Annotated in this window: 108 protein-coding genes (1 of these 108 running past the window's edge); 27 read left to right on the top strand and 81 right to left on the bottom strand. The window is 71.4% G+C overall.

Translation table 11 applies throughout. The annotated features are described in order from the left end of the window. Positions 1 to 87: 87 nt before the first annotated feature. Positions 88 to 642, top strand: coding sequence for an ABC transporter substrate-binding protein (locus tag FBY41_RS13465; RefSeq protein ID WP_185749047.1), 555 nt, complete (start codon positions 88 to 90; stop codon positions 640 to 642). 119 nt (positions 643 to 761) lie between these two features. Here FBY41_RS13465 and infB read toward each other — a convergent pair whose 3' ends face one another. From infB to FBY41_RS13445, 4 genes are all read right to left on the bottom strand, one after another. Further along, positions 762 to 3,800, bottom strand: coding sequence for a translation initiation factor IF-2 (gene infB, locus FBY41_RS13460; protein WP_141844727.1), 3,039 nt, complete (start codon positions 3,798 to 3,800; stop codon positions 762 to 764). 102 nt (positions 3,801 to 3,902) lie between these two features. After that, the gene (locus FBY41_RS13455; RefSeq protein ID WP_375869871.1) at positions 3,903 to 4,193 is read right to left on the bottom strand and encodes a YlxR family protein; all 291 of its coding nucleotides are present in this window, start codon (positions 4,191 to 4,193) and stop codon (positions 3,903 to 3,905) included. Between the two features lie 247 nt (positions 4,194 to 4,440). Continuing rightward, positions 4,441 to 5,457, bottom strand: coding sequence for a transcription termination factor NusA (nusA, locus tag FBY41_RS13450; protein ID WP_141844725.1), 1,017 nt, complete (start codon positions 5,455 to 5,457; stop codon positions 4,441 to 4,443). Next, positions 5,457 to 6,032, bottom strand: a complete 576-nt coding sequence (locus tag FBY41_RS13445; RefSeq protein WP_141844724.1) for a ribosome maturation factor RimP — start codon at positions 6,030 to 6,032, stop codon at positions 5,457 to 5,459. Before FBY41_RS13445 ends, nusA begins: the two co-directional genes overlap by 1 nt. Before the next feature lie 187 nt (positions 6,033 to 6,219). Here FBY41_RS13445 and FBY41_RS13440 point away from each other — a divergent pair, with 187 nt between their 5' ends. From FBY41_RS13440 to FBY41_RS13430, 3 genes are all read left to right on the top strand, one after another. Next, positions 6,220 to 7,260, top strand: coding sequence for a DUF4439 domain-containing protein (locus FBY41_RS13440; protein WP_185749046.1), 1,041 nt, complete (start codon positions 6,220 to 6,222; stop codon positions 7,258 to 7,260). Next, a complete protein-coding gene (locus FBY41_RS13435) occupies positions 7,257 to 8,273 on the top strand; it encodes an aminoglycoside phosphotransferase family protein (protein ID WP_141844722.1) in 1,017 nt (338 codons plus the stop codon). Before FBY41_RS13440 ends, FBY41_RS13435 begins: the two co-directional genes overlap by 4 nt. 115 nt (positions 8,274 to 8,388) lie before the next feature. After that, positions 8,389 to 9,771, top strand: coding sequence for an MATE family efflux transporter (locus tag FBY41_RS13430; RefSeq protein WP_141845132.1), 1,383 nt, complete (start codon positions 8,389 to 8,391; stop codon positions 9,769 to 9,771). Positions 9,772 to 9,777: 6 nt separating this feature from the next. Here FBY41_RS13430 and FBY41_RS13425 read toward each other — a convergent pair whose 3' ends face one another. Then, on the bottom strand, positions 9,778 to 10,416 hold the full coding sequence (locus FBY41_RS13425; protein WP_221629275.1) for a hypothetical protein: 639 nt from the start codon (positions 10,414 to 10,416) through the stop codon (positions 9,778 to 9,780). Between the two features lie 216 nt (positions 10,417 to 10,632). Here FBY41_RS13425 and FBY41_RS13420 point away from each other — a divergent pair, with 216 nt between their 5' ends. From FBY41_RS13420 to FBY41_RS13410, 3 genes are all read left to right on the top strand, one after another. After that, positions 10,633 to 10,956 carry a YciI family protein gene (locus FBY41_RS13420; protein ID WP_141844721.1) on the top strand — a complete coding sequence of 108 codons (324 nt, stop codon included), beginning with the start codon at positions 10,633 to 10,635 and terminating at the stop codon, positions 10,954 to 10,956. Between the two features lie 180 nt (positions 10,957 to 11,136). Beyond that, positions 11,137 to 11,463 carry an ArsR/SmtB family transcription factor gene (locus FBY41_RS13415; protein WP_141844720.1) on the top strand — a complete coding sequence of 109 codons (327 nt, stop codon included), beginning with the start codon at positions 11,137 to 11,139 and terminating at the stop codon, positions 11,461 to 11,463. Positions 11,464 to 11,506: 43 nt separating this feature from the next. Continuing rightward, entirely contained in the window at positions 11,507 to 13,486 is a 1,980-nt protein-coding gene (locus FBY41_RS13410) for a thioredoxin domain-containing protein (protein WP_141844719.1), read from the top strand. A 27-nt stretch (positions 13,487 to 13,513) separates the two neighbouring features. On the opposite strand, the gene FBY41_RS13405 is transcribed toward FBY41_RS13410, so the two are convergent. From FBY41_RS13405 to FBY41_RS13360, 10 genes are all read right to left on the bottom strand, one after another. Continuing rightward, positions 13,514 to 14,197 (bottom strand): SRPBCC domain-containing protein, encoded by a 684-nt coding sequence (locus FBY41_RS13405; RefSeq protein WP_141844718.1) that lies wholly within the window; start codon positions 14,195 to 14,197, stop codon positions 13,514 to 13,516. After that, complete coding sequence (locus tag FBY41_RS13400; protein WP_141844717.1) at positions 14,194 to 14,580, bottom strand: ArsR/SmtB family transcription factor; 387 nt, start codon at positions 14,578 to 14,580, stop codon at positions 14,194 to 14,196. The genes FBY41_RS13405 and FBY41_RS13400 overlap by 4 nt, the downstream gene beginning before the upstream one ends. A 57-nt stretch (positions 14,581 to 14,637) precedes the next feature. Then, positions 14,638 to 15,405 carry an FAD:protein FMN transferase gene (locus FBY41_RS13395; protein ID WP_260439756.1) on the bottom strand — a complete coding sequence of 256 codons (768 nt, stop codon included), beginning with the start codon at positions 15,403 to 15,405 and terminating at the stop codon, positions 14,638 to 14,640. Between the two features lie 117 nt (positions 15,406 to 15,522). Beyond that, positions 15,523 to 16,062, bottom strand: a complete 540-nt coding sequence (locus FBY41_RS13390) for an FMN-binding protein (protein ID WP_141844715.1) — start codon at positions 16,060 to 16,062, stop codon at positions 15,523 to 15,525. Between the two features lie 64 nt (positions 16,063 to 16,126). Next, the gene (locus FBY41_RS13385; RefSeq protein ID WP_141844714.1) at positions 16,127 to 17,560 is read right to left on the bottom strand and encodes a ferredoxin reductase family protein; all 1,434 of its coding nucleotides are present in this window, start codon (positions 17,558 to 17,560) and stop codon (positions 16,127 to 16,129) included. A 63-nt stretch (positions 17,561 to 17,623) separates the two neighbouring features. Beyond that, the gene (locus FBY41_RS13380; protein ID WP_141844713.1) at positions 17,624 to 18,556 is read right to left on the bottom strand and encodes an NAD-dependent epimerase/dehydratase family protein; all 933 of its coding nucleotides are present in this window, start codon (positions 18,554 to 18,556) and stop codon (positions 17,624 to 17,626) included. A 29-nt stretch (positions 18,557 to 18,585) separates the two neighbouring features. Beyond that, positions 18,586 to 20,205, bottom strand: a complete 1,620-nt coding sequence (locus tag FBY41_RS13375) for a class I adenylate-forming enzyme family protein (protein WP_141844712.1) — start codon at positions 20,203 to 20,205, stop codon at positions 18,586 to 18,588. Then, positions 20,202 to 21,407, bottom strand: a complete 1,206-nt coding sequence (locus FBY41_RS13370) for a cytochrome P450 (RefSeq protein WP_141844711.1) — start codon at positions 21,405 to 21,407, stop codon at positions 20,202 to 20,204. The genes FBY41_RS13375 and FBY41_RS13370 overlap by 4 nt, the downstream gene beginning before the upstream one ends. Then, positions 21,404 to 22,228 carry a glycosyltransferase gene (locus FBY41_RS13365; protein ID WP_221629274.1) on the bottom strand — a complete coding sequence of 275 codons (825 nt, stop codon included), beginning with the start codon at positions 22,226 to 22,228 and terminating at the stop codon, positions 21,404 to 21,406. Before FBY41_RS13365 ends, FBY41_RS13370 begins: the two co-directional genes overlap by 4 nt. After that, positions 22,225 to 23,250 (bottom strand): 3-oxoacyl-ACP synthase III family protein, encoded by a 1,026-nt coding sequence (locus tag FBY41_RS13360; protein WP_260439755.1) that lies wholly within the window; start codon positions 23,248 to 23,250, stop codon positions 22,225 to 22,227. The genes FBY41_RS13365 and FBY41_RS13360 overlap by 4 nt, the downstream gene beginning before the upstream one ends. A 69-nt stretch (positions 23,251 to 23,319) precedes the next feature. Between FBY41_RS13360 and FBY41_RS13355 the strand changes: the two genes are divergently transcribed. After that, complete coding sequence (locus FBY41_RS13355) at positions 23,320 to 24,576, top strand: cytochrome P450 (RefSeq protein ID WP_141844710.1); 1,257 nt, start codon at positions 23,320 to 23,322, stop codon at positions 24,574 to 24,576. Position 24,577: 1 nt separating this feature from the next. On the opposite strand, the gene FBY41_RS13350 is transcribed toward FBY41_RS13355, so the two are convergent. From FBY41_RS13350 to FBY41_RS13340, 3 genes are read right to left on the bottom strand one after another with little or no spacing between them, the layout of a single operon-like run. Then, positions 24,578 to 25,360, bottom strand: coding sequence for a TSUP family transporter (locus FBY41_RS13350; protein WP_141844709.1), 783 nt, complete (start codon positions 25,358 to 25,360; stop codon positions 24,578 to 24,580). After that, positions 25,357 to 26,130: an HAD family hydrolase gene (locus FBY41_RS13345; RefSeq protein WP_141844708.1), complete on the bottom strand. Its 774-nt coding sequence runs from the start codon at positions 26,128 to 26,130 to the stop codon at positions 25,357 to 25,359. Before FBY41_RS13345 ends, FBY41_RS13350 begins: the two co-directional genes overlap by 4 nt. Then, on the bottom strand, positions 26,127 to 27,905 hold the full coding sequence (locus FBY41_RS13340) for a proline--tRNA ligase (protein WP_141844707.1): 1,779 nt from the start codon (positions 27,903 to 27,905) through the stop codon (positions 26,127 to 26,129). Before FBY41_RS13340 ends, FBY41_RS13345 begins: the two co-directional genes overlap by 4 nt. A 167-nt stretch (positions 27,906 to 28,072) precedes the next feature. Here FBY41_RS13340 and FBY41_RS13335 point away from each other — a divergent pair, with 167 nt between their 5' ends. Then, entirely contained in the window at positions 28,073 to 28,876 is an 804-nt protein-coding gene (locus FBY41_RS13335) for a methyltransferase domain-containing protein (protein WP_141844706.1), read from the top strand. 51 nt (positions 28,877 to 28,927) lie between these two features. On the opposite strand, the gene FBY41_RS13330 is transcribed toward FBY41_RS13335, so the two are convergent. Then, positions 28,928 to 29,371, bottom strand: coding sequence for a DUF4184 family protein (locus tag FBY41_RS13330; protein WP_185749045.1), 444 nt, complete (start codon positions 29,369 to 29,371; stop codon positions 28,928 to 28,930). A gap of 334 nt (positions 29,372 to 29,705) precedes the next feature. Here FBY41_RS13330 and FBY41_RS13325 point away from each other — a divergent pair, with 334 nt between their 5' ends. Continuing rightward, positions 29,706 to 30,350, top strand: coding sequence for a GNAT family N-acetyltransferase (locus FBY41_RS13325; protein WP_260439754.1), 645 nt, complete (start codon positions 29,706 to 29,708; stop codon positions 30,348 to 30,350). Here the strand turns inward: FBY41_RS13325 and FBY41_RS13320 are convergent. Then, complete coding sequence (locus FBY41_RS13320) at positions 30,340 to 30,750, bottom strand: DoxX family protein (RefSeq protein WP_141844704.1); 411 nt, start codon at positions 30,748 to 30,750, stop codon at positions 30,340 to 30,342. The genes FBY41_RS13325 and FBY41_RS13320 overlap by 11 nt on opposite strands. 28 nt (positions 30,751 to 30,778) lie before the next feature. Then, on the bottom strand, positions 30,779 to 31,624 hold the full coding sequence (locus FBY41_RS13315) for a GNAT family N-acetyltransferase (protein WP_260439753.1): 846 nt from the start codon (positions 31,622 to 31,624) through the stop codon (positions 30,779 to 30,781). A 72-nt stretch (positions 31,625 to 31,696) separates the two neighbouring features. On the opposite strand from FBY41_RS13315, the gene FBY41_RS13310 reads away from it, so the two are divergent. Then, positions 31,697 to 32,419 (top strand): 4'-phosphopantetheinyl transferase family protein, encoded by a 723-nt coding sequence (locus FBY41_RS13310; RefSeq protein WP_185749043.1) that lies wholly within the window; start codon positions 31,697 to 31,699, stop codon positions 32,417 to 32,419. Positions 32,420 to 32,444: 25 nt separating this feature from the next. On the opposite strand, the gene FBY41_RS13305 is transcribed toward FBY41_RS13310, so the two are convergent. The 6 genes from FBY41_RS13305 to FBY41_RS13280 form a co-directional block, all read right to left on the bottom strand. Beyond that, the gene (locus FBY41_RS13305) at positions 32,445 to 33,761 is read right to left on the bottom strand and encodes a M1 family metallopeptidase (RefSeq protein WP_141844701.1); all 1,317 of its coding nucleotides are present in this window, start codon (positions 33,759 to 33,761) and stop codon (positions 32,445 to 32,447) included. A gap of 55 nt (positions 33,762 to 33,816) precedes the next feature. Continuing rightward, positions 33,817 to 37,734, bottom strand: coding sequence for a Pls/PosA family non-ribosomal peptide synthetase (locus FBY41_RS13300; protein WP_141844700.1), 3,918 nt, complete (start codon positions 37,732 to 37,734; stop codon positions 33,817 to 33,819). A 168-nt stretch (positions 37,735 to 37,902) separates the two neighbouring features. After that, the gene (gene ispG / locus FBY41_RS13295) at positions 37,903 to 39,063 is read right to left on the bottom strand and encodes a flavodoxin-dependent (E)-4-hydroxy-3-methylbut-2-enyl-diphosphate synthase (RefSeq protein WP_141844699.1); all 1,161 of its coding nucleotides are present in this window, start codon (positions 39,061 to 39,063) and stop codon (positions 37,903 to 37,905) included. Positions 39,064 to 39,224: 161 nt separating this feature from the next. After that, the gene (locus FBY41_RS13290; protein ID WP_141844698.1) at positions 39,225 to 40,571 is read right to left on the bottom strand and encodes a M50 family metallopeptidase; all 1,347 of its coding nucleotides are present in this window, start codon (positions 40,569 to 40,571) and stop codon (positions 39,225 to 39,227) included. A 176-nt stretch (positions 40,572 to 40,747) separates the two neighbouring features. Further along, positions 40,748 to 41,953: a 1-deoxy-D-xylulose-5-phosphate reductoisomerase gene (gene dxr, locus FBY41_RS13285; protein WP_141844697.1), complete on the bottom strand. Its 1,206-nt coding sequence runs from the start codon at positions 41,951 to 41,953 to the stop codon at positions 40,748 to 40,750. A 33-nt stretch (positions 41,954 to 41,986) separates the two neighbouring features. Then, on the bottom strand, positions 41,987 to 42,508 hold the full coding sequence (locus FBY41_RS13280; protein ID WP_141844696.1) for a pyridoxamine 5'-phosphate oxidase family protein: 522 nt from the start codon (positions 42,506 to 42,508) through the stop codon (positions 41,987 to 41,989). Between the two features lie 79 nt (positions 42,509 to 42,587). Between FBY41_RS13280 and FBY41_RS13275 the strand changes: the two genes are divergently transcribed. Continuing rightward, positions 42,588 to 43,070 (top strand): ribonuclease domain-containing protein, encoded by a 483-nt coding sequence (locus FBY41_RS13275; protein WP_141844695.1) that lies wholly within the window; start codon positions 42,588 to 42,590, stop codon positions 43,068 to 43,070. Further along, positions 43,067 to 43,423 carry a barstar family protein gene (locus FBY41_RS13270; RefSeq protein WP_141844694.1) on the top strand — a complete coding sequence of 119 codons (357 nt, stop codon included), beginning with the start codon at positions 43,067 to 43,069 and terminating at the stop codon, positions 43,421 to 43,423. The genes FBY41_RS13275 and FBY41_RS13270 overlap by 4 nt, the downstream gene beginning before the upstream one ends. Before the next feature lie 18 nt (positions 43,424 to 43,441). On the opposite strand, the gene FBY41_RS13265 is transcribed toward FBY41_RS13270, so the two are convergent. The 8 genes from FBY41_RS13265 to FBY41_RS13230 all read right to left on the bottom strand — a co-directional run bounded on the left by FBY41_RS13265 (position 43,442) and on the right by FBY41_RS13230 (position 53,018). Then, positions 43,442 to 44,458: a DnaB-like helicase C-terminal domain-containing protein gene (locus FBY41_RS13265; protein WP_141844693.1), complete on the bottom strand. Its 1,017-nt coding sequence runs from the start codon at positions 44,456 to 44,458 to the stop codon at positions 43,442 to 43,444. A 61-nt stretch (positions 44,459 to 44,519) separates the two neighbouring features. Further along, positions 44,520 to 45,983, bottom strand: coding sequence for an NAD-dependent succinate-semialdehyde dehydrogenase (locus FBY41_RS13260; RefSeq protein WP_141844692.1), 1,464 nt, complete (start codon positions 45,981 to 45,983; stop codon positions 44,520 to 44,522). A 119-nt stretch (positions 45,984 to 46,102) separates the two neighbouring features. Continuing rightward, positions 46,103 to 47,362, bottom strand: a complete 1,260-nt coding sequence (locus FBY41_RS13255; RefSeq protein ID WP_141844691.1) for a saccharopine dehydrogenase family protein — start codon at positions 47,360 to 47,362, stop codon at positions 46,103 to 46,105. 6 nt (positions 47,363 to 47,368) lie between these two features. Further along, a complete protein-coding gene (locus tag FBY41_RS13250) occupies positions 47,369 to 48,163 on the bottom strand; it encodes an ABC transporter permease (RefSeq protein WP_141844690.1) in 795 nt (264 codons plus the stop codon). Beyond that, positions 48,163 to 49,077, bottom strand: a complete 915-nt coding sequence (locus FBY41_RS13245; protein ID WP_141844689.1) for an ABC transporter permease — start codon at positions 49,075 to 49,077, stop codon at positions 48,163 to 48,165. The genes FBY41_RS13250 and FBY41_RS13245 overlap by 1 nt, the downstream gene beginning before the upstream one ends. Then, on the bottom strand, positions 49,070 to 50,188 hold the full coding sequence (locus FBY41_RS13240; protein WP_141844688.1) for an ABC transporter ATP-binding protein: 1,119 nt from the start codon (positions 50,186 to 50,188) through the stop codon (positions 49,070 to 49,072). Before FBY41_RS13240 ends, FBY41_RS13245 begins: the two co-directional genes overlap by 8 nt. Further along, complete coding sequence (locus tag FBY41_RS13235) at positions 50,185 to 51,429, bottom strand: ABC transporter substrate-binding protein (RefSeq protein ID WP_141844687.1); 1,245 nt, start codon at positions 51,427 to 51,429, stop codon at positions 50,185 to 50,187. The genes FBY41_RS13240 and FBY41_RS13235 overlap by 4 nt, the downstream gene beginning before the upstream one ends. Before the next feature lie 140 nt (positions 51,430 to 51,569). After that, a complete protein-coding gene (locus tag FBY41_RS13230) occupies positions 51,570 to 53,018 on the bottom strand; it encodes a gamma-aminobutyraldehyde dehydrogenase (RefSeq protein WP_141844686.1) in 1,449 nt (482 codons plus the stop codon). Between the two features lie 113 nt (positions 53,019 to 53,131). On the opposite strand from FBY41_RS13230, the gene FBY41_RS13225 reads away from it, so the two are divergent. The 3 genes from FBY41_RS13225 (at position 53,132) to FBY41_RS13215 (ending at position 55,952) form a co-directional block, all read left to right on the top strand. After that, positions 53,132 to 53,635, top strand: coding sequence for an Lrp/AsnC family transcriptional regulator (locus FBY41_RS13225; RefSeq protein ID WP_185747028.1), 504 nt, complete (start codon positions 53,132 to 53,134; stop codon positions 53,633 to 53,635). Continuing rightward, positions 53,632 to 55,071 carry an aspartate aminotransferase family protein gene (locus tag FBY41_RS13220; protein WP_141844685.1) on the top strand — a complete coding sequence of 480 codons (1,440 nt, stop codon included), beginning with the start codon at positions 53,632 to 53,634 and terminating at the stop codon, positions 55,069 to 55,071. Before FBY41_RS13225 ends, FBY41_RS13220 begins: the two co-directional genes overlap by 4 nt. Positions 55,072 to 55,235: 164 nt before the next feature. Then, complete coding sequence (locus FBY41_RS13215; RefSeq protein WP_141844684.1) at positions 55,236 to 55,952, top strand: hypothetical protein; 717 nt, start codon at positions 55,236 to 55,238, stop codon at positions 55,950 to 55,952. A gap of 132 nt (positions 55,953 to 56,084) precedes the next feature. On the opposite strand, the gene FBY41_RS13210 is transcribed toward FBY41_RS13215, so the two are convergent. Next, positions 56,085 to 57,023: an AEC family transporter gene (locus tag FBY41_RS13210; RefSeq protein WP_141844683.1), complete on the bottom strand. Its 939-nt coding sequence runs from the start codon at positions 57,021 to 57,023 to the stop codon at positions 56,085 to 56,087. A 67-nt stretch (positions 57,024 to 57,090) separates the two neighbouring features. Continuing rightward, a complete protein-coding gene (locus FBY41_RS13205; protein WP_141844682.1) occupies positions 57,091 to 58,758 on the bottom strand; it encodes a fatty acid--CoA ligase in 1,668 nt (555 codons plus the stop codon). Between the two features lie 135 nt (positions 58,759 to 58,893). Here FBY41_RS13205 and FBY41_RS13200 point away from each other — a divergent pair, with 135 nt between their 5' ends. Continuing rightward, positions 58,894 to 60,030: a Rossmann fold nucleotide-binding protein gene (locus FBY41_RS13200; RefSeq protein WP_141844681.1), complete on the top strand. Its 1,137-nt coding sequence runs from the start codon at positions 58,894 to 58,896 to the stop codon at positions 60,028 to 60,030. 43 nt (positions 60,031 to 60,073) lie between these two features. On the opposite strand, the gene FBY41_RS13195 is transcribed toward FBY41_RS13200, so the two are convergent. Together FBY41_RS13195 and FBY41_RS13190 are read right to left on the bottom strand one after the other, a co-directional pair. Beyond that, positions 60,074 to 61,981: a propionyl-CoA synthetase gene (locus tag FBY41_RS13195; RefSeq protein WP_141844680.1), complete on the bottom strand. Its 1,908-nt coding sequence runs from the start codon at positions 61,979 to 61,981 to the stop codon at positions 60,074 to 60,076. Between the two features lie 4 nt (positions 61,982 to 61,985). Further along, positions 61,986 to 63,374 (bottom strand): MFS transporter, encoded by a 1,389-nt coding sequence (locus tag FBY41_RS13190; protein WP_375869870.1) that lies wholly within the window; start codon positions 63,372 to 63,374, stop codon positions 61,986 to 61,988. Between the two features lie 70 nt (positions 63,375 to 63,444). Here FBY41_RS13190 and FBY41_RS13185 point away from each other — a divergent pair, with 70 nt between their 5' ends. Then, a complete protein-coding gene (locus FBY41_RS13185) occupies positions 63,445 to 64,485 on the top strand; it encodes a GlxA family transcriptional regulator (RefSeq protein ID WP_141844679.1) in 1,041 nt (346 codons plus the stop codon). Positions 64,486 to 64,501: 16 nt separating this feature from the next. Here the strand turns inward: FBY41_RS13185 and FBY41_RS13180 are convergent, their stop codons facing one another. The 12 genes from FBY41_RS13180 to sqr form a co-directional block, all read right to left on the bottom strand. After that, a complete protein-coding gene (locus FBY41_RS13180; RefSeq protein ID WP_141844678.1) occupies positions 64,502 to 65,650 on the bottom strand; it encodes a N(5)-(carboxyethyl)ornithine synthase in 1,149 nt (382 codons plus the stop codon). A gap of 157 nt (positions 65,651 to 65,807) precedes the next feature. Next, entirely contained in the window at positions 65,808 to 67,055 is a 1,248-nt protein-coding gene (gene rlmN, locus FBY41_RS13175) for a 23S rRNA (adenine(2503)-C(2))-methyltransferase RlmN (protein WP_260439752.1), read from the bottom strand. Positions 67,056 to 67,070: 15 nt separating this feature from the next. Next, positions 67,071 to 67,886, bottom strand: coding sequence for an SDR family NAD(P)-dependent oxidoreductase (locus FBY41_RS13170; RefSeq protein ID WP_141844677.1), 816 nt, complete (start codon positions 67,884 to 67,886; stop codon positions 67,071 to 67,073). Positions 67,887 to 67,890: 4 nt separating this feature from the next. Continuing rightward, a complete protein-coding gene (locus FBY41_RS13165) occupies positions 67,891 to 68,823 on the bottom strand; it encodes a phosphatidate cytidylyltransferase (RefSeq protein WP_260439751.1) in 933 nt (310 codons plus the stop codon). Between the two features lie 49 nt (positions 68,824 to 68,872). Then, on the bottom strand, positions 68,873 to 69,430 hold the full coding sequence (gene frr, locus FBY41_RS13160; protein ID WP_141844675.1) for a ribosome recycling factor: 558 nt from the start codon (positions 69,428 to 69,430) through the stop codon (positions 68,873 to 68,875). Positions 69,431 to 69,545: 115 nt separating this feature from the next. Next, a complete protein-coding gene (pyrH, locus tag FBY41_RS13155) occupies positions 69,546 to 70,274 on the bottom strand; it encodes a UMP kinase (RefSeq protein WP_141819259.1) in 729 nt (242 codons plus the stop codon). Between the two features lie 122 nt (positions 70,275 to 70,396). Beyond that, positions 70,397 to 71,539, bottom strand: coding sequence for an aminotransferase class V-fold PLP-dependent enzyme (locus FBY41_RS13150; protein WP_141844674.1), 1,143 nt, complete (start codon positions 71,537 to 71,539; stop codon positions 70,397 to 70,399). A 14-nt stretch (positions 71,540 to 71,553) separates the two neighbouring features. Continuing rightward, positions 71,554 to 74,196 carry a DUF4153 domain-containing protein gene (locus FBY41_RS13145; RefSeq protein WP_141844673.1) on the bottom strand — a complete coding sequence of 881 codons (2,643 nt, stop codon included), beginning with the start codon at positions 74,194 to 74,196 and terminating at the stop codon, positions 71,554 to 71,556. Next, positions 74,193 to 74,930, bottom strand: a complete 738-nt coding sequence (locus FBY41_RS13140) for a response regulator transcription factor (RefSeq protein ID WP_260439750.1) — start codon at positions 74,928 to 74,930, stop codon at positions 74,193 to 74,195. Before FBY41_RS13140 ends, FBY41_RS13145 begins: the two co-directional genes overlap by 4 nt. Positions 74,931 to 75,049: 119 nt before the next feature. Next, entirely contained in the window at positions 75,050 to 75,577 is a 528-nt protein-coding gene (locus FBY41_RS13135) for a DsrE/DsrF/DrsH-like family protein (RefSeq protein ID WP_141819251.1), read from the bottom strand. 60 nt (positions 75,578 to 75,637) lie between these two features. Next, on the bottom strand, positions 75,638 to 75,952 hold the full coding sequence (locus tag FBY41_RS13130; RefSeq protein ID WP_141844672.1) for a TusE/DsrC/DsvC family sulfur relay protein: 315 nt from the start codon (positions 75,950 to 75,952) through the stop codon (positions 75,638 to 75,640). 15 nt (positions 75,953 to 75,967) lie between these two features. Then, on the bottom strand, positions 75,968 to 77,224 hold the full coding sequence (gene sqr / locus FBY41_RS13125; protein WP_141844671.1) for a type III sulfide quinone reductase, selenoprotein subtype: 1,257 nt from the start codon (positions 77,222 to 77,224) through the stop codon (positions 75,968 to 75,970). Positions 77,225 to 77,351: 127 nt separating this feature from the next. Here sqr and FBY41_RS13120 point away from each other — a divergent pair, with 127 nt between their 5' ends. Further along, complete coding sequence (locus FBY41_RS13120) at positions 77,352 to 78,890, top strand: amidase family protein (protein ID WP_185749042.1); 1,539 nt, start codon at positions 77,352 to 77,354, stop codon at positions 78,888 to 78,890. Here FBY41_RS13120 and FBY41_RS13115 read toward each other — a convergent pair. The 3 genes from FBY41_RS13115 to rpsB form a co-directional block, all read right to left on the bottom strand. Beyond that, on the bottom strand, positions 78,874 to 79,473 hold the full coding sequence (locus FBY41_RS13115; protein ID WP_141844669.1) for an antibiotic biosynthesis monooxygenase: 600 nt from the start codon (positions 79,471 to 79,473) through the stop codon (positions 78,874 to 78,876). The two genes, FBY41_RS13120 and FBY41_RS13115, sit on opposite strands and share 17 nt — an antisense overlap. 120 nt (positions 79,474 to 79,593) lie before the next feature. Beyond that, on the bottom strand, positions 79,594 to 80,421 hold the full coding sequence (gene tsf, locus FBY41_RS13110; RefSeq protein ID WP_141844668.1) for a translation elongation factor Ts: 828 nt from the start codon (positions 80,419 to 80,421) through the stop codon (positions 79,594 to 79,596). A 61-nt stretch (positions 80,422 to 80,482) separates the two neighbouring features. Then, the gene (rpsB, locus tag FBY41_RS13105) at positions 80,483 to 81,439 is read right to left on the bottom strand and encodes a 30S ribosomal protein S2 (protein ID WP_141844667.1); all 957 of its coding nucleotides are present in this window, start codon (positions 81,437 to 81,439) and stop codon (positions 80,483 to 80,485) included. A gap of 278 nt (positions 81,440 to 81,717) precedes the next feature. Between rpsB and FBY41_RS13100 the strand changes: the two genes are divergently transcribed. After that, entirely contained in the window at positions 81,718 to 83,634 is a 1,917-nt protein-coding gene (locus FBY41_RS13100) for a DUF6541 family protein (protein WP_141844666.1), read from the top strand. A 58-nt stretch (positions 83,635 to 83,692) separates the two neighbouring features. Here the strand turns inward: FBY41_RS13100 and FBY41_RS13095 are convergent, their stop codons facing one another. The 3 genes from FBY41_RS13095 to FBY41_RS13085 all read right to left on the bottom strand — a co-directional run bounded on the left by FBY41_RS13095 (position 83,693) and on the right by FBY41_RS13085 (position 88,985). After that, positions 83,693 to 84,283, bottom strand: a complete 591-nt coding sequence (locus tag FBY41_RS13095) for a hypothetical protein (RefSeq protein ID WP_141844665.1) — start codon at positions 84,281 to 84,283, stop codon at positions 83,693 to 83,695. Positions 84,284 to 84,310: 27 nt separating this feature from the next. Further along, positions 84,311 to 88,075 carry a 5'-nucleotidase C-terminal domain-containing protein gene (locus tag FBY41_RS13090; protein ID WP_141844664.1) on the bottom strand — a complete coding sequence of 1,255 codons (3,765 nt, stop codon included), beginning with the start codon at positions 88,073 to 88,075 and terminating at the stop codon, positions 84,311 to 84,313. A 103-nt stretch (positions 88,076 to 88,178) separates the two neighbouring features. After that, positions 88,179 to 88,985, bottom strand: coding sequence for a hypothetical protein (locus FBY41_RS13085; protein ID WP_141844663.1), 807 nt, complete (start codon positions 88,983 to 88,985; stop codon positions 88,179 to 88,181). Between the two features lie 237 nt (positions 88,986 to 89,222). On the opposite strand from FBY41_RS13085, the gene FBY41_RS13080 reads away from it, so the two are divergent. Further along, positions 89,223 to 90,383, top strand: a complete 1,161-nt coding sequence (locus tag FBY41_RS13080; protein ID WP_141844662.1) for a pyridoxal phosphate-dependent aminotransferase — start codon at positions 89,223 to 89,225, stop codon at positions 90,381 to 90,383. 96 nt (positions 90,384 to 90,479) lie between these two features. Continuing rightward, positions 90,480 to 91,013, top strand: a complete 534-nt coding sequence (locus FBY41_RS13075) for a M23 family metallopeptidase (RefSeq protein WP_141844661.1) — start codon at positions 90,480 to 90,482, stop codon at positions 91,011 to 91,013. A 179-nt stretch (positions 91,014 to 91,192) separates the two neighbouring features. On the opposite strand, the gene FBY41_RS13070 is transcribed toward FBY41_RS13075, so the two are convergent. Both FBY41_RS13070 and dprA read right to left on the bottom strand, forming a co-directional pair. Further along, positions 91,193 to 92,131 carry a tyrosine recombinase XerC gene (locus FBY41_RS13070; protein ID WP_260439748.1) on the bottom strand — a complete coding sequence of 313 codons (939 nt, stop codon included), beginning with the start codon at positions 92,129 to 92,131 and terminating at the stop codon, positions 91,193 to 91,195. A gap of 335 nt (positions 92,132 to 92,466) precedes the next feature. Then, the gene (gene dprA, locus FBY41_RS13065; RefSeq protein WP_260439747.1) at positions 92,467 to 93,573 is read right to left on the bottom strand and encodes a DNA-processing protein DprA; all 1,107 of its coding nucleotides are present in this window, start codon (positions 93,571 to 93,573) and stop codon (positions 92,467 to 92,469) included. A 292-nt stretch (positions 93,574 to 93,865) separates the two neighbouring features. On the opposite strand from dprA, the gene FBY41_RS13060 reads away from it, so the two are divergent. From FBY41_RS13060 to FBY41_RS13050, 3 genes are all read left to right on the top strand, one after another. Further along, a complete protein-coding gene (locus FBY41_RS13060) occupies positions 93,866 to 94,147 on the top strand; it encodes a hypothetical protein (RefSeq protein WP_141844659.1) in 282 nt (93 codons plus the stop codon). 219 nt (positions 94,148 to 94,366) lie between these two features. Further along, a complete protein-coding gene (locus FBY41_RS13055; RefSeq protein WP_185749041.1) occupies positions 94,367 to 94,792 on the top strand; it encodes a hypothetical protein in 426 nt (141 codons plus the stop codon). Beyond that, positions 94,789 to 95,070 carry a hypothetical protein gene (locus FBY41_RS13050; RefSeq protein WP_141844657.1) on the top strand — a complete coding sequence of 94 codons (282 nt, stop codon included), beginning with the start codon at positions 94,789 to 94,791 and terminating at the stop codon, positions 95,068 to 95,070. Before FBY41_RS13055 ends, FBY41_RS13050 begins: the two co-directional genes overlap by 4 nt. 241 nt (positions 95,071 to 95,311) lie before the next feature. On the opposite strand, the gene FBY41_RS23430 is transcribed toward FBY41_RS13050, so the two are convergent. From FBY41_RS23430 to FBY41_RS13010, 8 genes are all read right to left on the bottom strand, one after another. Beyond that, positions 95,312 to 95,473 carry a zinc ribbon domain-containing protein gene (locus FBY41_RS23430; protein WP_185749040.1) on the bottom strand — a complete coding sequence of 54 codons (162 nt, stop codon included), beginning with the start codon at positions 95,471 to 95,473 and terminating at the stop codon, positions 95,312 to 95,314. Positions 95,474 to 95,722: 249 nt separating this feature from the next. After that, positions 95,723 to 96,028 carry a hypothetical protein gene (locus FBY41_RS13045; RefSeq protein ID WP_185749039.1) on the bottom strand — a complete coding sequence of 102 codons (306 nt, stop codon included), beginning with the start codon at positions 96,026 to 96,028 and terminating at the stop codon, positions 95,723 to 95,725. Beyond that, entirely contained in the window at positions 96,028 to 96,432 is a 405-nt protein-coding gene (locus FBY41_RS13040) for a P27 family phage terminase small subunit (RefSeq protein ID WP_141844655.1), read from the bottom strand. Before FBY41_RS13040 ends, FBY41_RS13045 begins: the two co-directional genes overlap by 1 nt. A 207-nt stretch (positions 96,433 to 96,639) precedes the next feature. Further along, entirely contained in the window at positions 96,640 to 97,350 is a 711-nt protein-coding gene (locus tag FBY41_RS13035) for a hypothetical protein (protein WP_141844654.1), read from the bottom strand. Between the two features lie 4 nt (positions 97,351 to 97,354). Next, positions 97,355 to 97,540, bottom strand: coding sequence for a hypothetical protein (locus FBY41_RS13030; protein WP_141844653.1), 186 nt, complete (start codon positions 97,538 to 97,540; stop codon positions 97,355 to 97,357). Next, positions 97,533 to 98,168, bottom strand: coding sequence for a hypothetical protein (locus FBY41_RS13025; protein ID WP_141844652.1), 636 nt, complete (start codon positions 98,166 to 98,168; stop codon positions 97,533 to 97,535). Before FBY41_RS13025 ends, FBY41_RS13030 begins: the two co-directional genes overlap by 8 nt. After that, positions 98,165 to 98,452, bottom strand: a complete 288-nt coding sequence (locus tag FBY41_RS13020; protein WP_141844651.1) for a hypothetical protein — start codon at positions 98,450 to 98,452, stop codon at positions 98,165 to 98,167. Before FBY41_RS13020 ends, FBY41_RS13025 begins: the two co-directional genes overlap by 4 nt. Before the next feature lie 758 nt (positions 98,453 to 99,210). Continuing rightward, a complete protein-coding gene (locus tag FBY41_RS13010) occupies positions 99,211 to 100,293 on the bottom strand; it encodes a hypothetical protein (protein ID WP_141844650.1) in 1,083 nt (360 codons plus the stop codon). Between the two features lie 39 nt (positions 100,294 to 100,332). On the opposite strand from FBY41_RS13010, the gene FBY41_RS13005 reads away from it, so the two are divergent. Next, positions 100,333 to 100,713, top strand: a complete 381-nt coding sequence (locus FBY41_RS13005) for a hypothetical protein (RefSeq protein WP_141844649.1) — start codon at positions 100,333 to 100,335, stop codon at positions 100,711 to 100,713. Between the two features lie 175 nt (positions 100,714 to 100,888). On the opposite strand, the gene FBY41_RS13000 is transcribed toward FBY41_RS13005, so the two are convergent. From FBY41_RS13000 to rplS, 10 genes are all read right to left on the bottom strand, one after another. Then, positions 100,889 to 101,122 carry a hypothetical protein gene (locus tag FBY41_RS13000; RefSeq protein ID WP_141844648.1) on the bottom strand — a complete coding sequence of 78 codons (234 nt, stop codon included), beginning with the start codon at positions 101,120 to 101,122 and terminating at the stop codon, positions 100,889 to 100,891. 670 nt (positions 101,123 to 101,792) lie between these two features. Continuing rightward, complete coding sequence (locus FBY41_RS12990; RefSeq protein WP_141844647.1) at positions 101,793 to 102,188, bottom strand: hypothetical protein; 396 nt, start codon at positions 102,186 to 102,188, stop codon at positions 101,793 to 101,795. Further along, positions 102,185 to 103,588, bottom strand: coding sequence for a recombinase family protein (locus FBY41_RS12985; protein WP_185749038.1), 1,404 nt, complete (start codon positions 103,586 to 103,588; stop codon positions 102,185 to 102,187). Before FBY41_RS12985 ends, FBY41_RS12990 begins: the two co-directional genes overlap by 4 nt. Positions 103,589 to 103,593: 5 nt before the next feature. Then, complete coding sequence (locus FBY41_RS12980) at positions 103,594 to 105,072, bottom strand: YifB family Mg chelatase-like AAA ATPase (protein WP_141844645.1); 1,479 nt, start codon at positions 105,070 to 105,072, stop codon at positions 103,594 to 103,596. Then, positions 105,072 to 105,545, bottom strand: a complete 474-nt coding sequence (locus FBY41_RS12975; RefSeq protein ID WP_141844644.1) for a YraN family protein — start codon at positions 105,543 to 105,545, stop codon at positions 105,072 to 105,074. The genes FBY41_RS12980 and FBY41_RS12975 overlap by 1 nt, the downstream gene beginning before the upstream one ends. Before the next feature lie 114 nt (positions 105,546 to 105,659). Continuing rightward, the gene (locus FBY41_RS12970; protein WP_026863782.1) at positions 105,660 to 105,980 is read right to left on the bottom strand and encodes a DUF2469 domain-containing protein; all 321 of its coding nucleotides are present in this window, start codon (positions 105,978 to 105,980) and stop codon (positions 105,660 to 105,662) included. Positions 105,981 to 105,987: 7 nt separating this feature from the next. After that, entirely contained in the window at positions 105,988 to 106,761 is a 774-nt protein-coding gene (locus FBY41_RS12965; RefSeq protein WP_141844643.1) for a ribonuclease HII, read from the bottom strand. 8 nt (positions 106,762 to 106,769) lie between these two features. Further along, the gene (gene lepB / locus FBY41_RS12960) at positions 106,770 to 107,669 is read right to left on the bottom strand and encodes a signal peptidase I (RefSeq protein WP_141844642.1); all 900 of its coding nucleotides are present in this window, start codon (positions 107,667 to 107,669) and stop codon (positions 106,770 to 106,772) included. Further along, positions 107,669 to 108,388, bottom strand: a complete 720-nt coding sequence (gene lepB / locus FBY41_RS12955) for a signal peptidase I (RefSeq protein ID WP_141844641.1) — start codon at positions 108,386 to 108,388, stop codon at positions 107,669 to 107,671. Before lepB (FBY41_RS12955) ends, lepB (FBY41_RS12960) begins: the two co-directional genes overlap by 1 nt. A 70-nt stretch (positions 108,389 to 108,458) precedes the next feature. Beyond that, positions 108,459 to 108,851, bottom strand: coding sequence for a 50S ribosomal protein L19 (gene rplS, locus FBY41_RS12950; RefSeq protein ID WP_141844640.1), 393 nt, complete (start codon positions 108,849 to 108,851; stop codon positions 108,459 to 108,461). Between the two features lie 251 nt (positions 108,852 to 109,102). On the opposite strand from rplS, the gene FBY41_RS12945 reads away from it, so the two are divergent. After that, positions 109,103 to 109,861, top strand: a complete 759-nt coding sequence (locus tag FBY41_RS12945) for an ABC transporter permease (RefSeq protein ID WP_141844639.1) — start codon at positions 109,103 to 109,105, stop codon at positions 109,859 to 109,861. A gap of 9 nt (positions 109,862 to 109,870) precedes the next feature. Here FBY41_RS12945 and trmD read toward each other — a convergent pair whose 3' ends face one another. From trmD to rpsP, 4 genes are all read right to left on the bottom strand, one after another. Next, on the bottom strand, positions 109,871 to 111,055 hold the full coding sequence (gene trmD, locus FBY41_RS12940; protein WP_141845122.1) for a tRNA (guanosine(37)-N1)-methyltransferase TrmD: 1,185 nt from the start codon (positions 111,053 to 111,055) through the stop codon (positions 109,871 to 109,873). A 20-nt stretch (positions 111,056 to 111,075) separates the two neighbouring features. Continuing rightward, the gene (gene rimM / locus FBY41_RS12935) at positions 111,076 to 111,606 is read right to left on the bottom strand and encodes a ribosome maturation factor RimM (RefSeq protein WP_141844638.1); all 531 of its coding nucleotides are present in this window, start codon (positions 111,604 to 111,606) and stop codon (positions 111,076 to 111,078) included. 148 nt (positions 111,607 to 111,754) lie between these two features. Then, positions 111,755 to 111,997, bottom strand: coding sequence for an RNA-binding protein (locus FBY41_RS12930; protein WP_141819208.1), 243 nt, complete (start codon positions 111,995 to 111,997; stop codon positions 111,755 to 111,757). Positions 111,998 to 111,999: 2 nt separating this feature from the next. Then, on the bottom strand, positions 112,000 to 112,144 hold the 3' portion of the coding sequence (gene rpsP / locus FBY41_RS12925) for a 30S ribosomal protein S16 (RefSeq protein ID WP_141844637.1). 293 nt of this gene lie beyond the right edge of the window; the window shows 145 of its 438 coding nt (coding positions 294-438); its start codon lies beyond the right edge, outside the window; the stop codon is at positions 112,000 to 112,002.

The raw sequence follows: 112,144 nt of genomic DNA, 5'->3' as shown, positions 1-112,144 counted from the left end.
GCGTCATGAGCCTGCGCCACCGTCCTCTTCAGGGGTGATCGGTCGCCCACGAGGGAACCGATGCACCCGATGAAGAGGAGCTCAACCATGAACCTGTCCACCAAGGTGTGCACCGCCGCCGTGAGCGTGCTGGCCGTCGGAGCGCTCGGGCTCGCCCCCGCCGCCAGTGCCTCAGCCGCGCCGTCCGCAGCTCCCACCGCCGCGCCGGCAGCAGCCACGCCACGCGCAGCCATCGACCCCGCGACGATCAACCAGACCATCGCTGGCGTCGGAACCTTTGCCGGCACCTTCACGCCCACCGGCTTCAGCAACCAGGGGGGCCAGCTGGCGGTCACCGGTGTCGTCACCGGCACCCTGACGACGCTCGCCGGTGCCGTCATCCCTGTCACCCAGACCGTCACGACGACGGTCGCCGGCGCCACCAGCACGAACGGCTGCAAGATCCTCGACCTCGTGCTGGGACCGCTGCACCTCGACGTGCTCGGCCTCGTGGTCGACCTCAACCAGGTCAACCTCGACATCACGGCAGTTCCGGGCGCGGGCAACCTGCTCGGCAACCTCCTGTGCGCCGTCGCCGGTCTTCTCGACGGCAGCGGGATCAACGGCCTGGCGAACCTGCTCAACCGCCTGCTCGGCCTCTGACCAGTTCCTGACCGGTCTCTGACCGACTCTGGGCAACCAGTCACACAGGCGACGCCACGGCGCCGGCCCCCGAGGGGACCGGCGCCGTGGCGTCTGTGACGTGCGTGGTGCCGAAGGCGTCAGGCCCGCGGCTTCTCGCGCATCTCGTAGGTGGCGATGAGGTCACCGAGCTGCAGGTCGTTGAACGACCCGAGGTTGATGCCGCACTCGAAGCCCTCGCGAACCTCCGTGACATCGTCCTTGAACCGGCGCAGACCGGCGATCTCGACGTTCTCCGACACGACGACACCGTTGCGGGTGATCCTCGACCGGGAGCCACGCTTGATCTCGCCGCTGCGCACGATCGAGCCCGCGATGTTGCCGAACTTGCTCGAGCGGAAGATCTCGCGGATCTCCGCCGTGCCGAGCTCGACCTCTTCGTACTCCGGCTTGAGCATGCCCTTGAGGGCCGCCTCGATCTCGTCGATGGCCTGGTAGATCACCGAGTAGTAGCGGATCTCGACGCCCTCGCGCTCGGCGTAGTCGGCGTTCTGGCCCTCGGCGCGAACGTTGTAGCCGATGATGATCGCGTTGCTGGCCATCGCGAGGTTGATGTTGTTCATCGTGATGGCACCGACACCGCGGTCGATGATGCGCAGGTCGACCTCGTCGCCGACGTCGATCTTGAGCAGGGCGTCCTCGAGCGCCTCGACCGAGCCCGACACGTCACCCTTGAGGATGAGGTTGAGGGTCTCGACCTTGCCCGCAGCGAGAGCCTCGTTGAGGTCCTCGAGCGAGATGCGCTTGCGGGCCTTGGCGAGCACGGCCTGGCGGTCGGCAGACTCGCGCCGCTCGGCGATCTGGCGGGCCGTGCGGTCGTCCGGCGCCACGACGAACGTGTCACCGGCGCGCGGCACCGAGCTGAGACCGAGCACCTGGACCGGACGCGAGGGACCGGCCTCGGCGACGTTGTTGCCGTGCTCGTCGAGCATGGCGCGGACGCGGCCGTGTGCCGAGCCGGCGACGATCGAGTCGCCGACGTGGAGCGTGCCGGTCTGCACGAGCACCGTCGCGGTCGCACCGCGGCCACGGTCGAGGTTGGCCTCGATCGCGACACCGCGAGCCTCCTTCTCCGGGTTGGCCCGGAGGTCGAGAGCCGCATCCGCCGTGAGCAGGACCGCCTCGAGGAGGCTGTCGATGTTCTGACCCTGGCGGGCCGAGACGTCGACGAACATCGTGTCGCCGCCGTACTCCTCCGCGACGAGGTTGTACTCGGTCAGCTGCTGGCGCACCTTGGACGGGTTGGCACCCTCGACGTCGATCTTGTTGACGGCCACCACGATCGGCACGTCGGCCGCCTGCATGTGGTTGAGCGCCTCGATCGTCTGGGGCATGACACCGTCGTCGGCGGCCACGACGAGGATCGCGATGTCGGTCACCTTGGCACCACGGGCACGCATGGCCGTGAAGGCCTCGTGACCCGGGGTGTCGATGAAGGTGATCGCGCGCTCGACGCCCTCGTGCTCACGGTGGACCTGGTAGGCACCGATGTGCTGGGTGATGCCACCGGCCTCGCCGGCCACGACGTCCTCGTTGCGGATCGCGTCGAGCAGGCGGGTCTTTCCGTGGTCGACGTGACCCACGACCGTGACGACGGGGGGACGGGCCTCGAGGTCCTCGTCGTCCTCGCCCTCGATGCCGGTCTCCAGGTCGATGTTGAAGGAGTCGAAGAGCTCCTTCTCCTCCTCCTCCGGGGAGACGACCTGGATGTCGTAGCCGAGCTCGGCACCGAGCACCTTGAAGGTGTCCTCGTCGAGCGACTGCGTCGCCGTCGCCATCTCACCGAGGTGGAAGAGGACGGTGACGAGCGATGCCGGGTTGGCGTTGATCTTGTCGGCGAAGTCGGTCAGCGACGAGCCACGGCGCACGCGCACGACGGTCGAGCCGTCACCGCGCGGGACGGTGACGCCACCGATCGACGGCGCCTGCATCTGCTCGAACTCCTGGCGCTTCGCGCGCTTGGACTTGCGTCCGCGGACCGGACGACCGCCACCGCGGCCGAAGGCACCGGCGGTCGAGCCACGACCGCCGCCACCGCGGGGACCGCCGCCGAAGCCACCGGGGCGACCACCACCGGGGGCACCGCCACCGGGACCGCCGCCGAAGCCGCCACGCCCACCGGCGCCGCCACCCGGGCCACCACGGCCCGGACCGGCCGGGCGCTGACCCGGACGACCGACGGTGCTGCGCTCGGGCATCATGCCCGGGCTCGGACGCACGCCACCGGGACGCGGGGCACCACCGGCGGGGGCGCCACCGGGACGCGGAGCGCCACCCGGACGGGGAGCGCCACCAGGACGCGGAGCGCCACCGGGAGCGCCGCCACCGGGACGCTGCTGCGGCCGGGGCATGCCCTGGCTCGAGCTGAAGGGGTTGTTGCCCGGACGAGGCGCACCGCCGTCGCCACCGGTGCGGGGCGCACGGGACTGACCCATGCCCTGGCTCGGCGCGAACGGGTTGTTGCCCGGACGGGGCTGGCCGGGACGAGGTGCCGGCCGCGGGGATGCCGGCACGCCGGAGCCCTGCTGCCCGCCGTCACGGCTGGACTGGACGCGCGAGGGCGCCGAGGGAGTGGCCGAGGCCGCAGGAGCGGCCGGGGCCTTGGGGGCCGGGGCGGACGGCGTCGCCGCTGCCGGGGCCGAGGGGACCGACGGCGTCGACGGAGCGGCCGGAGCCGGAGCCGACGCGCCGGGGGTGCCCGGACGTGCAGCCGGGGCTGCGGGCGCCGAGGCGGCCGGAGCCGATGCGGCGGGTGCAGCCGGAGCCGACGGAGCGGCCGGGGCCGCGGGGGAAGCCGGTCGGGCCGGACCCGCGGGGGCCGGGGCCGACGGCGAGGCGGCGCGCGCAGCGGGTGCTGCAGGCGACGCGGCCGGCGAGGGTGCCGGCGCAGACGAGCGAGGCGCCGAGGGCGCCGGAACGGCCTTGGGGGCCGCAGATGATGCCGTGCCGCCGGAGCGCAGTTCCGCGGGGAACGTCTCCTTGATCTTGCGCACGACGGGGGGCTCGATGGTCGACGATGCCGACCGGACGAACTCTCCCTGGCTCTTCAAGTGTGCGAGCAGGGTCTTGCTCTCGACTCCGAGCTCCTTGGCGAGCTCGTAGACCCGGACCTTAGCCACATTTCTCCTGTTCCTGGTCCGGCCTGAACAGGAAGTGGCCGAACCGTGGGTTATTGCTGGGGCTTGCTCATCGCTGAGTACTCATCGGGTGCTCATAGCGTTTCAACCCGCCTTGTTGGTTCGTTGACTGATCTCTGACTGATGGCGACCGGCCGTGGGGCCGACACCGTTCTCCTGCGCGTGCTGGATGTCGAGGTACTGGGCGACCGCGCTGACATCGACCGCAGCCTGCAGTCGCAGGGCACGCCCGAACGCCTTGCGGCGCACTGCCATCTCGAAGCAACCCGGCACCGGGTGCAACCACGCACCACGTCCCGGCATCCGGTGTCGCGGGTCCGGGCGGAGCACCACCGGGGAGGAATCCCCGGCATCTCTGTCCGTCGCCGCGACCACTCGCAACAGTGCCGACCAGCTATCCGTTCCGCGACATCCCACACAGGTGCGAGATGGCTCGGCACGGAGTCCAGTCCGGTCGGCCACACATCAGTCTACCGCGTGTGGCGTGCCACGCGCTCCACGGGCCCTGCCGATCCCCCGCTGGTCTCCCGCAGGTCTCCTGCGGACGACCCTCAGGACGCCATCGCAGACGTATGCCGTCCGGCACAGGACGCGGACGGCATACCCCTCGGGAGGCGACGCCTCAGCTCCGGGGCGCGGCGGCCTCGGTGTCGGGACGGATGTCGATGCGCCAGCCCGTGAGCTTGGCCGCGAGGCGGGCGTTCTGGCCCTCCTTGCCGATGGCGAGGCTCAGCTGGTAGTCGGGGACGATGACGCGGGCTGCGCGGGCACCGGCGTCGACGATCTCGACGGACTGCACGCGGGCCGGCGAGAGCGCGGCGGCGACGAAGACGGCAGGGTCGTCGGAGTAGTCGACGATGTCGATCTTCTCGCCGCGCAGCTCCGTCATGACGGCCCGCACCCGGGCTCCCATCGGGCCGATGCAGGCGCCCTTGGCGTTGACCCCCGGCACCTTGCTGTGGACCGCGATCTTCGTGCGGTGGCCGGCCTCACGGGCGAGGGCCGCGATCTCGACCGTGCCGTCGGCGATCTCGGGCACCTCGAACTTGAAGAGGGTGCGCACGAGGTTGGGGTGGGTGCGCGAGAGGCTGACCTGCGGACCCTTGGGACCGCGCTTCACGCTGACGACGAAGCAGCGCAGGCGTTCGCCGTGGACGTAACGCTCCCCCGGCACCTGCTCCGAGATCGGCAGGATGCCCTCGACGGTGCCGAAGTCGACGAGAACGTTCCGGGGATCCTGGCTCTGCTGGATGATGCCCGAGATGACCTCACCCTCCCGGCCCCGGAAGTCGCCGAGGATGGCCTCGTCCTCGAGGTCGCGCAGGCGCTGGACGATGACCTGACGAGCCGTCGAGGCGGCGATGCGGCCGAAGCCCTCGGGCGTGTCGTCGAACTCCGGGCCGGGCTCGCCCCGCTCGGGGCGCTCACCCTCCACGGCCGGGAGCAGCTCGCCCTCCTCACGGGCCCACACGATGACGTGCCCCGTCTTGCGGTCGAGCTCGACGCGAGCGTCGCGGTAGCTGCCCTCGGTGCGGTGGTAGGCCACGAGCAGCGCCTGCTCGATGGCCGGGATGAGAATGTCGAGACTGATGTCCCGCTCCCGCTCGAGCGCGCGCAGGGCGGCAAGGTCGATGTCCATCAGATGTCCCCTTCCGTCGCGGGCTCGTCGGAGCCCGCCTCGTCAACGTCTGGTGCGCCGTCATCGGCACCCGTCCTGCGGAACTCGACCTGCACGACCGCGTGCTCGACCGCGTCGAGCTCGAGCGTCACCGTGCGGGCCGGCTCCTTCTTCGTGGCAGGCACGTCGAGCGTGAGCGCGTCGGCGCCCACCTCGACGAGGCGGCCGGTGTCTCTGCTGCCCGCATGGGCGACCTCCACGAGGCGGCCCACCTGGCGGCGCAGCTGGTCACGCGAGGTCAGCCGGCGGCCGACACCGGGCGACGACACCTCGAGCACGTAGGGCGCATCGCCCATGACGTCGCTCTCGTCGAGCGCGTCGCTCACCGCCCGGGTCGCCTCGGCGACGTCGTCGAGCGAGAGGGAGGACACGGCGCTCGCCGTGTCGGTGTCGTCGAGCCCGCTGATGTCGGTGTCGACGAGGACACGGACGAGGCGGCGCTTGCCGGCAGGGGTGACGGAGAGATCCTCGACGACGAGCCCCAGCGCCACCAGCACCGGCTCGAGCGTCGCCCTGAGGTCCTGGGCCGTGCTCATGCGTCGACGCCTCCTGCTCTTCTCGAATGTCCGGGCTCTGCTCCACCGCCCGTCGGGCAGGGCGCGAGAGACCGCGTGGGCCAACTCTATCGGTCGCACGGGGCCCTGGCCGCCCACGACCGCGCCACCCCAGGGTGGTCGGGGTGGACAGGGTGGACGGGGTGCCGCGCGTGACAGGATGCACCGCATGAGCGGCGACACCCCGAGGCCCGGGTCCCGGGAGGGAGTGCAGCCCGGTCTCCCGGGGCGCCGGCTGCTCGTGCTCGGCGGAACCGCCGCGATGCTCACCTCCGTCGCCGGCTGCGGGCTGCGCCTCGACCTGCCCCAACCACCGCCACCGGTGCCCACGCGCAAGCCGGCACCCGACGAGCGCTTCATCCTCGCCGTGATCAAGGACCTCCGGTCTCTCGTGCGGGCCGCGGGCACGCTCGAGCCACGCGGCGCGGCCCGCGGCGTCGTGCGCGAGACCCTCGCCGCGCAGCGCCGCCAGATCACCGTGCTCACGGGCCGGCTCACCAACGCCGGCGTGCCGACGGCCGAGATCACCGCCGCCACCGCCCCGACCCCGGTCACCCCGCCGACGTCGTCGGGCGCCGCCGGGTCCACGGGCACCCCGAGCGCGACGGCGGGTTCGCCCAGCGCTCAGACAGGTTCGCCCACCGACGTGGCCGCGGTCCGCTCCGTCGCCGACCTCGCGTCGGTCCTCGCCACCATCACTCCCGACCGGTGGGCGGCTCTCGCGGCCACGACTCCAGGCACCCGCGACCTCGTGCTCGCCGCTTGGTCGTCGCGGCTGGCCTCCGCCGTGCTCCTCGGAGCCACGGTCGACCCCACGACGATCCCCAGCGGCGCCCGCCCCCGGATCATCGACCAGACCTCGCCCCTCGTCTACGGCTTCGAGGTGGTCGCCGCCCAGTCGACCGGCGCGCGGCGAACCCGCGCCCTCGCGACGCTCGACGCCCTGCGGCGCCTCGACCTCGCCGTGGCCGGTTCGACGACCTCGACCCCGGGCGGCTGGGCGCTGCCCTTCCCCGTCACGACGCCGGCGGAGGCGCAGCGGCTCGCGACCCACCTGCTGAGCACGGCCGTCGACGCGACCGTCGACGTCGCCGGAGCCACCCCCGACGGCCCGGCGCTGGACGACACCGCCCGGTGGAGCGGGCGCGTCCAGGCGCTCGCCACCGACTGGGGTATGCCGGTCGCTGCCTTTCCGGGGACGTCCCCGTGAGCTCGTGGCCCGGTCAGGCGGCAGGCGGGGCGGCTGGCCATGGCGGAGGCCGCGGTGCGGCGCGCTACGACCTCGTGCCGGCGCTCTTCGCCCACCACGTCGCGGGCTACGCGCCCGAGGGCTGGATTTCGGGCCAGGACTGGCTCGACGACCTACCGGGACTGCTCGGCAGCCTCCTTGACGAGTGGGAGCTCGAGCCGATCGGGCAGCCGCTGCACGGCGTGTGCGCGGTCGTCGTCCCGGTTCGCCTCCTCGGCGCCGGGCGGGAGACCGTCGGGGTCAGCGGCGAGGGCGTGCTCAAGGTGAGCTGGCCACACCGTGAGGCGGCCGCCGAGCCGCTCGCCCTCCAGACGTGGAACGGCCACGGCGCCGTACGGCTCGTGCGCGCCGACCCGGCGCGCTTCGCGATGCTGCTCGAGCGCCTGCACACCCGTGACCTCGCCCGCGTCGACATCGACGAGGCGTGCGGCGTCATCGGTGACCTGCTGACGACGCTCCGGCGGCCCGCGCATCCCCGCATCCCCCGCCTCACGGCATACGCCGAACGTCAGGCCGTGGAGCTGCGGGCGGCTCCCCCGGTGCTGCCGCGGCGCTACCTCGACCAGGCGGCTGCGCTCGCCGGCGAGCTCGTGACGCGGGCACCGTCGGAGGACCGGCTGCTGCACACCGACCTGCACTACACCAACGTCCTCGGGGCCTACCGCTCCCCGTGGCTCGCCATCGACCCGAAGCCGATGGGTGGTGACGTCGCCTTCGAGGTCGCTCCGGCCCTGTGGAACCGCGCCGACGAGCTCGGCACCGGCTCTGAGGTGCGGTGGTCGCTGCGGCGCCGGCTCGAGATCATCTGCGAGCGGGCAGGCATCGACGAGGGACGCGCCCGCGCGTGGACGATCGTGCGCGAGGCGGACAACGCGGTCGACGCCGCGAGCGGTGCTGGCACGGGCGGAGCAAGCCGGGCGGCCCACGACCGGGTCAGCCTCGCGGTCACCATCATCAAGGCGATGAACGACTGAGAAGGCTCCACGCAGCCTCCTATCAAATCGTTTCGACTCAGGGGCCCGGAAGACGTAACCTAGGGCAGCCCCAACCTTCGATATCGAAAGTCACTCGCTCATGCCTCGCCTCGCCGTGCCCTCCCTCCGCACCTTGCGATCGGCCCCGCCGACCCCGGGCCGAGAGATCGCGCGCATCGCCGTCCCGGTGAGCATGGAGTTCGTGCTCATGCTCGTGCTCAACTTCGTCAACCAGATCGTCGTCGGCGGTCTGGGCGCGACGGCCATTGCGGCCGTGGGCTTCTCGAACAGCCTGACCTTCATCCTCGCGGTGACCCTGGGCTGCCTCGGCACCTCCGTCAGCATCCTCGTCGCGCGCGCCCACGGCGCGGGCCGGCGCGGCGACCTCGACCACACCGTGACGGCAGCCGTCCTCACGGCGCTCGTGCTCGGTGTCGTCGTGTCGTTCGTGCCGTGGTTCTTCGCCGACCGGGTCATGGGTCTCGTCGGCGCCTCCGACGCGGTGGCGGCGGCCGGCACCGACTACTTCCGCCTCACGGTCCTCGCCACGCTGCCGGTCATGCTGAGCGCGATCATGTCGGGGGTGCTGCGCTCGGTGGGGCAGCCGGCCCGGCCGATGGTCGCGACGATGATCACCGTCGTGGCCAACTCGATCCTGGCCCTCTCGCTCGTCACCGGCCTCGGCCCCTTCCCTGCACTCGGTGTGGCGGGAGCCGGCTGGGCGACGCTCATCACGGCAGTGGCGAAGACCCTGATCCTGCTGTGGATGGCGTACGGCCGCAAGGTGATCGGCTGGAGCCTGCCCGACAGCCTGCGCCAGTGGCACGCCGTCGTCGTGCCGCTCTTCGTCCTCGCACTGCCGCTCGGTGTGACGGAGCTCTTCTGGACGGTCGGCACGTTCCTCTACAACGTCGTCTTCCAGCAGCTCGGCGACGAGGCGCTCGCGGCGGCGCAGATCGTCACGACCCTCGAGGGCATCTTCATCGTCGGCAGCATCGGCCTCATGGCCGCGACGACGACCCTCGTCGGACGCTCGGTCGGCAGCGGCGACGTCGACGCGGCGATGGCGTGGGTGCGGCGCGTGACGCGGGCCGGCGTCGGCACGGCGGCCGTCTTCGGCGTGCTCTTCGCGACGTCGGTGCTCTTCCTCGACACGCTGTTCGCAGAGGCCGGCCGCGACGTACGCGTCATGGCCGGCGTGGGCATCCTCATCAACGCCGCCTTCCAGGTGATCAAGGTGCGCAACATGATCATCGGCGCGGGCGTGCTGCCGAGCGGCAACGACGTGCGCGGCGTCATCTTGGGCGACGCCGTCGGCGCCTTCCTCGTGGGGCTCCCGCTCGCCATCGTGCTCGGTCTGCACACGCCGCTCGGCTATGCGGGCATCTTCATCGCACGCATCGTCGACGAGGCGGCCAAGCTCGCCATCTTCACGTGGCGCGCCCGGCGGATCCGCTGGCACGCGCTCGTCGACAGCACGGCGCCGCTGCCGGCCTGACCCGGTTCAGCCGGTGACGACGAGCTCCTGGCGCATGCCGCCCGCGTAGTGGTTCGTCAGGTTGCAGACGAGCTCGTAGTGCCCGGGCGCGAGGGTGAGGGTCACCCAGCCGACGGCTCCCGAGTCGATGCCCTCTCCCGCGCCCGCGGCGCACGAGCTCGACGCCTCGCCGAGGCTCCCCGACTCGTCGACCTTGCCGTCCGGGCCGGGCACCCGCTCCCCGGCGCCGGCGCCCGCGGCGAGCGGGAGCACGACGAGCTCATGGGTGCGCCACCCGCGGTTGTCGACGACGAAGCTCACCTGGCCTGACGACACGGTCGCCGGCTCGGCCGTGAGTGACATCCGGGCTCCCATGGGCGCAGTGCCGCCCATCGTGTGCGACATCCCCATGTCGGCGAGGGTGACGGTGACGCGTTGGCCGGGCAGGTCGGTGGGGGCGGCGCACGTCAGGGGCGCGAACATCGCTCTCCCCGCGCCGTTGCCGTTGCCGGTGCCGCCCATCATCCCTCCCACTGCGGTGGAGCCGCCGTTCATCGGACCCGGCCCCATGACGGTGGTCGTGGTGCACCCGGTGAGGAGCGCGCCCGTCGCTGCGACGGCGCCCGCGAGGCGCGCCACCCGGGCGGCGGTTCCGTGCTGTTCCACGTCCTCGACGTTACACCCCATGGGGTATGCCGCCCGCCCACTGTGAGGCACGGGTCACCGCCTGCGGCTGGGACGGCATACGCCATGGGTCGAGGCCCGGAGGCGGGAGTCGTGGACAAATCGTGAGCGACGGTGTCGGATCAGGGGCGAGGCGCTCGTCGAGTGAGTGAGGGGCAGCCCACGAGGGGACGCCCGGGACGCAGGAGATGAGTCGCGATGCAGTATCTGGTTTCCGTGATCGACGACGGCACTGGCCGAGCCACCCCCACCGAGGAGGCCGACATCGACGCCTTCAACGACCGGCTCCGCGCCGAGGGGTACTGGGTCTTCGCCGGAGGCCTCGGCTCGCCCGACCCGGCGACGACGATCGACAATCGGGGCGACACGGCGATCATCACCGACGGGCCGTACCTCGAGTCGAAGGAGTATCTCGCGGGTTTCTGGATCATCGAGGCACCGGACCTCGACGTGGCACTACGGCTCGGCGCCGAGGCGTCGAGGTGCTGCAACCGCAAGATCGAGGTCCGCCCCTTCCTCTGACCCACCCCGAACGAAAGAGCACTCCGTCGGGCCCGCCCCCGGGCAGCAATCGAAAGAGCAGTTCGTCGCCCGTCCACCCAGCCGCGCGGGCCCGCTCGACGGCGACGAACTGCTCTTTCGATTGGGGTTGGATGGATGCGTACCTTGACTGCTATGTACCTGTGTTGATACACAGTGGTCATGGAAGCAGCCCTGAGAGCACTGGCGGACGACAGCCGGCGCACGATGCTCGAGGCTCTCGCCGAAGGACCCGCCACGGCGGGCGAGCTCGCCGCCCTCCTGCCCATTGCACGCCCCGGTGTCTCGCGTCATCTGCGGGTCCTGCGTGAGGCAGGCCTGGTCGAGGTGCGGCAGGAGGCACAGCGGCGCATCTACTCGCTTCGTCCCGAGCCGTTGGCCGAGGTCAACGACTGGCTGACCCACTACCTGGCCTCGTGGGACCAGCGGCTGGACGCACTGCACACCGAGATCGCACGCGGCAAGCGCGAGCGAAGGAGCACCGGATGACCGGCGCCACTCCTGCGAACGCTCGAACCTGGAGAGCACACCGATGACGAACCGCCTCGGCGCCGCCACGAGCCCCTACCTCCTCCAGCACCGCGACAACCCCGTGCACTGGCAGGAGTGGGGACCCGACGCGTTCGCCGAAGCGAGGCGTCGCAACGTGCCCGTCCTGCTGTCGGTGGGGTATGCCGCGTGCCACTGGTGCCATGTCATGGCGCACGAGTCGTTCGAGGACGACGAGGTGGCAGCCACCCTCAACGCGCATTTCGTCTCCGTCAAGGTCGACCGGGAGGAGCGACCCGACATCGACGCCGTCTACATGTCTGCCGTCACCGCGACGACGGGTCACGGCGGCTGGCCGATGACGGTCTTCCTCACGCCCGAGGGTGACCCCTTCTACGCCGGCACGTACTTCCCCCGGGACCACTTCCTCCAGGTGCTCGCAGCGCTCGACGAGGCCTGGCGCACCCGCGAGGAGGAGGTGCGCCAGTCGGGCCGTCACATCGCCACCGCCCTGTCCGACGCGCTCGCTCCCCCGCCGCCGGCCACGGTCGACACCGCTGCCCTCGACCGCGCCGTCACCACGCTGGCCAGTCAGTTCGACTCGCGCGCAGGCGGATTCGGGCGCGCACCGAAGTTCCCGCCGTCGATGGTCCTCGAGTTCCTCCTGCGTCACCATGCTCGCACCGGTGACGACCTCTCGCGACGCATGGCCGACCGCACGCTCGAGGCCATGGCGCGGAGCGGTATGTACGACCAGCTCGGCGGCGGCTTCGCGCGCTACAGCGTCGACGCCGACTGGGTCGTGCCGCACTTCGAGAAGATGCTCTACGACAATGCGCTGCTCCTGCGGGCCTACACCTCGTGGTGGCGCGCGACGGGCTCGGCTCTGGCACGTCGCATCGTCGACGAGCTGGCCGAGTTCGTCCTGCGCGACCTCTCCACCCCCGAGGGCGGCTTCGCCTCGTCGCTCGACGCCGATGCGGCCCGGGTCGAAGGGCTCACCTACGCGTGGACGCCTGCCCAGCTCGACGAGGTGCTCGGCGCCGCGGAGGCCGCTCGCGCGGCCGAGCTCTTCGTCGTCACCGAGACGGGCACCTTCGAGCACGGGGCGTCGACGCTCCAGCTGCCGGTGGACCCCGACGACCCGGCCTGGTTCGCGTCCGTCCGCCGTCGCCTGCTGGACTCGCGCGCCACCCGGCCGCAGCCCGGACGGGACGACAAGGTCGTGACGTCGTGGAACGGCCTCGCCATCGCCGCGCTCGCAGGCGCAGGCTCCGTCCTCGGTCACCCCGAGTGGGTCGCGGCCGCGGAGCGGTGCGCCGACCACGTGCTCGCGGTGCACGTCGTCGACGGTCGGCTGCGCCGGGCCTCCCGGGGCGGGGTCGTGGGTCGCGCCGAGGCCGTCGCCGACGACTACGGCAACCTCGCCGAGGGGCTGCTCGCCCTCCACCAGGCCACCGGCGACCCTCGGTGGCTCCGCGACGCGCAGGCTCTCCTTCACCGCGCCGTCGAACGCTTCGGTGCCGATGACGGCGGATTCCACGACACGGCCGACGACGCGGAGACGCTCTACCTGCGGCCCCGCAGCGCCGCCGACAACGCGGAGCCATCGGGGCAGTCGGCTCTTGCCGGCGCCCTCGTCACCCTCGGGGCCCTCACCGGCGACACCGCGGTCATCGAACGGGGGCGGCAGGCCACCGAGGCAGGCCTGGGGCTCGCTGGGCGCGACCCGCGATTCGCCGGCTGGTCGCTCGCCGTCGCTGAGGCCATCGCAGCCGGCCCGGTGCAGGTCGCGGTCGTCGGAGACGGTCCGCACGCCACCGACCTGCTCTCCACGGCTCGGCGCAGCACCAGCCCCGGCGCGGTGGTCGTCGCGGGCTCCCCGGACGCAGACGGCATCCCGCTCCTCGCGAACCGCCCTCTCGTGCAAGGGAGCCCGGCCGCATACGTGTGTCACGGGTTCGTCTGCGACCTCCCCGTCACGACGGTCCCCGATCTGGAGGCCGCCCTCGCCCGGGCGTGACACCCGCCCGCCCGAGACCGCCGGACCTCAACCGAGGTATGCCGCGATGCACCGGTCCGCCGCGGCGCGAGCCGCCGTCTCGTCCTCCCCGGCGGCCACCTGGGCGCGACACCACGCCTCCCCGCTGCCTCGCATGAAGGCGCGGCCGTCCTCGCTCGCGACCCAGGCCGCCGCCGCGTCACGGTCCATGCCGCTCCCCGACTCGAGGTGCAGTGTGAGGCCGAGCAGCATCGAGTCCCAGCCGATGCCGACGGCGCCCGGACCGTACTCCTCCCACCGCTGGGCGTCGACGTGGGCGACGTGTTCGACGCGCAGGGCCGACTCGGTGTCGTCGCCGGAGAGCGTCGCGACGACCCACGACACCTCGCCGCCGAACTCCCACGTGACGGCGATCCGCTCGCCAGGCACGCACTCCTCGATGGTGCCGCCGGCGTTCCCCTCGAGCTGGTAGTGGCCACCGAGCCGCAGGTCGCCGCTGATCGGCATGAGCCACCGCGAGATCCGCTCGCCGTCGGTGACCGCCGACCACAGCTCGTCGAGGCCGACCGGGTAGCGCTGCGCGACGGTGACGGTCTTCGTGTCCGCGCCGTCGCGGCTTCCGCTGGCCACCCTGCGGGTGACGCTCCCGAGGCGTGCGGCGTGGTGGGTCGGCTCCGTGGCGTTCGCGCTGCTCGTGTTGCTCGTGTTGCTCGTGCTGCTCGTGCCGGTCATCTCGTGGTCCTCCTGTGGTGTGGTGAGTCGCTGGACGGTGCGTCGGCGCGCGTCGGGGCCCGCCGGTCCCTCGCGCCCCGGTGCAGCTCGGTGCCGAGCGCGTCGAGACGTTGGGTCCAGAAGTGGCGGAACTGCGCCACCCATGCGTCGATCTCCTCGAGCGGGCCGGGCTCCACGGCATACAGCCGCCGCTGGCCGTCGGCGCGGACCGAGGTGAAGCCGGCGTCGCGGAGGACCTTGAGGTGCTGCGAGACCGCGGGGTGCGAGATGCCGAACTCGGCGGCGATGACCTCGGCGAGCTCGCCCGACGACCGCTCGCCGTCGGCGAGCAGGGTCAGCAGACGGCGACGGACGGGGTCACCGAGGACGTCGAAGGCGTGCACCCGTCCATTGTTTGCGCCGTAACTTAATTAAGTCAAGAGCACAGTATGCCGCCGGGCTCAGAGCACCGTGGAGAGGTAGTCGGGTGCCCGGCGGTCGAACGCGTCGGCAGTCTCGGCATCGCCGACGAAGAGAGCCGTCGCCCAGATGTCGGCCCAGAGGAGCGTGGGGCCGACCACCGTGACGGAGCCACTGCGGCCGACCATCTCGCCGGTGCGGGGGTCGTAGAGGTGCGCGCCGCGCGCCGCGGTGCCCGAGGTCGCCACGGCCCCGTGCGTGAGCGAGACCGTGCTCGCGATCTGGGAGCGGTCGCGGGGGTTCTCGATGCCGACGCGCCAGGCGATGCTCCCAGCTCCCTCACGCGGGAGGTCGGCGGACGGCACGACGAGCAGGTCCCCGCCGGCGTTGATGCACGACGACGTGCCCGGCAGGTCGACGAGGCGCTCGGCCGCTCGGTCGACGGCCCAGCCCTTGACGAGTCCCGTCGGGTCGAACGCGAGGTCGCCCTCCCCCGTCGGCAGCAGGGTCGTGAAGGCGCCCAGGGTGTCGCGCTCGGCGCGCTCCCCGATCGCGAGCGCCTCCTCGATGAGGGGGCTCACCTCGCTGACACCGACCTCCTCGCGGCGCAGCCGCATGAGGTCGGAGTCGTCGCGGTAGGTCGAGAAGATCCGGTCCATCTCGCGGAAGACGGCAAAGGCCTCCTGGACCGCCTGCTCACCCGCTGGCGTCAGGGCCGACGCCCCGCGCAGGTGGATGCTGATCGGCATTCCCATGATCTGCTCGACCCAGGCCTTGCGGGCCGGAGGCGTGCTCGTCTCGGTGCTCATCATGGCTCCTTGCTCGTCCGTCTCAGTGTGACTCAGGGGGCCCGGCGCAGCGCGGGTGACTCGCGTGACCGCGTGACCCGCCTGACCCCGGGGCGCTGGCGTGGGGATCCGAGCGCCTCAGAGGTTGGCCTGGTCGATGGCGGACTGGAGGGACTGGGTGTAGCCCTGCCACGTGAAGGTGGCACCGGAGACGACGTCGATGTTGGCCGACTGCGCCTGCACCGCCTCGTCGTTGTAGATCGGCACGGCCTGCGAGTTGATCATCTGGTCGTGGCGGTCCGACATCGGAACCTGGAGCACGTCGACCGCGGTGATCTTGCCGCTCGCCACGGTGATCTGGACCTGGACCGGGCCGTAGCGCGTGTCGATCGCGTCACCGACGTACGTCTTCGCGGCGCTCGAGGCACTCGCCCCCGACGAGCCCGATGAGCTGCCCGAGCCCGACGAGCTGCTGGACGACGAGCTGTCGTCGGTCCCACCCGTGCCGCCGGAGGACCCCGAGGCCGAGTCGGTCGTCGTGCTCGGAGCGCTCTGGGCGGTCGTCGTGGCCGGCCGGGTCTCTGCCGTGGCCACGACCGAGGACCGCGACGTGTGGTAGCTGAAGAGCAGGACGATGACGGTGAGGGTGCTCATGGCCCAGGTGACGATGCGACGCATGGGGGTCTCGTTTCGGGTCGGTTGCGGTCAGGAGGGGTCGGTGAGGGTCTGGTGGCAGCGGGGGTCAGTAGCTGAAGCGCTCGTGGTGGATCGACTCGGCCGGCACCCCGGCGTCCTTGGCCGCCGTGATGACGTGCTCCATCCAGGCGGGGTTGCCGCAGACGAAGACGTCGCGGTAGGCGATGTCGGGGACGATGCGCAGCAGCGCCTCGGCCTCCCCCAGGTGGGCGGAGTCGGCGGGCAGCCAGCTCTCGCGGTCGGTGCGGCGGTGACCGACGACGGCGACCACCCGGGCGCCCTTGGCCCGGGCCAGGGAGAGCAGCTCGTCGGCGAGGACGATGTCGGACTGGCGTCCGACGCGATAGATGACGACGGTGGCGTCGGGTCCGGCAGGTAGCTCCTCGAGGAGCGCTCGCAGGGGCGTGATGCCGATGCCCGCGCCGATGAGCACGCTCCGCTCGCGGGTGCGCACCCCGGCGTGAAGCCGCCCGTACGGTCCCTCGACGAGGACGGGTGTGCCCGGCCGGAGGGTGGCGAGCCGGCTGCTCGAGTCGCCGACCGCCTCGGCCGTGATGCGCAGGGTGCGACCGTCGGGCGCCGCCGAGATGCTGTAGGGGTTGGCCCGCGACGAGCCCTCCCCGTCGAGGAAGCGCCACTGGAAGAACTGACCGGCGCGCACCGGCAGCCGGTCGAGGTGGCGGCCCGTGACGACGACGGACGTCACGGTGGGCGACTCGGCCCGCACGTGCGACACGACGAGGCGGTGCCGACGGGAGCGGATGAGCGGCAGGGCGACCCGGTAGACGATGACGCTGGCGAGGGCGGCGGCATACAGCCCCCACCAGAAGACGGTGGCCACGGTGCTCGACCTGAAGTCGGCACCCGTCCACAGCTGGTGCGGGAGGGCGAGCCCGGCGCCGAGGTAGGCGTAGAGGTGCAGCAGGTGCCACGACTCGTAGCGCAGGCGCCGCCGCGCCTTCTTGACCGACGTCACGACCACCATGACGAGCGCGACGGTGCCGGCCAGCGCGAGCAGCATGCCCGGGGCGTGGAGCGTCTCGTCGACGAACGTGCCGATGACCCCGAGGTCGGTGCCGGCGCTGTAGCCGAGGACCGTCAGCACGATGTGGGCGACCATGAGGTTGAACGACGTGTTGCCCACGAGGCGGTGCACTCGCGCGAGCTCGTCCTGCCCCCAGGCCTGCTCGAGGATCGGGATGCGAGCCATGAGCAGCACCTGGATGAGGATGAGCACGGAGGCGACGAGTCCCGTGAGGCGTCCGACGTTGGTCAGCGACTCGCCCACCGACGTGAAGTCGCTGATGCCGCCACCGGCGACCCAGAGCGCCACGACGAAGAGCACGAGAGCCCACCCCACCGCTGCCGTGGCGTCACGCCACCAGAGCGGCGTCGGCCGGAGATGGCGCGGGACGGCGTGCGCGGCGGGCGTGGTCGCCGACGGGAGGTCATGGGCCTCGGGGAGGACGGCTGCGCTCATGAGTCCCACACTTCTGCGGGTGGCTGTGCGTCACCTGTGGCCGCGTCAGGACGGTCGTGTGAGTCAGCTGGCCGCGGTCCACAGCGTGAGATCCGAGGGCGCCGGCGTGAGCCCGAGGCGCTCGCGCAGCCGGGCCGTGGAGAACGCGCGGCTCACCGCGAGATGGGAGACGCCGTATGCCGTCAGCACCGGAGCCGTGCGCGACCGCAGGAGGCGGGCGGTGCCCTCGAGGGCGAGCGCCGCCGCCCAGGCGACGGGCGCGCCGGTGAAGACAGGGCGCTCGGTCCAGCCGTTCGCGGCGGCGACCCCCGCGGCGACGGCGCGCAGCTCGAGGGGTCGCTCGTCGGCGACGTTGAGCACCGCCACGCCACCGTCGCTCTCGCACGCCCTCACGGCGGCGGCTGCGACGAGACGCACGTCGGTGAGGTGCACGCGGGTGCGCGCACCCCCGGGGCAGACGAGTCGCCCGTGTCGACGCGCCCGGGCGAGTCGCGGCAGCAGGGTCGTGTCACCCGTGCCGTGCACGGCATGCGGTCGCAGCACGACGGTGTCGCCCCGCGCGAGGACGAGCTGCTCCTGGGCGATCTTGGCCCGCGTATAGGCCGACAGGGGGTGGTGGGTCGGCAGGTCGTCCTCGGTGAGCAGCCACCGCGGGCGGCCGGCTCCACGCAGGGGGTAGACGCTCGCCGACGAGATGAGCACCACCCGCGCCTCCGGCCACGTGTCGAGCACCGCGCGCGTCCCCGCGACGGTGACGGCGGCGTGGACGGGCCAGGGGTCCCACTCGTCGACGTGCGCGGCGGCGTGGACGACGGCGTCGACCGTGGGCTCGTCGCGGAGCCGTCCGGTCGTGAGGTCCCACGACCGGTGCACGAGGCCGGCGCGCTCGGGCACCGGACGGCGGCTCAGCGCCACGACCTCGTGGCCCGACCCCAGCAGGTGGGAGACGACCACCCCGCCGACGAAGCCGCTGGCACCGGTGACCGCGACCCTCACGCGACCCTCACGCGACCCTCACGCGACCCTCACGACCGGTCACGTCGCGGGGCGGTCGCCACGAGGGCGCGCAGGGCCTCGAGGTCGACGGCAGCGGAGCGGCCGCGCCGCGGCACCGCCTCGACGACGACCACCTCGTCGGGTCGCCACCCCTCGTCGGCGAGGTCGGGCCAGGCCCGGTGCACCGCGCGGGCAACGGACTGGGCGGTCGACCGGGACCGCTGCGTCTGCGGGGCTTCGGGCACGACGGCGAGCACGACCCGCTCCTCACCCGACACCGGGTCGGGCACCCCCACGAGGGCGCAGTCACGGATCGCGAGCCCGGCGTGCTCGCGCAGGAGCGGCTCGACGAGGTCGGGGTAGATGTTGGCCTGACCCCGGATGATCATGCTCTTGGACCGTCCGGCAAGCAGCAGGGTGCCGTCCGGCCCGAGCGACCCGAGGTCACCGGTCCGCACCTCTCGCGTCGGCTGCTCGCCCGCGATCCGGTCTCGGCCCTGGGGGGCGACGACGACGATCTCGCCCACGTCGGCCGCGCCGTCGGCCGCTGCGCCCGGGCCGACGTCGGCGCTGCCCGCAGGGGTGTCGATGCGCACCGACACCCCGGGGAGCGGGAACCCGAGGCACGTGCGTCCGGGGGGCGAGTCGAGCACCTGCTCGCCCGTGGCCACCGCGACCGGCAGCGCCTCGGTGAGGCCGTAGACCGCACGCACCGTCACCCCGGGCACGAGCTGCGTGATCCGGCGGATGCCCGTCGGGAGCACCGGCGCCCCACCCATGGCGACGTGCCGGACCGTCTGCGGCAGGCCGAGCTCGGCCGCCGCGAGGAGCTTGGCGGGCACGGCATACAGGTGTGTGGCGCGCTCGCGAGCCGCCTGACGCACCGAGGCAGCCGTCGTCGCCGTCACCGGCGGGAGCGACCACCGGCCACCGGCGACGAGGGTGGGCAGGCCGATCATCAGCTGGTCGGTGTGCATGACGACGCGCTCGTCGAGGCCCAGCGCCTCGACCGCCGCGCGCACTCCCGCGGAGAGCGAGCGCACGCTGTGCACGACGGCGCGCGGGGCGGCGGTGGAGCCGGAGGTGAAGACGACGAGGGCGTCGCGCGACGCGTCACCTGCGGGCCGGGTCACGGCCCCCTCGGGCAAGGACTCCCACCGGGTCGCCGACCGGGGCACTCCCGGCAGGCGTGGACCGGTGACGACGTGCACGAGGTGGGGCTCCGACAGGTCGGACAGCTGGAGACCCGCCGTCGCGGGCCACCGCGCGAGGAGGGCTGAGAGCGGCCGCGTCGTCGCAGCGTGGACCACCGTGTCGGCGACGGCGGCTCGCACGGGGACGATACGCCGTCTCACGTCTCGCAGCGCCGCCCCGGCCCCCGGGTCGGCGACGACGACGACCCCGCGAGCCAGCACGACGCCGAGCGCCGCCATCACCGCGCGGGGCGAGGGGCGCACCGCGAGGAGCACCCCGTCACCGTGGGCGACGCCTGACTCCTCGAGGTGCGTCGCGAGAGCCCTGATCCCGCGCCCCAGGTCGCCGTAGGTCACCGAGCGGCCACGGTGGTCGCGGATCGCCACGCGGGCGGGGTGGGCAGCGGCCCGGTCGAGCAGGGCGCTGACGACGTCAGGCGCCGACGTGACGGTCATCCGGGAGCCCCGGCGCCGACCGACAGCTCGGCGTAGCGCGGCACGAGCACCCGCCGCGCGGCCGTGCGCCGCGTGACGGCGAGCCCACGCTCGGCCGCGACCTCGAGCACCATGCCCGCCATGGCACGCAGCTCGGCGATCGCGAGCGGGGCGCCGAGGCAGAAGTGCGACCCCGCGCCGAACCACAGGTGGCGCATCGCGGCGGGCGGGCGGCGCGCCGGGTCGAACCCGCCGGACAGCCGGGTGGCCCACCAGAGGAGCACAACGACCCGCTCGTCCTGCCGCAGCCGTATGCCGTGAAGCTCGGTCGGGCGCGAACAGCGACGGAGCGTGACGAGGCTCGGTGTCGTCATGCGCAGGCCCTCGGCGATGACGGCGTCGAGGTCTGCGGTCGCCGCCCCGGGTCGGTCGAGCAGGCCCGCATCGGCGAGCTGGCCGACGATGCGCGGCAGGGCGCTGCTCACCGTGCCGACGCCGGTGAGGAACAGAGCTGCTGCCAGCGAACGAGCCTCCTCGAGCGAAACACCCTGCAGCGCAAGCCGGCCCATCACCGTGTCATCACTTGCTGCGCGGTGGGCGGCCTCGGCTGCGTCCTGGACGACGGCGAGCGCCCGGCGCGCGTGGTCGACGGCCGCCTCGTCGAAGGTGCGCGTGCGCCAGGTGACCATCGACTCGATGTCGTCGCTCGCGCGCAGGAGCTCGGCCCGGTCGGCACCACCCGAGAGCCCGACGACGAGGCCGATCACTGCGGCAGCCACCTCGCGCGCGAGGCGCGCGACGTCGACCGGCTCCCCGGCCCGCAGCCGTTCGGCCGCACGAGCCACGAGCGGCTGGGCAGCGTCACGGCACACCTCGTCGACGATGCGCGGGGAGAAGAGGTCGGCGAGCACCCGTCTCAGCCGAGCGTGCTCGGGCCCGTCCATGTTGAGCAGGACGCGCTCACCGAGGACCGGAGTCCACAACGCCCCGGACGACCCCGGGCCCTGCTTGGCGAAGTGCGCGGTGTCGGAGAGCACCCGGCGCGCCGCCTCCGGGTCGGCGACGAGCAGGCCCACCCCCGGCACCCTGGTCACCTGGCGGCGCGCGACGGCGAGGTCGACGACACGGGCCACGACGGGGTGCGCCGAGCGGATGAGCCGCGACTCCCAGCGACCGCCCGCGTCGGTGGCCGCCGGGTGGCGCGTGAGAGCGGGTGACCTCACGCAAGGCCTCGCACGTCGACGACGTCCGGGTGGTGGCCGTGGTCGAGGTACCACCGCAGCGTGCCGAGGAGCCCGTAGGCGCGCAGCCGGCGCACCGATGCGTGCACGACGAGGTCACGGTGCAGCTCGACGCGGCCGGAGACCCGCCGCACCCGGTTGACGAGCTCGCGGTCCTCGTGGACCTCCTCGATCGCCGTGCGCGGGAAGCCGCCCGAGGCGACGTAGGCGCGCGCGCTGACACCGAGGTTGCAGCCCGGGCTCATCCGGTAGGGACCGTGCAGCTCCGGGGAGCGGTTGCTCGGGCGCAGGCGGCCGAACGTCTGGCAGACGCCGATGACGGCCGGCAGGACCGCGCGCTCCCACACCTTGAGCCGCACCTCGTCGGAACGCGCGCGCATCGGGCCCGTCACGAGGTCTGCGCCGCCGGCGAAGGCGCGTCGCGCCGCTGCCGTCCACCCCGGTGCGGGCAGGGTGTCGGCGTCGGTGCGCAGCACATGGGTCGCGCCGTGCGCGATGGCGTGCCGCACGCCGGTGTCGGCCGCAGCACCGGTGCCCTTGCGCGGCTCGGTGATGACCTGGACATCGAGCGTGCTTGCCGCACAGGCTCGCTCGACCTCGGCGACGGTGGCGTCGGTGCTGGCGTTGTCGACGACGACGAGCGTGAAGTCACGGTCACGCTGGGCTGCGAGTGCGCTCATCGTCGCGCCGATACCGCGCTCCTCGTTCCACGCGGGCACGACGACCCAGAGCCGTATGCCGGCCGGCTCCGTCTCGTCGGAGCCGTCGTCAGCAGCGGGGAGATCACGGGGGTCGCGACTCACCACCGCACCGCCATCGTGCCGACGCTGATGCCTCCCGCCAGGCCGACGAGGAGCACGGGCTCACCCGGGCGGGCGAGGTCGCGCTGCTCGATCTGCTGCCACTGGAGCGGCAGGGTGGCCGAGGCGCAGTTGCCGTGGTCGGGCAGGGACTCGACGACGAGGTCACGGCGCAGGCCCAGCCGGTCGGCGAAGACGTCGAGGTAGGGCATGGCGACCTGGTGCACGGCGACGGCCGCGAAGTCCTCGACCCCGAGACCGTCGGCCTTGAGGGCCCGGTGGATCTCCTCCACGTCGACGCTGTCGAAGGCCTGCCGCAACCGGGTGCCGTCCATGACGAAGTACGTCTTGTCGAGGTCACGCGGGTGACGCGTGCCTCCAGCCGGGAGCTGGCCCACCGACCAGTGCCGCGACTCGGCGCCGAACCACCGGTGGAGGATCTCGCCGCGGGCTCCGGGCTCCGCCCGCTCGACGAGCCCTGCGGCCCCTGCGTCGCTCATCGTGTAGCCGGGCACCGACTCGACGAACTGGGCGGCGTCGCGCACCGACCACCGCGCTGCGCGCGACGGCATCTCACCGGTGACGACGAGGACCCGCTGGTAGCCGCCCGTGCCGATGAGCGCCTCGGCGACCTGCACCCCGTTGAGCCACGAGTTGCAGGCGTTCTTGACGTCCATGACGGGGCACCGGGCGCCGAGCAGATCGGCGACGATGTGCGAGGTGGCGGGCTCGACGAGGTCCTGCGAGGCCGAGGCGAAGACGAGCAGGTCGACGTCGGCGGGCTCGAGACCGAGGCGGTCGAGCGTGCGCCGGCCCGCGGTGGCCGCGAGGTCGGACGCCTGCGTGCCGGCGCCCGCGTGGTGGATCCGTCGGACCCCGGTGAGCCGGCCCAGCACACCGGTGGGTGGGGTGAAGCCGCCACTCGACGCGACGACCCGGGCCTCGACCTGCTCGACGGTCATCGCGTGCTCGGCGACGTGAGCACTGACCCCGGTGACCCGACTGGCGATGCGCTGGTGCGACACGGCCGCGACCTCCCTGGCTCGGCGACGAGGCTCTCCCTGCACTCGGTGCGGGCAGTCTACGGTGACGCCATGACGCCCGCCGTGAGCCGACGTACTCAGGCGGGCGTGGCCGGTCGCCACGAACGCACGGTCATCCGGTCGGCCAGCCCGGCACTCGGCGCCCTCGTCTCGGCGGCCCGGCTCGGGCCGCGCATCCTGCGGGTGCCGCGGCTCGGCTGGGTCGTGCGCGACCCGGTCCTCATCCGCGAGCTGCTCGTCGACCACCGCTCCACCTCCCTGCTCGGCGAGGGCGGGGTCGGCCACCTGTGGTCACAGGTCCTCGGCGACTGGGTCGAGGACCTCTTCGACGGCGCAGGGCACCACTCCCTGCGCACCAGGGCGCGCGACCTCTTCACGGAGGCTGCGGCCCACGATCTCGTGGCCCCCGCCGCCTCACCGGTCACAGCGCTCATGACCCAGCGGCTCATGGCCGGGACGACCGTCGACATCGCCGATCTCGCGCGGGTGCTGGTCGGCCGCATCGTCGTCGCCATGCTCGGCATCGACGTCACGACCTTCCTCGCCGAGGCTGACGCTGCGGGCCTTGACCACGGCGACGACTGGGGCGCCTACCGGCTCGTCTTCGCCCGGGGCGAGGAGCTCGCCGCCCTGGCCCTGGGCACGCAGTCCGACACCACCCTCGCTCCCGCGACCGTGGACCGCGCGCGGCAGATCCTGGAGGGACTCACCGCAGGCGTGCCGCGGGCCTACCGCACCGCACCCGAGTCGACGGTGCTCGGGCGCTGCCGGGCGCTCGGTGTCACCGAGCAGGAGGCGACCGGACTCGCGTCCTTGCTGCTCGTGGCCGGCACGGAGACGGCAGCGAGTGCGATCGCCCGCACCGCGGCCCTGCTCGCCGACACGGGGCAGGCCGCTCGGCTGGCGACCGCCACGGGGAGTGATCGTGACGACCTCGTCGAGGTCGCCGTCCGCGAGGGGCTGCGCGTCACGACGCCGGCCCCGGTCATCGGCCGGCACATCACCCGCGACGTCACCGTCGGCGGACGCACGCTGAGAGCCGGCGACCGGGTGCTGGCCCTCACCTACGTCGCGAACACCGCACCCGGGGCGTTCGACCTCGACCGCCCCTACCTGCCCGACAACCGGCACCTGTGGTTCGGCGCGGGCCGCCATCTCTGCCTCGGCGCCGCCGTCGCCCGGGCCGAGCTGCGCCAGGTGATCTCCGCCCTCGCCGCGGCCGGGCCGTGGACGGTCGTCGACCGGGAGGCCGCCCGCCGAGTCCTCATCCCCACCTACCGACGCCTCGTCGTCCGCCGCGTCGCCTGAGTCAGGCCCACCAGCCGAGGAGGCTGCCGCTGATCTTGACGATGAAGGCGCTGACGATGAGCACGAAGACGGCGCGCACGAAACCGCTCCCCCTCGCGACCGCCGTGCGCGCACCGACGTAGCCGCCGACGAGGTTGGCGACCGCGATGACGAAGCCGACCTTGAAGAGGACGAGCCCCATCGGCAGGAAGACGGTGAGGGCCCCGAGGTTCGTCGCGAAGTTCGTGATCTTGGCCTTCGCGCTCGCCTCGAGGAAGTTGTAGCCGAGCAGCCCCACGAGGGCGAAGACGAGGAAGCTGCCCGTGCCCGGGCCGAGCGCACCGTCGTAGACGCCGATGACGAAGCCGGTCAGCATCGCGAAGACCGTGTGCCGTGCTCCGTCGTAGCGCCGGATCGACTCCTTGCCGAGATCGGGCTTGAAGAGCGTGTAGGCGCCGACGAGGACGAGCAGCACGAGGATGATCGGGTTGAAGGCCGACTTTGGGATGTGCAGCCCGATGACCGCGCCGCCGATCGACCCGACGTAGGCGACGGCCGCCATGGGCAGTGCCGTGCGCAGGTCGGGGTGGACGCGCCGGTAGTAGGTGACCGAGCTCGTCGCCGTGCCGAAGATCGAGCCGAACTTGTTCGTCGCGAGCAGCTGGGCGGGCGAGGCCCCCGGCAGCCCCACGAGCAGGGCGGGCAGCTGCACCAGCCCGCCCCCGCCGACGACGGCGTCGATCCAGCCGGCGGCGAAGGCGGCGAGCCCGAGGAAGAGGAGGGTCGTGAGCGTCGGGTCGCTCACGCGCCGGCACCGCCGCCACCGTCTGCGCCGCGCCAGTTCCAGGACTCGACGATGGTGAGCACGTCGCCGATCTCGTGCGCGACCGCGTCGGGGGTTGCGTCGTGCGACACCTGCTGGTCGAGCGGGATCGTCGAGTGCGGCACCCAGATGGCACGCATGCCGACCTGCTGCGGGCCGTGGACGTCCTCGTAGGAGCGGTCACCGACGTAGGCGCACTCCCCCGGCTCGAGCCCCGCCTCGCTGGCGGCGTGGGCGAAGATCTCGGGCTGCGGCTTCACCCACGGCGTCTCGCTGGAGTAGACGTCGACGTCGATGAGGTCGAGCACGCCGTCGCGTTCGAAGATCGACCGGTGGTAGTCGCGGTCCCAGATCGTGTTGGACAGGACGCCGACCCGGATTCCCTTGTCGCGCAGGCCCTCCCACAGGGGGCGGATCTCCGGCGCGGTGAGCGTGTGGGGCTCCCACAGCTCGCGGTATGCCGCCAGCGCCTCCTCCGCGCCCGGGTGGACGTCCGTGACGCCCACCGTCTCGAGCAGCTCGTGCAGGCGGGCGCTCCCGCCCCCGCTGCGGCCGCGCCTCCAGGCGGCGTCCTCCGCGGCGCAGATGGCGGCGACGAACGCGGTGTGCGCGTCACCCGTGTGACCGAGCGCTGCGGCATACGCCCCCCACGTGGCGCGGAAGTCGACCTCGTGCCAGGGCGTGATCGTGCCGCCCCAGTCGAAGAGGACCGCCCGCACGGGGAGGCCCGCCCCGCGGTCGGCGGAGGTCACGAGCGCTCGACCTCCGCGGTGACCTCGGCGGTCAGGGCGGCCACGGCGTCGTCGACGGCGACCTCGCGGCGCTCGCCGGTGCGGCGGTCCTTGATCTCGACCTTGCCCTCGGCGAGGCCGCGTCCGATGACGAGGATCGTCGGCACGCCGATGAGCTCGGAGTCCTTGAACTTCACGCCGGGGCTGACGCCCTTGCGGTCGTCGACGATGACGGTGAGGCCCTGGACCTCGAGCTCGCGGGCGATCTCCTCGGCCTTGACGAAGAGCGCGTCGTCCTTGCCGGCCACGACGACGTGCACGTCGGCGGGGGCGAGCTCGCGCGGCCAGATGATGCCGGACTCGTCGTGGTTGCCCTCGACGACGCACGCGACGGCCCGCGAGACGCCGACGCCGTAGGAGCCCATGACGACCGTGACGAGCTTGCCGCTCTGGTCGAGGACCTGCAGGTCGAGGGCCTCGGCGTACTTCGTGCCGAGCTGGAAGACGTGGCCCATCTCGATGCCGCGGGCAGCGGAGAGGGTGTGGTCGCAGTTGGGGCAGGGGTCGCCGGGGCGCACTTCGGCCGCCTCGATGGTCCCGTCGGCCGTGAAGTCCCGGCCCGCGACGAGGTCGATGACGTGCTGACCGGCGACGTTGGCCCCGGTGACCCACCGCGTGCCCTCGCCGACGCGCGGGTCGAGCAGGTAGCGGATGCCCGAGCTGCCCTCGAGCCCGAGCGCGCCGGGGCCGATGTAGCCCTTGACGAGCGCCGGGTTGGCGGCGAAGTCGGCCTCGGTGAAGGCCTCGACCTCAGCCGGCTCGACCTGGGCGCCGAGACGCTTCTCGTCGACCTCGCGGTCGCCGGGCACGCCGATGGCGAGCGGCTCGCGCGTGCCGTCGGGGTGCACGAGCATGACGACGACGTTCTTCAGCGTGTCGCCCGCAGCCCACGACCGGTCCTCGCGGGGGAAGCGCTCGTTGAGGTGCGCGACGAGCGTCTCGATGGTGGGGGTGTCGGGGGTGTCCTCCGCGTGCGCGGCTGCGGTGCCCTCCCACCCGACCGGGTCGGGGGCCGGCACGCGCACGGCCTCGACGTTGGCGGCATACCCGCAGCTCGTGCAGTGGACGTAGGTGTCCTCACCGACCTCGGCGGTGGCGAGGAACTCCTCGCTCTTGCTGCCACCCATGGCCCCCGCCATCGCCTCGACGATGACGTAGTGGAAGCCGAGGCGGTCGAAGATGCGGATGTAGGCCTCGCGGTGCAGCTGGTAGCTCTTGTCGAGACCGGCCTCGTCGATGTCGAAGGAGTAGGAGTCCTTCATGACGAACTCACGTCCGCGGAGCACACCCGCGCGCGGCCGTGCCTCGTCGCGGTACTTCGTCTGGATCTGGTAGATCGAGAGCGGCAGGTCCTTGTAGGAGCTGTAGAGGTCCTTGACCGTGAGGGTGAACATCTCCTCGTGGGTCGGGCCGAGCAGGTGGTCGGCGCCCTTGCGGTCCTGGAGGCGGAAGATGTTGTCGCCGTACTCCGTCCAGCGGCCGGTGGCCTCGAAGGGCTCCTTGGGCAGCAGGGCGGGGAAGAGCAGCTCCTGGGCGCCGATGGCGTCCATCTCCTCGCGGACGATCTTCTCGACGTTGCGCAGCACCCGCAGACCGAGCGGCAGCCACGTGTAGACGCCGGGGCTGACGCGCCGGATGTAGCCGGCCCGCACGAGGAGGCGGTGGCTCGGGACCTCTGCGTCCGCCGGGTCCTCACGAAGGGTTCGCAGGAACAGGGACGACAGGTGCAGGGCCACCGGGGGACTCCTCTTTCGGCTGGGGGTTGTGCAACCCCGGAAGGATATCCGGGTCCGGAGGGGGTGCGGCGACCCAGTTGCCGCGCTGCCGACGCGGGCGCCGCCCCCGGGGCCCGCGACGCGGACGGCCCCGAGTGGCGCGGCGCGCTCGGCGTAGCGTCAGCCTCATGGCTGACGTCTACCTGCACGGGCACCACACGAGCGTCCTCGCATCGCACGGCGTGCGCACGGCGGCGGACTCGGCGGCCTACCTGCTCCCCCACCTGCGGGCGGGTCAGCGGGTCCTCGACGTCGGCTGCGGGCCGGGCACCATCACGCTCGACCTCGCCGAGGCGGTCGGGCCGTCGGGCGCGGTGCTGGGCGTCGAGAACGTGCCGGACCCGCTCGTGCAGGCCCGGAGCAACGCCGCCGCCCGGGGTGACCACCGCACGCAGTTCGAGCTCGCCGACGTTTTGGCGCTGCCGTATGCCGCCGGGGCCTTCGACGTCGTCCATGCCCACCAGGTGCTCCAGCACCTCACCGACCCCGTGGGCGCGCTGCGCGAGATGGCGCGGGTGACGCGCCCGGGTGGCCTCGTGGCGGTGCGCGACGTCGACTACGCCTCGATGGTGTGGCACCCCGCCTCGGAGGGCATGACCCGCTGGCTCGATCTCTACCGCCGCCTCGCGCACCTCAACCACGCCGAGCCCGACGCCGGTCGGCACCTGCTCGCATGGGCGCACGCCGCCGGCCTGACCCGGCTCACCCCGTCGGCGTCGCTCTGGACGTATGCGACGCCGGAGCAGTGCGCCTGGTGGGGCGGCGTGTGGGCCCGGCGCGCCCTGGAGTCGACCTTCGCGACCCAAGCCGTCGAGCGTGGTCTCGCGACACCGGAAGAGCTGGCAGAGGTCGGTGCAGCCTGGCAGGCGTGGTCGACGCACCCGGACGCGTGGTTCGCGATGACCCACGCCGAGGTGCTCGCGCACATCTGACCCCGAGGTCCGGCTCGCCGGGGCGAGCCGGGTGCAGGAGCACGGCGACGCTCAGCCGCGCTCGTCGCGTGCCCGCGCGACGCCGGCGTCGGGGAGTCGGAGCACGGCGACGTGCCAGGTGAAGGCGAGCAGGACCAGTCCCGCCGCGGCACCGAGCCCGGCCAGCGTCACCGCGCGCACGACGACCGCGGAGGGCAGGGCCCCCGAGGAGATCGACGCCATCCACAGCGCCAGGCCCGCCACGGCGCCCGCGACGGGCAGCAGGTCGACGACGGGCGCGCGCAGCCACGCCCACCACGCCGACACGACGACCACCCCGACCGCGAGGTCCGTCGTGACGACCCCGATGAGCGAGTGGGTCACTGCGTAGTCGAACACCCAGGGCACGAAGACCGCGGCGTCCGGCGACATCGCGCCGACCGCGACGGCTCCGAGGGGCAGCCCGAGCCGTCGCAGCGGGATCGCGACGACGGCATGGCTCGGGGTGAGGGGCACTCGTCGATGGTGACAGCCGGGGCCGCGCCCCGAGGGGGTTCGGCGCCGGACGTGCAGGACCTTCACAGCATCGTCAGAGCCCTCGGACAAACGGTTCGCACCGGGCGGGCGGGGTTTGCCAGAGTTGCCGCATGCCGCAGCAGCCGACCGTCCTCTCGCTCGTCGCGCGTGCCCCGGAGGCCCGGGCCGCCCTCGCAGCGCTCGTCGCCCGCGAGCCGGAGGCTCTCAGCGTCGTCGCCAGCGTCACCGACGGCATCATCGCTGACCCACCCGGTATGCCGGTGCGCGCTGGTGGGTCGGCACCGACCCGGCCGGTGCGGCCGTCGCCGCCTTCATGCACACCCCGCCCCACCCGCTCCACATCGCCCTCGCCACCGAGGCGGAGGCTCGAGACCTCGCGGCCCTCCTGGCATCCGAGCCGGACGTCCTGCCGGGCGTGGGGGGCGTGCGCGCACCGGCGCAGGCCTTCGCGGACGAGTGGGTGGCGCGCACGGGGGCCGCGGCACGGGTCGCCATGGAGATGGGCCGCTTCGACCTGCCGGTGCCGCCCCGGCTCGCCTTCGAGGTGCAGGGTGGCTTCCGCGCCGCGACCGACGACGACCTCGCGCTCATTGACGGCTGGCACCAGGACTTCGTCGACGTCATCGAGGGAGGCGGCCGTGCCGCGCCGTCACTGGCAGGGTCCGTCGCCAGCGGCCGGGTGGGGTTGTGGGAGGTCGAGGGCCGACCGGTGTCGATGGCCTACGCATCGCCCGCCAACGGCGGCGTCACCCGGATCTCGGGCGTGTGGACACCCCCGGAGCTGCGTGGCCACGGCTACGCGAGCGGCGTCGTCGCCGCACTCAGCAGCGAGCGACGGGAGGCGGGCGAGCGCTGCATCCTCTACACCGACCTCGCCAACCCGACGTCCAACGCCATCTACGAGGCGATCGGCTACCGCCGCACCGGTGACTCGGTGCACATCGCGTTCAGCGGATGACCCCGGCGGCACGCAGGGCCGTGCGGATCATCGGCCACTGGAGGGGCAGCCGCGCCACCGTCGCGGCGAGGTAGCCCTGCTTGGCCGCGCTCCGGGGGTCGCGCGACACGCCCTGGCCCGCCTTGGCCGTCATCGTGACGTTGGCCGGGAAGACCGCCACGAGCAGCACTGCCGACGCGAGACCGGCCACCCGGCGCGTGCGCGGGACCAGCAGCCCGACGGCGCAGGCGAGCTCGGCGGCACCGGACGCGAACACGAGCGCCCGTCGCCGCGGCAGCTGTGGAGGCACCATCGACTCGAACGGCTCGGGCTTGACGAAGTGCATCGTGCCGGAGGCGAGGAAGAGGCCGGCGAGCGCGATGGCGTCCTTGCCGAGCGGGGCGTTCGTCGTCGTCTTCATCCCCACACCCTAGGCCGCACGGGCAGACCTAGAGCAGGACGGTCGTGAAGGCACCGACCTCGCGGAATCCGCAGCGGGCGTAGGTTGCCCGCGCCGCCACGTTGAAGTCGTTGACGTAGAGCGACACCTCGTCGGCGGCGCCGGCCAGCACCTGCTCGACGACGCTCGCCATCGCCGGCACCGAGAGCCCCCTCCCGCGCAGGCGCGGGTGCAGCCACACACCCTGCACCTGGGCGCAGCCGAGTGCGAGCGAGCCGACGTCGGCCTTGAACACGACCTCGCCGTCCTCGACCTTGACGAAGGTGTGGCCGGCCCGGATGAGGCTCGCGATGCTCGCCCGGTAGCCGCGGTCCGAGCCGTAGAAGGGCGGGTAGCCGATCTCCTCGGTGAACATGTGTGCGGCGGCGGGCAGCACGATGTCGACCTCGCCGGGCCTGGCGGGGCGGACCCCCTCGTCGAGCTCGAGCCCGAGCTCCGAGGGCCTCGTCGAGGTCGAGAGCAGCGGCTGGTGCGTGCGCACCGCCCGCACCTGGCCCCACGCGGGGCCGAGCCGCTCCCAGAGGCCGGTCACCTGCGGCGACGGGCCGAAGATCGAGGCGACCTGACGGCGCATCCGGGTGATCTTCTGCGCCACCCCCGCCACGCCGTCGTCGTCGAGCTCGACCGGCACGACGTTGGCGCTCACCCAGGCCAGTCCCGCCAGCTCGCTGCCGTTCCAGTGCCCGAGGACGGCACCCGGGGACGTGCGCAGCGACCCCTCGACGATGCGCGCCGCGACGAAGACGTTGGCCGCGCGGTCGCGGGCGCAACACTCCAGGGCAGCGTCATGGTCCGCGGTCGTCAGCGGCCGCACGGGGAGACGTTGGCGAAGCACCCTCACAGCCTGCCCGTCCCGACCGGCCGTGTCACCCCGGGCACGCGAGCGGCGGTGCGCCATTCTGGTGTCGTGCCACCCTCCGTCCCACCGCGGGCGCCTGATGCGGCACCGGCCTCCGGTGTCGGCCGCGCCGACGCCTGGTTCGCACACCCGGGCCGCTCGGTCGCGTGGGAGAGGCGGCTCGGCCCGCTCGACCCGCTGGAGCGCGGCCGGCTCGCCGCTCTGCGTGAACCCATGGCGGCACGGGCGTATGCCGTCCTCCACGTGCTCGCTCGCGACGTCCTCGGGCAGGTGGTCGGCGCCAAGCCCGGGCAGCTCGTCTTCGACCGCACGTGCGCACGGTGCGGTGACGAGCACGGCTCGCCGCGTCTCGTCGGCCATCCGGGCGTGCACGTCTCGCTGTCACGCACCCCCGACCTCGTGGCCGTCGCCGTGTCGACCGACGCGCCGGTCGGCGTCGACGTCGAGCGGGTGGCGGCCACCCGGTTCGCGGGCTTCGACGGCGTGGCGATGCACCCGAGCGAGCGGTCGCGCGACCTCGACGACGCCGCGCGGGCCGTCAGCTGGGTGCGCAAGGAGGCGGCCCTCAAGGCCCTCGGAGCCGGCTTCGTCGTCGACCCGGCCGCGCTGAGGACGCCCCAGCCGGGTCGCGCCGTCCTCGTCCTGCCCGACCGGCCGCCGGTGACCGTGGTCGACCTCCCGCTCGGCGACGGCGGCCACGTGGGAGCGCTCGCGCTCGCGGCGGCATACGGCACCGTGGAGGTCACGGCGCACGAGGCGCCGGGCGACTGACGGCGTGCACGCCTCGTCGGCCTGCTCAGCGCCGTGCCGGACGAGGCAGGGCCGGTAGCGCCGGCTGCCGGAGCCAACCCTCCAGGAGTCGCTCCGCGTCACCCGAGGGGTCGACGGTCGCGGCGTGCGCGACGAACTCGGCCGTGGACACCGAGCCGTGCTCGTGGTCCGCCACCCAGGCGCGCAACAGCGCCCAGAAGCTCTCGTCACCGAGGTGCAGGCGCAGCGCGTGCAGGGTGAGGGCGCCGCGCTTGTAGACGCGGTCGTCGAACATCGTGTCGGGGCCCGGGTCGGCGAGCACGAAGTCCTGGGCGAGGCCCGCGAGGCGGGTGCGGTGCTGCGTCGCGAGCACGTCGGCGGCCGGGCCGCCCGACGCCTCGGACCACAGCCACTCCGCGTAGCAGGCGAAGCCCTCGTTGAGCCAGATGTCCGCCCACGACGTCACGGTGAGGCTGTTGCCGAACCACTGGTGGGCGAGCTCGTGGGCGATGAGGCGCTGGTGGGCGCCGCGGCCGCTCAGCCAGTTGGGCCCGAAGGTGGCCATGCCCTGCGCCTCGAGCGGGATCTCGAGCTCGTCGGGGGTGACGACGACCGTGTAGTCGGCGAAGGGGTAGCGGCCGAAGAGGTCGACGAAGAGGTCCATCATGCGCGGCTGGAGCTGCAGGTCGCCCAGCACCTGCCGGTGCAGGCGCGGCGGGGCGACGACGACCTGGCGGACGGGGCCCTCGGCGAGCACGGCGCGGTCGTACTGGCCCACGTGAACGGCGGCGAGGTAGGTCGCCATCGGGTGGGCCTCGTCGAAGACGTGCCGGGTGCGGCTGCCGCGCACGTAGCGACCGGTGAGCGTGCCCGTCACGCACACGGTGTACGGCGAGTCGCACTCGATCGCGATGCGGTAGGTCGCCTTGGAGCGCGGGTGGTCGTTGCACGGGAACCACGTCGGGGCCCCCGTCGGCTGGCTGGCGACGAGGACGCCGTCGTCGAGCTCCTCCCAGCCCACCTCGCCCCAGACCGAGCGAGCGGGACCGGGGTTGCCGGCATACGTCAGCGTGACGCTCGTGGTCTCGCCGGGGTCGAGGGGGCGGGGCAGCGTGACGGTGACGTGCCCCCCGCGCTGGGTCCACCGGGTGGTGAGGCGCCCGGTGCTCACCTTCGAGACCCGCAGGCCGACGAGGTCGATGCGCAGCTGCGTCAGGTGCTGTGTGGCGACGACGTCGAGCCGCGCCCTGCCGCTCAGGCGGTTGGACGACACCTTGTAGTCGAGGTCGAGGTCGTAGTGGCGCACCTCGTAGGAGGCGTCCCCGCGACCGGGTACATAGGGGTCACCAGACGTCACGAGCACGGGGCCACACTATGCCGCACGTGGCCCCGCCCGCGGGGCGCGGCGACGCGGCGCGTCACGAGGAGCCCGCCTTGGCCCGGGAGCGCTTCGTCGGCCGGCGCCACGGCGCGATCGGGTTGCCGGTCCAGCGACTGCCGGCGGGCACGGACTCACCGCGCAGCACGAGCGAGCCCGGGCCGACGGTCGCGCCCCGACCGATCGAGGCGGCCGGGAGGATGACGCCGTTGGGACCCAGCGTGGCGCCGTCCTCCAGGGTCACGGTGTCCATCGACATGATCCGGTCGTGGAAGAGGTGGGTCTGGAGCACGCAGCCACGGTTGACGGTGACGCCCTCGCCCAGGCTGACGAGGTCGGCCTCGGGCAGCCAGTAGGTCTCGCACCAGACGCCGTGGCCGATGCGGGCGCCGAGGCTGCGCAGCCAGATGTTGATCGCCGGGGTGCCGGTCGCCGTCCAGGCGAACCACGGGCCGGCGACCATCTCGACGAAGGTGTCGACGACCTCGTTGCGCCACACGAAGGGGCTCCACAGCGGGTGCTCGACGGCGCGGATCGGGCCGACGACGACCCACTTCGCGGCAGTGGTGATCGCTGCCGCGACCGCCCCCACGACCGCGAGGACGAGGCCGGAGAGCGCGGCCGCCTGCCAGAGACCGAAGCGGTCGACCACCCAGGCGAGGGCGAGGAAGACCGTGACGCCGAGGGCGACGCTGACCATGACCGGCACGATGCGGCAGAGCTCGACGAGGCCACGGATCACCTTGAGCCGCAGCGGCGGTGCATAGGTGCGCTCGAGGTCGCTGTCGGGTGCGGCGCGGCGCAACCGGACGGGAGGGCTGCCGAGCCAGCTCGAGCCGGCCTTGGACTTCTGGGGCGCGGCGGAGAGGACGGCCACGAGGCCGTCTCTCGGCACCCGCCGGCCCGGGGCGGTCATGCCCGAGTTGCCGAGGAACGCCCGCTTGCCCACCTTCGCCCGCGCGATGCGCATCCAGCCACGGCCCAGCTCGTAGCCGGCGACGAGCGTGTCGTCGGCGAGGAAGGCGCCGTCGGCGACGGTCGTCATCTTCGGCAGCAGCAGCACCGTCGAGGCCTCGACGCCGGTGCCGACGCGCGCTCCGAGGGCGCGCAGCCACCACGGGGTCAGCAGGCTCGCATAGATGGGGAAGAGCAGCGTGCGGGCCTGGTCGAGGAGTCGCTCGGTCACCCACACCTGCCAGCCGACGCGGCTGCGCACGGGGTGGAACCCCTCGCTGAGACCGAGGCCGAGCAGGCGCACGACGAGGATCGTCAGCAGCGCGAGGGTGATGAGCGCCAGCACCGTCACGGCCGGCACGACGAGGTATGCCGCCCGGGCCGCGTCGCCGTACGAGTCCGCGTCACGCAGGCGGTTCGCGAGCACGAGCAGACCGGGCACGAGCGCGATGAGGGGGATGACGGCGAGCACGATGGAGGACAGGCCGTAGACGGGCACCCAGGCCGAGCGACGGGCCGGGCGCTGCGACGGCCACCTGCCGGAGCCGCTGCCGCCGAAGCCGACGCGCATGGCCGGGGAGCCCGCGACGGTCGTGCCGGCCGCGACGTCGGACAGCACGGTGGCACCGGCTTCGACGAGCGCGTCGCGGCCGATGACGACATCCGGTCCGATCGTGCTGCGCGCCCCGACCGTGGCCCCGGCCCCGATCTCGATGGTGCCGACGTGGACGACGTCGCCGTCCATCCAGTAGCCGGAGAGGTCGACCTCCGGCTCGACGCTCGCGCCGTCGCCGATCGTCAGCATGCCCGTCACCGGCGGCACGCTGTGCAGGTCGACACCGGGCCCGACGCTCGCGCCGAGGGCCCGCGCGTAGGCGAGGATCCACGGCGCGCCCGCGAGGGACACCGCGCCCATCGACTCCGTGAAGCGCTCGGCCGCCCAGAGCCGCAGCTGAACGTGGCCGCCCCGGGGGTAGGTGCCGGGCTCCACCCCGGCGAGCAGGATGCGGGCCCCGAGGGCCGAGATGCCCATCCGTCCCACCGGGGTGATGAACGCGAGCCAGCCGATGCCGAGCACCCACCACGACGTCGGCGGGGCCCACGGCGCGAGACCGAGGGCTCGGAGGAGCTCGGTCGCCGTGACGAGCCCCACGACCCACTGCATCCCCTTGACGGTGAGCAGCAGGAGCGAGACGACCGTCTGGAGCAGCTGGATGTGGCGCGGGATGCGGCGCACGTGTCGCGGCGGCTGCGGGTCGGGGGCCGGCTCCGCGGCCTCGAGGAACTCGGCCTGCGCGCCGAGGCGGGGGCGGTCGTAGACGTCGGCGACCGTGACGGTGGGCACCCGCTCGCGCAGCAGCGACACGAGCTGGGCGGCCGAGAGACTGCCACCTCCGAGCGAGAAGAAGTCGGCGTCGGGCGAGGCGACCCGGGCACCGAGCACGCTCGTCCACTGCCGGGCGAGCCAGCCCTCGAGGCCCTCGAGGTCGTCCTCGTCGTCGCCGAGCTCGGCTCCGGGCAGCGGCCAGGGCAGGGCAGCACGGTCGACCTTGCCGGAGGTGCGCGTCGGCAGCTCGTCGACGAGCGCGAGCAGCGGCACGAGCGCGGCCGGCAGCTCCTCGCGCAGCCTCGTCCTCGCCGCCTCGGTGTCGAAGGTGCCGGCGTCGTCCGGCACGACGTAGCCGACGAGCACCTGGGTGCCGGCCGGGGTGGTCTTGACCGCTGCGGCGGCTCCGGTCACCGCATGGAGCGACTGGAGGGCGGCATCGACCTCGCCGAGCTCGATCCGTCGCCCGCCGAGCTTGACCTGCTCGTCGCCGCGCCCCATGAAGACGAGCCCAGCGGGGTCGTTGACGACGAGGTCGCCCGATCGGTAGGCCCGCTCCCAGCCGAGGGTCGGCATGGTCGCGAACTTCTCGGCGTCCTTGGCCGGGTCGAGGTAGCGCGCCAGCCCCACTCCCCCGATGATCAGCTGGCCCGTGGCACCGGGAGGCACCGGCTGCTCGTGCTCGTCGACGACGACGAGGTCCCAGCCGTCGAGGGGCAGGCCGATCCGCACGGGCCCCTCGCCCGTCATCAGGGCCCCGCAGGCCACGACCGTGGCCTCCGTGGGGCCGTAGGTGTTCCACACCTCGCGCTCCGGGGTCGCGAGGCGGGCCGCGAGCTCGGGCGGGCACGCCTCGCCGCCGAAGATGAGCAGGCGCACCGGCTCGAGCGCCTCGGCCGGCCACAGTGCTGCCAGGGTCGGCACCGTCGAGACGACGGTGATGCCCTGCGCCACGAGCCACGGACCGAGGTCCATGCCGGTGCGCACGAGTGCCCGGGGAGCGGGCACGAGACAGGCGCCGTGCGCCCAGGCGAGCCACATCTCCTCGCACGACGCGTCGAAGGCCACGGAGAGGCCTGCGAGCACCCGGTCACCCGGCCCGATCGGTCTCTGCCGCAGGAAGATCCGCGACTCTGCGTCAACGAAGGCCGCAGCCGACCGGTGGGTCACGGCGACACCCTTGGGCACGCCGGTCGAGCCGGAGGTGAAGATGACCCACGCGTCGTCGCGCGGCTGCACGTCGGCGAGCGGGGCGTCCGTGACGGCATACGGCTCGGTGGGTGGCGTCGGTGCCTGCAGGCTCGTGACGGCCCGGCCGGCACCGACGACCGCAGTGACCTGCGCCTCCCCGAAGACGAGGTCGGCCCGCTCCTGGGGGTCGTCGGCGTCGACGGGCACGTAGGCCGCGCCTGCCCGCATGATGCCGAGGATGGCGACGTAGAGGTCGTGGGTGCCCGACGGCGCGCGGATGCCGACCCGGTCGCCGGTGCGCACCCCGGCTGATCGCAGCGCCCGAGCCATGGCGTCGACGTGCTCGCCGAGCTCGCGGTAGGTGAGGACCGAGCGCGTGTCGTCGATGGCCGGCGCGTCGGGGTGCGCGTCGATCGTCGCGTGCAGGACGTCGACGAGGGTACGGGGCGCAGGCGCCCGATCACCGGCGAGCAGCGGGTCGGGCAAGGCGACTCCTTCACCAGTGGCCACCGCCCTGTCGGGCGGTGCCTCGGAGTCTAGTGAGCCTCAGTGAACGGCGGGCGTCGTCGCCGAGGTTGGCCCGGCCTTGTCATGGCGGCGTCACGGCCGCGTCGCGGCGGCGTCACGGGTGCGACGCGCCGGTCCCGAGCCGGGTCAGCTGACCGTGACGCTGGGGGCCCCGGCCGACTCCTCGTCGACCGGCTCGCCCATCTCCTCGGCGAGGCGCATGGCCTCCTCGATGAGGGTCTCGACGATCTGGGCCTCGGGGACGGTCTTGATGACCTCGCCCTTGACGAAGATCTGGCCCTTGCCGTTGCCCGAGGCGACGCCGAGGTCGGCCTCGCGGGCCTCGCCGGGACCGTTGACGACGCACCCCATGACGGCGACGCGCAGCGGCACCGTCATGCCCTCGAGCCCGGCGGTCACCTGGTCGGCGAGGGTGTAGACGTCGACCTGGGCGCGGCCGCACGACGGGCACGAGACGATCTCGAGCTTGCGGGGGCGCAGGTTGAGGCTCTGCAGGATCTGGATGCCGACCTTGACCTCCTCGACGGGCGGGGCCGAGAGAGAGACGCGGATCGTGTCGCCGATGCCGCGCGAGAGGAGCGCGCCGAAGGCCGTGGCCGACTTGATGGTGCCCTGGAACGCGGGGCCGGCCTCGGTGACGCCGAGGTGGAGGGGCCAGTCGCCCCGCTCCGCGAGCAGCTCGTAGGCGCGCACCATGATGACCGGGTCGTTGTGCTTGACCGAGATCTTGAAGTCGTGGAAGTCGTGCTCCTCGAAGAGGCTCGCCTCCCAGACCGCCGACTCGACGAGGGCCTCGGGCGTCGCCTTGCCGTACTTGTCCATGATCCGCTTGTCGAGGCTGCCGGCGTTGACGCCGATGCGGATGGAGACGCCGGCGTCCTTGGCCGCCTTGGCGATCTCCTTGACCTGGTCGTCGAACTGCCGGATGTTGCCGGGGTTGACGCGGACCGCGGCGCAGCCGGCGTCGATGGCGGCGAAGACGTACTTCGGCTGGAAGTGGATGTCGGCGATGACCGGGATCTGGCTCTTGCGCGCGATCGCGGGCAGCGCGTCGGCGTCGTCCTGGCTCGGGCAGGCGACGCGCACGATGTCGCAACCGCTGGCCGTCAGCTCGGCGATCTGCTGGAGCGTCGCGTTGATGTCGGTCGTCGGCGTCGTCGTCATCGACTGGACCGAGACCGGGTAGTCGCTGCCGACGCCGACCTTGCCCACGTGGATCTGACGGGTCTGGCGACGGGGCGCGAGGACCGGCGGGGGCAGGGGCGGCATACCGAGGGAAACGCTCATGCCGCCATTATGGCCGCCCGAGCCGCCCGGGGAGCCTCCGCCCCCGGGCACCCCCCGATCGAGAGAGCACTTCGTCGGCCGGTGGGCGAGCCGCGCCGTGGTTCTCAGGCGCCGCTCCCAATCGAAAGAGCAGTTCGTCGCGCGGCATGCTGCGCGTGTTGTCAGCCGAAGATGTTGATGGGCTTGACGATGTCGGCGTAGATGAGCAGAACCGACATCGTGATGAGCACGAGCGACATGCCGTAGGCGATCGGCAGGCCCTTGGCCACGTCGACGTAGCCGGGGTCGGGCCGGTGCCGCAGCCGCGCCCAGCCCTTCTTGACCGCCTCCCACATCGCGCCGGCCACGTGGCCGCCGTCGAGCGGGAGCAGCGGCACGAGGTTGAAGACGAACAGGGCGAGGTTGAGCGAGGCGATGAGGAGCACGAGCTGGGCGAGCTTCAGCCAGTTGCCCCCCTCGTCGGCGGGGATGTCGAGCGCCGCCACCTCGCCGCCGATGCGGCCGACACCGACGACCGAGATCGGGCCGTTGGGGTCACGCTCACCCGAGCCGAACGCGGCCTGCATGACGCCCGCCATCTTCTCGGGGATCCGCACGATGATCGAGGCGGTGTCGACGGTGCGGTCCCAGACGAACTTCGGCGCCTCGTAGATCGGCGTCCGGACGAGCTCCTGCGCCGGGGTGATGCCGGCGAAGCCCATCGAGGAGAGCACGATCTTGCCGTCCTGCGCGACGGGCTTGTTGTCCTCGCCGTAGGTGGCCCGCTCGAGCACCGCCGGGGTGAGGGAGATCGGCACCTGCTGGTCGCCGCGCTGCACGACCCAGCTCATGGTCCGCCCCTGGCTCTCGCGGATCGCGGCCGAGACCTCGTCCCACGAGGTGATCGAGCGCCCGTCGACGGAGACGATGCGGTCGCCGACCTTGAGGCCTGCAGCGGCGGCCGGGCTCTGCGGGTCGCCCGCGGCGCACGCCGGCTGCGGGACCTGCAGGGTCGGGGCCGCGGTCGGGACGCAGGCCGACAGCAGCCCGACCTTCGGCGCGACCTGCGGCAGGCCGTAGATCGTGATGACGCCGGTGAGCAGCACGGCGGCGATGAGGAGGTTCATGACCGGGCCGCCGAGCATGATGATGATCTTCTTGCCGGGGCTCAGCTTGTAGAAGACACGGTCCTCGTCGCCGGGACGCACCTCCTCCATCGAGTCGGCGCGCGCCTGGTCGACCATCTGGCTGAAGCGCCCGGTCGAGAGCGTGCGCAGCTCGCCGGGCTTGTCACCCGGGCGTGGGGGCAGCATGCCGATCATGCGCACGTAGCCACCGAGGGGAACCGCCTTGATGCCGTACTCGGTCTCACCGCGCTTGCGCGACCAGATCGTCGGGCCGAAGCCGACCATGTACTGGGTCACCTTGACGCCGAACTTCTTGGCGGGCACGAGGTGACCGATCTCGTGCAGGGCGATGGACAGCGCCACGCCGACCACGACGACGAGGACCCCTAGGACGAAGAGCACATCCCATTGTCACATCGCCACGCTGTGAATCCCGACTCGACGCCCGACCCCGCGACCCCGGCCAACCGGGGACCATTGACGGACCTTCGCCACGGCGCCAGGCTCAGCACCCCTCTCGTATGCCGCGAACGTCCGTCATGAGTCCCCTTCGAGCGCGCCGGGGCCCGCCGCGAGCCTCAGGCAGGGCCGATCGTGGTCCGCGCTGCCTCACGTGCCCAGGCGTCGGCGGCGAGCACGTCGTCGAGCGTGTGGTCACGCACGTGCGAGGCCGGCTCGACGGCATACGCCTCGACGACGCGCGCGACGGTGTCGACGATGTCGACGAAGCCGAGCCGCCCCTCGTGGAAGGCGTCGACGCAGACCTCGTTGGCGGCGTTGTAGACCGCGGGCCACGTGCCCCCGGCCTCGCCGACGCGGCGCGCGAGCGCCACGGCAGGGAAGGCGCCGTCGTCGAGCGGCTCGAACTCCCAGCTCTGGGCACGGGTCCAGTCGACCGGCACGTCGGCGTCAGCGATCCGCTCGGGCCAGCTCAGGCCGAGGGCGATCGGCACGAGCATGCGCGGCGGCCCGGCCTGCGCGATCGTCGAGCCGTCGACGAACTCGACCATCGAGTGGATCATCTGCTGCGGGTGCACGACGACGTCGATGCGGTCGAACGGGATGTCGAAGAGCAGGTGCGCCTCGATGACCTCGAGGCCCTTGTTGACGAGGGTGGCCGAGTTGGTCGTGATGACGCGCCCCATGGAGAAGTTCGGGTGGGCGAGCGCCTGATCGGGCGTGACATCGGCGAGCTCGGCACGTGAGCGGCCCCGGAACGGCCCCCCGCTGGCGGTCACGACCAGCCGGCGCACCTCCTCGGCACGCCCTCCGCGGAGGCACTGGGCGATCGCGGAGTGCTCGCTGTCGACGGGCACGATCTGGCCGCGTGCGGCGATCGCCTTGACGAGCGGACCGCCGATGATGAGCGACTCCTTGTTGGCCAGCGCCAGCGTCGTGCCGGCCCGCAGGGCGGCGAGCGTCGGCTCGAGACCGATGGCGCCCGTGATGCCGTTGACGACGACGTCGGCCTCACGGGCGGCCAGCGTCGTGCTCGCGTCCGCGCCGACGAGCAGCTCGGGGTCGTATGCCGTGACGCCCGCTGCGTCGGCCGCGCGCGCGATGACGGTGGCCAGGTCGCTCTCCGAACCGCTCGCCACCGCGACGACGGGGACCCGCAGGGCGACGGCCTGCTCGGCGACGAGCTCGAGGTTGCCTCCAGCACCGAGCCCGACCACCTCGAAGCGGTCACGGTTGCGGTGCACGAGGTCGATGGCCTGGGTGCCGATCGACCCGGTCGACCCGAGCAGGATGATGCGGCGAAGATGCGGCGGGGTGTCGGTCACCCCGGCATTCTCGCGCAGCTGCCGGCCGTCGGCTCAGGTGGCCACTCCTCTGGCCTGCAGCAGCTCGTCGCGCTTGAAGGCGTAGGCGACGGCCCAGGTCATCCGCAGGCGATACATCCTGATGTCGTCACCCCACGACCACGGGCTGCTGCCGTAGTGGGCTGTCCAGTGCGCCTCGACCTCGTCTCGGGCAGGCCCCGGCTCCATCAGCTCGGCATAGCCGTGGCTGAACAGCGCGAGGTCCTCGCCGTCGATGTGGGCCACGCTGGTGGCCGGCTGACGCGCGAGGTGGCGCGCCTTGGCCGAGCTGCCGTCGGTGCTGAACGTCCACGTGCCGTGCAGGAAGTGGCCGTCGAGAGCGCTGATGCGCGGCTCTCCGTGGGCCGTGACCGTCGCAACCGAGAGCACCTTCATGCCCGTGAGGAGCGCGACGAGCTGCTCCGCGGTGAGCGTGCGGTCGTCGTTGATGATGCCCCGCAGGTGACCTGTCGCCCTCGCGTGCGAGGCGTCGAGGAGCGCCTGCAGTGCGTCGATCTCGTCTGTGGTCTCGAGCATCCTCCGACCGTAGACCCGCCCGCCGACAACCGCTCGCTGCCAGTCCCGCCTCCGCAGGGGTGGGCGGCATGATGGCGGCGTGAACTCGCTCCGCTCCCGACCGATCCTGCTCGGCGTGCTCGTCGCCGTCCTCGTCGTGCTGACCTGGCTCGTCGTGCAGGCCGCTCGGGGCGGACCGGCGTCGGACGCCTCCCCCACCCCGGTCGGTGTCACGATCACGACGACGACGCCGGGCTCGTCGGACACTCCGGGTGGGGCGACCGATCCCGTCTCGGGACTGCCGTGGATCGCCGCGTCGGCCCTGCCGCCCGAGGCGCGGGCGACACTGGCGCTCATCCGCGCGGGCGGGCCGTATCCCTACCCCCGCAGCGACAACCAGACCTTCGCCAACCGCGAGCGGCTGCTGCCGGCCGAACCGCGCGGCTACTACAAGGAGTTCACCGTGATCACGCCCGGCTCAGGTGACCGTGGAGCCCGTCGGATCATCACGGGGTCCCAGGGCGAGCGCTACTGGACCGCCGACCACTACGCGTCGTTCAGCCGCATCGAGGAGGGGGCATGACGACGTTCCTCGGGCCGCACAGCGAGGCCGACGACCACCTTGACCTGCTCGCCTCACTCGGCCACGACGTGCGCATCGTCAGCGCGGCCGGGGGCAGCACCGACAAGGCCGGCGTGCTCGATGCCTTCGCCCGCGACCTCGACCTTCCCGACTGGTTCGGCCGCAACTGGGACGCTTTGCTCGATGCCCTGCGCGACCTCGAGGTGCCCCGGGGCCAGACCCTCGAGCTCGTGTGGGACCACGTCGGCGCCCTCCGCCGGGTCGACCACGACACCTACGAGACCGTCGTCGACATCCTCGAGCAGGTGCAGGACGAGCGCGACGACGTGCGCATCACGGTCATCGCTCGCTGAGCTGCGGGCCGGCTGCCGCTACGAGATGAAGACGCGCTCGTCGATCAGGCGCTCGTTGACGGCGTTGCCCTCGGGGTGGAAGCGGCCGTGCTCGAAGTCCTTGGCGAACTCGAGCTCGACCCGGGCCTGGCCGTGGCGGTTCTTCTCCATCGTCAGCACCGACCAGCCCCGGAAGCGCTGGATGTTGCCGAGGTCGTAGACGAGGTGCTCGCGCGAGACGATGTCGACCTTGTCGCCGACGATCATGACGACGTCGGCCTCGAAGGCGAGCGCCGAGGACCCGCGCAGGTCGTGCGTCCGCATGCGGTGCCCCGAGACGAGCGCCTCCTTGTCGGCCGCCGAGATCGCGACGATCGGCACCCGGGCCTCGAGCGCCAGGTCCTTGAGGCCCTCGGCTGCTGCCGTGACCCGCTCGGTCTCGTCGGGGCGGTCGACCGGGATCTTCTGCACGTAGTCGAGCAGCACGAAGGGCGCCTCCCCCGTCGTCTGCGTCACGGCGCGGATGACGGCGGAGACCTCCTCGAGCGTCGTCGTCGCTCCGGAGGACTCATGGATGTGCAGCCGGTCGCCATAGCTCGTCAGGGCGGCATACGCCGGCGCTCCACCGGGGAGCGCGGACAGCACGGCCTCGAGGGACCCGCCTCCCGAACCCGCCTCGAAGGCGCGCCGAACCTCGATGACGCCGGCGACCTCACCGGGCGTGCGCTCGGCCGCCTCCAGGGCGATGAGTCGCTCGAGGAGCGTGTGGCTCTCGTGCTCGTAGGAGAAGATCACCGCGGTGCCTCCGGCCGCGACGACGTTGCGGGCGAACTGCACCCCCATCGTCGTCTTGCCGTGACCGGCCGGGCCGCCGAGGAGCACGAGCTCGCCCGAGCGGAACCCGCCGGTCAGGGTGGCGTCGAGCACCGGGAACCCGGTCGCCCACACGGTCGCCCCAGCCGTGCCGCCCCGCCTCAGCACCGCGTCCGTGTCGTCGAGCAGCGCCTCGAGGGAGCGAAGCGGTCCGGTCTCGCGGTGGGCCGCAGGTGTCACCATGCGCAGATTGGACCACAGCCGCGTGCGGCGGTGGGGCGGTTTGGCGACTTCGGCGCAGCCCTCAGAGGGCCATCCCGACGTACTTCGTCTCGAGGTACTCCTCGATGCCCTCGAAGCCGCCCTCCCGGCCGACGCCCGAGGCCTTGACGCCGCCGAAGGGCGCCGCCGGGTTGGAGACGATGCCCTGGTTGACCCCGACCATCCCGAACTCGAGGGCCTCGGAGACCGTGAGCGCCCGCGAGAGGTCGTTGGTGAAGAGGTAGGCGACGAGACCGTACTCCGTGTCGTTGGCCATCCGGATCGCCTCCTCGTCGGTGCTGAAGGTCGACACCGGGGCGACCGGCCCGAAGATCTCCTCGCGAGCGAGGTCGGCGGTCTCGGGCACGTCGGTGAGGACGGTCGGCTGGTAGAACCAGCCCGCACCCTCGCGGGCCGAGCCACCCACGACGACCTTGGCGCCCTTGGCGACGGCGTCGTCGACGAGCGCAGAGACCTTGTCGCGCGACTTCTCGTCGACGAGCGGACCGACGTCGACGCCATCCTCGGTGCCGCGGCCGAGGGTGAGCGCACCCATCCGCTCCGCGAGCTTGGCCGAGAACTCCTCGGCGAGCGACTCGTGCACGTAGAAGCGGTTGGCGGCGGTGCAGGCCTCGCCCATGTTGCGCATCTTGGCCAGCATGGCCCCGGTCACCGCCTTGTCGACGTCGGCGTCGCCGAAGACGAGGAACGGCGCGTTGCCGCCGAGCTCCATCGACACCCGCAGGATCTGCTGGGACGCCTGCTCGATGAGCTTGCGGCCCACCGGCGTCGACCCGGTGAAGGTCAGCTTGCGCAGGCGCGGGTCGCGGATGAGCGGCTCCATCACCTCGCCGGTCGTCGTCGTCGTGACGACGTTGAGCACGCCGTCGGGCAGCCCGACCTCCTGGAGCAGGTCGGCGAGCGCGAGCATCGTCAACGGGGTCTGGCTGGCCGGCTTGACGACCATCGTGCAGCCGGCCGCGATGGCCGGGCCGATCTTGCGGGTGCCCATGGCGAGCGGGAAGTTCCACGGCGTGATCATGAGCACGGGGCCGACGGGCTGCTTCATCGTCATGAGGCGGGTGGCACCGTTGGGAGCGACGGCGTAGCGGCCTCCGATGCGCACGGCCTCCTCGGAGAACCACCGGAAGAACTCGGCGCCGTAGGCGACCTCGCCGCGGCTCTCGGCGAGCGTCTTGCCCATCTCGAGGGTCATGAGCATCGCGAACTCGTCGGCGCGCTCGGTGATCTTCTCGTATGCCGCCCGCAGCAGCTCCCCGCGGTCGCGCGGTGCCGTTCGCGCCCAGTCCGACTGCGCCGCGACGGCCGCGTCGAGGGCCGCCTTGCCGTCGGCGACGCTGGCGTCGGCGACGTGCGTGAGGATCTCGCCGGTGGCCGGGTCGTCGACCGCGAGGGTCTTGCCGCCGCTGGCATCGCGCCACTGACCGCCGATGAGCAGTCCCTTGGGGACGGACTCGAGAACTGACTGCTGCGTCACCGTTGCCATGACTGAAACCCTAACTCTCGGTAGATGATCGGGACCGCTCGGCCCTCGGTGGCCGTGACCGACCCGTGAGCGGTGCCGAGCGGTGCTGAGCGGCCTGCGGCTCCCGCACGAAACGCTGCTCAGCGGTCCTCGAGGCCCCAGGGCGAGCCGTAGCCCTCGGGCTTGGGCGCGGCGAGCAGGTCGAGGAACGGCACCGCGTCGAACGCCTCGGGCCCGAGGACCCCCGTGCCCTTCCACGTGCCGTTCGCGAGCAGCTCGAGGGCGACGACGGGGTTGACCGCCGTCTGCCAGACGACGCACTGGGCGTCGTAGTCGGCCATCGTGTCGGCGTTGTCGACGACGTGGTAGAGGTAGGTGCGGCGCGGACGGCCGTCCTTGCCCGTGCCGGTGACGAAGAGCCCCGCGCACGTCTTGCCGCTCATCCGCGGACCGATCGTCGCGGGGTCGGGCAGCGCCGCGGCGACGACGTCGCGCGGCGAGACCTGCACGCCCTTGACGGTGATGGGCTCGGTGCGGTCGAGCCCCAGAGTGTTGAGTACCTTGAGGATGGTGATGAACTCGTCGCCGAGGCCGTACTTGAAGGTGACCCGCTTCGCGTCGACCCAGCGCGGCATGAGGAGGACCTCCTCGTGCTCGACGTTGACGCACTCGACCGGCCCGATGCCGGCCGGGAAGTCGAAGACCTCCGGCTCGCTGAAGGGGGCCGTCGTGAACCAGCCGCGGTCCTTCTCCCAGATGACGGGCGGGTTGAGGCACTCCTCGATCGTCGTCCACATCGAGAAGCTCGGGGCAAAGATCTCGTTGCCCTGGTCATCGTGGACGACGAGGTTGGCGCCGTCGCGGGTGCCGAGCTCGTCGATCTCGTCGAAGAGGTGGTCGGCGGCATACCGGGCGAAGACGTCGGAGAGCCCGGGCTCGACGCCGATGCCGACGAGCGCGAGACGCCCCTCGGCCTCCCACTCCCCCGCCACCGCGAACTGCTCGTCGCCGAGCTTGACCCCGGTGACGGCATACGGCTGCTCGGGGTGGCGCTGCGACAGGCTCATCGCCATGTCGAGGTAGTCGGCCCCCGCGGCCCGGGCACCGGTGAAGATCGACATGGTGAACTTCGGGTCGACGGCGTTGAAGACGTGGGTCGCGCCGTGGGCGAGGGCGAGCTCCGTCACCGCCCCGGCCGACGAGGCGTCGACCTGGGCGGCGACGAAGCGCCCCTCCCCACCCGTCATTCCGGAATGCCGTCCGGTGACCGCCGCGACGGTGCGCTCGGCCCGCGCCGCGTCGTAGTCGGCGACGACCCACAGCTCGAAGAAGTCACGCTCCGCCGCGATGCGCGCGGCAGCGTCGCCGACTCCCCCGGAGCCGATCATGAGGACACGCATGCTGGATCAGGCCACCTGTCGGTTGCGTCGGCTGGAGATGAGCTGGCCGGTCATGACGACGATGAGAGCCAGGAGGAACATGATGGTTCCGATGACGTAGACCTGCACGGGCACGCCGCGCGCTGAGGCACCCCAGACGTACATCGGGAAGGTGATCGAGCTCGGGCTCGCGTTGAAGTTCGTGATGATGTAGTCGTCGAAGCTCAGCGAGAAGGCGAGCAGCGCGCCCGCCGCGATGCCGGGTGCAGCCAGGGGCAAGGTCACCCGCAGGAAGGTCTGCGTCGGGTTGGCCCCGAGGTCTGCCGCTGCCTCCTCGAGCTTCGGGTCGAGGGTCGCGACCCGTGCCTTGACGGCGACGACGACGAACGACACGCAGAACATGATGTGCGCGATGAGGATCGCCGTGCGGCCGGACGGGACGCCGAGCATGAGGAAGAGCGTCAGGAGGCTCGAACCCATGACGACCTCGGGCGTGGCCATCGGCATGAAGATGAGCAGGTTCGTCGCCGACCGTCCGCGGAAGCGGTACCGGCCGAGGGCGAAGGCGATCATCGTGCCCAGTGCCGTTGCGGCCAGCGATGCGATGACGCCGACCTGCAGGCTGAGCCCGAGCGACTCGCAGATGCCCTGCGCCCCACAGGGGTTGGTCCAGGCCTCCGTCGAGAACTCGTTGAAGGTGTAGTTGTACTTGCCCGCGGGGTCGTTGAAGGAGAACACGGCCACGATGACGTTGGGCACGAGCATGTAGATGAGCACCGCGATCGCGGCGAAGGTGATGAGGTGTCGCTTGATCCAGGACATCAGAGCAGCTCCTCCGTTCCGGCCCGGCGCACGTAGACCGAGACCATGGCGACGATGAGGATGAGCAGGATGAACGAAAGCGCGGCCGCGAGCGGGTAGTCGAGCACCCGGAGGAACTGGGCGTCGATGACCGAGCCGATCATCGTCGTCTGGGTGTTGCCGAGCAGGCGGGCGTTGATGAAGTCACCTGCGGCCGGGATGAAGGTCAGCAGGGTGCCGGCGACGACGCCCGGGAGCGACAGCGGCCAGGTGACCTTGCGGAAGGTCTGCCACGGCGACGCGTAGAGGTCGCCCGCAGCCTCGATGAGCCGCGGGTCGAGGCGCTCGAGCGAGGTGTAGAGCGGCAGGATCATGAACGGCAGGAAGTTGTAGGTCAGGCCCATGATGACGGCGAACTGCGAGTTGAGCAGCGAGTCGTTGTCGGTGAGCCCCACGGCCTGCAGGAAGTCGGTGATGTGGAGGTTCTGCGCCCACGTCGTGATGAACCAGTCGTCCGAGAGGATCGTGCGCCACGCGAGCGTGCGGATGAGGAAGCTCGTGAAGAACGGCGCGATGACGAGCACGAGGACGAGGTTCTTGTGGCGTCCGGCCTTCTGCGCGATGAAGTAGGCGAGCGGGTAGGCGAGCAGGAGCGCGAGACCCGTGGCGATGCCGGCGTAGACGAACGAACGCACGAACTGCGGCCAGTACTGCTTCAGCGCGTCCACGTAGATGCTGAAGTTGGCCGTGAAGACGTAGCCGTCGTCGACGTTGCCCTCCTGCAGCGACTGCGACGCCAGGGTCACCATCGGCAGGACGAAGAAGACGATGAGCCAGAGGATTCCGGGGAGCAGGAGCGCGTAGGGCACCCAGTTGCGCCGGCGCCGGCTCGGCGGCGCTGCCGAGCCGGTCGACAGGACCGCGGTCTCAGCCATGGTCGTCCACCAGCTCGGCCCCGGCCTCTGCGTCCTGCGACGCATCGAGGGCGAATCCGTGCTGGGCGGCCCAGGAGACGGTGACGGCCTCGCCGAGGGTGGCCCGGTTGGACCCGTCGTTCTGCTGGATGACGATGAGCTCCTGGCCCCACGGCATCTCGACGGAGTACTGCGTGGCGACACCGCTGAAGGACACGTCGCGCACGATGCCGCGCAGGTGGTTCGGGCCACCCGACTCGCCGAGACGCAGCTTCTCCGGCCGCACGCCGAGCCACACGTCGCCGACGCCGTCGGGAAGGTGCTCCCGCGAGACCTCGAGGTCGACGTCATGGGCCCGCACCGTGACCATGTCGTCGGTGCCACCGGGGTTGACCCGGGCCCGCAGCAGGTTGGACTGCCCGAGGAAGTTGGCGACGAAGGTCGACCGCGGCTGTTCGTAGAGCGTCGCCGGGTCGCCGAGCTGCTCCATGCGGCCGGCGTTCATCACGGCGATGGAGTCGGCCATGGTCATGGCCTCCTCCTGGTCGTGGGTGACGTGGATGAAGGTCAGGCCGACCTCCTGCTGGATGCGCTTCAGCTCGATCTGCATCTGGCGCCGCAGCTTGAGGTCGAGCGCGCCGAGCGGCTCGTCGAGGAGCAGCACGTCGGGCCGGTTGACGAGGGCACGGGCGAGCGCCACGCGCTGCTGCATGCCGCCCGAGAGCTGCGTCGGCTTCTTGTTCGCGACCTGTCCGAGCTGCACCAGCTCGAGCACCTCGTTGGCCTTGGCCTTGGCGTCCTTGTCGCCGCGCCGACGCAGCCCGAACATGACGTTGTCGACCACCGTCATGTGCGGGAAGAGGGCATAGCTCTGGAAGACCGTGTTGACGTTGCGCTGGTAGGCCTTGGTGTCGGTGATGTCGGTCTCGCCGATCCGGATCCGCCCGCCGGTGGGCTCCTCGAGCCCGGCGATCATCCGCAGGGTCGTCGTCTTGCCGCAGCCCGAGGGCCCGAGCAGCGCGAAGAACGATCCCTGCGGGATGGTGAGGTCGAGCGGGTGGACGGCCGTGAAGGTCGCGAAGGACTTCGTGAGGGCGACCAGGCTGAGGTCGCCCTTGCTCTGCTCGCTCATGCCGTCGTCAGCGCGGAGAAGAGCTTGTTGTACTTCGTCTCCTCCGCCGTGCTCAGCCCGCGGAAGACCTGGGCCCGAGCCAGCACCTCGTCGGTCGGCACGATGAGGGGGTTCTTGCCGAGCTCGGGGTCGATCTTGACGAGCTCCTCCTCCGTGCCCTTGACGGGAGCGATGTAGTTGACCCACGCCGCGACCTGCGCCATGACGGCCGGGTCGTAGTAGTAGTCGATGAGCTTCTCGGCGTTCTTCTTGTGCTTGGCGAGCGCCGGGATGACGAAGTTGTCGGACCAGAGAGTGAAGCCCTTCTCCGGCAGGGCGTACTGGATGTCCTTGTTGTCGAACTGCAGCTGGACGACGTCACCGGTCCAGGCCACGCACGCTGCGATGTCACCCTTCGCGAGACCCTCGGTGTACTCGTTGCCGGTGAAGCGCAGGATCTGCCCCGAGTCCTTGGCCTGCTGGAGCATGTCGATCGCGGCCTGGAAGTCGGCGTCGGTGAACTTCGAGATGTCCTTGCCCTGCTCCATCATCACGAGGCCGACGGTGTCGCGCATCTCGGTGAGGAGCGTGACCTTGCCCTTGAGCGCGGGGTCGGTGAGCAGCTGGGTGATCGACTCGATCTTCTTGCCGCCGGTGGCCTTGAGGTTGTAGCCGATGCCGGCGAAGCCGCTCTGCCAGGGCAGCGAGTACTGCCGGCCAGGGTCGAACTCGACGTTCTTCAGCGAGTCGTCGAGGTTCTTCGCGTTGGGGATGTTGGCGAGATCGAGCTTCTGCACGTACCCCTGGCGGATGAGGCGGGAGACCATCCAGTCGGTGCTGCACCACACGTCGCGGCCGGTGTCCTTGCCGCCCTCGAGCAGGGGGCGCACCTTCGCGTAGAACTCGTCGTTGTCGAGGTAGTCCTCGGTGTAGTTGACCTTGATGCCGGTCTGCTTCTGGAAGGCGTCGAGCGTCGGGCGGCTCTTGCCGTCCTCGCTCGTGTCGATGTACTCGGTCCAGTTCGACCAGTTGACGACCTTCTCGGTGTCGGACATGTCCTGGGCAGCCGCGGCGGTGCGGCTCGCCACGCCACCGGACGCGCCACCCGTGGAGGCGTTCTTGCCGGCCGATCCGCACGCTGCGAGGAAGGCGGCGGCGCCGACGCCGGCGGCCCCCATCATCGCCGACCTGCGGCTGACGAGACCCCGCATGAGCGCGGCTCGCAGGATCGGGTTGTCCTTGTCGAATGACTTGTCGTTCATGGGTTTCACTTCTCCAGGGGTTGTCGTGGGGCCGGGTGGAGGGGATCGACGCTGACCCGTGAGTGGTGCTGGTCGCTGGTGTGCTGAACGAGTGGTCAGGCACAAGAGTTCGCGCCGCCCGGAACGGGCGGCGCGATGGCTCATGACTCGATGTTGGCCATGACGTGCTTGATGCGGGTGTAGTCCTCGAGTCCGTACATCGACAGGTCCTTGCCGTAGCCGCTGTGCTTGAAGCCCCCGTGCGGCATCTCGGCGACGACCGGGATGTGCGTGTTGATCCACACACACCCGAAGTCGAGCTTCTTGCTCATGCGCATGGCCTTGCCGAAGTCGCGGGTCCACACGGACGAGGCGAGGCCGTACTGCACCCCGTTGGCCCAGGCGATCGCCTCGGCCTCGTCGGTGAACTGCTGCACCGTGATGACCGGGCCGAAGATCTCGTTCTGGATCTGCTCGTCGTCCTGGCGCAGGCCGGCGAGCACGGTGGGCTCGAAGAAGTAGCCGTCGCCCAGGCCCTCGGCGCGCCGGCCACCGGCAGCGATGCGGGCGTGGTCGGGCAGCCGGTCGATCATGCCGCCGACGTGCGCGACCTGGTTGGGGTTGTTGACCGGGCCGAAGAGCGCGTCCGGGTCATCCGGCATACCGACCTTGGCGGACCCGGCGGCATACTCGGCGAGCGCGGCGACGAAGTCGTCGTGGATGCGCGGGCCGGCGAGCACCCGCGTCGCGGCCGTGCAGTCCTGCCCCGCGTTGAAGTAGCCCGCGATCGCGATGCCCTCGACGGCTGCCTCGATGTCGGCGTCGTCGAAGACGACGACGGGCGCCTTGCCGCCGAGCTCGAGGTGGACCCGCTTGAGGTCGCGCGACGCGCTCTCGGCGACCTGCATGCCGGCGCGCACCGAGCCGGTGATCGCGACGAGCGCCGGCGTCTGGTGCTCGACGAGCATCCGGCCGGTCTCGCGGTCACCCGTGATGACGTTGAAGGTGCCCTCGGGCAGGAACTCGGACGCGAGCTCCGCGAGGAGCAGGGTGGTCTCGGGGGTCGTGTCGCTCGGCTTGAGCACGATCGTGTTGCCGGCGGCGAGCGCCGGGGCGATCTTCCACATCGCCATCATCATCGGGTAGTTCCACGGGGTCACCTGGCCGACGACGCCGATCGGCTCACGACGGATCCACGAGGTGTGTCCCTTCATGTACTCACCGGCCGACTTGCCCTCGAGCACGCGCGCCGCCCCGGCGAAGAACCGGAGCTGGTCGAGCATCGGCGGGATCTCCTCGCTCGCCGTCAGGGCGTGCGGCTTGCCGGTGTTTTCGCTCTCGAGACGGATGAAGTCGTCGGCCCGCGCCTCGATCGCGTCGGCGAACTTCAGCAGGGCGGTCTGGCGCTCGGCGGGTGTCGTGTCGCCCCACGTCTCGAAGGCCGTGGACGCCGCAGCGTAGGCGCGGTCGACGTCGGCCTGCGTGCTGACGGGGGCCTTGGCGACCACCTGGGCCGTGGAGGGGTGGACGATGTCGGTCGTCGCGTCGGTCTCGGGGTCGACGTACTGGCCACCGATGAAGTTGCGGAGCTGGCGCGGCTGCGAGGTCATGCGCCGATGCTAGACACAAAACTGCGCTTTGGTGAACCCTACGGAAGATAAATCTTCGGAATCAGTCGCTCGGGGACTTGCCAACAGCGCGTTCCACAGGTCACTATCGGGCCATGACGACGATCCGGGGCGTGGCCAACAACGGGGGTGGCACCACCAGGAAACCCTCGGTCAACCTCGACGAGGTGAGCAAGACCATCATCGAGCTGCTGCAGCACGACGGGCGCAAGTCCTACGCCTCCATCGCCGCGGAGGTCGGCCTCTCCGAGGCCGCCGTGCGGCAGCGGGTCCAGCGCCTGCTGGAGGCCGACGTCATGCAGATCGTCGCGGTGACGGACCCCCTGCAGGTGGGGTTCCAGCGCCAGGCGATGGTCGGACTGCGCGTCTCCGGCGACATGACCGCTGTCGCGGACGCGTTGACCGCGATGGACGAGGTGTCCTACGTCGTGACCACGGCCGGCAGCTTCGACGTGCTGGCCGAGGTCGTCTGCGAGAACGACAACCACCTGCTCGAGCTGCTCACGAGCCGCATCCGCCCGCTGCCGGGTGTCACGGCGACCGAGACGTTCGTCTACCTGAAACTCAACAAGCAGCTCTACAACTGGGGTACACGATGAGCATCAACCCGAACGAGGTGTGGGAACCCACCTCCGACCACCGCACACCGACGGGCGCGCTCCACTCGGACGCCGCCCGCGACCACCTGTGGATGCACTTCACGCGTCACTCGGTCTTCGAGGAGAAGGGCGAGGGCGGTCTCGGCCACTCCGTGCCCATCATCACGAAGGGCCAGGGCTGGAAGATCTGGGACGACCGCGGCAACGAGTACGTCGACGGTCTCTCCGGCCTCTTCGTCGTCCAGGTGGGCCACGGCCGTGAGGAGCTGGCCGAGGCCGCAGCCAAGCAGGCCAAGGAGCTCGCCTTCTTCCCGCTCTGGAGCTACGCGCACCCCAAGGCGATCGAGCTCGCGGAGCGGCTCGCGAGCCACGCACCCGGCGACCTCAACCGCGTCTTCTTCACGACGGGCGGCGGCGAGGCCGTCGAGACCGCGTGGAAGCTCGCCAAGCAGTACTTCAAGCTGACCGGCAAGCCGACGAAGCACAAGGTCATCTCCCGCGCGGTCGCCTACCACGGCACCCCCCAGGGTGCCCTGTCGATCACCGGCATCCCTGCGGCCAAGGAGATGTTCGAGCCGCTCGTGCCCGGCGCGCACAAGGTGCCGAACACCAACATGTACCGCGCACCCGAGCACCTGCGCGACGACGAGAAGGCCTTCGGCCGCTGGGCCGCCGACCGCATCGCCGAGGCCATCGAGTTCGAGGGTCCCGACACCGTCGCCGCCGTCTTCCTCGAGCCGGTGCAGAACTCCGGCGGCTGCTTCCCGCCACCCGCCGGCTACTTCGAGCGCGTCCGCGAGATCTGCGACGAGTACGACGTGCTCCTCGTCTCCGACGAGGTCATCTGCTCCTTCGGCCGCATCGGCTCGATGTTCGCGTGCGACGACTTCGGCTACGTGCCCGACATCATCACGTGCGCCAAGGGCATGACGAGCGGCTACTCCCCTATCGGTGCGATGATCGCGAGCGACCGCCTCTTCGAGCCCTTCAGGAACGGCACGACCTACTTCCCGCACGGCTACACCTTCGGTGGCCACCCCGTGTCGGCGGCGGTCGCGATGACCAACCTCGACATCTTCGAGCGCGAGGGCCTCAACGACCGGGTCAAGACGAACGCCCCGATCTTCAAGGCGACCCTCGACAAGCTCCTCGACCTCCCGCTCGTCGGTGACGTGCGCGGCGCCGGCTACTTCTACGGCATCGAGCTCGTCAAGGACAAGGCCACCCGCGAGACCTTCAACGACGCCGAGTCGGAGCGTCTGCTGCGCGGCTTCCTCTCCAAGGCGCTCTTCGACGCCGGCATCTACTGCCGCGCCGACGACCGCGGTGACCCCGTCATCCAGCTCGCGCCGCCGCTCATCATGGGCCCGACGGAGTTCGACGACATCGAGTCCCGCCTGCGTGGCGTGCTCATCGAGGCCGAGAACCACCTCTGAGCAGTCGTCGTCACCGCACGACCCCGATGTATGCCGCTGGGCCGGCCACCGCAGGAACGGTGGCCGGCCCAGCGTCGTTGGGTAGGACACGTGGGTGGACGCACGCGGCATACCGGCCGCGCGACACCCGCGACCGTCACGCGACGCCGACGCAAGGAGACGACATGGGATTCCTCGACAAGCTGCTGGGCCGGGAGCCCCTGCAGCAGCAGCGCCCCCAGCAGGCGCCCAGCGGCCAGCCGGCGCCGACGGGCCAGCCCTACGCCGTGCCCGCTCCCCGCGGGGGCGCCTCCACGGAGGACGAGCGGGCCATCGCCCGCTACAAGTACCTGCTGCGCACCGCACCGCCCGAGGACATCGAGCGCGTGCACACCGAGGCCTTCGGCAAGCTGACGCCCGAGCAGCGCCAGCTCGTCCTCCAGCGCCTCAACGAGGACCTTCCGGAGTCGGAGCGGCCCCGCAGCGACCAGCCCGCCGACCTCGCCCGCAGCGCGACCCGCGCCGAGATGAACCGCCCCGGCTACCTCCAGGGGGCTTTCGGCGGCGGACGCATGGGCGGCGGCATGGGGATGGGCGGCATGATCGCCGGCTCGATGCTCGGGACGATCGCCGGTGTCGTCGTCGGCTCGGCCCTGGCCGACATGATGCTCGGCGGCTACGAGTCCTCCCCCGAGGCCCAGGAGGCGGGCGACGCGTCGGCCGACGGCGGGGACTCAGGCGGCGATGCTGGCGGCGATGCCGGTGGAGACGCCGGTGGCGACGCCGGTGGCGACGCCGGTGGAGACGCCGGCGGCCAGGACTTCGCTGGGGGGGAGTTCGGCGGCGACTTCGGCGGCGGCGACTTCGGCGGTGACTTCGGGGGCGGCGACTTCGGATTCTGAGGGGATCAGCCTGCGGATCAGTCCGCTGGTGCTGCTGCCCTGACGACCCGATCCGCAGACTGATCCGCAGACTGATCCGCACCCGCGATCTGGCTGCGGATCAGTCTGCGTTCCGGGCAGGAGTGGCTGCCCTCACACCCCGGCGAGCCAGTGGAAGAGCGCCGCGACGGCGAGGATGACCGGCACCGACGCGAAGGTGCTGATGAAGATGACGTCGCGGGCGAGGCCCACCTCTCGGCGGTAGCGGACGGCATACGTGAAGATGTTCTGCGCCGTCGGCAGGGCCGCGGTCACGACGACGGCGAAGAGCGCCTCTCGGCGCAGCCCCAGTGCGAGCCCGACGCCGAGCGCGACCGCGGGCATGAGCAGGGTCTTCAACACGACGATCGTCCACACGTGGGCGGCACCCCGGCCCGTGGCCGGTCGTGGACCGCGCCGGAGGGAGATGCCGAAGGCGACGAGCATCGAGGGCACCGCCATGGCGCCGAGCAGCTCAATGGGTGCCGCGACGACCCGCGGCAGGTGGATGTCGAAGACGGCGATGAGCAGCCCGGCGATCGCCCCGAGCGTGATCGGGTTGCTGAACATCCGCCGCGCGCTGCGCAGCAGCGTGGGTCGCTCCCCGCGGGCGTCACTGTCGAAGAGCGCCATGGCGACGGGCGTGATGATGAGCAGCTGCATGAGCAGCGTCGGCGCCACCCAGGCGACGTCGCCGAGCACGTAGAGCGCGATGGGGATGCCGAGGTTGCCCGCGTTGACGTATGCCGCCGAGAGGCTCCCGATGAGGCGTGACCCGAGCGTCCCTCCCGCCCAACGGAATCGGGCGATCGCGAGGTAGGCCCCGACCACGACGACGAAGCTGATGAGCGACGTGACGAGGTTTGTCGACAGCACCTGGCTGAGCGGCGTGCGCTGCATGACAGTCAGCAGCAGCGCAGGTGACGCGACGTAGAAGGCGAGCCGCGAGAGGTTGACCTGCGCACTCTCGTCGAGGATGCGCCGGTCGGCCAGCACCCACCCGACCGCGACGATCACCGCGATCGTCGCGAACCCCTCGAGCACACCCGTCATCCCGAGATCCTGTCAGGGCGGCCCTCGTCGCCGGCGGCGCATCCGCCCCGTGGAGCCGGGCGACGTCCTAGAGCGAGGTGACCTCCAGATCGCCGTCGGCGTACTGCTGGCGCAGGCGCTTCTTGTCGAACTTGCCGACGCTCGTCTTGGGCACCTCGTCGATGAGCGCCCACCGCTCGGGCACCTGCCAGTGGGCGACCCGGCCCTCGAGGAAGTCACGCAGATCCTCGATGCTCGTCGTGCACTCGGGCCTCAGGACCACCGAGGCCAGGGGCCGCTCGCCCCACTTCTCGTCCGGGACCCCGACGACCGAGGCCTCGAGGACGTCGGGGTGGGCCATGAGGGCGTTCTCGAGGTCGACCGAGCTGATCCACTCCCCACCCGACTTGATGACGTCCTTGGCCCGGTCGGTGAGGGCCAGGAAGCCGTCCTCCGACAGCCGGCCGACGTCCCCGGTGCGCAGCCACCCGTCGTCGAACTTCGATGCCATCTCGTCGACCTCCGCCTGCGACTCCGTGCCGCTGCGGTAGTAGGACGCGGTGACCCATGGCCCCCTCATCTCGAGCTCGCCGACCACCCCGGAGCCCGGCTCGGCGACGGTGCCGTCCGGCGCGACGATGCGGCCCTCGAGGCCACAGAGGATGCGGCCCTGGCTCGACTTGTAGTCCCAGTACTCGTCGGAGCCCCGCTCGACGTGGCCGGGAGGCACCGCGAGGGAGCCGACCGGTGACATCTCCGTCATGCCCCAGCCGTGGATGATGTCGATGTCGTGGTTCTCGGCGAAGGCGCGGATGAGCGCAGGCGGTGCCGCGGAGCCACCCACCATGAGCATGCGCACCGACGAGACGTCGGCCTCCGCCGCGTCGAGGTGGTGCAGCAGGTCGTTCCAGATCGTCGGCACGCCGGCCCCTCCGGTCACCTTCTCGGCCTCGATCATCGCCGTCAGCGGCACGGCCTGGAGGAAGCGGTCCGGCATGACGAGCGTCGCCCCGCTGACCATGGCGCTGTAGGGGAAGCCCCAGGCATTGGCGTGGAAGAGCGGCACGACGATGAGCAGCCGGTCGGCAGAGGTGATGCCGAGGGTCGCGGCGACGGCCATCGAGTGGAGGTAGTTGCTCCGGTGGGAGTAGACGACACCCTTGGGATTGCCCGTGGTGCCGGAGGTGTAGCACATCGACGCGGCGTCGTTCTCGTCGAGCTCGTCACGCCAGTCGAAGGTCACCGGCTCGTCGGCGATGAGGTCGGCGAAGTCGTGGACCGCCTCGACCGTGGCGGGAGCGGCGAGCGCGGCGCGGGTCTCGTCGTCGACGGGGCCGTTGACGATGACGTGGCGCAGCTCCGGCAGGTGGGGCAGCAGCCGGCTGAAAGGCTGCGCGAGGGTGTTGTCGACGATGACGACCTCACTGGCGCCGTGGCGGGTCACGTAGACGAGCTGCTCCGGGAAGAGCCGGATGTTGAGGGCATGGAGCACCGCGCCCATCGACGGCACGGCGAGGTAGGCCGCGAGGTGCTCCGCGTTGTTCCACATGAAGGTGGCGACCCGCTGGTCGCCGGTGATGCCGAGGCGCCGGAGCGCGTTCGCGAGCTGCCCCGCCTGCTCCCCCAGCCGGCGGAAGGTCGTGCGCCGACCTCCCTCGGCAGTCCACGTGACGACCTCGCTCGCGCCGTGGACCGTCGTGCCGTAGCGCATCAGCGTCGAGATGAGCAGGGGCGTCGTCTGCATGGTGCTCTTCATGTCAGCAGCCTGTCACCGTGGCGCGCTCCGGTGTGCCTTTCGACGCAACGGCCCGTCGCCGATCGTCGGCCCATCGTGACGGCTCGTCGCTGCCCACCCCGCGACGTCAGCCTCCGGTGGGTGAGGATGGGGCCCATGGAGATCGAGAGCCTCGAGGAGCTGGACGACCACCTCGACTCCGGCGAGCCGCTGTCGGGGCTGCGGTTGCAGGACCTCGACCTCTCCGGGCTCGGCGACCGCCTCGCCGCGCACGGTGACCTCACCGGCCTCGTCGTGCTCGGGGGGCGCGTGCCGCCCGCGGTCGCCGAGGTGCTCCTGCACGGCGGGGCCATCGTCTTCCCGGGCATCGCCGACGCCCCTGTCGACCCGTGGCGCGGGCTCTACGTCCCCGCTGACCTCTACGCGGGCCTCGAGCAGGGGTATGCCGCGACGCCCGACGCGCGCGCCTACGCCTGGTTCGTCGACGCAAGGCTGCGCTCCGACGCCTACTGCACGCTCGTGCGGGCGATCCACGACGACTCGGTCACCGACGCGCTCGACGAGTTCGTCGCGGGGCGTTCGGTCGTGGGGATCATGGGTGGCCATGCCGTGGGACGGCACTCGGCGGCCTACGCGGGGGCGGCCGGTCTCGGCCACGCGCTCGCGGAGGCGGGGCACGTCGTGGCCACCGGAGGTGGGCCGGGCGCGATGGAGGCGGCCAACCTCGGCGCCCTCTGCCGCACGCCGGATGCCGTGGCCGAGGCCGTGCGGCGGATCGCCTGCGTCCCCGGCTTCCGCCCCGATGTGACCGCGTGGGCGAGCGTGGCGCTGGAGGCTCGCGAGGCGGTGGTCGGCGACGAGCCCACGGCGACGCCCGAGACACTCGGACCCACGGCGCGTTCGCTCGGCATCCCGACGTGGTTCTACGGGCACGAGCCGCCGAACGTCTTCTGCGACGTCATCGCGAAGTACTTCTCCAACGCGATCCGCGAGGAGGGGCTGCTCGTCCGCTCCACCGCGGGAGTCGTCGTGCTCGACGGTGCGGCGGGCACCGTGCAGGAGGTCTTCCAGGCGGTGACCCCGCTCTACTACGCCGCGGACGACGAGCCGCTGGCACCCATCGTGCTCGTCGGCCGCAGGCACTGGACCGAGACGGTGCCGGTGTGGCCGGCGCTGCAGGCACTGGCCCGCGGCCGGAGGATGGAGCAGGTCCTGCATCTCGTCGACACGATCGACGACGTCCTCCCCCTCCTGCCACCACCGCCGTCCCCTTCACAGCCTGATTCGAGGTGATCGCGGCACCCACGTCCGTGTCGACATCACCTCGAATCCGCGGTCAGGAGCCGCGGAGGACGGAGCCGAGAGCCTCGAGCACCGCCGGGTCCTCGATCGTCGCCGGCACGGTCGGGGTCCTGCCGTCCGCGATCTCGCGCATCGTCTTGCGCAGGATCTTGCCCGAGCGGGTCTTGGGCAGACCGGCGACGATGTCGACCTGGTGGAGGGCCGCGACGGCGCCGACCTCCGAGCGCACGCGGGCAACGAGCTCGCGGGTGATCCGCTCGCCCTCGCTCGCGGCGTCGATGCCGGACTTCAGCACGACGAGCCCCCGAGGCACCTGGCCCTTGAGGTCGTCGTGCACCCCGATGACCGCGCACTCCGCCACCGCCTCGTGACCCGCGAGCGCTGCCTCGAGGGCGCCGGTCGAGAGCCGGTGCCCGGCGACGTTGAGCACGTCGTCGGTGCGGCCCATGACGTAGAGGTAGCCGTCCTCGTCGACGTAGCCACCGTCGCCGGTGAGGTAGTAGCCGGGGTAGGCCGAGAGGTAGGAGCTGACGTAGCGCTCGTCGTCACCCCAGAGCGTCGGCAGGGTGCCGGGCGGCATCGGCAGCTTGATGCAGATCGCCCCCTCGACCCCGGGCTCGACCGACTCGCCCGTGCCATCGAGGATCTGCACGTCGTAGCCGGGCACCGCCACCGTGGGCGAGCCCGCCTTGATCGGCAGCAGCCCGATTCCCTTGGGGTTGGCTGCGATCGGCCACCCGGTCTCGGTCTGCCACCAGTTGTCGATGACGGGCTTGCCGAGCGCTGCGGACGCCCACTCGTAGGTGTCGGGGTCGAGTCGCTCACCGGCGAGGAAGAGCGCCCGGAAGTTCGACAGGTCGTAGTCGGCGACGAGCGACGCGGTCGAGTCCTCCTTCTTGATCGCCCGGAAGGCGGTCGGCGCCGTGAAGAGGCAGACGGCGCGGTACTCCTCGATGACGCGCCAGAAGGCCCCGGCGTCGGGCGTGCCGATCGGCTTGCCCTCGTAGAGCACCGTCGTCGCCCCCGTCAGCAGCGGCGCGTAGACGATGTAGGAGTGGCCGACGACCCAGCCGACGTCGCTGGCGGTGAACATCGTCTCGCCCGGCGCGACGTCGTAGATGGCCTCCATCGACCAGCGCAGGGCGACCGCGTAGCCCCCGCTGTCGCGGTAGATGCCCTTGGGCTTCCCGGTCGTGCCCGAGGTGTAGAGGATGTAGAGCGGGTCGGTCGCGGCGACCGTCACGCACTCGGTCCCCTCGAGGGCGGCATCGCTCGTCTCGAAGTCGCGCCAGTCGATGTCGCGATCGCCGAGCTCGGCCTCGAGCTGCTCGCGCTGGAGGATGACGCAGTGCTCGGGCTTGTGGTCGGAGCGGTGGATCGCCTCGTCGAGGAAGGGCTTGTAGGGCACGACCCGACTCGGCTCGACACCGCACGAGGCCGACAGCACGACCTTGGGGGCGGCGTCGTCGATGCGCGCGGCGAGCTCCTGGGGCGCGAAGCCGCCGAAGACGACGGAGTGGATCGCGCCGATCCGGGCACAGGCGAGCATCGCGATGACGGCCTCGGGCACCATCGGCATGTAGATGACGACGCGGTCGCCCTTGCCGACGCCCAGCCCGCGCAGGCCGCCGGCCACGGCGCGCACCCGAGCCAGCAGGTCGGCATACGTCAGTGTGGCCTTGGTGCCCGTGACGGGCGAGTCGTAGTGGACGGCAGCCTGCTCGCCGCGACCGGCCTCGACGTGCCGGTCGACGGCGTTGAAGCAGACGTTGAGCTCGGCATCGGGATACCACCGGTAGAACGGGGGCCGCGAGTCGTCGAGGATGCGGTCCGGCGGGGTCACCCAGTCGATGGCCCGAGCCGCCTCGCGCCAGAACCCTTCGGGGTCGCGCAGGCTGGCGTCGTGGATGCTCTGGTATGCCGTCGAAGCGCCGTCGCTCATGGCCTCACTGTGCCGCCGAGGAGGCCTCCGCGCCAGACTCCGTGCGCCGAGGTGACGCATCTGACAGCCGAGCGGTCGTGATCGAGACGCACATCACGGCGGCGACGAGACAGAGCGCCCCGGCGACGTACCACGCGAGGGTGTAGGTGCCCAGCTGGTCGCGGACGAGCCCAGCCCCCAGCGCGGCGAACGCGGCCCCGATCTGGTGGGAGGCGAAGACCCAGCCGAAGACGATCGGCGCCCGCTCGCCGAAAGCGCTGCGGCACAAGGCGATCGTGGGAGGCACGGTGGCCACCCAGTCGAGGCCGTAGAAGAGGATGAACGCAAGCATGTTGACGTGCATCGAGTCGCTGAAGAGCGAGGGCAGCAGGAAGAGCGATCCCCCGCGCAGCGTGTAGTAGGCCGTGAGGAGGATGCGCGGGTCGACGCGGTCGGTGAGCCACCCGGAGAAGACCGTGCCGACGATGTCGAACACGCCGACGAGCGCGAGCAGCCCCGCCGCCGTCGTCGTGGCCATGCCGTGGTCGTGGGCGGCCGGGATGAAGTGGGTGCCGACGAGGCCGTTCGTCGAGGCGCCGCACACCGCGAAGCTGCCCGCGAGCAGCCAGAAGACCTTCGTGCGCGACGCGTGACGCAACGTCGTGAGCGCCAGCCGCGCCGGGTGGCCGGTCGGCCGCGGCGGTCGCCCGACGGGCGTGCCCTCGGGAGCGCCGTAGGCCGTGATGCCGAGGACGCTCGGGTGGTCGTGCAGCTTCCACAGCACGAGCGGCACGACCGCGAGCGCGGCGGCCGAGGTCGCGATGGCTGCGCTGCGCCAGCCGTGGTGCTCGGCGAGCCAGGCCAGGACGGGCAGGAAGATCAGCTGGCCGGTGGCTCCGGCCGCGGTGAGCACGCCGGTGACGAGGCCGCGGCGTGCGACGAACCAGCGCCCGGTGACGGTCGCCACGAGGCTCATCGCCATGGCGCCGGTGCCGAGCCCGACGACGATCCCCCAGCAGAGCACGAGCTGCCACGACGCAGTCATCCAGATCGGCAGGAGCGACCCGATGCTGACGAGCACGAGGGCGGTCGCGACGACCCGCTGGATGCCGAGGCGCTCCATGAGGGCGGCCGAGAAGGGCGCCGCGAGTCCGAAGAGGACGAGGTTGACCGATACGGCGCCGCCGATGACGCCCATCGGCCAGCCGAACTCCTCGTGCAGCGGCGTCATGAGCACACCCGGGGTGGAGCGGAAGCCGGCGGCGCCGATGATCGTCAGGAACGTGACGACGGCGACCCACCACGCGGGGTGGATCCGCCGGCGCGGGGGTGCGGGCGGCACGGGCGAGGAGGACGTGCGCGCCGTGGCAGGCAGGGTCGCCTCAGTGGTGACGACTGGGTCGAGAGGGCTCACGGGAGCACTCTGCTCCATCCGGCCGTCTCGGACGAGTGGCCTGAAAGACACGATGTGCAAAGATCAGGCCATGGGTGCACACCTCGACCGAGCTCGACCCGCCCGCCGGCGACGACCCCACACGCCACATCGGGTCGCGGTGCTCGCGCTCGACGGCGTCGTCGCCTTCGAGCTGGGCCTGCCGCACCGCTTCTTCAGCGCCAGCGCCCTCGACCCGGGCTGGCCGGGCACGCCCACCGGCGCTCCCGCGCCCTACGAGGTCACGATGAGCACGCTCGACGACGGCCCGGTGCGCACGTCGGCGGGGTATGCCGCCCTCCCGACCCACCCGAGCACGGTGATCTCCGAGGCCGACACCATCGTCGTGCCGGGCATCACCGACACCGAGATCGTCACCCATGGCCGGCTCCCCCAGGCGCTGGTCGACCTCGCGGCGACGGCTCGACCGGGGGTGCGCTGGCTCTCGATCTGCACGGGCGCCTTCGTCCTCGCCGGGCTCGGCAAGCTCGACGGCCGCGAGGCGACGACGCACTGGGTCTATGCCGACCTCTTCCGCCGGCACTTCCCGCACGTGCGCCTCGACCCCGACGTGCTCTATGTCGACCACGGCGACGTGCTGACCTCCGCCGGCAACGCCGCAGGCATCGACCTGCTGCTTCACGTCCTGCGGGCCGACCTCGGGTCGGACGCCGCCAACCGGGTGGCCCGCGGGGCGGTCGTCGCCCCGTGGCGAGCCGGCGGTCAGGCCCAGTTCATCGAGCGGCCGGTCCCCACCGGCACCGAGGCCGGCACGGGTCCGACCCGCACCTGGGTGCTCGAGCACCTCGGCGAGCCGATCGCCTTGTCCGACATGGCTCGTCACGCCGGCATGAGCGTGCGCACCTTCACCCGGCGCTTCCGTGAGGAGACCGGCGAGACCGCCGGCAGCTGGCTCCTGCGCGCCCGGGTCGAGCGAGCCCGACAGCTCCTCGAGACCACGGATCTGCCCGTCGACCGCGTCGCCGCCGATGCCGGGTTCGGCACGACGGCCTCGCTCCGACAGCATCTCGCGGCGGCGGTCGGCCTCTCCCCGCTCGCCTACCGACGCACCTATCGCGCCGAGCCGGCCTGACCCCCAACCACCGGGGTCAGGTCGCGAGCGGGAAGTGGGGATGCCTCGGCGAGCGGCCCTGGAAGCTGAGGATGGCGGGGTTCTGGATGACCCCGTCGCGGATCTCGATGGCCCGGCGGACGGTCGGGTGGGCGTCCCAGGCCTCGGGGCCACCCATGACCGTCGGCAGGAAGGGCAGCAGCCCCTCGCTGATCTCCCACGTCGCGGCGTTCCACAGGTAGGAGGGGCTGTGGTCGACGCCGTAGTAGAGCACGTTGTCGCCGACGATGAAGGTGGGCTCGGAGAAGGTCGTGGGCTTGGCCCACGTGAACCCCATTCCCTCGTCGCACGACACGTCGATGATGAGAGTGCCGGGTGCAGCGTGCTTCAGGTCCTCGTCCGTCATGAACATCAGTGGTGCGTCGGTGTCCTGGAGCACGCAGTTGACGATGATGTCGTGGTCGGCGAGGAACTCCCCGAGCGGCACCCTGCCGTCCTCGGTGACGGCGTGGCTCACCCTCGCCCGGGTGTCGTCGGTGTCGAAGTGGACCATGTGCGCCGAGTGGATGGGCGAGGCGACCGCCGCAGTCTGTCGGTGGGTGAGGACGTCGACCTCCATCACGCCGAGCGCGTTGAGGGCCGTCACGGCCCCGCGGGCGGTGGCGCCGAAGCCGATGACGACGGCCCGTCGGTGCGGCCCGTAGTCACCGGTGATCCCCGCGATCTGCATCGCATGGAGCACCGAGCAGTAGCCGGCCAGCTCGTTGTTCTTGTGGAAGACGTGCAGGCTGAACGACCCGTCCGCGTTCCAGTGGTTCATCGCCTCGAAGGCGATGAGGGTGAGCTGACGGTCGATCGCCAGCTGCGTGAGCTCGCTGTCCTGCACGCAGTGCGGCCAGCCCCAGAGCACCTGACCGACGCGCAGCGCGGCAATGTCGCTGAGCAGCGGCTTCGGCTGGAGGATGACGTCGCACTCCTCGACGAGCTGCTCCCGCGTGCGGAAGCCGGCGACCCACTCGGACAGCTGGCCGTCCGTGACGCCGAAGCGCTCACCGTAGCCCCGCTCGAGGTAGATGCTGCCGCGCAGCTCCTCGGGGATGCGGCTCAGGTGGTGGGGGTGCAGGGCGAGCCGACTCTCGTTCTCCTTGAGCGACCGGGACATGACGCCGAGGCTGAGCTGGTTCACGCGGCTACCTCCTGAGGGGCCGTCCGCCGCGCCGTCCGCCGGTGGCGACACCACTGGGGCCCGGGTGGTCAGGACCCGTTCAGCCTACGCCCGGACACCTCCCGACGTCGGGCATCAGAGCGCGGGTGACGCGCTTCACGCAGCCCCGCACGATGCGTCAGGCGGTCGAGGCGGCGAGCTGCCCGCAGGCCCCGTCGATGTCCTGGCCGCGGGTGTCGCGGATCGTCGTCGGTATGCCGTGTGCCCGCAGCCGCTCGACGAAGTTCTGCTCGACGCCGGGTCGCGACGCAGTCCATTTCGAGCCGGGAGTCGGGTTGAGCGGGATCGGGTTGACATGCACCCACCCGCTCCCCCGCGCCGCGAGCTTCTCGCCGAGCAGGTCGGCACGCCAGCCGTGGTCGTTGATGTCGCGGATGAGGGCGTACTCGATCGAAACGCGCCGGCCGGTCGCCTCGTAGTAGCGGTAGGCGGCATCGAGGGCCTCGTCGACCGACCACCGTGTGTTGATCGGCACGAGCTCGTTGCGCAGCTCGTCGTCGGGGGCGTGCAGTGAGAGGGCGAGCGTCACCGGGATGCCCTCGGCCGTCAGCTTGTCGATGCCGGGCACGAGGCCGACCGTCGACATCGTGACGCCGCGGGCGGAGATGCCGAGGCCGTCGGGTGCCGGGTCGGTGAGCCGGCGGATCGCCCCGATCGACGCCTTGTAGTTGGCGAGCGCCTCGCCCATGCCCATGAAGACGACGTTGCTGACCCGCAGCGGGGCCTCACGGTCCTCGTCGCCGCCGCCGGCGAGCTCACCGCGGCGCAGCGCCCGGGCCGCCCACACGACCTGCTCGACGATCTCGCCCGCCGAGAGGTTGCGCGTCAGACCGGCTTGGCCCGTGGCGCAGAAGGGGCAGTTCATGCCGCACCCCGCCTGGCTGGAGATGCAGATCGTCACGCGCTTGGGATAGCGCATGAGGACCGACTCGACGATGGCGCCGTCGTGCAGACGCCACGCGTACTTCAGGGTCTGCCCGTCGTCGGCCACCCGCTGCACGATCGGTGTCAGCAGCGTCGGCAGCAGGTCGGCGACGAGCTCGGACCGCACGGCCTTGGGCAGGTCGGTCATCTGCTCAGGGTCGTCCTCGAGCCGCTCGAAGTAGTGCGTCGAGAGCTGCTTGGCGCGAAAGCCCTTGTGCCCCAGCGACTCCACGGCCTGCTTGCGCTCCGTCGGGGTGAAGTCGGCCAGGTGCCGCGGCGGCTTGCCCCGGCGCGGGGCCTGGAAGGTCAGCTGCCCCGGCACGGGACGCGTGGTCGTCGGCTCGGGCAGCACGACGGGGGCGACCGGCGCGGTGGGCGCGTCGGAGGTCGGCTGTGACGTGGCCTCGGGAGCGGGGACGGTGGGGTCAGGGGACTCGGTCATGGTGCCCCCATTGTCTCAGGCGTCGAGGGCCCGCTGCTCCGCCACGGTGTTGCCCCCGTCGACGAGCAGCACCTGACCGGTGACGTATGCCGCCTCCGCACTCACGAGGAAGGCGATCGCCGCCGCCACCTCCTCCGGCGTGCCGGACCGGCCGAGCGGTGTCACGAGCCCTTCGAGCGCCTCGTCGTCGGTCTGCGACCCGGTGGCGATCCAGCCGGGCCCGACGACGTTGGCGGTCACGCCGTGGCGGCCCTCGTCGACCGCCAGCCCGCGCGCGAGGCCGACGAGCGCGGCCTTCGACGCGGCATACCCCACCTCGCGGCGCATGCCCATCGCGGCGCCGGTGACGCTGCTGACGAAGACGACGCGACCCCGGCCCGACGCCCGCAGGTGCGCCATCGCGGCACGGGTGACGAAGTAGGCGGTGTCGAGGTTGCGCGAGATCGACCGGCGCCACCGGTCGGGGTCGGTCTCGTCGATCCCCCCGCCGAGGGTGTCGGGCTCGGTGGCGCTCACCATGCCGGCGTTGTTGACGACGGCGTCGAGCCCGCCGTGCCGCGCCACGCACTCCTCGACGACCCGTGCCGCCACGTCGGGGTCGGTGAGGTCTCCGACGTGCCCGGACGCAGTCACCCCCATGGCCTCGAGCTCGCGGACCCGGTCGTCGACGCGGGCCGTCGTCGCGGCCAACGCGACCGTCGCTCCGAGCCGCCCGAGCAGCGCAGCGGTCACGAAGCCGATGCCGGTCGGCCCGCCAGCTCCGGTCACGAGCACGACGCGGCCGGTCTGGTCGAAGGGTGGCACGACGGTGGCGTCTCGGTCCGGGGCCATGGGATCAGGCCGGCTGCACGGCGAGAAGCGTCAGCACGGCCCAGACGATCGGCGCGACGACGACGAGCGAGTCGAGGCGGTCCATGATGCCGCCGTGGCCGGGAAGGATGTGGGACATGTCCTTGATGCCGAGGTCGCGCTTGATGAGCGACTCCATGAGGTCGCCGACGGTCGCGGCGATGGCCACGCCGACGCCCATCGCCACGCCGATGACCCAGGCGTGCCCGAGGAAGAAGTGGACGGTCAGGGAGCCGCTGACCACGCACAGCAGCACCGAGCCGGCAAAGCCCTCCCACGACTTCTTGGGGCTGATCGTCGGAGCCATCGGATGCTTGCCGAAGAGGACGCCCGCGGCATACCCCCCGATGTCGCTGCAGACGGCGGTGACGAGGAAGACGAACATCCGCGCGACGCCGTCCTCCGCCGACAGCAGGAGCATGGCGAAGCCGACGAGGAAGGTCGGGTAGGTCGCGATGAAGATGCCGCCGAGCACGTCACGGCCGGCACCGGCGAGGCGACCCGTCGTGCGCCACAGCACGATGGCGGCGCAGGTCAGCGCCCACGCGACGGTCAGGGCGGCCGGGCCGTGCACGTAGGCCGCCCACATCATGACGGAGGAGCCGACGAGCGCCGGCACGAAGGGGGCCCGGACGTCGGCGTGACGCAGAGCCGCTCGTAGCTCCCAGATGGCGACCATCACCGCGAGCGCGACGACGACGGCGAACGACTCCTTGCGGATGAGCAGGGTCGCGATGATGAGCGCGCCCAGGCCGACGCCGACCCCGATCGCCGTCGGCAGGTCGCGGCCGGCCCGGCTGGGCTTCTTGGCGAGCACCTGCTCGGGCGGCAGGCCGGCGATGTCGTCGAGGGCGGGGTCGTAGGGCACGGGATCGAGCAGGCCTTCACCCTCGTGGGCCGCCGTGGGGACTGGCTCCACGGGGTCCGGTGGTGGATCGGTCGTCATCGTGGGTCGAGAGCCGAGGGGGTCACACCTCGAGCAGCTCGGTCTCCTTGGCCTTGACGAGACCGTCGACGAGGTCGGTGTGCTTCTTCGTCAGGCCGTCGAGCTCCTTCTCGGCGCGCGAGCCGTCGTCCTCGCCGACCTCGCCGTCCTTGACGAGCTTGTCGAGGTCGGTCTTGGCCTTGCGCCGGATGTTGCGCACGGAGACGCGCGCCTCCTCGGCCTTGTGGTGTGCGAGCTTGATGTACTCGCGCCTGCGCTCCTCGGTCAGCTCGGGCATGACGCACCGGATCTGGTTGCCGTCGCTGCTCGGGTTGACGCCGAGGTCGGAGTTGCGGATGGCGCGCTCGATCTCGTGCATCGCCGACTTGTCGAAGGGGATGACGAGGATGGTGCGCGGCTCGGGGTTCTGGAACGACGCGAGCTGCTGCAGCGCCGTCGGCGCACCGTAGTACTCGACCATCAGCTTGTTGAACAGGCCCGGGTTGGCGCGGCCGGTGCGGATGCCCGCGAAGTCCTCCTTGAGGACCTCGACGGCCTTGTCCATCTTCTCCTCGGCCTCGAACAGGGTCTCTTCGATCATGGTGCGTGCGCTTCCTCGTCCTCGGTGGTGCCAGTGGGTGCTGTCACGTCGTGCAGGTGCTCGTCAGGTGCTGGTCAGGTGCTGGTCAGGTGCTGGTCGGGCGGGCCAGGCGTGGTCAGGCGTTGGTGACCAGCGTGCCGATCCTCTCACCGAGCAGCGCCCGCGTGATGTTTCCCGCGCCTTCCATCCCGAAGACGACCATCGGCAGCTTGTTCTCCATGCAGAGGCTGAAGGCGGCGGCGTCGACGACCTTGAGCCCCTCGACGATCGCGTCGTTGAAGGTGACGGTGTCGAGCTTCTTCGCGTCGGGGTTGGTGCGGGGGTCGGAGTCGTAGACGCCGTCGACGCCGTTCTTGGCGATGAGCACGGCGTCGCACTTGATCTCGAGGGCGCGCTGGGCGCTCACGGTGTCGGTCGAGAAGAACGGCATGCCCGCACCGGCTCCGAAGATGACGACGCGGCCCTTCTCGAGGTGGCGGATGGCCCGCCGCGGGATGTAGGGCTCGGCGACCTGCTGCATGCCGATGGCCGACTGCACGCGGGTCTCGATGCCCTCCTTCTCGAGGAAGTCCTGGAGCGCGAGACAGTTCATCACCGTGCCGAGCATGCCCATGTAGTCGGCGCGCGTGCGGTCCATGCCGCGCTGCTGAAGCTCGGCGCCGCGGAAGAAGTTGCCACCGCCGATGACGACGGCCACCTCGACGCCGCCGCGCACGGCGTCGGCGATCTGGGTGGCGATTCCGGCGACGACGGCCGGGTCGAGGCCGATGCGGCCACCGCCGAAGACCTCGCCGGAGAGCTTGAGAAGCACCCGGTGGAAGTGGGTGGAGTGGGCGTCGGTCATGGCGCGGGGCCTCCTCGTGGGACAGTTCCGGCGGTCGGTCGATCTTTCCACATGCGGCCCGCCACGGCCGCATCGAGGCCCCACCCGCGCCGACGCCGCAGGTGGGGCCCGTCAGAGCAGCCTCAGGGGGCGCTCGAGCCGGCCCCCAGGAGCGCGGGGAGCCCGTCGGCGAGGCGCTCGTAGTCGTCCTCGTCGTTGTACGGGGCGGCCGCGAGCCGCAGCAGCCCGCGCCCCGCGAAGGACACGGGCGGCACGACGAAGCCCGCGGCATACAGCCGCTGCCACAGCGACGCGGCGCCCTCCGGCGTCTCGGCGACCCCGGGCGGGAGCGCGACGACCTCGAGGCACGGTGCCGTCGGTATGCCGGCGCGCGGGCTCGGCGTGCCGAGGGCCGTGCGCACGTGCTCGGCTCCCCGCCGCAGGAGCTCGGCGTTGCGCTCGACCTGCTGCCACCCGCCGAGCGCGTGCCACGCCGCGAGGCCGTCGGGGACGGCGAGCCAGGCGGAGTGGTCGACCGTGCCTTGCAGGTCGAAGCTGGCGGGGAAGGGGAGGCCGTGGCTCCACGAGGTGACGAGCGGTCGGACCCGGTCGCGGTGGTGCGGCGCGACCCACAGCACGGCCGCCGAGCGCGGCGTGTAGCTCCACTTGTGGAGGTTGCCGACCCAGAAGTCGACCCCGAGCGCCTCCACGACGAGCCCCGGCAGCGCGCCGGGGACGTGCGCGGCGTCGACGAGCACGGGCACGGGTGTGACGGCGGCGGCCACCTCGGCCACCGGGAGCACGAGGGCCGTCGGCGAGGTGATGTGGTCGATGATGACGAGCCGGGTGCGGTCGGTCACCGCTCGCGCGACGGCGTCGACGACGTCGTGGGGGTCGTCGCCGAGCCCGAAGGTCGCCGTGGTCGCCGTCGCACCCCGGGACTGGACGGCGTACGCCGCTGTCGGGTAGCCGTGCGAGCTGACGACGACCTCGTCGCCCGGGCCCACTTCGAGCGAGGAGAGCACGACGGCAACGCCCTCGCTGACGTTGCGCACGAGGGCAGCCGTGTCGGCCGGCACCCCGACGAAGGCGGCGGCCGCCGCACGCGCCGCCTCGAGGGCGGCAGGCAGCTCGTCACGAAAGGCCCGCATCGGCGCTCGCTCGACCGCGGAACGGGCGCGGTCCTGAGCCTCGCGTACCGCGCGGGGCACCGCCCCGAACGCGCCGTGGTTGAGGTGGGTCAGGCGCGGGTCGAGCTCGAAGAGATCGGCGATGTCACGGCGCACCGACCCATCCTGCCTCAGCGCGGTGCCGCGTCCTCCAGGGTGGTGCACCGGTTCAGCTCGGCATCCGAGGCCGGGGCCAGGCCGAGGGCCGAGGCCCGCGACCGGCCGAGGTTCCACGCGAGGACGTCGTCGCCGGACGCCGGGTCGAGCGCCACCGCGCAGATCGCAAGGTCACGGGGCAGGCCGGCGACGATGGTCGGGGCGGCGTCAGGACCGAGCGTGGACAGGTAGGCGATGTCGAGCTTGCCCGTGGCGGCATACCGGTCGATGTTGTGCTGAGCCACCCAGGCCTCCGGGTTGAGCACCCCGCCCACGAGGACGAAGGCCGCCGCCGACAGGAGCGCTGCTCGCGGCAGCCACCAGCCGCGGAGCCGGATGCCCGCGACGAGCACGAGGACGACGAGCAGGCCGAGCCACAGCTCGAAGGCGTCGACGAGCACGCGCAGCACGGTGAAGCCGTACGCCTGCTGGTAGAGGTCCATGCGGTGCAGCGCGGACGCGACGACGACGAGCGTCAGGGCGCACAGCGAGCCGACGAGGACCCGGAGCACGAGTCTCTCCCGAGGCGTCTCTTGGGGCGCCTTGCGCACGGTGAGCGCGATGGTCGCGAGGGTGAGCACCGTGGCGACGGTGAGCTGGCCGAAGCCCTGGTGGACGTAGTCCGCGTAGGTCAGCCCGGTCGTCCGCCGGACGTAGTCGTGGCCGCCGAACATCGCCGCCGCCTGTGCCACGACGAAGGCGACGAAGAGTGCGACGACGAGGCCGAACGGCACGACCCACTCCCACACCCGGGCGACGGGGCGGGCCACCGGGGCGACGATCCGCTGCACCTTGGGCGGGTTGAGGGCGACGTAGGCAGCGGCGAGAAGCGCGCCGCCCATGACGAAGCCGACGAAGAAGCGGAAGATCAGGCTGTCCCAGGCGAGCTGAGGAACGAGGGCACCGGCCCACGAGCCGAAGACCGCATCGCCCGACGCAAAGAGGCCCCCGAAGACGACGAGCGCGACGAGCGAGATCGCGGCGGTGCGCACGATGGGCCAGACGATGGCGACGCGGCTCGTCGCACCGATGGTCCGACCGAGGAGCGGCAGGCCGCGCAGCGCCGCCAGCGGCCACGCCGCGGCCCCCGCGACCACGGAGGGCAGGCCGGTGGCGCCGGTCAGGGCCGTCGCGGTGAGGACGATCCCGAGCAGGACGGCGAGCACCATGAGCCAGTCGGCGGCACGGAGCACCGCCAGCGAGGCGAGCCCGATGCAGACCACCGCGGTGACGAGGGACCACCGAGACGTCCGGCGCCCGGACGTGCGCCACAGCACGGCGCCGCCGGTCAGCAGCACGACGAGGAGCGCGAGACCCATGTTCCGGTAGGGCAGCAGGATCGCCGAGAGCACGCCGACCCCCACGCACACGAGGAGCAGCCGGACCTGCGGGGCGAGCCCAGCCTCGGGCCACAGGTCACCGAACACGGAGTCGATGAGCGGCTCGCGGTCGCCGACCGGGACGGAGTCCGTGGACCTCGTCGGGGCGCCGGGAGCGCCGGGGGTGGCCGGTGACGCACCGGCTGCAGCAGGGACGGGCTGTGGCACGGGAGGCTCCTCGAGGTGGGGCGGTTCGGTGGTCTTCTGGGGCGCTGGGGTTGCGGGCGTGGGGGCCGGTCGTGGCTCGAGCGGCAGGACGGCACGGATGCGAGCGCCACGCTCCCCCGGCGGGGTCTCGAGCACCGAGATGGACCCGCCGTGCAGCTCGCACACCCAGCTCGCGATCGCGAGGCCGATGCCCGTGCCGCCACCGGCGTCGTCGCCGGAGCCGAAGCGGTCGAAGATGCGCTCCGCCGACTCCGCCGGCACGCCCGGGCCCTCGTCGCGGACGAGCAGCCACCAGCGCTCCGAGCCCTCGCGGCCGGCACTCACGGTGACGGTGCCACCGGCAGGGCTGTGCCGGTCGGCGTTGTCGAGGAGGTTGGCGAGCACCTGGTGCAGGCGCGCGTCGTCGGCGACGACGCGGAGGCCGCTCGGGACGTCGACGACGTGGACGGTGCCGCGACGCGACACCGCGGCCTCGGCGACGGCCTGCTCGACGAGCTCACGCACGTCCACGCGGGCGAGCGTGAGCGGGACCCGGCCACCGTCGACCCGGCTGAGGTCGAGCAGGTCGCCCACGAGGGCCCCGAGTCGCTCGGCCTGGGCGAGGGCGGTGCGCAGCACCGCGTCGTCGGGGCGCACGACACCGTCGACGAGGTTCTCGAGCAACGCCTGCTGCGCCGTGAGGGGGGTCCGCAGCTCGTGCGAGACGGTGGCGACGAGCTGGCGGCGTTGCCGGTCGGCATCGGCGAGGTCGGCTGCCATCGTGTTGAAGGCGGCCGCGAGCGCGCCGACCTCGTCGGCCGATGTCGCCGACACGCGCTGGGAGTAGTCGCCCGTCGCCATCCGTGACGCCGCCGACGTCATCTCGCGCAGGGGCGAGGTCATGCCCCGGGCGAGCCACTGGGTGACCCCCAGCGCGGCGACGATCGTCACCGGCAGCGTGAGCCAGGTCGGCACGCCTGCGCGGTCGCCGATCTGCGCCACGACGGCAGCCACGACGATGCTCACGGCGACGAGCAGGCCGAGCTTGACCTTGATCGACCGGATGCCGTCGAGCGGGCGGTCGGCGTTCACCGGGCACCCGGTCGCGGCGACCCTTCGAGGGCGTACCCGACGCCGTGCACGGTGCGCACCCGCTCGGCACCGATCTTGGACCGCAGTGCCTTCACGTGGCTGTCGAGGGTGCGGGTGCCGCGGGCATCGGCCCAGCCCCACACCTCCTGCATGAGGTCGTCGCGACCGCGCACGGTCCCGGGCTCCGCAGCGAGCGCGATGAGCAGGTCGAACTCCAGAGGGGTCAGGTGCACCTCGGTGCCCGCGACGACGACGCGGCGGGAGGCCCGGTCGACGACGACGTCGCCGACCGCGAGCTGGCTGGTCTGGGTGCCCGCGAGGTCGCGGGCGCGGTCGACCCGGCGCAGCAGCGCCCGGATGCGGGCCACGACCTCGCGCATGCGAAAGGGCTTGGTGAGGTAGTCGTCTGCGCCGACCCCGAGGCCGACGAGCAGGTCGGTCTCGTCGGCTCGGGCGGTGAGCATCAGCACCGGCACGGGCCGCTCTGCCTGGATGCGCCGGCACACCTCGAGCCCGTCGAAGCCGGGCAGCATGAGGTCGAGGACGACGAGGTCAGGCGCGTGATGTTCGTGTGCCTGCACGGCGCCCGGCCCGTCAAACGCCTGGACGACTCGAAACCCCTCTGCGAGAAGGCGATCGGTGAGGGCTTGGTTGATCGTCGCGTCGTCCTCGACGACGAGCAGCATCGCCTGCGTGTCGTGCCTCGGCGGTGCAGCGCTGGTCCCCTGGCTCATGTCCTCGAGCCTAGGAGCGGGCTGCGGCAGCGGGCGCGTGCGACGTGTGGAGATCCTGTGAAGACGCGAAGCGGCCCGGGGCGGGTGCACCGCTCCGGGCCGTCCAGACCCCGGCTGCCTCAGATGAAGAGCAGCTGGGCGCCTGCGGTCATCTCGATGAAGTCGGACGCCGAGATGATGCCTTCGACATCGTCACGCAGGTCCGCCTCCGTCAGATGGTTCATGTCCGCAGACAGTCGACACGCCCACAGGTGACCACCTGACGCGACGATCTGGTCGAGGAAGTCGGGCACCTCGGGAATGTCGAGCTCGGCGATGGCCTTCTTGAGCTGAGACGTGGCGAGGTGGGTCATTCCCGGAATGCCGCCCAGGCCCTGGGGCATGTGCATCGCGGTGTTGCCGAGCAACGTGGCCTTGAGGCTGCTCTGGGTCTTCTTGTTGATCATGTCGAAGCCCCAGAAGGTGAAGAACAGGTGGGTCTCGATGCCCTCGCCGAGCGCGGCGTTGCCGAGGATGAGGCCCGGGTAGGCCATGTCGAGGGTGCCCTTGCTGCAGATGATGGCGAGCTTGCGGCCCTCCTCCGACGGGGTGTCGAAGGACGGGACGAACGGCGTCTCGGTCTGGACGTCGTGGTCGATGGTGGTCATGTCGTGCTCCTCAGGTCTTTCGGTGTGGTGGGAGAGGCTGGTCGGTGCGAGCGCGCTGGCTCAGACGCAGCCCTTCGGCTTGGGCACACCGGCGACGTAGGCCATCTTCTTGGCCGGCTTGCCGGGGAACAGGGTGAAGAGCTGCTTGACCGGCATCCCCGTCTGGGTGCTGACGCGACGGAGGGTAGGGGTCTCGCCCTGGGCCCTGTAGTCCTGGCGGAGGTAGTTGACGAGCTTCCAGTGGTCCTCGGTCATCTCGACACCGATGAGGCGGGCGAACTCGGCGCCGAGCTCCTCGGTCCAGTCGTCCGGGTCAACGAGGAAGCCCTCGTCGTTGACGTTGATCTGGCGGCCGGCAATGGTCGTGCTGGGCATGGGAATTCGGTCCTTTCAGACTGTGGCGTCGGCCGGGATCTTGCCGGTCATGGACATCTGGGCGGGGAGGCCGATCGGTCGGCCGGGCAGGAGCACGTTCCAGTAGACGTGCCGGAAGGCGAGCTTGCCGACGTGGTTGGCGCGCGACTCCTTGAGCAGGGTCATCGGGCCGATCTTCGCGATGGGGAACGTGCCGGTGAGCGGCTCGGTGTCGTAGTTGAAGTCGAGGAGCAGGGCCTTGCCCTGGCCCGACTCGACGAAGCAGTTGGCGTGCCCGTCGAACGAGTGCGTCATGGGCTTGCCGGCCACGAGCTCGAGGAAGTTCTCGACGAAGACCTCGACGGAGAAGTGCGCGACCGATCCGGCCTTGGAGGTCGGGATGTTGCTCGCGTCGCCGAGGGCGAAGATCTCCGGGTACTGCGTGGACTGCGACGTGTGCTTGTCGACAGGCACGTAGTTGAGGTCGTCACCGAGGCCCGAGCGGGCCACGAAGTCGGCGCCCATGTTGAGCGGGATCGTCACGAGCTGGTCGTAGGCGACCTCTCGCTCGTCGTAGGAGATGAGGACCTTGCGCTCCTGGTCGATGTTCTCGACCATGAAGTCCGTCTCGACGGTGACGCCGCGCTCCTTGAGCAGGTGGCCCAGCTCCTTGCTCGCCACCGGCTTGGTGAAGGCGCCGTCGAGGGGCGTGACGAAGACGATCTCGGTCCGGTCGCGCAACCCACGGCCTTTGAGGTAGTCGTCGGCGAGGAAGGTGAACTCGAGCGGGGCGACCGGGCACTTGAAGGGGAGCTCGGTGATGTGCACGACGAGACGCCCGCCGGTGAAGGCGTCGAGGGCGTCACGCAACGCGACCGAGCCCTCGTACGTGTAGAACTCGCCCACGGACTTGTGCCACTCGTCGCCGAGCATTCCGGGCGTCTGGTCCGGCCGCGGGGAGGTGCCGGAGGCGATGACGAGGTAGTCGTAGGTCAGCGTCCGCCCGTCCGTGAGCGAGACGGACTTCGCCTCGGCGTCGACACGGTCGATGTCAGCGAGGACGAGCTCGATGCCGTCGTGGATGAAGGCGTGCTTGCTCTTGCGGATCTGGTCTGGAGTGTTCATGCCGAAGGGGATGAACAGGTAGCCGGGCTGGTAGTCATGGATGTCGTTCTTGTCGACGACCGTGATCTTCCAGTCACTCTTCGACAGGCGGTGTCGGAGCTTGTTCGCGACCATGGTTCCGGCCGTTCCAGCGCCCAGCACCACCAAGGACTTCTGTGTGGTGGTCATGTTCCCGACGGTACCCCCATGGGTATGTGAACGCTGTGACCCACGAGACAGCGGGAGTGTGACCGTGCAGACACCGGGGGCGCCTCCGCACCCTGCGACACGCTCACCCGGGCACTACAGTTCGACCGTGCCCGCATACCTCGACGCCGCCCGCTCCGTCATTGCGTCGAGGCGCGCGGCACGACGGGTCACGACACCCGAGCGGCTCCGTCCTCTCGACTTCGCTCCCTTCGAGGCCGCACTGGCGGCCCTCTCCAGCACGGACGCCGACCGGGTCAGCGCCCTGGTCGACGGAGCCGACATTGCCTCTCTCGCAAGGGCGCTCGACTCCCGATCGCTCACCGCACGCGACCTGTTGCTGCACCACCTCGCCCGGGTCCGGGCCCACGACGACCGGCTCCGGAGCATCATCGAGCTCAACCCACATGCTCTCGACGAGGCACGTGAGTCGGACGAACGACGTGCCGCGGGTGCCTCGCGAGGCCGGCTGGACGGCATACCCCTGACGGTGAAGGACAACATCGCGACCGCGGGTCCGCTGCACACGACGGCGGGCACGTTCTCGCTCGCCGAGCACGTGGCCGACGGCGACGCTGCCGTGGTCGCTGCCGTCCGCGAGGCGGGGGCGGTCCTGCTCGGCACGAACAACCTCTCCGAGCTCGCCGGCGCGGTGTCGACCACCCCCGGCGTCAGCGCCGTCGGGGGTCAGTCCGCCAACCCCTACGGCCCCGACTTCTCACCCGGCGGCTCGAGCAGCGGCACGGCTGTCGCCGTCGCCGCCGGCCTTGCTGTCGTGGGCATCGGCACCGAGACCTCGGGCTCGCTCCTCGCGCCTGCGTCCTTCAACGGCGTCGTCGGCATGAAGCCCACCCACGGGTTCGTTCCCGGCACGGGCATCGTGCCGCTCGTCTCCACCCAGGACGACGCCGGGCCCGTCGCCCGCACCGTGGCCGACGCGGCCGACCTGCTCGAGGCGATGACCGGCGGGGCGGTCCGCGTCGAGTCGGGCGAACCGGGCGGTCTGCCGGGCTCGCGGGTCGGGGTGCTCCGGGCCGAGGTCGTGCGCCAGCGCAGCGCCCTCGAGGACACGACCGACAACGCCGCCCTGCTCGACCGGGCCGCAGCCGCGCTGGAGGCGGTCGGAGCGACCTGCGTCGAGGTGGAGGTGGCTGACGCGAGGACGACGTCCTCGGTCGAGAAGGAGCTCCTGGCCGTGGTGCTCGGCGGGCTCTCGCACGAGACGATGGCTGCCGTGGCCGCCGCGGGAGGACCGGCATCCGTGGCCGAGCTGCAGCGTCTCGGCCTCGCCGACCCCGAGCGCCGCATCCCCCGGGGGCAGACCCTCGTCAGCCTCGCCGCCGTGCGCCGCACCACTGCCGAGGCACACGCCGCGGCCGCCGCGGCCCTCGTCGAGCGCTCACGACAGCTGCTCGACGAGGCCTTCGAGCGGGTCGGCGCCGACGTGCTCCTGTCCCTGTCGAACGTCCACTCCCCCTTCTACGCCAGCGCCGGACACCCCGCCGTGACCGTGCCCCTGGGCCTCCGGTCGAGCGGTATGCCGGTCGGCGCCACGCTCATCGGCCGGCGGGGGGCCGACGCCCACGTGCTGCGCTGGGCGGGCGCTCTCGAGGCGGCGACCCACGCGAGGGTCAGCCCGCGGCTCTGAGCCAGCGCCCGCATAGTCGGGTGACGAAGGGCAGGAAGACGTACGTCATCCACGGGGTCGCGACGAGCGTCGAGACGAGCACGCGCAGCACGACCGGCCAGCCTGCGCTCACGGGTGCCAGCAGGACGGTGAGCGCGAGGCTCGTCGGGAAGAAGGCGAGCCAGATGACCGTCGCCTGCTTCCACCTCGGCGGGGGCACCGCCGCCGCGGTGGGCGACTCCGTCACGTCAGGGATGGAACGCGTCTCCGGCTCGTCGAACCACCCCTCGATGCCCGTGCGGTACTCGGTGCGACGGTGCTCGACGAGGTCGGCCGCCGAGCGGAGCCAACGCATCCGCTCCGTCGACCGCTCCCAGGCGTCGAGGTGCGCCCGCGAGTCGAAGCGGTAGAGCATGTGCCAGTCCTGCTCACCCGACCGGACCCAACCGGCGCCGAGGAAGCCGTCGAAGCGCTCAGCCATCGAGGTGCCCGCGTGCACCCAGGCCTGCATGAGCAGCTCGTCCTGCGGACGCACCCGTCGGGTGATCGAGACCGTCAACGGACCGTCGGTGTCCGCCGGGGCGATTCGCGTGTCGGTGGCCATGCGGCCCTCCTCAGGTCAATGTGCTTGGGACGCAACGATGCCGGCCGCCCCGAGGGGGCGACCGGCATACGTCGTCGTGATGCGCGGGTTGGCGCTACGAAAGGTGCGTGAGGGGTGTCCTCACTGGCCGACGCGGAAGCGCGCGAAGGACTTCGCCGTGGCGCCGCCCTCCTCGAGCACCTTGGCGACGGTCTTCTTGGGCTCCTTGGCGAACGGCTGCTCGAGCAGGACGTTCTCCTTGAAGTAGCCGTTGACGCGACCCTCGACGATGCGGGGCAGGGCAGCCTCGGGCTTGCCCTCCTCCTTCGCCGTGGCCTCGGCGACGCGACGCTCGTTCTCGACCGTCTCGGCCGGGACCTCCTCGCGGGTGAGGACCGTGGGGCTGAACGCGGCGATGTGCATCGCGACGTCGCGGCCCACGGCCTCGTCACCCTCGAGCGCGACGAGGACGCCGATCTGCGCGGGCAGGTCGGGGCTCGTCTTGTGGAGGTAGGAGACGACCTTGTTGCCCTCGAGGCGGGCCACGCGGCGCACCTCGATCTTCTCGCCGATGGTGGCGTTGGCCTCGTCGAGCAGCTCCTGGACGGTCTTGCCGTCGTCGAGCGTGCTCTTGAGGAGCGAGTCGGCGTCGGTGGCCTCGGCGGCAACCGCCAGCGCCAGCACCTGGTCGGCGAGGGCGATGAACTTCTCGCCCTTGGCGACGAAGTCCGTCTCGCAGTTGACCTCGACCATGGTGCCGACGCCGTCGCCGGCCTTGGCCGCCACGAGGCCGTTGGAGGCCGAACGGCCCTCACGCTTCGTGACGCCCTTGAGGCCCTTGACGCGCAGGATCTCGACAGCCTTGGCGCGGTCGCCGTCGGCCTCGTCGAGCGCCTTCTTGACGTCCATCATGCCGGCGCCGGTCTGCTCGCGCAGTGCCTTGATGTCAGCGGCGGTGTAGTTCGCCATGCTCTGTATCGCTCTTTTCGTCCGTGTGTGTATGTCTCGACAAGGGCTGGCCGCGAGGGGCTCAGGCCTGCTCGGCGACCTCGGCCTCGGCGGCAGGAGCCTCGGTGACCTCGGCAGCCGGGGCATCGACCGCGATCTCGGCGGCGACCTCGGGGGCCGGCGTCTCGACGGGGGTCTCGACCGGCGCCTCGGCGGCGGCCTCGGCGGCATCGATCTCCGCGGCACCGGCCGGTGCCTGCGTCGTGGCGGCTGCGGCGTCGGCGTAGAGCTCGCGCTCCCACTCGGCCAGCGGCTCCTCGGCCTGGGCGTCGCCACCCGACTTGCCCGACGAGCGCTGCATGAGACCGTCGGCGACGGCGTCGGCGACGACCCGCGTCAGCAGCGTGACGGAGCGGATCGCGTCGTCGTTGCCGGGGATCTTGTAGTCGACCTCGTCGGGGTCGCAGTTCGTGTCGAGGATCGCGATGACGGGCAGGCCGAGCTTGCGCGCCTCGTCGACGGCGAGGTGCTCCTTCTTCGTGTCGACGATCCAGACGGCCGAGGGGACCTTGGCCATCGTGCGGATGCCGCCGAGGGTCTTCTCCAGCTTGTCCTTCTCGCGCTTGAGGATGAGCAGCTCCTTCTTCGTGTAGCCGGAACCGGCCACGTCGTCGAAGTTCAGCTCCTCGAGCTCCTTGAGGCGCGTGAGGCGCTTGGAGATCGTCTGGAAGTTGGTGAGCATGCCACCGAGCCAGCGGTGGTTGACGTATGGCATGCCGACGCGCGTCGCCTGCTCGGCGATGGGCTCCTGGGCCTGCTTCTTCGTGCCGACGAAGAGGATGGTGCCGCCGTGGGCGACGGTCTCCTTGACGAACTCGTAGGCGTTGTTGATGTACGTCAGCGACTGCTGGAGGTCGATGATGTAGATGCCGTTGCGCTCGGTCATGATGAAGCGCTTCATCTTGGGGTTCCAGCGACGGGTCTGGTGCCCGAAGTGGACGCCGCTCTCGAGGAGCTGGCGCATGGTGACGACGGCCATGCCGTGTCCTCCTGGTGTCGTGGGTTGTCAGTTGTCTGCGTGCGCGCGGCGGGACCGTCCGTGACGGACGGGCCCGACGGCATACGCCGCTCCTGGCGCCTCGACGCACCCCGCCCGCCCTCGGTGGAGGTGCGGGACTGCCGTGGTGCGACCCGGGTGTCGACCCGGTCGGAGACGCGCGAATTTCGATCCGTGCGACGAGCACACGTGACCGTCCGCCATCCTACGACCTGCAGCGGGTTGTGGAGAAATCGAGCCGACCCACCAGAATGACCGGCATGACGCAATGGGTGGAGACGATCCCGGCGTTCGTCGTCCTCACCGTGGTGCTCTTCCTGCCCGGCTGGCTCGTCGTGCGCGCTCTCGGGTCGCGTGGGCTCGAGGCCCTCGCGGTGTCGCCGGCGGTGTCGGTGGGGCTCATCGCCGCCGCCGCGACCGTCGCCCAGCGGGTCGGCATCGCCTGGGGGCTCGCCACGCTGGCCGTCGTCACGCTTCTCGCCTTCGCAGCGGCGTGGGGTGTCGGCCTCCTCGTCGGCCGACTCCCCCTTCGGTGGGCAGGCACCCGCGCGCCCACCGTCTCGCCCAGCCGCCGTCTGCTCGGCCGACCCCGGCCCGACGTCGTCGGGGCGATCGCCATCGGCGTGCTCATCGCGCTCGTGACGATCCTCCCCGCGATCGGGCGCCCCGACGAGCTCGTCGACAGCCCCGACGCCGTCTACCACCTCAACCGGATCGCGCTCTTCCTCGACACGGGCAACTTCTCGATCGCCAACCCGACCTTCTACCCCAACGGCTTCCACGCCTGGGTGGCGACGAGCCTGCTGCCGGGCGTCGCCGACGTGCTGCCGGGCACCAACGTCGCGACCGTCGTGCTCGCTGCCGTCGTGTGGCCGGTCGGGTGCGTGGCCCTCGTGCGGCATGCGCTCGGCAGCTCACGACTCGTGACGTATGCCGGCGGGCTCGCCTCCGCGGCCTTCGTGTCGTTCCCGACGATCCTCCTCGGCTGGGGGGTCCTCTGGCCCAACCTCATGGCCACCGCCCTGACGCCCGGCGCCCTGGCCCTCATGCTGCAGGCGGCGCGCTCCCGTCGGGTCGGGCAGTGGCTCGGCTTCGCCGCCGCGCTGCCCGGGCTCGCCCTCATCCAGCCCAACGCGCTCGTGGCCCTCGTCGTCTTCGCGCTCGTGTGGTTCGGCTCGGCGCGGATGCGCGCGGGGCTGCTGGGACACCTGGGCTGGTGGGCGGTTGCGCGAGACCTCGCGATCCTCACGGCGGCCGTGGCGGTCGGCCTGCTCATCGCGCCGGTCGTGTCGGCGCGCCTCGCCTCGACGCAGTCGTACCAGTGGAACGACCGGGTCACGACCTGGACCGCCCTCGTCGAGGTCGTCGGCGGGCGTCTGCAGATCCCCCACGTTCTCTGGGGCCTGCTCGCCCTCATCGTGCTCGGCATCGGCTGGGTCGTCATGCGGGCACGGGCTGCGCTGCCCGTCGTCGCGATGTGGCTCGCCTGCGTCGTCCTCTACGTCATGGCCGCCTCGTCCACAGCGTCCTGGACCGCCCTCATCACGGGCTACTGGTACAACGACAAGGTCCGGCTCGCCTCTCTCGCAGCGGTTCCCGGTGTCGTGCTCGTGGCGGCAGCCGCTCCCGCCCTGAGGGCGCTGCTGTCGAAGCTGCCCCCGTTGCGCACCCGTCCGATGGTTGCCGCAGCGCTGGCGCTCTCAGTGCTCCCCCTGTCGACGGTCGTGCTCGACGCCCCCACCCGCAGCGACTTCCTGTCGAGCTTCTTCCGACCGGACGCGCCGCACAAGGTGATCCTCTCCTTCGAGGCGCAGGACTCGTTGCGCGAGATCGCCCGCCTCATCCCGCCCGGTGAGGGGGTCGTCGGCCGGCCCGAGAACGGCACTCCTTTGATGTTCGCCCTCTTCGGCACCGACACGCTCTACCGGTCGATCCCGATCCCGACGACGGGCGACGAGATCGTCATCGGCACCGGCTTCAACGACCTCGTCAACCGGCCGGACGTCTGCGCGGCGCTGGCCCGGCACAACGTGCGCTGGGCCATCGACTCCCCGCACACGTACTGGCTCGACCGGCCCGAACGCACCTCCGGTCTGACCGACCTCGACACGGTCGAAGGGCTCGAGAAGGTCAAGACCGTCGGCGACTACACCCTCTACCGGATCACCGGCTGCTGACCCTCACCTGCGGCTCGCCTGCAGGGCGTTCGACCAGAACAGCGCCTTCGGGCACCGGCTAGGCGTGCGGCGCACCGCGTCGCCGACGAACCCAGGCGACCGCGCCGAGCAGCGCAACGACGATGACGGCATACGGCCACCAGATGGCTGGTGCGGACTGCGGGGACGGCTCGGCCGGAGTTGCGGGCGGCGGCGCGGCATCGGGACGGATCGCGCTGAGGGCAGCGTCCGCAGCGACTGTCGGGACCACGACGGGCTCCGCGCGGTCGTCGTCGCCGCCGGGCGGAGCGGCCTCGGACACCACGAGCTCACGCTCAGCGAGGACGGTGGCACCGACTCGTGCCTGGAGGTGCCAGGTGCCGGGTGCGACCGTGGGCGGGATCGTGACGACGGTGTCGAAGTGCCCCTGCGGAGGGTCCTCGACCCGGGCCAGGGTCACCCCCTTGCCGGCAGACGACTCGAGGACGAGCACGATGCTGCTCGTGGTCGGAAGGTCGCCCCGCACCGAGACCGCACCACCTTGGGACGTGGCTGCCGGCTCGACCACCAGACCGTCTTCGCCCCCATGGGCGTGCGCGGAGGTGGTGAGCGCGATCGCCGCGGCCAGTGCCACGGCGATCGCGCCCAGGGTGCGCAGCGCTCCCGTCACGCCTGTCTCAGTCCCGTGCTGCGAGGGTCACGGGACGACCACCGGACAGGCGGGGCTGCCGGAGGTGGTGCAGGCACTGCGCCCGACGATGGTCGGGCTGAGCGGGCTCTTCTGGGCGACATAGTCCGCGACGACCTGGTCCATGATGTTCTGCGTCGTCACCCGCGGCGCGAAGTTGGGGTAGCCGTCGCCGCCCGTCGACATGAAGTCGTTCTCCGCGATCTTGTAGGTGCCGGCAGCCGTGAGGTCGATCCCGGCGCCGGTGCATGAACCGTCAGCGGCCTGACGGACCGCACCGGTGACCCGCGACCCAGCGGGCTTCGAGATGTCGTACGTGAAGCAGAGCCCCGACACCTGCGCGTAGCGGCCGTCGGCGGCCGGCATCCGTGAGACGCCGTTCTCGAGCATCGCCTTCAGCTCGGCGCCGTTCACCGTCAGCGTCACGACGATGTTGCCGAACGGCAGCACGGTGAGCACCTGCCCGCGGCTGATCGGGTAGGGCGGCGGTGTGTAGGCGGGACAGAAGTCCGACGGGTTGTCGGTCGTCGGGCAGGTGAGGGCGTCACGCAGCCCACCGGAGTTCGTGATGGCGAACTCCACACCGATGGACGAGTATGTATCGCGCATCGCGTCGGCGACCACGTTGCCGACGAGCGACTCGCACGTGCGGCCCGCGGCGTTGCCGCAGGCGTCTGCGCGTGGGATGAACCGGGTCGAAGAGCCGATGAGCGTCGAGAGAATCGGGGTCAGCTGGGCGTTGAGGTCGTCGATCCGGGCCTGGATGGTCGGGTCCGGCGTGACGCCGATGTCCCACGGCTTGTGGAAGTCGGCTGTCTTGTAGACGGCAGCCTTCGTCGACGGGTCGATGACGATCCGGACCCGGGTGAACCTGATGCCCTTGCTCCGGTTCTCCGTGACGAGCACGTTGTTGGCCCGGGTGCTGACCACCTGGAAGTCCGTGTGGTCGCCGACGACGACATCGACGTTGTTCAGGTTGTCGGCGAGATCCAGCAGGGGTCCGGTCGGGTTGTTGAGCGTGCCATCAGTCGCACCGAGGTGCCCCACCGCGACGATCGTCTTGACGCCGGACGCCTTGAGACGGGCCGCTTCCGAGTTGACGGCGGTGAGCGAGTTCGCGACGTGGAACGGTGGGAAGGCCGTCGGCGAGACGAGGGTCGGTGCGTCGTCGTTCGTGAAGCCGACGACGCCGATCTTGACGCCGGCGAAGGAGAAGACCTGCGACGGCTTCCACTCAGGGGGCGTCTTGCCGTTGGCGTCGACGACGTTGGCCGACAGGAAGGGGTACTTCGCCAGGGGGATCAGCGTGTTGCGCAGGTAGGTGGACCCCTTGTCGAAGTTGTGGTTGCCCAGGCCGTCGGACGTGAACCCCATGTCGTTCATCGTCTCGATCGTCGGCGTGTCGCCGAAGAAGGCGCTGATCGGCGGTGTGGCACCGACGGAGTCACCGCCCGCGACGAGGAGCGAGCCGTCGGCGGCCTCGCCGGTGCTGCGGTACCAGTCGAACCACGTCTTGAGGTACGCGGCGCCACCGATGGTGAACGACGGCGTCGACGAACCCGCGTTGTCAGGGGCCTCGGTCAACGGGATCAGCTGGCCGTGGAAGTCGCTGACGTCGAGGATCGTCGCGACCTTGAGGTTGGGCGAGGTCGTGAGATCGACCCTGATCTTGCCTCGGGCGTTCTGCGGCCCCGGGACGCGCAGCAGGAAGGCGAGGGTCGGCGCGACGTCGATCGCGCGCATCCCGGTGACCGGGGACTGCTTGCGGATGCCGGGACCCGACGCCACGAACGTCGCGTGCATGTTGATGTTGTGCGCGAGGTCGACGAGGTCGGGCAGGTAGCCGTGCTGGCCGAAGAAGTTCGAGTAGGCGATCGTCTGGCCCGGGGTGGCCGCGTCGAACTGGTACGGCGGGGCGAGGACGACGACGACGTCGCCGCTGCGGCTCGGGTGAAGCGAGTCGCTGCCGTCGACGTTACGGAGCTCCTCCTTCTTCATGATCTTCAGCACGACCTTGTCATCCGGGTTGGCCGGGTCGGCGAGGTTCTGGAAGGCGTTGATGACCTGCGTGCGCACCTGCTCGTAGGTCGTCCCGGCCGGCAGGGGCGAGTTGACGTAGATCTGTGCGGTGCCGCCTGCCCAGCATGCCTTGGCGAGGTTCACAGGAGGCGGTGCCTGGCGCGTGGCCGCCCGGCAGTTGGACGGCTGTTCCGGCGACTGCACCCCGGCGTCGGAGAGCACCTTGGCGGCGTTCACGGCATACCACTGCGGTGCGAAGCCGTGGTCGGAGCCGGCGATGGTCGTGGGCGAGCCACCCATGAGGGAACGCGCGAGTGCGAGCTTGGCGTCGGCCTCGTGGTAGGCGCTGCGGATGTAGCCCTCGCGCTGCGCGACACGGCCGTCGGGGACGCCGTTGTAGTCGGCGTCGTCGTAGACCGGGTTGGGCTTGTCGTTCGGCCCCGTCGGGGTCACGAGGGCCATGAACTGGTGGCTGAACTCGTCGGTCACGGGGTACCCGACGAGGGCGAGGTCGGTATTCGGTTGGAGCGTGCCCAGGATGTAGTCGAGCACCGCGTCGCCGTAAGCCTTCTCGAGGTCGCGGCCCTGCTGGACGTAGGTTTCCTCGTCGATGATTCGCGCCTCGAGCGGCGCGAAGTCGGCGGCGACGGCGGTCGGAAGGTTGTCGGCGAGGTACTTCTCGAGGCGGTTCTCTCCGGCGCCCCCCGCCGGGAGTGCGTTGCACGCGGCAGTGGAGCACGTCGCGATGACCCGCTGCACGGAGGTGAAGTACAGCTTGAAGCTGGACAGGTCCGGAGCCAGCGTCATGAGCTTGGTGTAGAAGCCCGCCGACTGTCCGGCGCGAGCGCCGATGAGGCCGTCCGCACCGCGGAGCTTGACGTCCGTGAAGTCGCCGACGCCGAGCTGCGCAGCCGGGCTGGCTGCATCCTTGGCGGCAAGTGCCGGCACGAGCAGCGCGCGGTCGTACGCCGAGACGCCGTCGACGACTGAGTCGTAGACGTAGATGTTGTAGAGGCGCGTGGGGTTCTGCGCGGCGAAGGTCGTCGCCACCGTCAGCTGGGTCTCCTGGGGCGGCGCGACCGGGTCGCCGGCGGGCGTGTTGGTCCAGCCGCTGGCCGGGGCGAAGGCCGCCACCTGATAGCTGATGCCGAAGGATGCCGCACCGGCCTGCTCCGTGCCGTCGAGCGGATAGGAGAGGACACCGCGCGTGGAGAAGAAGTTGGCGAAATCGACTGTGGGGCCGGCGATTCCGGCTTGAGCGCCGCCGACCCACTCGATCTGGGCGACCTTCTTTCCGGCCCGCTCGGCGGCCGCGGCGACCGTGTCGGCCTGCAGGGTCCCCGTTGACGAGAAGCTCGTCCGGTTGGCGAACGGCTCACCCGGCCGGTAGTAGGTGTTGTTCGTCGAGCCGTGCTCGGACGGGTAGGTGCCCGTCGCCATGGTGTACCAGCCGACACCGGTGTTGGGCGGGAACGCCTGCACCATGCCGTTGTCGCCGCGCACACCGCTCGCCATCATCGAGGCGTAGGTCGGCATCGCTCCCTGCCCGGCGTACTTCTCCATGAGGTCCGGCCGCATCCCGTCGGAGGAGTAGAGCACCGCGCGGTCGGTCTTGGCCGGCGGCGCCGGACTGGCGGTCGGAGCCGGCGACGCGGCCGAGGCGACCTCCGCCGGCGCGGCGAGCGCCCCGGCGGAGCCGAAGAGCAGGGCCGCCCCGGTCAGGACGGTGAGGATGCGGGCACGAGATGCGAACACTTCTGCCTCCCACAGGCGGTGTCCACCCGGCAGTGGGCCAACCGAGTGTGACCCGAAAACGCTAGTACCGCCCCGTCCCGCCTCGGAGCGGAATCACCGATTCTCAGGTCGGAGAGGAGGCGTCGGGCTGCGGGTCCGGCGGCGGGGCCGTCCCCTGCGGGACGGCACCGTCCCCTGGCGTGCGGTGGGACGTGGTGCGCCGCCGCCAGACGAAGGCGACCCATCCGGCCACCACTGTCACGATGCTCACCCACGTCGCCCAGTTGGTGAAGACCTGGGTGGCTGTGTACCTCACGGTGCGGTCGACGGGCAGGATGAGCTCGACGTAGCGGATCAGGGGCTGCCCCGTCTCCGGGAGCAGTACCTCGATGCGGGCGGTGAGGTGCAGAGCGGACGATGGCCTCAGAGGGTGGACCTTCCACGTCCACAGCAGGCCGATGTCGGAGCCCGTCGACGCGTTGACGCGACCGTTTGGCTCTACGACAGCCTCCTGGGGATCGACCACCAGCACCGCTGCCGCGTCAGGGGATACGCGCACCGTGCCGCCGGGCGTGGTGATCGTGCCGGGCAGGACCTCGGCTATGCGCTGACGCAGCTCCGCGGTGCTGCCGATGCTGAGCCCGAGGTCGGCCGACTCGTCGGCGGCGAGGCGATCGGGTGCGTGCCAGCTCACGGGGGCCTGCACGAGCTCGGCGATCTGGGCATCCGCCTTCGCGAACGGTGAGGTCGGCGTCCCGGAGGGGGAGGGCGTGGACTCCGTCTCGGTGACGGCTGGTGCCGGCGCCACAGTCCCGTTGCCGCTGCCCGCTCCCCCGCAACCCGCGAGCGCGAGCAGGACCAGGCTTGCGAGAACCACCATCAGGGCGCGGACCCGACGGACGCGAAACAGGCTCCTGGTCTGCTCAACCATGACTGCCTCCCTTGGCCGCCACCGTGGAAGACCGGCCGACGGACGGCCCCCTTCCTCCTTCCACGGTAGAGCGGCTCCGCTGCGACGTCGCCCCTTTCGTGATGAAAGCGACGAACGGCGTCAAGAACGAGAAAGCGGCCAGCACCGTCGGTCGACGCGTGGTGCGCGGTGCGCGGCGCCGCGGCGGTGGCAGCGTGACCCGGCCGGACGGCATACCTGCTGGGTAGGTTGGTCGGCATGAGCTCGCCGCTGGTCACGCGCATGCAGCCGTTCGGCACGACGATCTTCGCGGAGATGTCGGCCCTCGCCACCTCCACCGGGGCCATCAACCTCGGGCAGGGCTTCCCCGACACCGACGGCCCGCGCGAGATGCTCGAGGCGGCCAAGGCGGCGATCGACGGCGGACGCAACCAGTACCCGCCCGGGCCCGGCGTGCCCGAGCTGCTCGCTGCGATCGCCGCCCACCAGGAGCGCTTCTACGGCATCTCGCTCGACCCCGCGACGCAGGTGCTCGTCACGGCAGGCGCGACCGAGGCCATCGCCGCGGTGGTGCTCGCACTGTGCGAGCCCGGCGACGAGGTCGTCACCTTCGAGCCCTACTACGACTCGTATGTCGCGACGATCGCGCTCGCGGGAGCCACCCGGCGCACGTCGGTGCTCCGCTTCCCCGACTTCGCCGTCGACGAGGACTCGCTGCGGGCGGCCTTCTCGTCGCGCACCCGTCTCGTGCTGCTCAACACACCGCACAACCCGACGGGCAAGGTGTTCACGCGCGCCGAGCTCGAGCTGATCGCCGGGCTCGCGCGGGAGCACGACGCGTGGGTGGTGACCGACGAGGTCTACGAGCACCTCGTCTTCGACGGTGGCGAGCACGTGCCCGTCGCGACGCTGCCGGGCATGGCTGGCCACACCATCACGATCAGCTCGGCGGGCAAGACGTTCTCGGCCACGGGCTGGAAGGTCGGCTGGCTCACGGGACCCGCCGAGGCGGTCGCCGCGGCCCGCACGGTCAAGCAGTTCCTCACCTATGTCGCCTCGGGGCCGTTCCAGCCGGCCGTGGCCCTCGCGCTCGGTCTCGGTGACGAGGTGTATGCCGGCCTGCGCGACTCGCTGCAGGCGAAGCGCGACCTGCTGTGCTCGGCGCTCGAGGAGTGCGGGCTGCGGGTGTCGCGGCCGTCGGGCACGTACTTCGTCATCGCGGACGCGGCGCCGCTCGGGGCGGTCGACGGGCTGGAGTTCGCCCGCCGGCTGCCGTCGATCGCCGGAGTGGTGGGGGTGCCGGTATCGGTGTTCCACGACGACGCCGGCGCTGCGCGCACGCTCATCCGCTTCGCCTTCTGCAAGCGCGACGACGTGCTGCTCGAGGCCAGTCGCCGCCTGGCTGCGGCCACGACCTGACGCTGCCCGTCCACACCTCCGCGCGCGGGGATGTCATCGTCCACAGGCGGAGCTCGCACGGCTGCGTCGGCTCGTGGCCCGGGTGACGATGGCGACATGTCGCTGGTGTCCGCGGTCGTCGCCCTCGCCCTCGCGATCAGTGCGGGGGCGGGTGTGGTTGTCGACCCAACGCGCGAGCCCACCTCTCCCGCAACGGTTTCGGCACCTCCGCAGCAGGAGGCTCGCTGGGCGTGGCCGATCGAGCCGGCGCCAGAGGTGGCTCGGCGGTTCGACCCGCCCGACCAGCCGTGGCTTCCTGGGCACCGCGGCGTCGACCTCGTGGGGGCCGTCGGGCAGGTGGTCCGCTCCCCCACGGATGGCACGGTGACGTATGCCGGCCGGCTCGCCGGGCGCGGCGTCGTGGTCGTGACCCACGCAGGCGGCCTGCGCAGCACCTTCGAGCCGGTGTCATCCACGGTCAGAGTGGGGAGCCTTGTGTCGCAAAGTGATCCGGTCGGACAGATCTCAGGTGAGGTCGGCCACTGCTCCCCCGCCACCTGCCTCCACTGGGGAGTCCTGCGTGGGCGAACCTATCTCGACCCGCTGGCCTTCGTCGGTCGCGGACGCATCGTCCTGCTCCCGCTGGGCTGAGCACGCTGTCCCCTGGCCAATCGAAGGAGCACTCCGAAACCCTGCCCGGCCGCCAAGCCCCATCGAAAGAGCGCTCCGTTTGCCGACGGATTGCTCTTTCGATTGGATGCGCGGTCCGTTCCCGGGGGGTTGGTCGCGGCGCAGTCTCAGGTCTCGGGGCTCGGGTCTCCGGCCCGGGGTCAGGCTCGGGGGTGCGCCTGCTCGTAGCTCGTCCGGAGCCGTTCCACCGAGACGTGGGTGTAGAGCTGCGTCGTCGCGAGGCTCGCATGACCGAGCAGCTCCTGCACCATGCGAAGGTCGGCGCCGCCCTCGAGCAGGTGCGTCGCGGCGCTGTGCCGCAGGCCGTGCGGTCCGAGGTCGGGGGCGTCCGGGAGGTGCGACAACATCTCGTGGACGGTCGAGCGCACCTGCCGCGCATCCACTCGTCTGCCACGCCGGCCGAGGAAGAGCGCGGGACCCGACGTCGCGGTCGCGAGCGCGCCGCGCACGGACAGCCAGGCGAGCAGTCCACGGCGGGCCGGCTCGCCGAACGGGACGACCCGCTCCTTGGACCCCTTGCCCATGACCCGGACGACGCGCTGGTCGAGGTCGAGGTCGTCGACGTCGAGGGCAGCGAGCTCGCCGACGCGGACCCCGCTGGCGTAGAGCAGCTCGAGCATGGCCCGGTCGCGCACGTGGATGGGGTCGGCGTCGTCGGCGCGCACGGCTGCGATGTCGAGCACCTGCGCTGCCTCGGTCTGCTTGAGGACGTCGGGCAGGGCGGAGTGTCGGCGGGGCGCGACGAGCCGCAGCGACGGGTCGGTGGGGATGCGACCGGTGTGTGCGGCCCATCCGAGGAACGTCCGAGCCGACGCGGCGCGCCGGGCGATGGTCGAGCGAGCGGCGCCGGCATCGGCCTGCTCCCCCAGCCAGGCGCGCAGGTCGGCGATGCGCAGCTCGCCGAGCTCGAGGATGCCACGGCCCGCGGCGTAGGTCAGCAGGTTGCGCACGTCGCCGAGGTAGGCGCGGCGCGTGTGCGGCGACCGGCCGCGCTCGGCGCCGAGGTGCCGGCCGTAGGCGTGCAGCAGCTCGGAGTGCCGCTCCAGCACACCCTCCGGCTCCTGCGCCACATCTGTCACTCCCGCACCATGACAAACCTTTCCCCGCAGGGCAACCCCCATCACGACGAGTGCCCACTTCCCGACGCCCCGCGCCGAGTCGAGCGCCCACTTCCCGACGCCCCCGCGGAGCAAAGTCGAGTGCCCACTTCCCGACGCCCCGCGCCGAGTCGAGCGCCCCTCTTTCGAAAGAGGTGCGGCTGGCAACCGGCAACACCCTCGCAGCAACACAAGGAAGGTCCGGGCGGAAAGTGGGCACTCGACGGCATCACGTCGGAAACTGGGCACTCGACGAGTGGAGTCAGACACTGGGCGCCCGAGCTGTCCTGTCGGGAACTGGGCACTCGACCGTGTGGTCAGTCGGCGCTGCGGAGCCGGGCGGGACGTTTGCGCCACCGCCCCTCGGACTCCACGACGAGACCGGCGCGCTCGAGGCGACCGAGGGCCGAGCGGACCCCGAGCGCCGGCTGCGCCGTGGCGACGACGAGGCGGTCGAGATCCGTGCCCACGCGGAAGGGCACGGCCTCGAGCACCGCCGCGTCGAGGAGCGACAACCCGTCCTCGGGCAGGACCGGCCCGTGGAGCGGCTCGCAGGCATCGGCCCCGATCTCTCCGACGAGGTCGATGACCTCCGCGGCAGAGGTGACGAGGACCGCACGCCCGTCGCGGATCTCCTCGTGGCAGCCCGATGAGGCCATGGACGTGATCGGCCCCGGCACCGCTCCGACCGGGCGGCCGGCGTCCGTCGCGTGCCCGACCGTGTTTCGTGAGCCCGACCTGAGGTCAGCCTCGACGACCACCGTGCCGCAGGTCATGCCCGCGATGAGCCGGTTGCGCGAGAGGAAGCGCGACCGCATGGGGGCGGAGCCCGGCGCCACCTCCGACACGACCAGTCCTTGCGCGGCGATGCGGTTGATGAGGGCCGCGTGCGCGGCGGGATAGGGCCGCTCCACACCACCGGCCAGCACCGCCACCGTCGGGCCGTCGACGGCGAGGGCCCCGCGGTGTGCGCTCCCGTCGATGCCGAAGGCAGCTCCCGAGACCACGGTCCAGCCCCGCGTGGCCAGCCCGGCAGCGAGTTCAGCAGCGATCTGCTCACCGTAGGAGGTGGCCGTGCGTGACCCGACGACCGCGACTGACCGCTCGACGGTCTCACCGAGGTGCAGCGGCCCCCGCACCCACAGGCACCACGGTGGCAACGCGATCTCGCGCAGGCGCTCGGGCCACTCCTCGTCGGAGGGGACGAGGAGGCGGGCGCCCACGGTGGCGGCGATCGCCAGGTCGCGCTCGGTGTCGAGAGCGGCCACCCGTGCGGCAAACCGGCCGAGCCTGCCCGCACCCTCGTGGATGCGCTGCACCGTCTCCACGGCACCGACGGACTCGACGAGGCCGTGGACCTCCTTGTCGCACGGCTCGACCAGACGGGACAGCGCCGCCCGAGCCCACCGGTCGTCGGCCCTCACGCCGCGACTCCCTGCCGGTGGCGCAGCGACATGGCGAGGTCGACCTGCTCGCGCTCCGGGCGCTCGAGCCTCACGAGGTCGGCGACCGTCCACGCGACGCGGTGGCCTGACCACTCGCATACCTCAACAACATAAAGCGGCCCCCGCAACGTTGGACGCGTCCGAGGGCCTGACGATGAACCTTAGGAGTTCCTCGTGGACACCATTCTAGAGGCTGCCCGCTCACTCGGGACCGTCTTCCTGATCCTCGCCACCGTTGCCGCGTGGCTCTACGGCTTGAGCGGTGCTCGCCGTGGCTGACGCACCGGTCAACGTCGAACGCACGAGCTCGGGGCGGTTGCGCCCGGTGTGCGAGTTCTGCGGCCGTCGTGGCCGCGCGGTCGTGTCGGACGAGTCCGGCCGGGTCGGCATCCTCGATCTCTCGCGCGGCTGGTCGGTCGCGCCGTACCCGCTCGCCCACGTGCACGCCGACGGCAGCACGGGTGACCTGTTCACCTGCCCGGCCTGTGACGCGCGCCTGATGCGCGGTGAGGCACTACGTGCACGCCAGGGCGTGGTGAGGCGACTGACGTAGCGCCAGACGCTCGACGCGGCGCCGGACAGTGCCCCAGCCGCGACACCAAAACGGATGACGCACGCGGTGATTGACCTCTAGGTCCGTGAACCGCCACGGACCGCCCCGCCCATAGCGCGTGCACGCGTTCGGCGGGGTCAGCGGGCAGCCGGGCCTCACTCCGAGGCTGGGCTCTCCGGCGTGGGCAGCCATCGACGCGAGGTCGGTTCTTTGGGAGGGATGGCCACACCTCTGCCCCGCTCGCGGGTCCGCGCCGTTGTCGGTGCCCGCACGCACCATGTTCAGCAACGCACCACCCAACAGAAAGGCACGACGATGACCACGATCACCGCACTCCGAGAGCGCGTCTCCGAGAGAGAACGCTCGACCGCTCTCGAGCGCTGGCTCCTGTGGCCGCGTAGCGAACTCGGCTTCGCTGTCAGCGGCCTGGGACAGCGCGTGATGCGCCTGGGGAACCGGCTCGAGGATGCCGCACCCGACGGCGACGAGGACGAGGCCTGGAACAAGGGCGTCGAGTACGGGCGCCGGATGCGTCGCCCGGCACCGGCCCGCGGCGACGTCGAGGCGCTGCTCACCCGCCTGGGAATCGACACCTCCGAGGCCACGATGGCCAAGCTCGGATACGCGAGCGAGGTCACGGAATGAGCGCCACCACGACGGACGTCCCGCCGGCCTACGCACGCCGCGGGGACTGCCCCACGTGGTGCACCCACCACCACTGGGACGACCGCCCCGGCCGCGAACCGGCCTTCATGTGCCACGCGACAGAGGCGGGCGACGGGGACGACGCGCTCGAGCTCTACCTCACCGCAGAGGGCGGCCTCGGCGCGGCCGACATGGGCAACGTCGAACGCACCCCCGAGCAGCTCCGCGCGTTCGCCGCACGCCTCGTCGAGGCAGCGGAAACGCTCGAGCACGGCTGACCCTGCAAGCCCGACCGACATACAGCACCCCCGCTCAGTGGATGAGCGGGGGTGCCGTTTGCGTCTCGGCCAGTCAGGGAGGCAGCCGATCCGCGGAGGGGGTAATTACACGCTACGGACGCGCACGGGTGGCGGACCGGCGAAGCGCCGACTGCGTGACGCGGGTCTCATTCCGAGAAGGGGCGCGACTGCCCTGGTGGACATGCCATGGGAGTCGGCTGGGGGAATGCGGGCTGCCGACTCAAGACACTTCGCGGTGCCCACACTCGGGACAGATCAGGCCCTCGGAGTTGGTCGAAGATTCGCGCTCGTCGCCGACGACCGAGCGACGCTCCATCCGTGCGCCGCACTCGGGGCACGTCGGCTGCTTGGTCTGGTCTTCCTCGCGGATCGTGATCGGCATAAGCGGCACGCTACAGCGCTGCGCCGCGAATGCCGCGGTGCCGGCGCCTTTCATACGTGCGCCTTGGCCTCCCAAGAGTGCTCACACGATTCGCAGCGATAGAGGTACTTGGCCCGACGGGTCGCAGCCATCCGCGGCTGAGGTGCGACGGTTCGCGTAACGGTGCGCTTGCCGCATTTGGGACAGTCCGGTATCTCGGTCATGGTGGGAAAGGTACCCATAATGCTTGGCGCGGCGCCTGTCGACGGGCTATGCGGCACCGTCTGCCGGGGTCAACTCGTCGGCCACAGTCAGGGTCCAGGCCTGCGCGTAGCCGTCGCCACCCCAAGCGAATGCGGCGGCGCGCTGGTCGCCCATCGCGTCGAGCACAGCGAACACCGTTTCAGGCGCCAGTGGCACGGCTTCCCCGGAGCGTATCGCCCGGTCGGTCTCCTCGTGCTCGGCGCGCATGCCGTCGGTGGCCCACTGTCGCCACTGGCGCGCTCGGATAGCGAGCCAGGATGCCCGGAACGCCGAACCGGCAGCCGAGCGCCCGCCACCGTCACGCCGGGCCATCAGCGGGCGCCTGAGCGACGCGCCAGACCACCACGGCGGCCGGCCTCGGACACGGTAAGCGGGCGACCCTGCATACCCTTACCCTCGGACGGATCCTCGAGCCCAAGGTGACGCAACAGTGCGGCGATGGCCTGCCTCGATCGGCGGCACTCCCCAACGAGCGCATTGACGACAGGCTGACCCATCGAGCCCTTCACGATGAGTCTGCCCTCGCCGACTTGCTCGGCCAAGGCGGCCTCAAGGGTGCCCAGCATGGCCAGCTCGGCGCACGCGTCGGCCAGAGTCTGCCTCTCGCGTGCGTCGGGCACGAGGCCATCGTCTGCCCACTGCTTGGCGATCGCTCGCCACAGGGCGCGACCCTCCGTAGGAACGGACTTCGGTGCAGGAACGGCCTTGGTGGCCATGATTCCCCCTTCAATCGGTGGGTTGTTCGGTGCCGGTCTGAGCACGAAGCGGGCCTCTCTCGTGCCTAGACCGGGCCTTTTGGGGCCTGAAAACGGGCGACTCCGAAGCGGTAGCCAGGTTCGCTTCTGTCATCCCGCATCGCCTCCACCCTTGCCGGGGGGAGGGGACCCATGCCCCACCCCCGGCCGGGCGGATGGTTGGCTCGGTCAGGCGTTGACCTTGGCTCGCTGTCTCGCGACGGCTTCGGCTGAGTTGGTCTCCTGCTCGGTGCGTGTCTGCCACTTGATCGTGTAGCCGCGCTCGATGGCTTCGCGCCAGTAGTCGACGCCTCGGGCGTTGCGGTTGAACCGGGAGAGGTCGCGGTGCGTGGTGATGACGAGGCACCGAGAGACTTCCTCGAAGACGTCGCTCACGGTGTCGGCTCGGTTGCCTCGAGGCGCGAACGCAGCGCGCACGTTGCGCAGGTACTCGAGGACATCGGCGGCCTGGGTGAGCCGGTTGTATGCCTCGCCCTTGCCGCTGGTTGCGGCGTAGTGAGCGGACGTGATGCCGTCGAGCTCGGCCAAGGCTGCGGTGAAGTCTCGACCGGCCTGGTCGAACAGGGCTGCCAGTGGCTCGGCCAGTCGCTCGGAGGTGGTGAACATGGCGGTGGCTACCCGGTCCTCTGCAGCGCGCACGAGGGTGGCTGCGGCGGACAGTCGGGCGTCGCGGTTGTCGTGGGCGATGAGGGCGGCGTGCGCCTTGGTGAGCGTCTTCGCCGTCACGGTGGTGAGGTCGGGCGCGGTCTCGGTGGTGATGTCGTGGTGGAGGGTGCGGGCGGCCTCGAGCAGCGCCTGGGCCTCGCTCACCTCGGCGGGTAGGTCGAGGTCGTAGAGGTTGGCGGCGGCGAAAATCTCGGAGGTGAGGCTGTCGGACATTGGCTCAGTTCCGTTCTGTGGTGGCGCTGTCGGTGTCGGGCTCGAGCTGACCGCGCGTGTCGTAGCGTCGCGCCTTGGCCGGCTCGGTGGGGCGGCCCTGGGAGTCGACGGGCACTGAGTGCGCGGCTTGTTTGGCGGCGATGGACCGGAGTGTCCGCTCGGTGATGGACAGGTGCGAGTCGTCAGGCATGTGCGCTCTCCTGGGCGGTCAGGTGCGCTACGGCGTCGATGAGCCGGTGCGCGTTGATCGGGATGGGTGTGTAGCTGCTCGAGGCGATCTCGGGTGAGAGGGCTCGGGCGTCGAGGATCGTGCTCGGGTCGTAGCTGCCCCCGGTGATCCAGTCGTGCATGGCGGTCGCCTCGGCGGCTTCGTCGAGCGCGGCCGTGAGGGCTCGGGCGGCCTTGGCCAGTGCGTCGGCTGCGGTGGTGGCGCGCTTCGCGGACGCTCTCCGGTCGAGCGCGTCGCGGGCGGCCTGTAGGTCGTTGATGACGTCGTGCCGGGCCGTGGTGAGGGCGGCCTCGTCGGCCTTGGCCTGGGCGAGTCGCTTACCGAGCGCGTCGGCGTGCGGTGTCGCCACGGTTGTGGTGCCCTCGCGGGCGGCCACGGCGGCGGCTCGCGCGTCGGCGCGCTGGGCCTCGACCAGCAGTGACGACCAGTCGCGGATGAGGTTCCCACGCTGGGTGGCTGCGGCGCCGGCCTTGCCGTCGATGGCCTCGAGCTCGGCCACGAGCGTGGCCAGCTCGGGCGGCAGGAGCCGGGTCGGGGGTCGGTGGGTGATCGTGTCGGACGTTGCCTGACGGTTCGTTAGGCGGGTCATGCCGTCTCGCTTTCGTTGGCGCCGGCCGTGTCGGTCGGCGGGTCTGCGGGGGTGGTGTGTCGGCGGTTGCCGGTGTGTCGTGCCGGGTCGGCGGGCTGCATTGCGAGTTGCTCGAGGTGGGGACAGTGGGTCTCGAGCCCTTCGCCGTGCTGGCGGCAGCGCCATGAAACGGAGCCGTCGAGGGTGCGGCGCACAGAGACGCGCACCTCGTCGACGTAGCCGCGTGCGGTGCGTCCCCCTCCGGGCTCGCTGGTGCCGCTCCAGCCGATGAGCACGACGCTCACGAGGTGGCCCACGTCTCGGCTTGCGGGGCGGCTCGACGGGGGCGGCGGCGGGGTCGGCTCAGCTCGGCAGCGCACTCGGGGCAGCCGGTGCCTCGCCAGGTCACTCGGCGCCAGTGGGGGCGGCAGGCATAGCCAGAGGTGGGCGTCGTGTCCTCGAGCTCGGTCGGTGCTGTCAGCGCGTCGGCAACGGTCGGGGCCATCCTGCGTGGCCGGCTGTCGGGCCACCAGAACCGGCCGCAGCCGGGGCAGGTGAGGATGCGTGCTCCTCCGCTGGTCATTGCCTCGGTCGGGGCCGGGCGGGCGCATCCGGGACGGTGCGCCGGTTTGTGGTCAGGCATTGCGGTGCCTCCTGCAGTGGGTTCGTGGGTGAGTGAGCGTCTCGAGCCGGTCACGATGGGCTCGCTCGCGGCCGGCCAGGCCCTCGTGTGCGCGGCGAGTAGTCGATGCCTGGTCCCAAGACACCCCACGTGGGGCGCTCCTCGTCTGCGAGGGCGGCGCACGAGGTCGTGAGCGGGCACGGGCGGCACCACGCGAGCACCGCGGCGCGCTCGGCCGCGTCCTCCGATGTGAACCGGCCATCATCAGCGCACGGCGGCGTGCGGTCGCTGTCGAGCAGGTCGGCCAGGGCGGTGTTAAACACCTCACGCGCGGTCACTGGTCGGCCGCCTTGGCGCACGAGGGATGCACGGTCCAGCCGGGTCGCAGGATGCCGCCACAGTGCGGGCTTCGCGCCGGCTCCGTCTGCTCAGTCGTGGCGGTCATGACGCGGCCTCGGCTCTAGCCCGGTCGTGGCAAGCGAGGCAGTCGAGCCCGGCCACTGCGCGCAGCTCCTCGACGGGGCCGGCGCACGATGAGCAGAGTCCGTCGTCAGGGGTGGGACGAAGTGTGGGTATGACTTTTGTGTCCGAGGGTGTCTCCCTCTCTCTCTGGGGAGAGGTGGAGGTATATACCCACGTTTCGTCCCACCCCCCAAACCGGACATGAGCGCGCACGACGTCGGCCACAAGGGAGCCGTCATCGCCGGCTAGGTACCAATTCACCGTGCCGGTTGGTTCCTCGTCCTCGTCGTCTACGCGGTCGTTGGTGACGATGCCGATAGCGGCCAGGTCCTCGAGGGTGTGCCGGGCCACCTTCCGGTCGAGCCCGGCGTCTCTCGCGCATGCCGACGTCGACAGCAGCTCACCAGAGGAGAGAGCGCCGAGCACGGCTCTCCGGCTCTCCGGCATGCTGTCCAGTGCGACACGCCGCGCGATGGCCACGGCGGCGCTGTCAGGCATCCCGAGGGCCAGCACCCCGCGGGCCACCATTGAGAGCTGTTGGACCAGCCGCATGGGCTCCTCAATGACAGGCATTCCCTCGATCTCTCGCCGGCCGTAGCCGTTTCGTGGCACCGACGCTCGGCCCCACGCGGTCACGAGGGCGGCATCTTCGATGCGGTCAGCCACCTCGTCGGGCAGGTAGTCCACGAGGGCGCCAGCGGCGGCCAGCACACGCGAGGCGGCGGTGCGTGCGGCGGTGCGGTGCTCGGTCAGGTTGCCCCGACGCGCCAGTGCTGACGCGCGGCGCTTCTCGTCGGTCGCCCGCTCGGGAAGGCGCACGTACACCCACCTCGGTCCGAGGGCGTCGGCGTGCGCGCTGTAGCGGTCGATTGCCTGAGTGACGCACGCGACGACGGTTAGCCGCCCCGACCACTCGAGGCGCTCGGTCGTGCTCGTCCTGCCAGGCGGCGAGACGTCGCGGGTGACGTGTCCGTCATAGGCGCGGCGCAGCAGCCCGAACACTTGGTCACGGCCGCCGCGGTCGGACGTGGCGAGCAATGACGACAGGTCACCGAACGTCACGAGCGCGCGGGCGCTGACGCGGGTCAGGACTCCCGTGGGGTGAACATCCTTGCCTTTGGACCAGCCGAGCAGCCCGGCCGCGGTCACCTCGTCGAGCCGCGCGTCTGCGGCATCGTCGAGCAGCCGAACGGCCTCGGTCTTTCCCGAGCTCGGCGGCGCCACCATGAGCAGCCAACAGGGCTCACCGTCCGCGCGATGGGTGGCGGCCACGGCCAGCGACACGACGACGTGCGTAGGGTCGGGCAGGTGCTGCCACTGACGCAACCCGTTCAGCATTTCCCCGAGCAGAGCGCGTGCATGGTCAGGGTCGGGACGGTGCTCGCCGGAGCGCGCGATGCGGTCGCCGTTCTCGTCGTAGTCGCCCGCGTCGGCGTGCTCAATGCTTTGCAGGCTCATCGGCTCGCCCCTCGCACGCTGTAGCCGGCATGCTCAAGCTCGGCCCGTAGATCGGGCATCCGCTCGTCACGAACGAACCACCCGCGGTTCACTGCGGACCAGTAGGCGGGCACGTCGTGATCCTTGAGCCACTGACGAATCGGCCCACGTATCAGGGTGTTTCGCGTGTCGCTCGTCGCGATGATGTAGACATTCCGCCTCACGCAGACCACCGGGCCTCTCGGCGCGCGGCGGCTGCCCGGTCTGCCTCGGCGTCCCGCTCGGGGATCCTCGCCATCGCCTGAACCACGGTGAACGCGCGGCGGTGGCGCGCGGCGGCCTCAGCGTCGGCCAGCTCACGGCCGCGGTCCAGGCCATGCCCGATGCCAGCGGCGTACCCGTCGCACCAGATGAGGAAGTCAACCGGCGTCATGCTCACGAGGTCGCGGCTCACCGGGGGACACCCCCGACCGGCTCGAGGCGGCACAGCACAACCTGCGCAGCCTGCCCGCGGTCGCGCGCTCTGCGCTCCATTTCCCACGCGGGGGCGGCAGAGAGGAAGACGCGGCGCCGGTAGCGGCCGTCCTCCGGCTGCACAACGAACACCCACACATCCGCGACGGCGCCCACCGGATCGAAGGTGGCTCGCGTCGAGGGCGCCGAATCCGTCATACTGGCAGCAGAGTTGAGACGCTTGGTGGCGGTGAGACTTTCAGGAGCGCCGTCCGTGCCCGCGGGCGGCGTTTCGCTTGCGACCATCAGGAAGTACCGCCCCTCAGCAGGACGGCGAGCCTCGAGAGTTGAGCCTCGGTCAGGGGCGGCCATTCCGCGACGGTGCGCGCGATGTGCTCGGCCAGGCCCTCAACTTTGAGAGCACGACGTGCGGCGATTAAGTCGGGGTCATCGGCGGAACGTGAGCGTGAGAGGGCGGCGACACGGCCGCGGTGTGTCATGAGGTCAGACACGGAAAACCTCCGAGCAGGACTAAATCGTCCTCGCTGGGAGGTGAATCGCTTCCGGTGTATCGGCCCCGGTCGCCAGACGAGCGGTCACCCGCAAGTCACATAGCCGAGCAGTTTCCTGCTACGTCCCATGCTAGCAGCGTCACCGCCACGCAGGCCACTTCATCCGTCACGCCTGCGCGTCGGATTGGTCCGCGTCGAGACGATGACCTGCAGTGGGACGGAGTGCACGTCATTCTCGCGGCAGGGCTCGAGATATCGCGCGACGAACTCGGGCCAAGGCATCCCTACCTCGGCGTGTCCCTTGCAGCGCAAGCGTACTCGCGCCACCCCATCGGTGAAGTCGTCGCGCACAGTCGCATGGGAGGGCTGCTCTTCCATCCACTCACCCAGCCAGGTCTGGGGATCCCGCTTCCCTCCACCGATCTTGCGCGTCACTACCCAGAACCACCGCCACTCGCCCGAGTCGCGGTGCTGCGCGTAATCGAAGGTATCCACGGGACGCCCGCGCGCGTGTGCCTTGTTGTCACAGACGATTGTCACGCGGAAGTTGGTCACTTCTCCCCCTTGGGTCTGACGCGCACTGTCGCGGGGTCGAACGTTCGCACGCCTCGGCCGGGCGGGTGAATCGTCACTGTTGCCAACGTATCGATGATCGCCCGGCGATGCTCCAGTGACAGCCCATCCCAGACAGCGCGCACGTCTGTGGCTCGCACGAGAGGACCGAGGACGTCGACGCGTCCGGCGTCCGCCAGCGACTCCTCGAGTTCGGCCAATCGTGACCGTAGGCGCTCTGTGATGGCGCGTATCTGCGAGGCGGTTAGGGTGCCGTCTGCGAACTCGAGCGCGACGGACTCGAGGCGGTTGCGAAGCGTCGAGGCTTCGTCGTGGAGTGCCGCCGTGTCCGGGCGCTTCGTCGTGGTCAGGAGTTGCGCAGCATCCGGGCGAGACAGGCGCTCGAGGATGACGGCAGACACGTACTCGTCAACGGGCTCGGACATGCGCGCAAAGTGCCCGTAGGCGGCGCTGCACCGGTAGTTCGGGACGTTCTGGCGTGCGTTCCCTCCACCCCAAACGGGGGCGCCGCAGACGCCGCACAGGGCGAGACCGGAGAGCAGCCGACGGGCCAGCTTGCGCGGTACTGCCTGCCGCGTCGACAGGTGCGCGACGGCCGCTCTCCACGTCTCCTGGGCCACGACGGGCGGCCACTTTGCCTCGGCCACTATCTCGCCCTTGTATGCCCTAAGACCGGCGTATCGAGGGTTGCTCAACACGACGCGCACGGTCTGCCCCGTCCAGCGCGACGGCTCCCCTTTGTGGCCCTCAGCCCACCGGGCCTGACCGCTGTGCAGTTCGACCTCGTTCCACGTCTTGGCGATCTGGGCGAGCGGAACACCGGAGAGCAAGTCGCGATATGCGGTGCGGATCGCGTCGGCCTCGCGCTCCCGGATCGTCATGCCGTCCTGGTCGTAACCGAACGGACGGCGCCCACCGGATCGGCGCCCCTCGTGCGCGGCCTGCTTGTTGGCACTCTGCTGTCGGTCTGACTTCAGCTCGACTTCGAGTCGGGCGATCGAACCGAGGTTGTCGGCCACGTAGCGGCCCGCGGCCGTGGAAAAGTCGAGCTCCGCACCATTGACCAGTGAGAGGGTCACCCCAGCCGCTTGGCAGGCTTCGTAAAGGCGCAACTCGTCGCGTCGATTGCGCTGCAGTCGGTCGAGCGCCCATGCAATCACCACTCCCACTCGCCCCGATTGCACATCGTCCAGCACGGCCTCGAATCCGGGCCGGCGACGTCCGCTCTTAGCGCTCTGGTCGTTGTCCTCATGCACGGCTAGGACTTCCCACCCGCGGTCAGCCGCGCGGCGCATGCAGTCCTCGCGCTGCCGGATCACCCCGGCGCGCTCTCCGGCGCGGTCCTGAGAAATCCGAACATAGACGTTTGCGGATGTAGTCACATCTGCTATTCTAACGCACAGGTGACCCGGAGCGACCGGTCGTAGCCTCGCAGGCTGAGCGACCCCGTCTCGAGGGCCCGGTCGAGGGTCGCCGTGGCAGCGGGAGCGAGCCGCCAGGGCGCCGCCCGCAGCACCGAGCCGGGCACGTCGGCGTTGACCGGGCTGCGCTCGCCGAGCACCGGGCCCCAGCGCTCGGCTTGGGCGAGGCGGGCCGCCGTCACCCGCGCCGCGACGACGGCGCTCGACTCCCCTGGCGCTCTGCCGGCGAGCGACAGGCCCGGCGGCTGCACGTGTACCTGGAGGTCGACGCGATCGAGCAGGGGGCCGCTCAACCGTCCGAAGTATGCGCGACGCATCATCGGCGTGCACGTGCAGTCGAGGCCCTTGCCCCAGCCGTGGCCGCACGGGCAGGGGTTGGCCGCCATGACGAGCTGGAACCGCGCAGGGAACGTGACCGTCTCCTGGGCCCGGGCGATCGTCACCCATCCCGTCTCGAGCGGCGTGCGCAGCGACTGGAGGACAGCCTTGGAGAACTCCGGGGTCTCGTCCAGGAAGAGCACCCCGCGGTGGGCCTGGGTGATCGCACCCGGCCTGATGTGTCCGCTGCCGCCGCCGACGACGGCCGCCTGCGACGCTCCGTGATGCGGTGCGACGAAGGGCGGTCGGGTGATGAGCCGCCCACCCCCGACTGATGGCCCGAGCGCCCCGAGCACCGAGTGGATGGCTGTCACCTCCATCGACTCCTCGTCGTCGAGCCCAGGCAGGACGCCCGGCAGCCGCTCGGCCAGCATCGTCTTGCCCGCCCCCGGCGGGCCTGCGAGCAGGAGGTGGTGGCCTCCGGCGGCGGCGATCTCCAGAGCGAGCTTGGCGTCGGCCTGCCCGACGACCTCCGACAGGTCCTTGACGACGCCGGCCGCCGGCGGTGGCCCCGGAGGGACCCGCACCTCTTCCACGGCTCGTCCGCGCCGGAGCGCGTCGTAGCGCCTGACGAGCTCGGTCACCTCGGCCACCGGGTGCACGCTGACCCCCCGCACGAGCCTGGCCTCGGCCGCGTCGGCGACGGGAACGACGACGTGCCGCACCCCGGTGAGGGCGGCAGCCCGAACCAGCGGCAGCACGCCGGAGACCGGGCGCACCGTTCCGTCGAGCCCGATCTCACCGATGTGGACGACGTCGGCGACGACGCGGTCCTCCACGACGCCCATCGCGGCGGCCACGGCCATGAGGATGGCGAGGTCGAAGCCGGTGCCGATCTTGCGCTCCCCTGCCGGTGAGAGGTTGACGGTGACCCGCCGTTGGCTGACCGGCAGCCCCTCGATGAGCGCGGACACGGCCTTGATGCGGTCGGAAGACTGCTTGACGGCAGAGTCGCCCAACCCGCTGATCGCGAAGCCCGGCAGCCCCTGCGCCACGTGTGCCTCGACGTCGACGACGAAGCCATTGACCCCGCGCAGGGCGACGGACCTCGTGTGCCCGAAGCCCATCAGCACACCCCTCTCAGGTGCTCGAGGCGTGCCGGCCGACCCGGCAGGCACAGGATCGAGATGACGTCGATGCGCAGCGCGCCCGCGGCCTCCTCGGGATGGTCGTCTCGCCAGAGCCCACCGAGCTGCCGCAGCCGGCGCTGCTTGCGCCACGTCACCGCTTCGTAGGGCGCACCGAATCCCTCACCGCTGCGCGTCTTGACCTCGCAGATGACAAGCGCGACGCCGTCTCGCGCGACGATGTCGAGCTCGCCGCGCACGCACCGCCAGTTGCGGTCGAGGATCTCCACGCCCTGCGCGAGGAGGTAGCGCGCGGCCAGCCGCTCGCCGTAGTCACCGAGCGCACGGGTGGCGGGCGGCGACGAACGCGCGCCCGACCCCGAGTACGGCCCTGAAACCGCTCCCGCGCCCGAGCGCGGGCGCGATCTCGAGCGGGCTGAGCCATCGGGTGCGACGGGAGTCGTGAGGTCCATGCCTCCCACCATCGGCGCCACGCGCGTGACGGCGCGACACCCGCGTCACGGCTGTGGACGGCATACCCCTGCGGACGGCCCGACGGCGGGAGGTGTGGACAACCGACGGGGTCGTCAGGAGAAGTCGCCGGACTCCGGGAGCTTGATGTCGGGCTTGGGCAGCTCCTCGACGTTGACGTCCTTGAACGTCACGACGCGCACGTTCTTGACGAAGCGCGCGGGGCGATAGATGTCCCACACCCAGGCGTCGGCCATCGTCACGTCGAAGAAGACCTCGCCGCCGTCGGTGCGCACCTTCACGTCGACGGAGTTGGCGAGGTAGAAGCGCCGCTCGGTCTCGACGACGTGGGTGAAGAGGCCGACGACGTCGCGATACTCCTTGTAGAGCTGCAGCTCCATCTCGGTCTCGTACTTCTCGAGGTCTTCCGAACTCACCGCTGGCTCACCTGACCGTTGTCGCTGTCTGCTCGGGCACGGGGGCGGGCACCGGCAGGTCCGTCATCCCATTCAACACCCCATCGAGACCCGACTCGTGCACGCCGGGCAGACGCCACGACCGTCGGTGCAGCTCGCACGGCCCGAGGCGCGCGATGGCGTCCATGTGCTCGGGCGCGGCATACCCCTTGTTAAGGGCCCAGCCGTATGCCGGGTGGTCGGCCGCCAGCCCCACCATGAGGTCGTCGCGCTCGACCTTCGCGAGCACGCTGGCCGCGGCGACCGACGAGCACTTCATGTCGGCCTTGATCATCGTCGTCACCGGCGGCGTCGACGCGCCGGCCGCGTCGTCCGAGAACGCGAGCAGCCCGACCTCGCCGGGCGCGGTGAGCCAGTCGTGGTTGCCGTCGAGGATGACGAGGTCGGGCACGACACCGAGCGACCCGAGGGCCCGCGTGCCCGCGAGGCGCAACGCCGCCATGATGCCGATGGCGTCGATCTCGTCGGGGCCGGCGTGCCCGACGGCATACGCCACGGCCCAGCGCTGGATGCGCGGCACGAGCCCCTTGCGGGCCCGCTCCGTCAGCAGCTTGGAGTCCTTGACGCCGACGGGGGCCGAGCGCACCGTCTCGTCGATGACGACGACCCCGACGCTCACCGGACCCGCGAGGGCGCCGCGCCCGACCTCGTCCATGCCGGCGAGGAGACGGTGGCCGGAGCGCTGCAGGGCACGCTCGACCCGAAGGGAGGGCTTCTTTGAAGGGGCTGGACGCGCGACCATCGGGACCGTCAGCTCGCGGGGGCCTTCGTCGTGGCCGGCACCGTCTTCGTGCCCGACGGCGTGACGGCCGGGGTGCTCGCCGGGGCGGGGACCTGCGCGAACGTGCGCTCCGGGACCCCGAGCCACGTCACGTGGTCGATGGGCCAGACGATGAAGAGGGCTCGGCCGACGAGCTTGTCGATCGGCACGGAGCCGGTCGCGCCCGTGCCGTCGTCGTGGTAGCGGCTGTCGGAGGAGTCGGAGCGGTGGTCGCCCATCACCCAGACGTGTCCGGCCGGCACGGTGATGTCGAACTTCTTGCCCTCGCTCGGCGCGTCGCCCGGCTTGATGTAGGGCTCGGTGATCGGCACGCCGTTGACGAGGATCGGTCCGGTGCCGCCGTCGGACTGGACGCGGTCGCCGGGGAGCCCGATGACGCGCTTGATGAGGTGGTTCTCGGAGTCCTCCGGGAGCAGCCCGACGAAGACGAGGGCCTCGTGGAAGGGGCCGCCGACGGTGCTCGAGCCGCCGTCGAGCCCGGCCAGCCACGGCTGAGGCGTGCCCGGGTCCTCGAAGACGACGACGTCGCCGCGCCGCAGGTCGAACGGGCCCGGTGTCAGCTTGCTGACGATCACCCGGTCGTCGCGCACGAGGGTGTTCTCCATCGAGCCCGACGGGATGTAGAACGCCTGGAAGAGCCAGGTCTTGACGACGAACGACAAAGCCATCGCGAGCACGATGACGATGACGAGCTCCTTGATGCCGGCGAGGACGGTCGCGCCGAACCCGCGGGGACGGTCCTCGTCGTCCTCGAGGTCGTCGTCGAAGTCGTCGTCGTAGGGATCGTCAGCACGCCCGCGGCGACGCTGGAGGTCGTCAGTGCCGCGCCCGCGCGTCGGGTCCTCGGGGCGTCCGGTCTGCTGCGACATCACTCACCATTTCGTGGGACGGGGGCGGCTGGCACGGATGCGAGCTGGCCCTGGTCGACGTATCCGAGCCGACCGAGCGGCCAGTATCGCACCCAGACCTTGCCGATGATGTCCTCCCCGGGAACCATGCCGCCACCCGGATCGCCGAGGTGCGCGCGCGAGTCCGCCGAGGCACCGCGGTTGTCGCCCATCATCCAGAAGCGGTCGGGTGGCACCGTCACGTCGAACGTCATGGCGCTCGGCACCGCGCCGGGCGCGATGTAGGGCTCGTCGACGGCGACCCCGTTGACCTCGAGGCGCCCGTCCGGCGCGCAGCACTTCACGTGGTCGCCGGGCAGGCCGATGATCCGCTTGATGTAGTCAGTGGGCTGGCCCTTGCCGAAGATGCTCTGGGCCGCCTCGACGAGCGTCTGGAACAGCCCCCGCTCCGGCACGCGCAGGTTGAAGCCCTGCGAGGCGTCGAACACGACGATGTCGCCCCGCTGGAGGTCGGCGGGCGCCGTCAGGCGGCTCACGAGGATGCGGTCACCGACGAGCAGCGTGTCCTGCATCGACCCGCTGGGGATGCCGAACGGCGTCACGAGGAAGGTGCGCACGAGGACCACGAGCAGCAGCAGCGTCGCGGGCCCGAGCAGCCAGCGATGCCGCCGTATGCCGCTCGGCGGGCGGGTGCGCGAAGGCGCGGTGGACCCCTGCTCAGGGGTCGTGTCGGCACTCATGCCGCCACGACCCGAGAGAGGTCCGCCGCGCCCTGCGAGGTCATCGGGACGCCCGCGTCAACAGCGGACGTCAGGCCTTCTTGGCCGTCGTCTTGGCCGCGCCGGCCTTGGCCGGGACGTTGTCGCGCTTCTCGCGGATCTTGGCAGCCTTGCCGCGCAGACCACGCAGGTAGTAGAGCTTGGCGCGGCGCACGTCGCCACGGCTGACGACCTCGATGTGGTCGATGATCGGCGTGTGCAGCGGGAAGGTGCGCTCGACGCCGACGCCGAACGAGATCTTGCGGACGGTGAAGGTCTCGCCGATGCCGCCGCCGTGGCGACGGATGACGACGCCCTGGAAGACCTGGACACGCGAGCGCGTGCCCTCGACGACCTTGACGTGCACCTTGAGCGTGTCACCCGCGCGGAACGCGGGGATGTCGTCGCGGAGCGACGCCTTGTCGAGTGCGTCGAACTTCTGCATGATGTTCCACTTTCCTGGGCGCCACAGGTCACCCGGCACGATGTTCGTGTGTGCGTCCGTCGGGCCGCGTGGGTCTCCGGCTCCCCGGATCGTGGACCGTGGGGGCGTGGTGGGGACCCGACTCCCCCTGTGGCAGGGGCCGTCGTGTCGGACGCAGTGGTCAAGTCTGCCAGAGCCACGCGGCATACCTGAAATCGGCGAGCCCGCGGGCCGGAGTGCCCGCCGGGTCACGGCCAGCCTACGGTGGCGCCGTGGACATCTCCCCCGGCTGGCCCGTGGCCATCGCCCTCGTCGTGCTGCTCGCCGTCACCGTCGTGGCCAACCGGATCGGACGCATCGATCTCGACCGGGAGGCCGTCGTCGCGGGAGCCCGAGCCATCGTGCAGCTGGGGCTCGTCGCGCTCGTCATCACCGCGGTCGTCCGCTCGATCTGGCTCTCGCTGCTCGCGGTCGGCGTCATGTTCACCACGGCGGCCGTGACGACGGCCCGGCGGGTGGGTGCGCCCCGCTCGTGGCACTGGGCGGCGGCGTCGATGGCCTGCGGGGTCGTGCCCGTCGTCGCCATCCTGGTCCTCAGCGGCGCCGTGCCCTTCGTGGGGGTCGCCCTCATCCCTGTCGCCGGCATCGTCATCGGCAACACGATGACGGTGCACACGCTCGTCGGCCGTCGCACGTTCGCGGCCCTGCGCGAGGAGCACGGACAGTACGAGGCCTGCCTGTCGCTCGGCCTCACCGCACCTCAGGCCGTCGACGAGGTCATCGCCCGCCGGGTGCCGGAGGGGATCGTGCCGAGCCTCGACCAGGTGCGCACCTCAGGCATCGTCACGCTCCCCGGGGCCTTCATCGGCGTCATGCTCGGCGGCGGCAGCGCGGTGCAGGCGGCGACGGCCCAGGTGCTCGTGCTCTTCGCGATCATGGCGACCCAGGCGATCACCGCAGGCGTCGAGGCCGAGCTGATCCGTCGCCGGCTCATGCTCGCGCCCGACCTGCGCGCGTCGCTCGTCTCCTGACCACGGCGCCTAGCGACGACGACGCTTGGTGAGGCGCACCGCCCCCGGAAGCGCGTCGCCCGTCCCGGGCGCGGGGCGGTAGCCCGCCTTCCTGTACATCCGGAGGTTGTCGGTGCTGCGCGCACCCGTGTCGAGCGACATCGTCCGTATGCCGTCCGGTGCCGTCGACTCGGCATGCTCGAGCAGGCGTCGGCCGAGTCCCTGCCCCCGGAGGTCCGGCACGACGCACAGTCGTCCGATGAACCAGTCGTCCTCCTGCCTCGAGGTGCGCACCGCACCGACGAGGCGACCCGCCTTGCGGGCGACCCAGGTCTGCGTCGTGTCGAGGCTGGCCCGCACGTCGTCGAGGGACTCGCGCAGCGCCGGGATGTCGAGGGTGTCGTTCAGCAGCGCCTCCTGCACCCAGCACGCCTTGAAGAGCACGTTGAGCTCGGGCACGTCTCCGGGGGTGGCAGCCGTGATGTCGACGTCGCCGTCGCCGTGCGAGGCGTGCAGCAGGTCGGGCCGGCGTGCTGCGGTGCGGGCGAGCCGCTGTTCGTGACGCCAGGCGGCGATCGCAGCGTGGTTGCCGGACAGCAGGATCGGCGGCACCTCACGGCCGTTCCACTCACGCGGCTTCGTGTAGAGCGGGTACTCGAGCAGGCCGTCCTCGTGCGACTCCTCGACGAGCGACTCGGCGTTGCCGATGACGCCGGGCACGAGGCGACCGATCGCCTCGACCATCGCGAGCACGGCGACCTCGCCGCCGTTGAGGACGTAGTCGCCGAGGCTGACGACCGAGACCTCGAGCCCGAGGGACTCGCGGGCGTGCTCGTAGACGCGCTCGTCGATCCCCTCGTAGCGGCCGCAGGCGAAGGCGAGCCACTCCTCCTGGGCGAGCTCGCGCGCCATGGCCTGGGTGAAGGGCGCTCCTCCGGGCCCCGGCACGACAAGGTGGGGTCGACGCGACGTCGCACCCGGATCAGCCTGTCCGACAACGTGATCGAGCGCCTCTGCCCACGGCTGCGGCTTCATCACCATGCCGGCCCCGCCACCGTAGGGGGTGTCGTCGACGGTGCGGTGGCGGTCGTGGGTGAAGTCGCGCAGGTCGTGCACGCGCACGTCGAGCAGGCCGTCCTCGCGGGCCTTGCCGATGAGCGACAGGTCGAGCGCCGAGAGGTAGTCGGGGAAGATCGAGACGACGTCGATCCGCAGTGCGGGCCCGGCCTCGGGGCTCACTCGGTGCCCTCGCGGTAGAGGTCGAAGAGGCCCGCCGGCGGATCGACGACGACGTGGTCCTCGGCCACGACGGGCACCATGTGGCGCATGAAGGGCACGTAGGCCGTGACACCGTCGGTCAGGCGGAGCACGAGACGGTCCTGGTGGGCGCCGATCTCGAGACCGGTCACGGTGCCGACGACGGCTCCACTGACGTCGCGGGCCTCGAGCCCGACGAGATCCTCCTCGTAGTAGGCCTCCTCGTCATCGGTCGCCGGGCCGGACGCTGTCGTCACGAGGCGTGCGCCGCGCAGCCCCTCCGCCCCGGTGCGGTCGGGGACCTCCTCGAAGCTCAGCAGCCAGACGCCGTTGTGCACCCGGGTCGAGGCGATCGTCAGAGCCTTCGGCACACCCGAGCCCGGCTCGGCCTCCGTCTGCAGCACGGCTCCGACGGCGAAGCGGGCCTCGGGCTCGTCGGTGTGGAGGCGGACGGTGACCTCTCCCCGCAGACCGTGGGGCTTGCCGATCCGGGCGAGGACGAGACTCATGGCGGCATCCTCTCAGGTTTGTCCCAGGCGGGCGCACCGATCCCGGCGGTGCGACAGGTGCGCTCGGTGCCGGCATGCGGAAGGGGCGCCCCGATGGCTCGGGACGCCCCTTCCGTGCGTGCTGTGCGACGCCGTCGGCGTCAGCCGGTCAGCGCTCGCGGTCGGTGTCGACGATGTCGACGCGGATGTTGCTGTTGCCCGCGAGTGCAGCCACGACCGTGCGCAGGGCGCTCGCCGTGCGGCCGGAGCGGCCGATGACGCGGCCGAGGTCGTCGGGGTGCACCCGGACCTCGAGCAGCTCACCGCGACGCAGCTCCTTGCGGCGCACGACGACGTCCTCGTCGTGGTCGACGATGCCCTTGACGAGGTGCTCGAGGGCCTCCTCGATCATGCTCAGGCCTCGACCTTGGCGGTGTCGGCCTCGTCGGTCTTGGCCTCGTCAGCCTTGGGGGCGTCAGCCTTGGGGGCGTCGGACTTCTTCTCGGCCTTCTTGCGGGGCGCCGAGCCACCGTCGTCGGCCTTGCCCGCGGCCGCGATG

It is taken from the genome of Humibacillus xanthopallidus (assembly GCF_006716675.1).
GTDB classification, from domain to species: Bacteria; Actinomycetota; Actinomycetes; order Actinomycetales; family Dermatophilaceae; genus Humibacillus; species Humibacillus xanthopallidus_B.
Note: the sequence above shows the minus strand (reverse complement) of the source record. Positions and strands in the feature narration are given on the sequence as shown.

What these genes read in the sequence shown, in the direction of transcription:
- FBY41_RS13465 (WP_185749047.1), top strand. Translation starts at nt 88, where the DNA reads ATGAACCTGTCCACCAAGGTGTGCACCGCCGCCGTGAGCGTGCTGGCC.
- nusA (WP_141844725.1), bottom strand. Translation starts at nt 5,457, where the DNA reads ATGGACATCGACCTTGCCGCCCTGCGCGCGCTCGAGCGGGAGCGGGAC.
- FBY41_RS13445 (WP_141844724.1), bottom strand. Translation starts at nt 6,032, where the DNA reads ATGAGCACGGCCCAGGACCTCAGGGCGACGCTCGAGCCGGTGCTGGTG.
- FBY41_RS13440 (WP_185749046.1), top strand. Translation starts at nt 6,220, where the DNA reads ATGAGCGGCGACACCCCGAGGCCCGGGTCCCGGGAGGGAGTGCAGCCC.
- FBY41_RS13420 (WP_141844721.1), top strand. Translation starts at nt 10,633, where the DNA reads ATGCAGTATCTGGTTTCCGTGATCGACGACGGCACTGGCCGAGCCACC.
- FBY41_RS13415 (WP_141844720.1), top strand. Translation starts at nt 11,137, where the DNA reads ATGGAAGCAGCCCTGAGAGCACTGGCGGACGACAGCCGGCGCACGATG.
- FBY41_RS13410 (WP_141844719.1), top strand. Translation starts at nt 11,507, where the DNA reads ATGACGAACCGCCTCGGCGCCGCCACGAGCCCCTACCTCCTCCAGCAC.
- FBY41_RS13405 (WP_141844718.1), bottom strand. Translation starts at nt 14,197, where the DNA reads ATGACCGGCACGAGCAGCACGAGCAACACGAGCAACACGAGCAGCGCG.
- FBY41_RS13395 (WP_260439756.1), bottom strand. Translation starts at nt 15,405, where the DNA reads ATGAGCACCGAGACGAGCACGCCTCCGGCCCGCAAGGCCTGGGTCGAG.
- FBY41_RS13390 (WP_141844715.1), bottom strand. Translation starts at nt 16,062, where the DNA reads ATGCGTCGCATCGTCACCTGGGCCATGAGCACCCTCACCGTCATCGTC.
- FBY41_RS13385 (WP_141844714.1), bottom strand. Translation starts at nt 17,560, where the DNA reads ATGAGCGCAGCCGTCCTCCCCGAGGCCCATGACCTCCCGTCGGCGACC.
- FBY41_RS13375 (WP_141844712.1), bottom strand. Translation starts at nt 20,205, where the DNA reads ATGACCGTCACGTCGGCGCCTGACGTCGTCAGCGCCCTGCTCGACCGG.
- FBY41_RS13355 (WP_141844710.1), top strand. Translation starts at nt 23,320, where the DNA reads ATGACGCCCGCCGTGAGCCGACGTACTCAGGCGGGCGTGGCCGGTCGC.
- FBY41_RS13335 (WP_141844706.1), top strand. Translation starts at nt 28,073, where the DNA reads ATGGCTGACGTCTACCTGCACGGGCACCACACGAGCGTCCTCGCATCG.
- FBY41_RS13325 (WP_260439754.1), top strand. Translation starts at nt 29,706, where the DNA reads ATGCACACCCCGCCCCACCCGCTCCACATCGCCCTCGCCACCGAGGCG.
- FBY41_RS13320 (WP_141844704.1), bottom strand. Translation starts at nt 30,750, where the DNA reads ATGAAGACGACGACGAACGCCCCGCTCGGCAAGGACGCCATCGCGCTC.
- ispG (WP_141844699.1), bottom strand. Translation starts at nt 39,063, where the DNA reads ATGAGCGTTTCCCTCGGTATGCCGCCCCTGCCCCCGCCGGTCCTCGCG.
- FBY41_RS13280 (WP_141844696.1), bottom strand. Translation starts at nt 42,508, where the DNA reads ATGCTCGAGACCACAGACGAGATCGACGCACTGCAGGCGCTCCTCGAC.
- FBY41_RS13270 (WP_141844694.1), top strand. Translation starts at nt 43,067, where the DNA reads ATGACGACGTTCCTCGGGCCGCACAGCGAGGCCGACGACCACCTTGAC.
- FBY41_RS13265 (WP_141844693.1), bottom strand. Translation starts at nt 44,458, where the DNA reads ATGGTGACACCTGCGGCCCACCGCGAGACCGGACCGCTTCGCTCCCTC.
- FBY41_RS13260 (WP_141844692.1), bottom strand. Translation starts at nt 45,983, where the DNA reads ATGGCAACGGTGACGCAGCAGTCAGTTCTCGAGTCCGTCCCCAAGGGA.
- FBY41_RS13255 (WP_141844691.1), bottom strand. Translation starts at nt 47,362, where the DNA reads ATGCGTGTCCTCATGATCGGCTCCGGGGGAGTCGGCGACGCTGCCGCG.
- FBY41_RS13250 (WP_141844690.1), bottom strand. Translation starts at nt 48,163, where the DNA reads ATGTCCTGGATCAAGCGACACCTCATCACCTTCGCCGCGATCGCGGTG.
- FBY41_RS13245 (WP_141844689.1), bottom strand. Translation starts at nt 49,077, where the DNA reads ATGGCTGAGACCGCGGTCCTGTCGACCGGCTCGGCAGCGCCGCCGAGC.
- FBY41_RS13240 (WP_141844688.1), bottom strand. Translation starts at nt 50,188, where the DNA reads ATGAGCGAGCAGAGCAAGGGCGACCTCAGCCTGGTCGCCCTCACGAAG.
- FBY41_RS13235 (WP_141844687.1), bottom strand. Translation starts at nt 51,429, where the DNA reads ATGAACGACAAGTCATTCGACAAGGACAACCCGATCCTGCGAGCCGCG.
- FBY41_RS13230 (WP_141844686.1), bottom strand. Translation starts at nt 53,018, where the DNA reads ATGACCTCGCAGCCGCGCCAGCTCCGCAACTTCATCGGTGGCCAGTAC.
- FBY41_RS13225 (WP_185747028.1), top strand. Translation starts at nt 53,132, where the DNA reads ATGACGACGATCCGGGGCGTGGCCAACAACGGGGGTGGCACCACCAGG.
- FBY41_RS13220 (WP_141844685.1), top strand. Translation starts at nt 53,632, where the DNA reads ATGAGCATCAACCCGAACGAGGTGTGGGAACCCACCTCCGACCACCGC.
- FBY41_RS13215 (WP_141844684.1), top strand. Translation starts at nt 55,236, where the DNA reads ATGGGATTCCTCGACAAGCTGCTGGGCCGGGAGCCCCTGCAGCAGCAG.
- FBY41_RS13210 (WP_141844683.1), bottom strand. Translation starts at nt 57,023, where the DNA reads ATGACGGGTGTGCTCGAGGGGTTCGCGACGATCGCGGTGATCGTCGCG.
- FBY41_RS13205 (WP_141844682.1), bottom strand. Translation starts at nt 58,758, where the DNA reads ATGAAGAGCACCATGCAGACGACGCCCCTGCTCATCTCGACGCTGATG.
- FBY41_RS13200 (WP_141844681.1), top strand. Translation starts at nt 58,894, where the DNA reads ATGGAGATCGAGAGCCTCGAGGAGCTGGACGACCACCTCGACTCCGGC.
- FBY41_RS13195 (WP_141844680.1), bottom strand. Translation starts at nt 61,981, where the DNA reads ATGAGCGACGGCGCTTCGACGGCATACCAGAGCATCCACGACGCCAGC.
- FBY41_RS13185 (WP_141844679.1), top strand. Translation starts at nt 63,445, where the DNA reads ATGGGTGCACACCTCGACCGAGCTCGACCCGCCCGCCGGCGACGACCC.
- rlmN (WP_260439752.1), bottom strand. Translation starts at nt 67,055, where the DNA reads ATGACCGAGTCCCCTGACCCCACCGTCCCCGCTCCCGAGGCCACGTCA.
- FBY41_RS13170 (WP_141844677.1), bottom strand. Translation starts at nt 67,886, where the DNA reads ATGGCCCCGGACCGAGACGCCACCGTCGTGCCACCCTTCGACCAGACC.
- frr (WP_141844675.1), bottom strand. Translation starts at nt 69,430, where the DNA reads ATGATCGAAGAGACCCTGTTCGAGGCCGAGGAGAAGATGGACAAGGCC.
- pyrH (WP_141819259.1), bottom strand. Translation starts at nt 70,274, where the DNA reads ATGACCGACGCCCACTCCACCCACTTCCACCGGGTGCTTCTCAAGCTC.
- FBY41_RS13140 (WP_260439750.1), bottom strand. Translation starts at nt 74,930, where the DNA reads ATGAGCCAGGGGACCAGCGCTGCACCGCCGAGGCACGACACGCAGGCG.
- FBY41_RS13135 (WP_141819251.1), bottom strand. Translation starts at nt 75,577, where the DNA reads ATGACCACCATCGACCACGACGTCCAGACCGAGACGCCGTTCGTCCCG.
- FBY41_RS13130 (WP_141844672.1), bottom strand. Translation starts at nt 75,952, where the DNA reads ATGCCCAGCACGACCATTGCCGGCCGCCAGATCAACGTCAACGACGAG.
- sqr (WP_141844671.1), bottom strand. Translation starts at nt 77,224, where the DNA reads ATGACCACCACACAGAAGTCCTTGGTGGTGCTGGGCGCTGGAACGGCC.
- FBY41_RS13115 (WP_141844669.1), bottom strand. Translation starts at nt 79,473, where the DNA reads ATGGCCACCGACACGCGAATCGCCCCGGCGGACACCGACGGTCCGTTG.
- tsf (WP_141844668.1), bottom strand. Translation starts at nt 80,421, where the DNA reads ATGGCGAACTACACCGCCGCTGACATCAAGGCACTGCGCGAGCAGACC.
- rpsB (WP_141844667.1), bottom strand. Translation starts at nt 81,439, where the DNA reads ATGGCCGTCGTCACCATGCGCCAGCTCCTCGAGAGCGGCGTCCACTTC.
- FBY41_RS13100 (WP_141844666.1), top strand. Translation starts at nt 81,718, where the DNA reads ATGACGCAATGGGTGGAGACGATCCCGGCGTTCGTCGTCCTCACCGTG.
- FBY41_RS13085 (WP_141844663.1), bottom strand. Translation starts at nt 88,985, where the DNA reads ATGGTTGAGCAGACCAGGAGCCTGTTTCGCGTCCGTCGGGTCCGCGCC.
- FBY41_RS13080 (WP_141844662.1), top strand. Translation starts at nt 89,223, where the DNA reads ATGAGCTCGCCGCTGGTCACGCGCATGCAGCCGTTCGGCACGACGATC.
- FBY41_RS13075 (WP_141844661.1), top strand. Translation starts at nt 90,480, where the DNA reads ATGTCGCTGGTGTCCGCGGTCGTCGCCCTCGCCCTCGCGATCAGTGCG.
- FBY41_RS13055 (WP_185749041.1), top strand. Translation starts at nt 94,367, where the DNA reads ATGGCCACACCTCTGCCCCGCTCGCGGGTCCGCGCCGTTGTCGGTGCC.
- FBY41_RS13050 (WP_141844657.1), top strand. Translation starts at nt 94,789, where the DNA reads ATGAGCGCCACCACGACGGACGTCCCGCCGGCCTACGCACGCCGCGGG.
- FBY41_RS23430 (WP_185749040.1), bottom strand. Translation starts at nt 95,473, where the DNA reads ATGCCGATCACGATCCGCGAGGAAGACCAGACCAAGCAGCCGACGTGC.
- FBY41_RS13045 (WP_185749039.1), bottom strand. Translation starts at nt 96,028, where the DNA reads ATGGCCCGGCGTGACGGTGGCGGGCGCTCGGCTGCCGGTTCGGCGTTC.
- FBY41_RS13040 (WP_141844655.1), bottom strand. Translation starts at nt 96,432, where the DNA reads ATGGCCACCAAGGCCGTTCCTGCACCGAAGTCCGTTCCTACGGAGGGT.
- FBY41_RS13035 (WP_141844654.1), bottom strand. Translation starts at nt 97,350, where the DNA reads ATGTCCGACAGCCTCACCTCCGAGATTTTCGCCGCCGCCAACCTCTAC.
- FBY41_RS13030 (WP_141844653.1), bottom strand. Translation starts at nt 97,540, where the DNA reads ATGCCTGACGACTCGCACCTGTCCATCACCGAGCGGACACTCCGGTCC.
- FBY41_RS13025 (WP_141844652.1), bottom strand. Translation starts at nt 98,168, where the DNA reads ATGACCCGCCTAACGAACCGTCAGGCAACGTCCGACACGATCACCCAC.
- FBY41_RS12980 (WP_141844645.1), bottom strand. Translation starts at nt 105,072, where the DNA reads ATGGGCTTCGGGCACACGAGGTCCGTCGCCCTGCGCGGGGTCAATGGC.
- FBY41_RS12975 (WP_141844644.1), bottom strand. Translation starts at nt 105,545, where the DNA reads ATGGACCTCACGACTCCCGTCGCACCCGATGGCTCAGCCCGCTCGAGA.
- FBY41_RS12965 (WP_141844643.1), bottom strand. Translation starts at nt 106,761, where the DNA reads ATGGTCGCGCGTCCAGCCCCTTCAAAGAAGCCCTCCCTTCGGGTCGAG.
- lepB (WP_141844642.1), bottom strand. Translation starts at nt 107,669, where the DNA reads ATGTCGCAGCAGACCGGACGCCCCGAGGACCCGACGCGCGGGCGCGGC.
- lepB (WP_141844641.1), bottom strand. Translation starts at nt 108,388, where the DNA reads ATGAGTGCCGACACGACCCCTGAGCAGGGGTCCACCGCGCCTTCGCGC.
- rplS (WP_141844640.1), bottom strand. Translation starts at nt 108,851, where the DNA reads ATGCAGAAGTTCGACGCACTCGACAAGGCGTCGCTCCGCGACGACATC.
- rimM (WP_141844638.1), bottom strand. Translation starts at nt 111,606, where the DNA reads ATGAGTCTCGTCCTCGCCCGGATCGGCAAGCCCCACGGTCTGCGGGGA.
- FBY41_RS12930 (WP_141819208.1), bottom strand. Translation starts at nt 111,997, where the DNA reads ATGATCGAGGAGGCCCTCGAGCACCTCGTCAAGGGCATCGTCGACCAC.